An 83386-nucleotide genomic window follows, 5' to 3' on the forward strand; every position below is an offset into this window, starting at 1 on the left:
CCACTTTTACGGGGGAAGATCAATATCGGTATCCGGAAGTGAGCGCCGGCTTCTGCTTCATTTGCAAGCCGCATGATGGCTGGAAACCAAGCTAAGAAGAACGCTGCCTGGCCCCATTTGCCCAAACTTCCATACCATTTCATGTGTGGAAACACGGCTACAAGACCAGACGCTTCTAGGGCTGCTCGTTCTAGCTGGACACGGCGCATATTGCCGTCGCCTGAAACTACTAAACGACCGCCACGAGCGGCGAACTCTTCAATCCAGTTGACGTCCGGCTGGCCTCGCTGTGCAAGCTCCTGAGGCGTCTCAAGTTGGAAATTCTGCGGAACCCTAATGGCTCTTAAAGCATCGACGATGCGGGGATTGATGCACTCGTCGAAGCGGATAAGGGTCAAGCAGCAATACGCTGTTCAAATGCAACGGCTTGGTTGACCGCTGCTTCGCTGACTCCGAACCAGTCGGCAGCCTCTGTTAATCCGTCCACTTCTGCGGATGTGGCCAAAGTCTCGGTAGGAATGGCCGCTGACTCTTCGACGATTACGGGTCGTCCAAAGGCCTTCGCCGGGTCAATTCGAACGAGCGGCATTTCCTCTGGGTAAGGCTCAAGCCATGCTGCACGCCCACTTTTGAAGACCACTCGTCCAGCTAAAGCTGGTCTGATCACTTCGGGGTGCAAGTATGCTTCGGTTAGAAGATCGACGATCTTTTCGCCCTTGAGTTCCAAGACTGAGGCACCGTCAGTTATCAGCTGGCGTTCACGAGCTAGAGGATGCGGGTCGCTCCAACGCTGTCGCATGGCCTTCATGGCCTGAGCGAGTTTTCGGCGGGAAATCCCTTCGACAAGGAGATAATTGATCGCCCTTGCTTCGATTAATCCATCGAAAGAAAGCGCCAGACGGCCAGCGACTGAAGGCAAATCGGTCTTAATCAGGGGTGGATTGCCCGATAGCCAGGAGGCCACCTTAGGGGCATCGACGTCGAGCAACACGGCAACTTGTGTTGTCGTGAAGGCGCCGCGTCGCCCAAGCTCAATCCAGTCAGATGGTGTGTGCACTGCTACCTCTGAGCGCATATGCGTTGCAATGTGGGTTGTTGGCAATTGGACTTTTGTGCTCACCTCCTCCCGAACAGCTTCTCCAGATCGTGCAGCTTCAGCTCCACATAGGTGGGGCGGCCGTGGTTGCATTGGCCGGAGTGGGGGGTGGCTTCCATCTGGCGGAGAAGGGCGTTCATCTCCGGCGCCGAGAGGACGCGGCCTGAGCGGACGCTGCCGTGGCAGGCCATGGTGCCGCAGATGGCGGCGAGCCGTTCCTTGAGCGACAGGGCCTGGCCGTGTTCGGACAGGTCGTCGGCGATGTCGCGGATCAGGCCCTGAACGTCCGTGTCGCCCAGCATGGCCGGGGTTTCGCGCACCAGGACGGCGCCGGCGCCGAAGGCCTCGACGATCAGGCCCATCTCGGCCAGTTCCTCGGCGCGCCCGGCGACGCGCTCGGCCTCGGCGGGGTCCAGATCGACCACCTCGGGCGTCAGCAGGGCCTGGCGGGTCACGGCCCCCTCGGCCATCTGGGCCTTCGTCCGCTCATAGACCAGCCGCTCGTGCGCGGCGTGCTGATCGACGATGACCAAACCATCGCGGGTCTGGGCGACGATATAGTTGGCGTGGAGCTGACCCCGCGCGGCGCCCAGGGGGTAGTCGAGGGGGTCCTGAGGCGGAGTGGCGAGTGGCGAGTGGCCAGTGGCGAGATCGCGGTTTTGGGCGGGCTGCGACGGCCATGAGGGACCGTCCCATGACGGCTCGACGCGGGCGCTGCGCTCGTTGAGGCCGGGCAGGACCTGGGCGGTCTGTGAAGCCGGCGCGTTCCAACCGGCCCATCCGGACCAGCCCTCGGCACTCGTCCCTCGCCACTCGCCACTGTGCGTCACGCCGGTGTGGGGCTGAAAACCCGACAGGGCGTCGGCGGCGACGGTTGTTGAGGCGCGGTGGCCGGCGGCGTGCAGCGCGTGGCGCAGGGCGCCGACGATCAGGCCGCGCACCAGGGCCGGATCGCGAAACCGGACCTCGGCCTTGGCGGGGTGGACGTTGACGTCGACATAGAGCGGATCGATGTCGAGGAAGAGGACGGCGGCCGGATGCCGGTCGCGCGCCAGGAAGTCGGCATAGGCGCCGCGCAGGGCCCCTTGCAGCAGCCGGTCCTTCACCGGGCGGCCGTTGACGAACAGATACTGATGCGCCGCATTGCCGCGCGAATAGGTCGGCAGGCCGGCATAACCCGACAGGCGCACGCCGTCCCGCTCTTGATCGATCAAGAGCGCGTTGGCCTCGAAGTCGCGACCCAAGAGGGCGGACAACCGCTTCAGACGGCCTTCGTCGCCCGGATGTTCGGCGGGCAGGCGCAGCGTGACCTTGCCGTCCAGCGACAGGGTGAAGGCGACGGCCTCGTGCGCCATGGCCTGGCGCTTGATCTCTTCGGAGATGGCCATGGCCTCGGACCGCTCGGACTTCATGAACTTGAGCCGGGCGGGGGTGGCGTAGAAGAGGTCGCGCACCTCGACCCGCGCGCCATGCGGGCCGGGGAAGGGGGCGGGGGCCAGGGGCCGGGTCTCGCCGCCCTCGACCGTGATGGCCCAGGCGTCGGTCTCGTCACGCGACCGGGTGGTGATCGACAGGCGGGCGACCGAGCCGATGGAGGGCAGGGCCTCGCCCCGGAAGCCCAGGGTGTGGATGCGCAGCAGGTCCACGTCGCCGGCGTCGTCCGGCTCCAGCTTTGACGTGGCGTGGCGTTCGATGGCCAGCGGCAGTTCGTCCTTCGGAATGCCCTTGCCGTCGTCGGCGATCAGGATGCGCGACAGGCCGCCGCCGTCGGCCTGGATCTCGATATTGCGGCCGCCGGCGTCCAGGGCGTTCTCGACCAGTTCCTTGATGGCGCTGGCCGGCCGCTCGACCACCTCGCCGGCGGCGATGCGGTTGACGGTTTCGGGGGAAAGACGGCGGATGGGCATGAGCAGGCGAAGATAGGGCGCGGGGGGGATTCGCGCCATGCGTCAGGCGTCCTTCTCCCCTCGGGGGAGAAGGTGGGGCCAGAGGCCTCGGATGAGGGGGGGCTTTCGGCCTCTGGATGGTGAGGGGGAGACGGCATCTGGCAGCCCCCTCATCCGTCTCGCTCCGCGAGCCACCTTCTCCCCCGAGGGGAAGGGATTACTCGGCGGTCTTGGCCTTCTTCGCCGGAGCCTTCTTGGCGGCTGGTTTCTTGGCGGCGGCCTTTTTCGGAGCCGCGGCCTTCTTGGCGGGCGCCTTCTTCTTGGGCGCGGCGCCGGCCTTGGCGGCGAGCAGGGGCAGGGCGTCTTCCAGGGTCAGGTCTTCCGGCGCCGTGCCCTTCGGCAGGGTGGCGTTGATCTTGCCGGACTTGACGTAGGGGCCGAAACGGCCGGCCATGACGTGGATCGGCTCGCCCGTTTCCGGGTGGGCGCCCAGGTCCTTGAGCGGCGCCGTCGCCGCGCCGCGACCGGGACGACCGGCGCGCTTTTCCGCCAACAGGGCCACGGCGCGGTTCAGGCCGACCTCGAACACCTCGTCGATGTCCGAGACATTGGCGTAGGTCCCGGCGTGCAGGACGAAGGGACCGTAACGGCCCAGGCCCGCCGTGATCATCTTGCCGTCCTCGGGGTGGACCCCTACCTCGCGCGGCAGGGCCAGAAGACGCAGGGCCTGTTCCAGCGTCAGGGACGCCGGCGACCAGCCCTTGGGCAGGGACGAGCGTTTGGGCTTGTCGCCCTCGGGCGGCGTGATTTCGACGTAGGGGCCGAAGCGGCCGATCTTCAGCTGGACCGGTTGGCCCGTTTCCGGGTCGATGCCCAGTTCGCGGTCGCCGCTTTCGGCCGAGCCGTCCTCAGCCGACGGGCTGGCGACGGGACGGGTGTATTTGCACTCGGGATAGCGATCGCAGCCGATGAAGGCGCCGAAGCGACTGGTCTTCAGGCTGAGTTGGCCCTGGTGGCACAGGGGGCATTCGCGCGGGTCGGTCCCGTCGCCCTTGTCCGGGAAGATGTGGGCGCCGAGGCTTTCGTTTAGGGCGTCGAGAATGGCCGTGGTGCGCAGTTCGCCGGCGGCTTGGGTCGCGGCGTGGAAGTCCTGCCAGAAGTTGCGCAGCAGCACCTTCCAGTCCAGCTGACCGGCCGAGACCTCGTCGAGCTGGGTCTCCAGCGCGGCGGTGAAGTCGTATTCGACCCACTTCCTGAAGAATTGCTCCAGGAAGGCCGTGACCAGCCGTCCCTTGTCCTCGGGATAGAAGCGGTTCTTGTCGACGCGGACATATTCGCGGTCGCGCAGGGTCGACAGGGTCGAGGCGTAGGTCGACGGGCGGCCGATGCCCAGCTCTTCCAGCTTCTTGACCAGGGTGGCTTCCGAATAGCGCGGAGGCGGTTCGGTGAAATGCTGGTCGGTGCGGATGGCGTCGACCTTGGCCTTGGCGCCTTCTTTCAGCGCGGGCAGGCGTGTGGCATCATCGCCCTCGTCTTCGCTCTCCGCGCCCTTCTGCTTTTCGTCGCGGCCTTCCTCATAGACGGCGAGGAAGCCGTCGAAGGTCACGACCTGGCCGGTGGCGCGCAGACCCGTCTGGCCGTCGGCGGTCTCGATGTCGACGGTGGTGCGGTCCATCCGGGCCGCCTCCATCTGCGAGGCGACCATCCGTTTCCAGATCAGTTCATACAGGCGCTGAAGATCGGATTCGAGGCGCAGGCTGTCGGGATGGCGCGCGATGTTGGTCGGCCGGATCGCTTCGTGCGCTTCCTGAGCATTCTTGGCCTTCGTCTTGTAATAGCGCGGTTCTTGCGGGACGAAGGCCGGACCGAACGCCTGATTGATGACCTCGCGCGCCTGGGCGATGCCCTCGGGCGTGGTCTGGACGCCGTCGGTCCGCATATAGGTGATCAGGCCGCCGGTCTCGTCGACGCCTTCATACAGTTTCTGCGCCGCCTGCATGGTGCGCTGGGCCGAGAAGCCGAGCTTGCGCGCCGCCTCCTGCTGCAGGGTAGAGGTGGTGAAGGGCGGGGCCGGATTGCGTCGGACGGGCTTCTTCTCCACCGCATTGATGGTGAAGTCGCCGGCCGCGATGGCCGCGCGGGCGGCGGAAGCCGTCGCCTCGTCCTTGATGTCCAGACGCTGGATGCGCTTGCCGGCGTGCTTGACCAGGCGGGCGGTGAAGGGCGGGCTGTCGGCGTTCAGGTCGGCCTCGATGGACCAGTATTCCTGAGCCTGGAACTTCTCGATCTCCATCTCGCGATCGACGACGATGCGCAGCGCCACGGATTGGACGCGGCCGGCCGAGCGGGCGCCCGGCAGCTTGCGCCACAGGACTGGCGAGAGGGTGAAGCCGACGAGGTAGTCCAGCGCGCGGCGGGCCAGATAGGCCTCGACCAGTTCCATGTCGATTTGACGTGGATTGGCCATGGCGTCGAGCACGGCGGACTTGGTGATGGCGTTGAAGGTGACGCGCTGGACCTCTGTGTCCTTCAGCGCCTTTTTCTTGTTCAGCACCTCCAGCACGTGCCAGCTTATGGCTTCCCCTTCGCGGTCGGGGTCGGTCGCCAGGATGACGCGGTCGGCGCGCTTGGCGGCCTCGGCGATTTCGGACAGGCGTTTGGCGCCCTTGGCGTCGGCCTCCCAATGCATGGAGAAGTCGTCGTCGGGCAGGACCGAGCCATCCTTGGACGGCAGATCGCGGACGTGGCCGTACGAGGCCAGGACCTCATAGTCCGAGCCCAGATACTTATTGATGGTCTTGGCCTTTGCGGGGCTCTCGACGATGACGAGGTTCATAACGGTCCGGTCTCGGGAAGGGGCGCGAACGTGGTTGGAACGGAGCCGTGAGTCAATCGCACCTGTTGTCTTACATCTCTAGATAGTGCCTTTGATGCTAACTAGTTGTGCTACTCTCTCGCTGAGATTGATCCGTCTTTCAGAGGAGGTGCGACATTGGGTAAGACGCAACCTAACCAAGCCGTTCACGGCGAGGCCGACACGAAGCCTTTTGCTGTAAGAAAATACATCGGCGCCATGGCGCTGGAAATGGCGCGGCTGGCGCGGGACGAGGGCGACGTGCGGCTGGCCGGCTTGCTGGAACAGGCGGCGGCCGTGGCGGGTCATCCGCAGGCCTAAAGAGAAGCCAGGCCGCCGGGCAGCAGGTCGGCGCGGCCGGTCAGGCTGAGCTCCAGCAGGGCGGCGGCGACCTGGGACACCGGAGCGTTGAGGGCGCGGGCGATCTCGTCGCGCGGCGTGGGGGTCGGCGACAGCAGAGTGGCGACGCGGTCGAGGAAGGCGTCGTCGATGTCGCCGTCGAATCGCATCGGATCGGCAGGCGGCTCGCGCAGGATGCGCAGGGTGTTGAAGGCGCGGTCGATGTCCTCGATCCCCTCGCACAGGATGGCGCCCTGACGCAGCAGTTCGTTCGGACCGCGCGCGCGGGGATCCAGCGGCGATCCGGGCACGGCGAAGACATCGCGACCCTGTTCGGCGGCGAGACGGGCGGTGATCAGGGAGCCGGACCGGACCTCCGCCTCGACCACCACGACCCCGCGCGACAGGCCCGAGATGATGCGGTTGCGGCGCGGGAAGTCGCGTGCCTGGGCGCGAGCGCCGACCGGGCTTTCGGAGACGACGCAGCCTTGTTCCGTCAGGCGGGCGTAGAGGTCGGCGTGTTCAGACGGATAGATGTCGTTCACCCCGCCCCCCAGGACCGCGACGGTCCCGGTCGCCAAGGCGCCTTCGTGGGCGGCGGCGTCGATGCCGCGCGCCATGCCCGAGACGACGACATGACCGGCCTGACCGAGTTGCTGCGCCAGACCGCGTGCGATCCGCTGGCCGCCCGCCGAGGCGATGCGGGCGCCGACGATGGCGACCGAGGGCTGATTCAGCAGATCGACGCGACCGCGCGTCCACAGGATCGGGGGCGGCGGGTCGACTGCGGCCAGCATTTCGGGATAATCGGGATCGCCCAGCACCAGCAGGCGCGCGCCGATGGCGTCGCCGGCGGCGATCTCGCGTTCGACCGTCTCGACGGGGGGCGGAATGGAGGCGGCGCCGAACTTGCGCACCAGAGCGGGCAGGGCGTCCAGCGCACCGAGGGCCGAGCCGTAGCGGCCGATCAGTTGGGTGAAGGCGACGGGGCCGATGCGGTCGGTGCGGGCGAGCCGCAGCCGGGCGAAGCGTTCGGCCGGGTCCAGGCTCACGCCTTCTTGGCCCCGATGCGCGGTTCCTCGCCCTTCAACAGTCGGGCGATGTTCTGGTGATGTCGAACCCAGATCAGGACGGCGGCGAAGACGGTCAGGGCGAGGATGGGCAGGCTGACCGGCAGGCCGACGACGGCGAGCGGCAGAAGCGCCAGCAGCGGCGCGGTCGCCGATGAGATGAGCGCCGCCAGCGACGAATAGCGGAACAGGAAGGCGCAGAGCAGCCAGACCGCCCCCGCCATCAGGCCCAGCGGCCAGGCGGCGGCCAGCAACAGGCCGTAGAAGGTGGCGACGCCCTTGCCGCCCTTGAAGCCCAGCCAAACAGGAAAGAGGTGGCCCAGGAAGGCCGCGCCGCCGGCGATGGCGCCGGCCAGTTCGCTGCCGAACAGATGACGGGCGATCAGCAGGGTGACCGCGCCCTTGCCGGCGTCCAGCAGCAGGGTGGCCAGGGCCAGATCCTTGCGGCCGGTGCGCAGGACGTTTGTCGCGCCGATGTTGCCCGAGCCGATGTTGCGCACGTCGCCGGCGCCGGCTGCACGCGTGATCACCACGCCGAACGGAATCGAGCCGAGCAGATAGCCGCCCAGCGCCACCAGCGCCAAGGTCCCGATCGCGGGGCCCACCAGATCCTGCACGTTGATTCGCTCCCCGCGTGTCGTTGCGGCAAAATGCGTCGCGGGGCGGTCGGGAGCAAGGGCGATCCGACCTCTTGACCCGATGATCGGCGCAGCGTTTGGTCCGCGCGTCTTTCCGGAGCCGATCCATGACCCGTATTTCCGCCGCCGCCGCGACCCTGCTGCTGCTTTCGACGACAGGTTGCGTGGGTGCGCCGCCGATGGCGTCTGCGCCGTCGTCGGGGCCGGCGATGGCGGCCTATTTCGACTGCGTGCGGGACGGCGGCGTGGCGATCTCGGCGCACCGGGCGGTTTCGGCTCTGGACCAGCCCGAGAACTCCATCGCCGCCATCGAGGCGACGGGCCGGGCGATCCCCAATGCGATCCTGGAGCTGGACGCGGTCCTGACCAAGGACCGGCAGCTGGTTCTGATGCACGACGACACCATGGACCGGACGACCACGGGACGCGGGCGGGTCGCGGACCTGACGCTGGCCCAGGTGAAACAGGCGCGGCTGAAGGCGTCGAACGGCGCCCTGACGCGCGCTGCGCCGCCGACGCTGGGCGAGGCGCTGGACGCCGCCGGACGCGTGGGCGCGATCGCCAGCATCGACCTGAAACCCGCGGACGGCGAAACCACGGTCGATCTGGCGCGAGCGGTGATCGATCAAGTGCGCCGGTCGCGGGCCGGCAACCGGGTGATCCTGATCACCTACAATGACGCCGACGCGCGGGCGGTGGCGGCCATGGCGCCGGAGATGATGATCTCGGCCGGGCTGAGCGGTGTGGATAAGCTGAGCGGGCTGAACCCGGCGCAGATCCTGGCCTGGACCGGCACGCGCGAGGAGCGTCCGGCGCTGTGGCGCGCCCTGCGCGAGGCCGGCGTCGAGGTTCAGTTCGGCACCTTGGGCGCCGAGGGCGTGCGCCGCGACGATCGCTACGCCGCCGACGGGGACGTTTCGGAATATCGCGATCTGGTGCGCCAGGGCGTCACGGTGATCGCCACCGACACGCCGCTGGCCGTCAAGTCGGTGCTGGGCGCCGAGGTGGCCAAGGCCGCGACGTGCGCGCGGCCGCGCTGATCTGAGCCTTAGAAGACCTTTCGACCGCCCACCCAGGTTCCGATCAGCTTGCCCTGAAGCCGGCGGCCATCGAAGGGCGAGTTCTTGGACTTGGAGTGAAGGGCGTCGGCGTCGATGATGACGGGGGCGCCGGCGTCGAACAGGATGAAGTCAGCAGGGGCGCCCTCGGCCAGGACGCCCGCGTCGAGGCCGAGCAGGGCGGCGGGGCCCTGGGTCAGCGGACGCAGGACGTCGAGCAGGTCCAAACCGTCTTCGTGATGCAGGGTCAGGGCGGCGGGCAGCAGGGTCTCCAGGCCGATCGCGCCCGGCGCTGCCTCGGCGAAGGGGCGGCGCTTGTCCTCGGCCGGAGCCGGGGCGTGGGCGGAGGTGATGACGTCGATCAGGCCCTCCCGCACAGCCTCGATCAGGGCCTGGCGGTCGGCTTCGGAGCGCAGCGGCGGGTCCAGCCGGTAGAAGGTGCGATAGTCGCCGATGTCCACCTCATTGAAGCACAGGTGGTTGATCGAGACGCTGACGGCGACCTCCAGCCCCTTGGCGCGGGCGCGGGCCAGGGTGTCCAAGGCGCCCTCGGTGGAAATCTGATCCACCAGGAACCGCGCGCCGGTCTGTTCGACCAGGGCCAGGTCGCGCTCCAGCCCGATCCGCTCGGCGATGGCGGGGCTGCCAGACAGACCGAGGCGCGTGGCCAGTTCGCCGGAGGCGGCGACCGCGCCTTCCGTCAGCCAGGGGTCGGCCGGGCGGCAGGCGATCAGGGCGTTGAAGGCGGCCGCGTAGCTCATCACCCGTTGCAGGGTGCGGCTGTTGACGATGACCTTGTCGCCGTCGGTGAAATACAGGGCGCCCGCCTCGTCCATCAGGCCGATCTCGGCCATGCGCTGACCGTCCAGGGCCTTGGTCGCGGCGCCGGCGGCGCGGACGTTGACCAGGTTCAGCGCTGCGCCGCGTCGCTGGATAAAGTCGATCATGGCGGGGTCGTCGACGGCGGGATCGGTGTCGGGCTGGACCACGATGGTCGTCACGCCCCCGGCGGCGGCGGCCAGGCTGGCGGACTTCAACGTTTCCTTGGGCTCGGCGCCGGGTTCGCCGGTCTTGACCCGGATGTCGATCAGGCCGGGCGCGAGGCACAGACCGTCGGCGTCGATGATTTGATCCGCCGCCACGTCCGGCGTCGGGCCGTGGATCACGCGGCTGATACGACCGTCCTGGATCAGCAAGCCGCCGGGGCCGTCATAGTCGGAAGCGGGGTTCAGCAGGCGGGCGTTGAGAATGGCGACGGTGGTCATCGGGCGTCTCCCCAACGGGCGGAGAGGGAGGCCAGCACCGCCATGCGGGCGGCGACGCCCATCTCGACCTGATCCTGGATCAGGGAGACGTCCAGGTCGTCGGCCACGTCGGAATCGATCTCGACGCCGCGGTTCATGGGCCCGGGGTGCATGACCCGGGCGCCGGGATTGGCCCAGGCCAGCTTCTCGCGACCCAGGCCCCAGAAGCGGAAATATTCGCGGGTCGAGGGGACCAGGGCGCCGGCCATCCGCTCCAGCTGAAGCCGCAGCATCATGACGACGTCGCAGCCCTTCAGACCTTCGCGCATGTCATGGAAGACCTCGCAGCCCCAGCGGTCCGCGTCGCCGGGCACCAGGGTCGGCGGGCCGATCAGGCGGACGCGCGCCCCCATCATCTGCAACAAGGCGACATTGGAGCGGGCCACGCGGCTGTGGGTGATGTCGCCGCAGATGGCGACGGTCAGGCTGGTCACATCGCCGAAGGCGCGGCGCATGGACAGCAAATCCAGCAGGGCCTGGGTCGGATGTTCGTGGCGGCCGTCGCCGGCGTTGACTACGGCGCAACCGACCTTCTGGCTCAGCAGTTCGGCCGCGCCCGAGGCCGAGTGGCGGATGACCAGGATGTCGGGCTTCATGGCGTTCAGGGTGACCGCCGTGTCGATCAGGGTCTCGCCCTTCTTCACCGAGGAGGCGGCGACCGGCATGGTCACGACGTCGGCGCCCAACCGCTTGGCGGCGATCTCGAAGGAGGAGCTGGTGCGGGTCGAGTTCTCGAAGAACAGGTTCACGACCGTGCGGCCGTGCAGCAGATCCAGGGCCTTGGACGACTGGCGATTGAAATCGACGAAGGCGTCGCCGAGATCCAGCAACTGCGGCGTCACATACGGATCGAGGTCCGATGCGGCCAGGAAGTGCGGTTTGGGGAACGGAACCAGCCGGTCGCGGATGGTCTGATCGGTGACTTGTGCGGACTGGGTCATCGAGACGCGGCTATAGGCGGGAGTCGCTCCCATTGCCAGCGTGCGGCGCCAGTCAGGTGAAGTGAAACAGGGCCAGCAGGATGGGGATGACCACGGCGCTGCCTACGGTGGTCAGGGCGATGACGCCGGCGATCAGGGGCGCGTCGCCGCCCATCTGACGCGCCAGGATGTTGGAGGCGGCCGAGCCGGGCGCGGCGCCGCAGATCAGGGCGATGCCCTGCGCGAGGCTGTCGCCGCCCAAAGCCCAGGCGATGAACCACATCAGCGGCGGCATGACCCCGAGTTTGACCAGGCTGACAGCGGCGATGGTGGTGCGGCGGCGTTTGACTTCGGCGAAGGACAGACCCGCCCCGGCGACGATCAGGCCCAAGGGCAGGGCGGCGGCGCCCAGCAGGTCCATCGCATCCGACAGGCCAGGGATCAACGGCACGCGCAACAGATTAAGCGCCAGGCCGATCAGGCAGGCCAGGAGGATCGGATTGGCCAGCATCGACTTGATCAGGCCGATCACCGACGGCTCGCGGCGCAGCGACCCCCATTTCGCCAGCACGGCGACGCAGGCGATGTTGGTGACGGGAATGATGAAGGCGATGGCGACGGCGGCCACCGCCGTGCCTTCCGAGCCATAGACCGACTGGATCACCGGCACGAAGACGAAGCTGTTCCAGCGGATCACGCCCTGAAAGACGCTGGTGTAGGCCGGACCGTCCAGGGTGATCAGGGGCTTGGACGCCAGGGTCGCGGCCGCCACGATCAGCGTCGCGCCCACCGCCGCCGCGCCCGCCACGGTCGCGCCGCCGCCGGCGAGGTCGGCGTGCCAGATCGCGGGGATCAGGAAGCTGGGATAGAAGATGTTGATCGACAGCTTCTCGATCGGCCGCCAAGCCTCGTCTGGCAGGAAGCCGGACTTTCTGAGGCCGTAGCCCAGGGCGATCATCAGAAAGACCGGCAGGACGCCGGCGATCAGGGCCGTCAAACCCAGGTCGCCTGGTCCCGAACCCGATCCAGCGCGCCTTGCAGAATCCAGGCGGCGGCGGTGCGGTCCACGACCTGGGCGCGGCGTTTGCGGTTCAGGTCCAGATCCTCGATCAGGAAACGCTCAACGGCGCTGGTGGACAGGCGCTCGTCCCAAAAGGCGATGTTGACGGGCCGCAGCCGCTCCAGATTGCGGGCGAAGGCGCGGCACGACTGGGCGCGCGGACCTTCCGTGCCGTCCATGTTGGCGGGCAGGCCGATGACCAGGGCCGAAACCTTGCGATGCGCCATCAGTTTGAACAGGTGTTCGGCTTCGAGCGTGAACTTGGACTTGCGGATCAACTCCAGCGGCGAGGCGATCAGGCGGGTGGAATCCGACACGGCGACGCCGATGGTCTTCTCGCCCAGATCCAGCCCCATCCACGGCGTGTCGGGCGGGCAGGCGGCGGGCAGGTCGAGGAGGTCGAGGACGGGCACGGCCTGCGGTTAGGACTGGCGCGCACCGAAGTCAAAGGCGATGGTGACGATGATGGACAGGAAGGATGATGACATGCGCATAGCGACAGCAGCGATGACGGCTCTCGGGCTTGTGCTGAGCGGTTGCGGACAGTCCGACGCGCCGGCCAAGACCAAGACCGCACAGGATACTCAGATCGCGGCAGCCGCGCCGACGCCGAGCCCGATCACGCGCGCGGCCCCGTCACCGACCACCAAGCCGGTCGGGCCTGCCGAACGGCGCGCGGCTGCTGCACGCGAAGAGATCGGCACGGCGGCCGACGTGTCGCAGTTGCAGGCCCTGCCGGATCAGAGCGCCAAGGTCTTCAGCCTGTCGGGCGGCGATCCGGCGGTGAACGGTCTGGTGACCTATTTCGCCCTGTTCGGCGGTTCAGCCGAGGGCTGGCGCGCCTATCCTTTGGGCGACTACGCCGAATGGAAGGTCGTCGAGGCGAAGGCCGGGCGCGTGGTCCTGGCGGTGCGTCAGGACACGGCGGGGCCAAACGGCGACATCCTGAAGGTGGAGCGCACGGTTCAGATCGACTTCCCCTCAAACGGCGAGACGCCGCCGGACGCGGTGTCCGTCAGCACGTCGCAGTGAGATCACGCCTGACGACGGGCGGCTGATCCTTGTGAATCCCAAAGCGTGCGGCTAATCCGACCGCTTCGTTTTCATTTTGTGTGTTGGAGGGCCGCATGGCCATCGACGCTGCGACGGTGCGCAAGGTTGCGCATCTCGCCCGCATCAAGACCCCCGAGGACCGGCTGGAGCCGCTGGCGCAGGAGCTGAACGGCATCCTGGCCTGGATCGAGCAGTTGGATCAGGTGGATGTCGAAGGCGTGGAGCCGATGACCTCGAACGTCGCCCAGCCGCTGCGCCTGCGCGACGACGTCGTCACCGACGGCGCCAAGGTCGATGCGGTCCTGTCGAATGCGCCCAAGTCGGCGGACGGCTTCTTCGTCGTGCCCAAGGTGGTCGAATAGTCATGAGCGACCTGACCAAATTGACCCTGAAGGGCGCCGTCGACGGGCTGAAGGCCAAGGACTTCACATCGGCGGAAATCACCCAGGCCTTCCTGACTACGATCGAAGCCGCCAATCCGACCCTGAACGCCTATGTCGAGGTGACGGCGGACAAGGCCATGGACATGGCGCGCGCGTCCGACGCCCGCATCGCCTCCGGCCAGGGCGGGGCGCTGGAAGGCGCGCCGCTGGGGATCAAGGACCTGTTCTGCACCGAGGGCGTGCAGACGACGGCCGGCTCCAACATGCTGCGCGGCTTCACGCCCCCCTATGAATCGACCGTCACCGCCAATCTGTGGCGCGACGGGGCGGTCATGCTGGGCAAGCTGAACATGGACGAGTTCGCCATGGGCTCGTCCAACGAGACCTCGGCCTTCGGTCCGGTCAAGAACCCGTGGAAATCGACCGGCTCGAACGCCGAGCTGACACCGGGCGGTTCGTCGGGCGGTTCGGCCTCGGCCGTGGCGGCCGACCTGTGCCTGGCCGCCACCGCATCGGACACCGGCGGTTCGATCCGCCAGCCCGCCGCCTTCACCGGCACGGTCGGGATCAAGCCCACCTATGGCCGCGCCAGCCGCTTCGGCATGGTGGCCTTCGCCTCGTCGCTGGACCAGGCCGGGCCGATCACCAAGACGGTCGAGGACGCGGCCCTGCTGCTCCAATCCATGTGCTCGTTCGACGCCAAGGATTCGACCAGCCTGGACATCGCCACGCCCGACTGGACCCAGTCGGTCGGCCAATCGGTCAAGGGCCTGCGCATCGGCGTGCCGCGCGAATATGTCGTGGACGGGATGCCGGCCGAGATCCAGGCCCTGTGGGATCAGGGCGTGGCCTGGCTGAAGGACGCCGGCTGCGAGATCGTCGAGATCAGCCTGCCGCACACCAAATACGCCCTGCCGACCTACTATATCGTGGCCCCTGCCGAAGCGTCTTCGAACCTGGCCCGCTACGACGGCATGCGGTTCGGGCATCGGGCGGAGGACTTCAAGTCGCTGGACGATCTGTATGCGACCTCGCGCGCCGAAGGCTTCGGCAAGGAGGTCCAGCGTCGCCTGACCATCGGCGCCTATGTGCTGTCGGCCGGCTTCTATGACGCCTACTACGTCAAGGCGCTGAAGGTGCGGCGTCGCATCGCCGAGGACTTCGACAACGTCTGGGGCCAGGTGGACGCCATCCTGACGCCGTCGACGCCGTCGGCCGCCTTCGCGCTGGGCGACAAGCAGATCGACCCGCTGACCATGTATCTGAACGACGTCTTCACGGTGACGACCAATCTGGCCGGCCTGCCGGGCATTTCGGTGCCGGCGGGCGTGGACGCCGGCGGCCTGCCGCTGGGGCTTCAGGTCATCGGCAAGGCGCTGGACGAGGCGACGGTCTTCCAGGTCGGCGCGGCGCTGGAACGGGCGGCGGGCTTCACGGCCAAGCCGGGCAAGTGGTGGTGAGCATGAGCGACAATACCAAGACCATCAAAGGCCGCACCGGCGATTGGGAAATCGTCATGGGCCTGGAAATCCACGCCCAAGTGGCGTCGAAGGCCAAGCTGTTCTCCGGCGCCGCCGTCGGCTTCGGCGCGGGGCCGAACGAGCAGGTGTCGCTGGTCGATGCGGGCTTTCCCGGCATGCTGCCGACGCTGAACAAACACTGCGTCGAGCAGGCGGTGAAGACGGGCCTGGGCCTGCGCGCGCAGATCAACCGCCGCAGCCAGTTCGACCGCAAGAACTACTTCTATCCCGACCTGCCGACCGGCTATCAGATCAGTCAGCTCTATTACCCCATCGTGGGGGAAGGCGTGGTCGAGGTGGAGGCCGAGGACGGCAGCTTCTTCAACGTCGGCATCGAGCGGCTGCACCTGGAGCAGGATGCGGGCAAGCTGATCCACGACCTGTCGCCGACCGAAAGCTACGTCGATCTGAACCGGGCCGGCACGGCGCTGATGGAGATCGTGTCGCGGCCCGACCTGCGCACGCCGGATGAGGCGGTGGCCTATGTGAAAAAGATTCGGACCATCCTGATCTATCTGGGCACCTGCGACGGCGACATGGAGAAGGGCAACCTGCGGGCCGACGTGAACGTGTCGGTCTGCCGGGCCGGCAACTACGACAAGTTCAAGGAGACGGGCGACTTCAGCTATCTGGGGACGCGCTGCGAGATCAAGAACGTCAACAGCTTCCGCTTCATTTCTCAGGCGATCCAGTATGAGGCGCGCCGCCAGATTGAAATTCTGGAGGACGGCGGTTCGATCACCCAGGAGACGCGCCTGTACGACCCGACGGCCGGCGAAACGCGCTCGATGCGGTCCAAGGAGGAGGCGCAAGACTATCGCTACTTCCCCGATCCCGATCTGCTGCCGCTGGATCTGGAAGAGGCGTGGATCGCCGAGATCAAGGCGTCGCTGCCCGAGCTGCCGGACGACAAGCGCAAGCGTCTGATGGCGGACTATGGCCTGTCGCAATACGACGCCATCGTGCTGATCTCTGAACAGGCCAAGGCCGACTATTTCGAAGCCGCCGCCAAGGGTCGGGACGCCAAGCTGGTGTCGAACTGGGTCACCAACGAGGTTTCGGCGCGCCTGGCGGCCGAGGGCAAGGACTTCAGCGAGAATCCGCTGCCGGCGGCGCACGTCGCGCAGCTGGTCGAGTTGATCGAGACGAACGTCATCTCTTCCAAAATCGCCAAGGAGGTCTTCGATCACGTCTGGAACGGCGAAGGCTCGCCGGCCGAGGTGGTCGAGAAACACGGGCTGAAACAGGTCACGGACACCGGCGCCATCGAAAAGGCCGTGGACGAGATCATCGCCGCCAATCCGGACAAGGCGGCGGCGGTGGCTGAAAAGCCCCAGGCCATCGGCTGGTTCGTCGGTCAGGTCATGAAGGCCACGGGCGGCAAGGCCAACCCGGCGGCGGTCAACGACATCCTGAAGACCAAGCTGGGGCTCTGATGCTTGGGGGCTGCGGCCCACAAACCCCGGCTTGTCGCTAACGCTCGCGACGCGGTCGCTCGCTGGTTGAGCGACAAACTGCACGATAAAGGCCCGGAGATTGCTCTCCGGGCCTTTGTTCTCACCAGCGCCAGGCGTCGCGGATGACGTCGATAATATAGCCGTCGTATTCGTCGATCAGATACAGGGTGTTGTCGACGGAGACCCAGCGCGTGCCCTCGGGCGGATAGCCCAGGCCGTAGGTGCGCCAGTCGTTTATTTGGTAGCGCCAGAAGACGTCCGGCAGATACTGGCCGACCGACCACGACCGACCCCAGTAGGACCGCGGCACGCTGTAATAGCCCCAGCCGGGCGCGAAGTAGAAGCCGACGCGCACGCCGTTGTAACCCCTGAAGCGCCGATCGTTGCGCCACCAGTCCGAGCGGTGGCCGCGATAGAAGTCGCGCCGCCATTGATCGCCGTTGAAACGCTGGCGGAACTCGCGGTGCTGACGGTCGCGGTCACGACCGTTGTTCCAGCCCGAGCCCGGACGGTCGGGACGGTTCCAGCTGTTTCCGGGACGGTCGGGGCGTTGACCGCCTGCATTTGGGCGGTCGGGCCGATCGGGTCGGTTCCAGCCGCCTTCGGGTCGGTCTGGACGTTGGCCGCCGGTGTTCGGGCGATCGGGTCGGTTCCAGCCGCCTTCGGGCCGGTCTGGGCGTTGGCCGCCGGTGTTCGGACGATCGGGACGGTTCCAGCCGCCTTCTGGCCGGTCGGGACGCTGGCCGGCGGCGTTGGGGCGATCGGGCCGGTTCCAGCCGCCTTCGGGCCGGTCCGGACGTTGGCCGCCAATGTTCGGACGATCGGGCCGGTTCCAACCGCCTTCGGGACGATCCGGACGCTGGCCGCCCGCATTCGGACGTTCGCCACCCGACGGGCGCTCGGGACGGGGCGTATCGTTTGCGGGGCGGCTGGGACGTTCGGGGCGAGGCTCAGGCGGTCCGTCCTCACGACCCATCTGCGGACGCTCGGGCCGGTTCATGCCGCGGGCGCGACCTTCGCGCTGCGGGCGTTCCTGCTGAGCCTGGTCCTGTTCCTGGGCGAGGGCCTGCATCGGGACTGCAAGCGGGCCTGCGACGGCGGCGATGGCGGTGAAAGCCATCAGGAGGCGTTTCATGGTCTTTGGTTCCTGCACGCCGGGTCTCCGGCGGCTTGAGACGATCATCGATCCGTGGCGATGAACCCAGGCTGAACACTGTTCGCAATCAAGGGGCTGTCCGAAAAAGCAGAACCCCGCAGGCAAGACCTGCGGGGTTCGATCGTCCGGTTATGACGAGGCTTAATAGACGCCCGACAGGACGCTGGCGATCAGGCCGCTGGCCACGGCGATCAACAGGATGTCGTTGCCGGCGTGGACGTAGCGATAACCGCGCGGCGCTTCGCGAAGACCGTAAACATAGGGGTCTCGGACATAGTAGTTGCGATACTGGTAGGGCAGATAACCGCCGGTGCGCCAGCGATAGTTGCTGTAGCGCGGCTCGACCCGATAGTAGCCATAGCTTGGCGCGTACCAGTAGCCTGCGCGCGGACCGTTGTAGCCACGGAAGTCCGAGCGGCCGCGCCACCAGTTGCTGTTGTTGCGGTCCCAGCGGTCGTTGCGCCAATCGCGACGGTCGTCCCGGCGTTCGTCGCGATAGTCACGACGGTCGTCGCGGCGGTCCCGGCGATAGTCCTGACGGCTGTCGTAGCGACCGTCGCGCCAGTCGCGGCGATCTTCCCGACGTTCCTGGCGGAAGTCGCGGCGGTCGTCACGGCGATCCTGACGATACTCGCGGCGGTCGCGGTCCTGGGCCTGGACGAGCATCGGCACGGCCGTGGTCGACAGGGCGAGGGCGACGACGGCGGCCTTGGTGAGGCGGTTCATCTTCGTGCTCCATTCTGGGCCGCCGACGGATGTGCCGATCCGACCCGTTAATGATGAGCAAGGTCGTGTTTCGCGTCTGAATGCCGGCTGAACGATCCCGGCAGGTTTGCGGAGCGCGCGTGGACCGCGCCGACGAGGCGTCAACGAGAGATTTATCAGAGATTTCCGAGATCTGAATCGCGTCGGAAGTATTCATTTCCGCTTTACTCAAAAGTCCGTTCGAGGCCTTTCGTCGTTAACTTTAACTTCAAACCACCGGTATTTGATGGCGTCTCAGAGGCGGGTCCAGAAGGGCGCCCGTTGAGGAGATACGGTGATGAACGCGCAAGAAATGGCGCACGACCTGCAGGCCCACGACGACGGACTGCCCCTGCCGACCCCGGACATGTCCGGCGACGACCTTTTCAAACTGGGCATGATGTATTCGGCTGGATCGGGCGGTTGTCCGATGGACCGGGTGTCGGCCCACATGATCTTCAACCTGGCGGCCATGAAGGGTTCGATCGAGGCGCGCGTCTATCGCCGCGAGATGAGCCTGGAGATGGAACGCGAGGAGATCGCGGAAGCCCAGAAGGCCGCGCGGCGCTACATCGATCAGGGCGTGGTTCAGCTGGTCGCCTAAGCGGCTGGCTCAGAACTGGGCGTAGCCGTTGCCGTTCGATCCGTTGATCGAATAGCTGAAGCCGATCGGCAGGGCGGCGCGCACCTGGGTGAAGAAGGCCGCCAGTTCGCCCAGCGTCGAACGCGGCACGAAGACGATGTCGCCACGCCGCAAGGGCACGACCTCGCCGCGACGCGGACGCAGGTCCACCACCCGCATCATGCGTGATCCGCCGGGACCGCGACGGATCAGGGCCACGCTGTCCTGACGCGAAGTCGGGGCAAACCCGCCGGCTTGGATCACCGCCTGATAGGCGTCCAGATCGCCGATCATTTCGAAGACGCCCGGGTTGCGCACTTCGCCGTCGACCCAGACGCGGATCGGCCCGGCCTGGCGCAAGGTGACCTCGACAACAGGGCGCACCAACTGGGTCGCATAGGCCGCAGAGACGACCTGCTGAAGCTGCGGCAGGGTGCGATCCGCCGCCATGACCGATCCGATCAGGGGCAGGACGATGCGACCGTCGGGACCGACCTTGAGCGTGCGTGTCAATTCCGAGGCGGTAGGCGTCGCCACCTCGATCTCGTCGCCGGGATACAGCAGATATTCCGGCTCCTGGTCCGTCCACGGAGCGAAGGACACCCCGGAGAGCGCGTCGTAGGGCGACCGATCGACGCGCCGGGGATCGCCAGCGCCGCCGGCGCCGCCGCAGGCCGCCAGCGACGCGGCGATGGAGGCTGAACCTAGGGTCAGCAGAAACAGGCGGCGATCGGTCAGCATGGGAATCGGTCGGCCTCGACGAGGGATATCGGGCAACCTCGCCGGTTATGGGTAATCATCGGTTAACGCCGGTGGGCGAAGGGTGAGGACCACACGCCTTTCAAGGGATTCGGCCCGCCCGATGCGCTCCACCGCCCACGTCACCACAAGGCCGCGCTACGGCGCTCTGGACGTGATCGGCCTGTTGTTCCGCGAACTGCTGCTGATGATCGTCGTCTTCGTGGTGATCCTGGGGCTGGGGTTCGCCGCCGCCATGACGCTGAAGAAGAGCTACACCGCCACCGGCTCGGTGTTCGCAGGCGTGGGTCAGGAATACGTCTATCAACCGCGCGTCGGCACGGCCGAGCGGGGCCAGGCGCCGCAGGGCGACGAGGTCGCCAATTCCGAAGCCGCCATCCTGGGCTCCAGCGCCGTGCGCCAGAAGGTGGTCGATGTTCTCGGGCCGGCCGCCATCCTGGGAGAGCCGCCCAAGGGCAGTCAGCAAGCCGCGCGGTCCGCTGCGCTGAAGGCCGTCGGCGGCGGCCTGGGCGTCGCCACGGCGCCGGGCAGCGCGGTCATCCATCTGACCTACAAGGCCGACGATCCCGAACGCGCGGCCCGGGTCCTGAACACCATCATCGAGCAATATCTGATCTATCGCCGCGAAGTTTTCCAGGACAAGACGCCGGCCATCGCCAGCCAGCGCATCGCCTTCGAGGATGAACTCGGCAATGCGGACCGCGCTTACGAGGCCTTCCTTGCGTCCAACGACATCGGCGACTTTACTGCGGCCAAGGCGACGTTGGCGGCGACCTATCAGACGGTCTTCACCGACCGGATGTCGACACAGAGCCAGCTGAACCAGACCGCGCAGCGTCTGAACACCCTGATCGCGCAGCAGGCGGCAACCCCGGCGGAGGTGGCGCTGCAGCAGGATCTGAACATTTCGGCCCAGGATCAGGTGCTGCAACTGCGCACCGAGCGCGAGCAACTGTTGTCGCGCTATCAGCCCGACGCCCAGCCGGTGAAGGACATCGAGGCGCGGATCAACCAACTGCAAGCCTATGTTGCGACCGGCACAGCCGTCGGAGCTAAGGAGGTCCGCACCGGACCGAACCCCGTCTGGACCGAGCTGGAAACCACGCGGATCAACACCCGGGCCGAGCGCGACTCGCTGGCGGCGCGTCTGGCGGTGCTGGACCGGCAGCTGGCCGACATCCGTTCGCGGCAGGCGCGGTTGACGGCGCTGGAATCCGAGAACACGACCCTGGCCGGCAATCGCGAAGTGCTGAGCGCCTCTATCCGGGAGTTTCAGCAACGCGAAACCCAAAGCCGCGCCGACAACGCCCTGGTCGCCGCCGGCGCCGACAACGTCACCGTCATCGAGCGCGCCCAGCCGCCGGCGACGGGCAAGAGCCTGAAGATCCCGCTACTGGCGGCGGTCTTCCTGTTCGCGGGTTTCACCGCCCTGTGCGTCGGCCTGTTGCGGGTGTTCACGCGCCGCGGCTTCACGACCCCGGCCTCGGTCAGCCGCACGCTGGACATGCCGGTTCTCGCCGTCGCGCCGGCCAAGGCGGCCTAGCGAAACTCGTGCTAGGCTGAGGGCTTAGGGAGCGCCTTGGCGATTCGATGGTCGATCTGACTTCAGAAATGGCGGGCCTTTGGGCGACGCTGGGACCGGCGCCGGCGCACCGCGCGCGCGTGATCCAGTTCGCCTCCGCCGTCACCGGCGAGGGTGTCTCGACCGTGGCTCGCGAGTTCGCGCGGCTGGCGGCGGTGCGGGCACGCAAGCCCGTCTGGCTGATCGACGGCGATCTGGCGCAACAGGGGCAGCTGGAGACGGTGTCGGCTGAACCGGATCGTTTCGGCCAGGTCGGCAAGGCCGCGCAAGGCTCGCCCGACGGCTCCAGCTTCTACGCCGTGACGCCGCGCGTGACCGGTCGCGACGGCAAGCCGGTGCCGGATTCGCGGCTGCTGACGGCGCGGTCCTGCCTGGGCGGACGGCTCTGGGTCACGCATTTCCACATGGAAGCGCTGCGGTCCGGGCACCGGGTCGAGGCCGTCGGCGAGCCCCGCTACTGGGAGGCTCTGCGGCCCCACGCCGACACCATCGTCATCGACGCGCCCGCCGCCGACCGCAACGACATGGCGATCATCCTGGCGCCTTTTGTGGACATGACGGTTCTGGTGATCGCCGCCGAAAGCACCGCGGCCCATGCGCCGGTCATCCTGCGCGACGAGATCGAAGCCGTCGGCGGCAAGATCGCCGGCGTGGTCATGAACCGCTCGACCTACAAGGCGCCGGGGTTCCTGCAGCGATTGATGGGCTGAAGCCGCTTCTGAGGCGACGTTTTCGGCGTCCGATTTCGCACATTCGGCAAGAAAATGAAGCGGTTGCGTCGAAATCGAGCGCGGATGCGGCGCCTTTGCGTGCGTCGCGCATTGTGTGGCCATGACAAAGTCCGTCGCATTCGTCGGCGCGGGGCCGACGACGCTTTACGCCCTTCATGCCCTTCTGTCCCAAGGCGTCGTCTCGGCGCGGGTCACGGTGTTCGAGGCGCGCGAGACGGCTGGCTGCGGCAGCCCCTACAGCCCGGACTGGAACGACCCGGCGATGCTGTCCAACATCGCCAGCATAGAGATCCCGCCGTTGCAGGAGACGCTGGCCGACTGGCTGTCGGCACGAACGCCCGCCGAACTGGCAGAGCTGGACGTGGATGGGGCGTCGCTCGATGAGCGCACGTTCGTTCCACGTGTTGCCCTGGGGCGGTATTTCGAAAGTCAGTTCGCCACCTTGGTTCAGCAGGCTCGCGCCAAGGGCGTCGATATCAATGTGCGGACGGGATGCCGGGTCATCGATGCGGCGAACCGCAGGGATGGGATCGAACTGACCTTCACATCGCCGCCGTCGCGGAAGATCGCCAGGGCTGTGTTCGACCATGTGGTTCTGGCGACGGGTCACCAGTGGCCGTCGCGGCCGGACGCGCAGCCCGGATATTTCCTCAGCCCATGGCCTGCATCCGACCTCGCGGATGTTCCGGCGACACGCATCGGCATTCGGGGGTCGTCGTTGACGGCCATCGATGCGGCCGTCGCCTTGGCCACGTCGCACGGGGACTTCGTTCGGCAGGATGATCGGCTGATCTATCAGCCGGCGCCGGATACCGAAGATTTTCACATCGACATGATGTCGCGAAAGGGGCTGTTGCCCGAGGCGGACTTCTATTTTCCGCTGCCGCATGGGCCGCTGACCTATTGCACGCCCGAGGCCGTCGCTGCGGCTGTGGCGCGCGGTCCTGACGGGCTGCTGGACGCCGTGTTCGACCTGTTTCGAACCGAGCTGATTCATCTGGATCCCGGCTATGCCGCCGAGACCGGATTGCATGAGGCGACGCTGGAAACCTTCGCCGAGGCCTATTTCGCGCGGCGCGCGGCGGTCGAGCCGTTCGTCTGGGCCGCCGCAAACCTGAAGGAGGCGCAGGCGAACCATGCCGCACAGGTGACGGTGGCCTGGCGCGACGGCATCCTGCGCATGCACGAGATCGTCGCCGTCATCGTGCCGCATCTGGACAGCGCCGAGTTCGAGCGGTTCAGCCGCGCCTTCAAGCCGATCTTCGTCGATATCTACGCCGGCGTGCCGCACGAATCGATCGAGCGGATGCTGGCGCTGCACGCCGCCGGGCGGCTGGACGTCATCGCCTTGGGCGACGACTATGACGTCGATACGCGCTGTCCCGAAGGCGGCGGGCGCGTGACCATCGGCGATACGACCCGCCACTATCCGATCTTCATCGAGGCGACGGGTCAGGCGGCCCTGAGCGGCATCCAGTTTCCGTTCTTGTCGCTGCTGGAGCAGGGGATCGTTCGAGATCAGGTCGCCAACGATGCGCCCGACGTGGTCCGGGGGATTGCTGTCGATGACCTGTTCCGGCCGGTCGATGCGCCCCTGCCGACGGATCGGCTGTTCTGTCTCAGCCTGCCGTTCATCATGGGGCGGCATCCCTTCGCGCAAGGGATCACCAGTTCGCACGAAATGGGCGGGATCGTCGGTCGGCGACTGGCGTTGATCCTGAATACCGCAAAGCCTGCGGTCGATCACGCCGATACGGCGGCCTGACGCGAGGACGAATGAAGCTGTTTGCGATTTACATCGGCGGGGAGCACCCCGGCGCCAATATCGAGATGCACGATATGCGCTTCCTCGTCGCCCCCACGATCGAAGCGACGAAAGACGCCTTGCTGGCGCAGTGGTGGGGACGCGAAGGGACGTTGCACATCGATTGCTGGTCGGAGATTTCGCAGGCGGACGGCTATGAGGTCAGCCTGTCGCCTACGCCTTATGAGGGCAAGGAAAAGCTCTACTACGTCAATCTGGGCGGCTATGATGGGGTGGCGTTCGCCGAGCAGCACCGCAATGTTTTCGTCGTCGCCGACAGTCTGCCGGCGGCCAAGGCGCGGGCTATCAGACGGGCCAAGGGTTGGACGGACGCGCATCGCGACGAGATGTATGAGGCCGAACAGGCCTTTGCGCTGGACGACGTTGCAGGCGCCGAACGCCTGTATATCCACCTCGAGCCCAGCCTGATGAGCGGCGATCCGGACTTCACCTGCCGCTACATGCCGATCCGCTGATTAGGCCGTGGGGCGCTTCAGCATTGCCGCGCCGTAAAGTTTCGGCTCGAAGCCTTTGGTCCAGAAGACCTTGCCGAGGCCTCGGGCGCAGCGGTCGTACCTTTGAGCGCGGTTTGGGCGACGCAGGATGGCGGCGATCAGGGAAGTGACGCCCCAGACGCCGGTCTGGACCAGGCCGACCAGCATCCATTTGACGACGCCGGGCCAGTCGCGGCGGTCGGCGGCCATTTGGGTCGGGCTCTGGCCATAGGCGAAGGCGCGGGTCAGGGCGTAGGTCAGAGTGGCGCGGTGGGGCGGTGCGAACTCGTCCACCCATGCCTCGGCGGCCCAGCCGAACCGACCGCCGCGCGCCGACAGGGCGGTGAACAGCCGGTCGTCCTCGCCGCCCGTCTCGTTCATGGCGACGTCAAACGGGGCCTCGCCGGGCAGGGCGGTCGCCCGCACCATAAGACTGTTGCCGCAGCCGTGGATCTCGTCGGTCAGGCCGGTTTCGCGCGGGCCGTCGCGACCAAAGAACCGCTCGAGATAGTCGGTGGTCCAGCCGGTGTTTTCCGGCACCCGCCCGCGAATGGGGCCAAAGACGACATCGGCGCCGGTCTGGGTTTGGGCGCTCAGCAGGGCGGCGAGCCAGCTGGGAGAGGCGGCTTCGTCGTCGTCCAGAAAGGCGATCAGGGTCGCGTCGGTAGCGGACAGGCCCACGTTGCGCGCCGTCGCCACACCGGGGACGGGGACGTGGGCATAGGTGAGGGGGACGGCCGCCTCGGCGCTTAGGCGCTCAATCAGGGGCGCGGCCGATCCGTCTGGGTCGTTGTCGGCGACGACGATGGCGGCGACGCGGTGCAGAGATCCGGTCTGGGCGAAGACGGAGCGCAGAGCGCGCTCCAGGCTGTCGGGGCGGCGCAGGGTCGGGATGATGACGGCGACATCGCGCATGGTCATACGGCGTCCGCATAGACGGCGGCGCGGTAGAGCCTGAGCGCGAAGGCGCGGGCCTTGACCGGCAGGGCCGTCGTCAAGGCGGCCTGTTTCATCAGGCGGCGCGCCAGCGGCAGGGCGGGCAGGCGTTTCAGGGCGCGCGCGGCCTTGTAGCTGGGATAGGTCTGGACGATGGCGGGATGCAGAGCGACGACGCGGGCGAAGTTGTCGGCGCCCTGATCGAACTTGCGCGCCAGATCCTCGACCGTGTCCAGGCCCATATGGGTGGCGGGATTTTCGATGTGGACGACGGGAAAGCGGCGCGAGACGCGCATGGCCCACTCCACGTCCTCCCAGCCCCAACCGCTGAAACCGGGATCGAAGGATTCGGCGGCGAACACGTCGCGGCGCACCAGCAGATTGGAGGTGTAGACGTATTTTTCGGGCGTCAGGGCGCGCTGGGACGCCGGCAGGCATTCCGAGGCGCCGGACAGGGCGCGGTGGACGGTGAACCGGGCATCGGTCGGCGCATGGTCCAGCGAGAAACCGCCGAACGCGACGGCGGGCGCGCTGTCGGTGACCAGTCGCAGCCAGTCTTGCAGGAAGGCCGGCGTGTCGGGCCGCATGTCGCTGTCGAGGAACAGATAGGCCTCGCCGCGCGCGGCGGTGGTCAGCCGGTTGCGGCCCTTCGCGCGACCCTCGTTGGCGGCCAGGGTGATCAGCCGGACGGGCACTCGCAGGGCGTCGATGGTCGCCTGAAGCCGAGTCGTCAGATCAGCGTCGGCGGTGCCGTCGTCCAGCAGGATCAGCTCGACCGCGCCGGACAGGGCCGTGGCCTCGCTGTCCAGCTGACGCAGCAGTTCTTGCGGATCGTCGCGCAGGAAGGGGATCAGGACCGAGATCGTCGGCGTCGCCTGAGACCAGGCGGCGTTGTCGTGAATATGGGCGCTCATGCCGGCACGCTCCGGCGCGCGCGGATCAGGCGCAGCAGCACATCACGCACCCCGGCGGCGTTCAGCGTCAGGGCCACGATGGCATAGACGAAGCCGCCCACGCTCGCGTCCATCATCAGCTCCAAGAAGCCGCCAAGCGGCGGCAGCAACCCGACGACTCCGGCCATGACGGCGGAGGCGATCCCGCAACGGATCAGCGCGTCCCACGGCATCGGCAGGGCGATGGCGCGGCGGCTGAGCAGGATGCAGGCGATCAGGCCGATGGCGAAGCTGGCGGCGGTCGAAACGGCCGCGCCGGTTACGCCCATGCGGGGGATCAGCACCAAGTTCAGCATGACGTTGCAAAGCGCAGGAATCGCCATCGTCACCAGCAGCAGGCCGGTCTTCTTGCCCAAGGTGAAGCCGAAGCCGAAGTAATAGGCGATCATGCCTGACAGGAAGGACGAGGCCGCGATCCACGGCGTCACCAGCGCAGCGGCGGCGCGCAGATCCTGGCCGATCATCAACTCCGCCAGCGGTCGCGCGACCAGCGACAGGCCCACGGCGGCAGGCAGGCCGATCAGGATCAGGGTCGAACCCTGTTCGATGGCGGTCTGACGCAGCGCCTCGCGTCCACCGCGCTCCAGCGCCATGACCATGGCCGGCGCCCCGGCCGCCCCCAGCCAGATGAAGATGACGTCCAGCGTCCGGTTCGCCAGGCTGTAGCTGGCGTGATAGGCGCCGACCGCCGCCGCATCCATGAAGGCTGCCAGCAGAAACCGGTCCGTCGAGGCCAGCACCAAGGCCAAGGTCAGCGACGCCGCAATGGGATAGCCATAGAGGGCATAGGCCTTCAGCCGCGTGCGATCCACGGTTCCGCCACCGGCCTGACGCAACTCGCCCGGCAGGATGAAGGGCAGGGCGAACAGGGGCGCGATGGCCAGACCCAGCAGGGGTGAGGCCGCGCCGGCGCCGGCCAGGGCGAACCCGGCCCCGACCAGGAACCCCAATACGGCGACCCCGATGTCCACGGCGGCGGATTTCGACACCTCGCCCGCCGCGCGATACCGTTCCTGCGCCAGCTTGGCGAGATTGCGCACCGGCGCGCCGGCCAGGCCGAAGGCGACGGCGATCTTGAACGCCGGCGTCAGCGGCGCCAGCCACACCACCAGGGCCGCGATCGGGGTGAAGACGGCGATGATGGTGAAGGACGTGCGGTACAGACTGGCGAGATGGGTCGCCATGCCCTCGGGCGTGCGCTCGGCCGCCCAGAAGCGCGCCATTGACGCCTCCAGCCAGGTGAAGGTGACGGTGTGGGCCAGGGTCGTCACCGAAAAGGCCAGGGCGTAATGGCCGAAATCGTCGGCGCTGAGCAGGCGCGTGAAGACGAAGATGGTCAGGAAACCGACGACCCCCTGGACGATCTGGGCCGGCAGATAGCCCCAGACGCCGCGCCAGAACATGCGCTTCTCGCTCAACGCACGGCCGCCCGGTCGCCCAGCAGGACGGGAATGGTGATGGCGATGACCCAGAGGTCCAGCCAGAAGGACTGGCGCTCGATATATTCGATGTCCAGCTGAACGCGCTCGCGCACCTGGGCCTCGGTATCGACCGGTCCACGCGAGCCCTTGATGGCGGCCCAGCCGGTCATGCCCGGCTTGATGCGGTGGCGGTGGGCGTATTCGGCGACCAGCAGGGCGGATTCGGTCTCGCCGGTCTTCATGCCGATGGCGTGGGGGCGGGGACCGACCAGGGACATCTCGCCCGAAAGGACGTTGAAGATTTGGGGCAGCTCATCCAGGCTGGTGGCGCGGATGAAGCGGCCGACACGGGTCACGCGGTCGTCGTCGGCGCAGACCTGGCGGCTGGCGGTGGCGTCGGCGGCGGCGTGGCGCATGGAGCGGAACTTCCACACCACGATGGTCTCGTGATTGAAGCCATGGCGGCGCTGGCGGAAGAAGACGGGGCCTGGGCTGTCCAGCTTCACCGCCAGTGCGACCAGGGCCATGATGGGCGCAGCAACCACCAGAGCGACGGCGCCGATCAGCAAATCCTGCATCCGCTTGTTGAAAGCTCGCCTGTCGGGATCGACGGGACCGTCCAGGGACGCAAGCGGCGCATTGGCCAACCTGTTCAGCACCCCGTCGCGACCCAGTTCCGAATCGACCAAGACCGTCAGCGGATTGGGCAGGGCGTTCAAGGTTTGCGTCAGGTCGCGCACGCGCTGGCCCGCCTCCGGATCGATGGCCAGGACGATGCGATCGACATAGGGCGTCAGCCGGTGGGTCAACAGGGCTTTGGCGGTCCCAAGCACAGGCACGCCGGCGACGCTGTCGGGCGACCGGGCCAAGCGGTCGTCGAACACGCCCAGCACATTCATGTCGCGTCGCTCCAACGCCTGTTCGATCAAACGTCGTGCGTGTCGTGTCGCGCCGACGATGACGATGTTGGGCGACAGCACGCCCAGCCGACGCCACCGCGCAATGACGACCAGCCACAGGCCGTGCAACAGCGCCAAGGCGGCTGTCGTCGTCACCGCCCAGGGCGCAATGACGTCCAGCGCCGGTCGGTCCAGCAGCCAACCCAGCACGAGCGCCATGCCGGCCGAGACGACTCCCACGCCCACAACGCCCGTCATGTGCAGAGGCCAGGGCGTGTCGCGTCCGAATCGATAAAGCTGAAGCGCGCGCATCAGAGCCAGGACAAGCATAGCGCCGACGACCACGGGCGCGGCGTCGCCGACCGTGATCGAGGCCAGACCTGTCGGCTGGATCGCCAGAACCGCGCTAAACGCCAATCCGCAGACCATCAGCACGTCGATCAGCCGGAAGTAATGCGCCGACAGGCGCACGGATGACCGCTCGCGCGCATTCAGCCAGATCTCCGGGCGGAACGGCCCGCGCGACGGCCGGCTCTTCAGCGGCGTGTCGGCGGCGAGACTGGCGGGACGGTCGAGCAACAGGCGATCCAGGAGCGAATGACGGCCGCGATTCTGCCGCTTCGGCCTCTATGTCGCGTTAACGTGGACGCTTTCTCTCGAACCGGATTGCGCGACGCATCAGCCTCCGCTATCGACGCCCTCGCAGGAGACGTGGCCGAGTGGCTGAAGGCAACGGTTTGCTAAATCGTCGTACCCCGTAAGGGGTACCGAGGGTTCGAATCCCTCCGTCTCCGCCATATATTCCTAAGAAAATCAGTGACTTATCCCCGAAAGGGGAAATCGTGCCGTGCCAGACCGTGCTTTTGGCCCGGTTTTGGCACGGTTGGCACGGTTTCAGCGGGGTAATTCGACCGTTTGGCACGATTGCCCCGCATCCCATTTTCGTAAACGAAATCAATGTCGTGCGACGAATCTTGGCACGGTTGGCACGATTTTCGGCACCGTCTCGGACCGTTTGGCACGATCCGGCACGGTTTCGCTGATAGGATTCGGCAAATCAGGGAGGGTTTGGCGATGGGGCGGAAGAACCCGAGGGTGATTTCAAAGCCGCGATGGTCGAGGCGTAGGCCCAAGGCTCGCCTCCTGCGATCAGACGCGCGCTTCTTCGGCGCGGTCGCCGCAGTGGCTGTGGCCGCGTTCAGCGGGACCATGTTGTGGACGCGGGGTGCGGAGGTTCAGGTCGCTCAAGCGGCAGAGGCGCCAGCCTATGACTTCACCTGTGAGGTCGCTTACGTGAACGATGGCGACACGCTGCGTTGCGCCGATGGGACGCGGGTTCGTATCCATGCCATCGCGGCGCGGGAGACGGACAACTCCTGTTCGCCGGGCCATCCATGCCCGACCGCTTCTCACGCAGAGAGCAAGGCGGCTTTGGAACGGCTGGCAGGGCGTCGGATCAACTGCGTCAGGACCGGCACCAGCTACAACCGCGTCACCGCCATCTGCGACAATGAGCGAGGCGTCGAGATCAACTGCGCCATGGTCCAAACCGGCGCCGCTGCGATCTGGGACAAGTTCAACCGTCAGCGGGCGATCTGTCGGGCATAAGAAAAGCCGCCTCGTCTTCGAGGCGGCTTACTTAATCAGAACAACGGACAATGACGAACCGATGATCAGTTCATCGGTTCAAACTCGAACGATTCAAGATGGCCATCGATCTCCCCGCTCTCGAACAGAGCTTCGTGGATCGCTTCATCCAGATCGTCTTCGATCTCGTCATCATCCAGTTCGATGATGACTTCGGCGGGTGCGGGCTCACCCGTGTTCACAATATCAAAGCAACGAAACTTCACTGGTATTCTCCAAAAACAGTTGGTTTGTAGTTGGAGGCCCGACGCCCCGTGGACGAAGCTGGCTCAGCTTTCGTCCCGTTGTTTGCCCGACCAACTATAAAAGCCTCTCATGGATCGGCTTGGCGTCAACCATTTTTGCCCGGCAGTCCGATCAGGTCGGCGGACCCTTGGCGAGAAAATAGGCTTCCATAAAGAGCGCGGCATCAAAGCTGTCCTGTTCCATCTTGGTCAGATGGTTCTCCAGTTCGTGGAGCCGGTTCTTTGTCAGGCTGATTTCGTTGCGGGTCTTCATGGCCTCGGCGTCGGCGCGCCTGAACACGTCCATCATGATCGCGAGGCGTTTCGGCGTCAGTTCCTCGGGGGTGAAGGTGGGTTTCACGAATTCGATCTTCATCGGCCCGCACCTCGGATCATCGACCAGAGTTGGCGCAGGATCGTGCCGTCGCGTTCGTCTCGCTCTCGTTGGCGCCTGAACTTGAGGCGGGTCCAACCTCGGCGGACTGCAAGTAGGTCGGCCGCTTCCTGCGGAGTGACCGGGTTGCCGTGATAATGGAACATTACTTGTCACCTTTAATATCGCCTTCGCGTGCAGCGTCGGTTAGATTCTGTGGTGACAGAGCTTCTTCGAAGATGTCCGCGAGCATCGCGTCCATGTCGAACGTAGTTGGGTCCATGATGGGCCTCCGAGATAAGTTGTTGTGACAAACTTATTTATCGCGGAGGCCCGTTTTGGGTGTCACTACATCCCAAACCTGCGCTTCAGCATCGCCAGTTTTGCCCGCTCAACGGGTGTCTTCAGGTTCCATTTAAGATTTTCAAGACGCTCTTGGTGCGCCTCTGTCGGACGCCCGGCGCGCACAAGTTCGGCCCATTCCGCGTCCCTGATCGGATACCAGACGTTGTTCTTCCAGTGGACGTAGCCGTCGCCGTGATCGACGTAGATCGCCTGACCTGTCTGCATGAGGCCGGAAACGTAGTCGTAGGCGGCGGGCTTAAGCAGCCCGACCAAGCCGTTTTTCGAACAGCGGTGATGGCGTTTGGCTACGAACGCCTTGGCCGAGAAAACCCACGCCACCGTCTCACTCAAGTCTTCGCTGAACAGGTGCGCGGCCTTGTTCAGGTAGCCGTCTGACAGCGACGACACGAACTCGACGATCATATGTTTCGGAGGCACGGTGTCGGCGCCCCAAGCAACATCGAACCGGAAGTTCTTTCCCTTGATGTCCTGACTGACTTCGGGCGTGAAGCCTTGGGTCGTGAAGTGCTGCTTCATGTTCAAGTGCCATGCCGTCTCGCCGCCCATCCGACACGACGGGTCGGCAATCCTTCACCGCGTTCGTCCGCTACGTCTGGAAACACGTTCTCGGCCTTCCGAAGCCGACGCGCATCCAAGAGGACATCGCCCGCTTCCTCGAAAGCGGACCAAGCCGCCGGGCCATCCAAGCCCTGCGCGGCATCGGCAAATCCTTCCTGACGTGTGCCTACGTCGTCTGGCGTCTCTGGAAAGACCCGAAGAAAACCGTCCTGATCGTCTCCGCTGGCGAGACCGGCGCGGCCGACAACGCCTCGCTCATCAAGGGCATCATCTACCACGAGGCGGGCGACAAGCTCTGGGGTTCTCTGCGTCCCGGCCGCGACCAGAAGTCCTCGACGCTGGCGTTCGACGTGGGCGGCAAGGGCGCCGACAAACAGCCGTCCGTGAAGTGCATCGGTATCACCGGCCAGCTTCCCGGCAACCGAGCCGACATCATCATCGGCGACGACGTTGAGAACCCCCGCAACTCGTGGACAGAGGATCAGCGCGACAAGCTGCGCCACCTGTTCGGCGAGTTCTCGAACATCATCAAACCGCTCGACACTTCCGAGATCATCGTCCTCGGAACGCCGCAGACGGCAGAGTCCATCTACAACGGCCTCCCGGTTCGCGGATACACCGTCCGCATCTGGACCGCCCGCTACCCCCTCGCCGACAAGCTGGCGAACTATGGGTCCGCGCTGGCGCCCATGCTGCTCGCCGACATCGAGCGTGACCCCAAGCTTTGCGAGCCTTGTGGCCTGTCGAAGCTCGGAGGGGTGCCCACCGATCCCGACCGCTTCACCGACGCCAAGCTGATCGAAAACGAACTGGACGGCACCGCCGCCGAGTTCATGCTTCAAATGATGCTCGACGTGACGTTGAGCGACGCGGAACGCTACCCGCTCAAAACGAGCGATTTGATCGTCATGGACGTGGACCCGCGACGCGGGCCGGTATCCATGGCTTGGACCTCCGCGCCAGACTACCAAATCAAGGATGTCGAGAACGTCGGATGGTCGGGCGACCGTCTCTATCGTCCCTTCAACATCTCCGAACTTTGGGCCGACTTCACCGGCGCGGTCATGCATATCGACCCCTCCGGCTCCGGCAAGGACGAGACGGCCTATGTCGTCACCAAGTTTCTCGGGACGCGCATCTACATTCGAAAGTGGGGCGGGTTCGTGGACGGCACGTCTACCGAAACCCTGACCAAGCTGGCCGAGATCGCTCGGGACGAGAAGGTCAATCTGGTCATGGTCGAAGACAACTTCGGCGACGGCATGTTCCGCCAACTCCTGTCCCCCATCCTCGCGCGCAAACACCCCTGCAAACTGGAAGGCCACAAGGTTTCCAGCATGAAGGAAAAGCGGATCGTCGGCGCCCTTGAGCCGGTGATGAAGCAGCACCGTCTGGTCATGGACCTCGCCGTTGTTCGCGAAGACCTCAAGGCCGACAGCCTACGCCGGGGCCTGTTCCAGATGACGAACATGACCGTCGTGCGCGGCGCGCTGCGCCATGACGACCGCATCGACGTGCTGGCCCAAGCCGCCGAATACTGGCGCCCATACCTCAACGCGGACGAAGAGAAACACGAGCGTCAGCACCTCGACAGGCTGGACCGGGAGTTCGAGAAGAAGTTCTTCGCGGGCACGAATGTCGGACACCTTTTGAATAAGGGCCGGGTCCGCGCCCGTGGTCGGAAGATGCGCTAAGCCGCGATCACGCGCTCGGAGAAAAACATCTTGAACAGCGTGGCGGCCTCCTTTTTGCGGATGCGAACCACGACATAAAGCAAGTCGGCAGTAGGATAGACGAGATTGAAGGTCCGCATCGTCGATGGCGGGTCGTTCTCGTCCAACCAATCCAACGCCTCTTGAACCAGTGTGTGGTCGTCAGTCACGAACTCGATCAAGGTCGAGGGAGAGGCATCCTTCAAAAACTCGACATACCATTGGCGAGTGGTCTCGATGTTGTCGATCATCAGCGACTGATAGTTCGGACTTGCCGGATCGCTGGAAGTCGTCGCATCCGCAAAGGCCAGACTGATGCGGGCCTCCAGCCAGTTTTTGGTGTTGTAGAAACCGTCCCTCATCACTTTCCTCCCCGCTCAATGAGAGGGTGGTTGCCGTGCAGGACTTTGCTGACCGTCGTGTCGGCCAAACCGAGTTCGGCGGCGACATGCTTATTCTTCCGGCCCTCGTCAGAGAGCATAAAGATTTTCAGGATGATGTCGTCCGTCATCCTTGCGCGATGCGGCCAGTTCTGACGGACCTGACGGGGCGTCAGCGACAGAAGTTCGGCCACCTCACTGATCGTCATTCCCTTGTCACGGGCGTTCTTGATTTCCAGAGTGACGGACGACCGAACCGAACCTTCCTCCGCGCCTTGTCGCGTGGTCGCTTCGATCACGAGTTTCAGGAGTTCGGCTTGGATGGTGTGCGGGCAGTCATGCCGCGTCGCGATCACCGCGATCTTGGCCGCAAGGGCTTGGGCTTCCATCATCGTTCTCCAAAAAGTTTGAGAATGGTTCCGGTGCGCTTGGCCCAATCAAGATAGCGGCGGGTGTCCTTGCCCCTAACGATCTCGATATCAAAGGACCAGTCTTCATCGCCGTAGGGTCCGGTGAATGCGCGAAAGCGTTCGTAGTCCCGCTGGATCACGCGAACTTCGAACCATGGACCTTTGAAGAAGAAATCCGTGAAGTAGCCGTGGTGGACGGTGACGACGCCATTGTTGAACTTCGCACGGGTGACGCCTCGAAACGGTTCTTCGATGTCGAAGCGGTCGTCGCTGACGATGACCGTCTTCCAAACGCCGTCTCCAATCTCGGGGTAGACGGCTTTCGCCAGCTTCGAGATCGCGGGATCAGGATTGAAAGGGTCGAGCGACCGCAGCGTCTTGATTAGATCAAGCGTCGTGGCGAGAGTCGGGTGAAACGGACTGGTGATCTGGTAGGCTTCCATGTTTCAGCCCTCCGCTTTCGAAGGGTTCACGGTCGTCCACCACCGGGCCATCTTGCCGAAGGCGTCAGCGTCGTCGGCGTTCATGCCGCAGAAGATCGCCACCGCTTGAAGATGGTCAGACAGACGAACTTCATCCTCGTCGTCGTCATAGCTCTCGCCGAATTCGACGGCCGAGACGACGACAAGACGGGTCCACCAGCCGTCGCCCTCAACCTTCACGGTGAAGCGCGTGTTGAACTCACAGGCAGGGTTCGGGTCTTTGTAGGCTTCCCATTTGGACACGCTGTATCCGCGCTTACCCTTGAAAGCATTGCGGTAGGCCGTGAGGACATCACCCATCCCGAAGCCGGGGCTGACGGAGGAGATCATGGCCTCTTCGGACCAGTCGAACGCGACCGCCGCGATGGCCGCCATACGCTCGAAAATGATCTGGTTGATGATGCCTTGGTGGTAGCTGTTCGGCTTAAAGCCTGAAGCGAACTGATTTTCGGGCACGGGTTCGTAGTAGGTCGTCAAAGTCGGGTCTCCGTTCGAGTGGACGTATGACCAGATTAAAACTCACCCTCCCGAAATTGGCCGGGTTAACGTCGCATTAAGCAAGCAAACTCATGTTATGATTGGTATTTCAGGCGAGCGGTCATGGATTTAGAACAACATTGGAGAGAGGCTCGGCGCCTCCGCGCCAAACGAAAACCTGTTCCGAACTCGCCGGAACTCAACGCTCTATTTCGCGAAGCCATTCTCGAAAAGCTCGGAAATCCTCGTCGCGACCTGTCCAACGCGGCCTTCGCCAAGCACCTGAACGAACTCGGTCTGATGACCTTCCAAGGACGGTCGTGGGACGCTGACAGCGCGCGCCATTACCGTCAGGCCCTTGAGACCGACATCGCCCGTGCTGGCGCCGAAATGGATGAGGAAGACCAGAAAGAGCCGCGCCGCATCAAGGCGATCCGCGACTATGCGCTGGCCGCACTCGCCCGATCAAACACTCCCGGCCAGACGCTTCAGGAATTGGACAACGACATCATACGACTGCGCCTCGATCTTGTTGAGGATCGAAACGCCGGAATGCACGAGATCGAGAGAGCGGTCTCGCTTCTTGAACGGAAGCGCGCCAGCCGGTCAGCCTGATTTCTTCGGAACCTTGCGAGCCTTCACCTCCGACAGCTTCGCAGCCGTCAGGGCTTCGACCTGTTTCTTCAATGCTTCGATCTCGCCAGCTTGGCGATAAAAACCAATTGAGAGGTCCGACACGACACCGGACAGGCCGCGCGGCGTGAAGCCATCCTCACGCTCCCGCGCGTCGCCGAACGTGCAGTTCCCAATCTCACTGTCCAGACGATCCAGCTTCATGCGAAGCGTCTCGACATTGTCCGATACGACGCCCTCGATGGTCGTCATGCGAGCATTGGCCTTCACGATGTGGTCAGCCAAGGCCGCATTGGTTTCCTCGACAGCGAGACGCAGCGAGGCGACTTCGGTCGAGAGTTTCGGCAGGTCGATGCCGCCGGTCAGAATGGAAAGGATCATGCTGATATTTAGTCAGCGGCGATCCGACTAATGCCCGACCAGAACGTCAGTCAGAGAGGCAGGATCACAGCCCGCTCGTAGCCGGTATGCCCGTCACTCGTCGGCAGAATGACGAACTCGTCCGTAGGCCGATTGATGAGGGCGCGAACAAGGTTCGTGAACTCTTCCGCATGTTCGATGTCGCGAACGAGTATGAAGCCGCCGTCGCCGGTCGGCTCCACATTGTAGGCGGTTGACCCCGCCTTAAGGCGTTCAAGCAAGCACCCCATAACGGCGGCTATTAAAACTTCAGGTTGGCCAAAAAGTCCAGTCCCATATCAATCGTCAATTCGCCACTACGCTTGTGACGAAAGCTTTCGAAGTTGCTGTGACCAATATGCCAAGGTATCGAATGCAGCGACTTTAGTGCTGGAATCGGCATACATACGGATCATGTCTCGCATCACCCTGTCACCTATCGATATTCAAATTGGCAAAACAATACGCGACCGCCGCGTAGCTCTGGGCCTTACTCAGTCAGAACTTGGGGGGGCTATTGGCGTCTCGTTCCAGCAGGTTCAGAAATATGAGCGCGGGGCAAATCGAGTTGCTGCTTCAACGCTGTTGCAAGTCGCCGGTGCTTTGAGATGTAGCGTAGCCGACCTCTACGGCGATCCCGTCTTAACAGGGCAATCACCCTCGGAACGAGCCATTTTGAAACTGTGGTCGCAGTTGAATCAGAAGCAGAGCGATGCTGTCGCAGCTATGCTTCAACAGTTCCTGACGCGCTAAACATGTTGTTCTCGGCTCGTAGGAGCGGGTCGTAAGAATGAAGATGTGAGACCATTTGTTAGCTGCCACTCGATATGCTAACAGTATCGCCGCACTTTGGTTCAGTCTCCATAGTCGTAGTCTTTCTGAGAGGAAACTACCTATGATCGGCTTATTATCGCGCCTTCGCAATCCGTCAGAGATACACTCCGTCGAGCCGGGCGGGGACGGTTTTGGTATTATAGCCAAGCCTGACCGCTTGTCCGATTTCTCGATGCTCGTTCGAGACGCCATCAACGATCCAGACCCATCTTACGCGGTTTTTGCTACCCGGATGACGGAAGGCACAGAACGATTATATGAGCGCGCATATATTCTCCCCTTCGACGAATAGGCTTGGCCTGATCGTCGCGGGCCTCGATTGCAAGGCGTTGTTTTAACGTAGGTTAATGACGCGCTCGGTATTCCGAGACACATCGCGAAACTGCCGAGGCACTTTTGCGTTATGGCAGGTTCCGAATGGTGTTGTCATGACCGAAGTTGTCTGTGTTTTCGTCGTTGACGACGATCCACTTGTGATGATGACACTCGAACATGCGCTCGAAGACGGGGGTTTTGTTTTTAAGACGGCTTGCTCGGCAATCGAAGCGAAAGCCCTTTTCGACACCTGCGGCGCCGAATGCCGCGCTCTGATTACAGATGTAAACCTTGGGAGCGCGGCAACAGGTTGGGATGTCGCCAGATCAGCGCGGGAAATGAACGGCACTTTGCCCGTCGTGTATGTGACTGGCGACAGTGCTCATGAGTGGCGGGCACAGGGCGTCCCCGATAGCATTCTCATCGAGAAGCCATTCGTTTCTGCACAAATCACAAACGCGGTAGCGTTCCTACTAAATGCTCAAAGCCAGCTTAGCCAAACTTTCCCTCAACGGCCTTGAACCGACCCGCTTCTGTCGCGGCTATATCGCATATGCTCGCACCTCTTGGTGGAGCGAAACGCGGTGAATAGCGACGACGACAAGATCAAACGCGAGTATATACGCAAAGTGTGGGCTTTATCCGCGAAGCCCTTCTTGAAAAGAATTTATTTTGCCGAGCTAAGCTACTGGGGAAGGCAGTCTACTGGAATTTGATGGCTTTGAAAGCTGACCCTAACGTCATGGTCGTCAGGGGCAAGCCTATCCCACCCGATGACTACATCAAACCAGAGTAGATTAACTGATTATCCATTTAGCTCGGTTCGCTCACGATGACGCTTCAGTTTCGAATGGAACGACCACAGCACGGACATACCTCCCGAGCGCATCAGTGACGGGCTGCGCGACCACTTTATCACAGTGACCGACAGTAAGCTCGTCTACAAATTTTACAAAGGCACTCTCCTGACCATCCTTCGGAGAGATTACCCAGCACTTTCCAAGTGGCTGAGCTTCAAATATTACCGAACCTTTTCCAATGGATTTAAGTAAGTTAATCATCGGCACCCAACAACGCGACACTCTCGACACTCGTAGATAACCGGCCGATCCTTAAAGATTCAGCTAATGCGAAAGGCCCTCGCGCAATGCGAGCCGCTCGATCCGGCACAGTCAGAGTGGCATTACCGTAGCGCGTTCGTAGCCTAACTTGCCGTCAGTGATGGGGAAGATGGCGTATTCATCGCTTTGATGAAACGTTAGTTCATCAATCATCTTGGCGAACTCCGCTTCCTGCCCCCGTTTTGGGACAATAACGAATCCCTCGCCGAAGACCTCGACATCGAAGATCGGCGATCCGCTTTTAATGTTTGCCAAAAGGTTCTTCATTGGCGTGATTATAAGTTTCGGGGGTCATGCCTGTCGAGAGCTTAACAGGACAATGAGAGTTATGACCCGGATTGAAATTTGGGTCACACATCCGAAGTGGGGAATATACGCATCCCGCAACTGTCAGCCCCCCCCCGTGGGGGCATCGTCCGGGGACCGTCAGGGCCGACGCTGGCCAGCATAGGACCGTATAGGAAATGCGCGGGGAGACTCGTTTCCGATTCCGACGCGATGCCTTGGCACGGTTTCGGGCACGGTCTGCACTACTCTCTCGCTAACCGCTTGAGATCGCTTGCCCTCGTTCCCGTAAGTCAGGGCACAGAGCGTCAGGCGTGATCGTCAAGCGACGGTCGAGATAGACCGTGCACGGACGATGTTGCTCGCGTGATTAAACGCGCGCGCGAGGTCAGATCGAATTTTCGTATCAACCTGCCGTTTTTGCGGTTGAGGTCATTTTTTGCGTTGACAACACCTTTTCGCCGATTCAGGTTTGAGGCATCGAATGACTCAACGCAAAGGTTGTTATCAATGCTTACCGAACTGCCCGCCGGGTTTACTCGCCTCATCGACATAACCGGCGGTCACTATGACCTGACTGTCTGGGTTCAACCGGGCGCCGACCTCGACTCTACGTTCGAGGCAATCTGTGACGACACGGGCGAACGCCTCTCGATCAACGGCTGGCTCTTTGAGGTCATCTCGTGATCGCCGCCCTTCTCGTCACCGTGATCCTGCCCGCCGCTGGCGTGGCGGTCCTGATCTTGTCCGACCCTCGAAACTAATACCCGCGTCAACGCAATCAACGGATCAGAACAATGAAAGCTGACATCTACCAAACCGTCACGGATTCCATCATCGCCATGCTTGAGGCTGGCGTCCGCCCTTGGGCGCCCGGTCACAACGCGAAGGCTTGCGGTCTGCCTGTCATCCCGACACGGGCGAACGGCGAGGCATATCGCGGCCTGAACGTCGCGCTCTTGTGGGGCGCGGCCGAAATGAAAGGCTATCGTCACCACACTTGGATGACGTTCAATCAGGCGAAGGCGTTAGGCGGATGCGTCCGCAAAGGCGAGCGGTCATCGCCCGTCGTCTATTGGGGAACCTTCAAAGCTCAAGCCGATGACGCGGACGAAGGCGACGACGGCAAAGCGCGCCTGTTCGCGAAGGGCTATGCGGTTTTCAACGTCGAACAAATCGACGGCTTGCCCGCCTCGTTTTATGAACCGGCGACGGTCGAACCTTCCGAGACCCGGATCGCCAAGGCCGATGCTTGGGCGGTCGCGACGGGCGCCGACATCAGGCACGGCGGTTCCCAAGCCTTCTATTCGCCCAAGGGTGACTTTGTGCAGGTTCCGCCCTTCGCGGCGTATGGCGAGCCGGAACGCTATTACTCGACCTTGTGCCATGAACTGACGCATTGGAGCGGCGCGAAGGCCCGGCTTGATCGCCAGTTCGGAAAGCGGTTCGGCGATAAGGCTTATGCGTTCGAAGAATTGGTCGCCGAAATGGGCGCGGCCTTTTCTTGCGCCCGCCTTGGGATCGAGAACGAAACGCGCGAGGATCACGCCTCTTATCTGGCTTCATGGCTCAAGGTTCTACGTCAGGACAAGCGCGCCATCTTCACGGCGGCGAGCAAGGCTCAAGCCGCGTGTGACTACCTTTTCGACCTCGCTGACAAGGCCGAAATTAAGCCCGTGGAGCGACCTTCCGTGGCCGATGGCGTCATCTATCTCCCTGACCTGTCGGGAGGCGTCAGCGGGCCGGAAATCGAGTCCCATGGCGACGATGACGACACGGACCCGACGCCGCCTGTCGCACCTGCACCGGCGCCCGTCTCGACTGGCGTTGCGGCCGGGTTCCTGTCGCGCCTTACCGCTTTCAAGGGAGGGCGCGTCCGGGCGCCTTCCCGCGTCGCGGCTCGCAAGCCTCGCACGGTTGACGACATCGTTGCGGACCTGACGCCGGAGCCTGTCGCCCGCCCGTTCCATCCGCGCCGTGATCCGTCGCTTTGCGAGTTCCTGTCTATCCGGGGTATCTGCGACGATGGCGGCGAACTTCGCGGACGTGACCTCGACCGCTGGCATCGCGAGGCGCCGTTCCGTCGCAAGCTTGTTCGGGCAGATGGCGTGTCCCTTGAGACGGCTGCACGTCAGGCATGGGAGGCGGGCTATTTCGATGATGTCGCGGTCCCGACGATGGATAGCAGCGACAACATGCACCCGGTCACGCCAGAGATGTTGATCGCGGCAATGGATCGGGAGCTTCGCGACGACTACGCGCACGTCTGGGGCGCCCATGACGAAGAGTTCTTCGCATGAGGGGCCGGGGCAAACGGGCGGCTGCATGGTCGCCCCTCTCGCCAGAGGCGCGAGCCTTGATCGCCGAGGGTGAACGCTTCACTTGGCGGGCTTGGCGCGATGGCGTCCTGATCTGCGAGCGAGTCGGCGTCGCCCTTGCGGATGAAGTCGAGGCGGCGCGTAATCTGGCGGCTCGCGAGGGCTGGACCTTTGAGGCCGACGACGGACTGGCGTGGGGCTATGTCAGTCTATCCGATGGCGCGGCTGCACAGCGTTGCGCGTTCGGCGTCGCGCAGAGTCCGCCCGATCTCTTCACGGTCCCTCAAGGCGTTGAGCCTTCCGAACCGTCGCGGGATCGTATGCAGGGAGACTTGTTCCGATGATCGCCCTGACCCTCTTGGACCGTCGCACCCGCGAGGCTTTCACCGTCGTCGTCCCTGACGGTTGGGAGCCTGACGCGACGGTCTATGACATCACCCGGCGGGTCGCCCTGCCGCCGGGCTTCGTCGATCCGCGCCACTGATCCGCGCCTCCGGCCTAAATACGTCTGGCCCCCGCTTTCGCAGCTTGTTCGCGGGAGCCGATCTCCGAGTAGAAGTGACAGGAACCCGCCGAGCTAACCGCTCCGGCGGGTTCTTTCCGTCATCCGGCTTTAGCCTTCTGACTATTTCCGATCTGTCCTTGCCTTGCTTGGGGGAGCGGGTTCTTCGACTTGGCTCTCCAAACTTCCCCCAAACTGTTGCTGTTCCTTATAGTCTAATTACGAATGACAACAGTTTGGGGAAAGTTTTATCGTTTTTCGATATGAACGCTGAACTTCCCCCAAACTAATGCTTTTCGCTACGAACGACATCAGTTTGGGGGAAGTTTCCAACCCGAACAGACGCAAGCAACGTCCTCTGAACCTGCCTGACGAAAGATATGGCAGCGAAATGACCCATCGTGATAAATAATCTTACGGTGAAGATCAGCAGAGGGGTCATGTCCTCTGTCAGCTTTTTCACTTGGTCGGCGCGGTCTTCACCGCACAACCTCTATGACCAAGTGCTATATGACCAGTGAACTACTTTGACTTCTCGGCTTTTGCCGCCCAACACCTGACCCCACACGAGCTTCGACAGTTCGAGCGCGCCTTCAATGACCGTGCGAGCCGAACCCTTTTCCTCGACCGTTTCGTCACCCCTCAACTCTACCGTCCCGACCTCGATACCTATCTGGCGGTCGATCAGAACGAGTTCGCGGACGGCCGGAGCCATTACGTCGCACAGGTTCTGACCGAGAACCCGTCGCTGGATTGGTCGGAGCAAACCTACTTCACCAACGCCATGAGGATCGACCACGATCCCCAAGCCTACATCGACGCCGATGGCCGCTCACGCGAGCGTTTCGTCAGGCCCATGGATCGGGTCGTCAAAGGCTTGCACCAAGCGTTCACCTTCGAGTTCGACGACGAGACGCTGACGTTTTTCCAGCGACAGCTTTCGTGGATGCGTTCGGCCAAACACCCAACCGACTGCAAGATCGGCGAGCTTTACAAAGACCTGACCCGGTTCTGTGATTTTCGGGGGATCACGGTGGCATGGTCGGGGAACAAGTCGTTCCACATCCACATCGTGTTCTCGACGGACCTCCTGACCGTCTCGGAGGGCTACCGGAACGGCTTCATGAGCCATTGGGCCAAGCTCTACCCGATTGTCACGGCGATCCTGAATCCGGGCATCAACCCGGACATGAGCATGAACCAGCCCGAGAAGTTCCGGCGACTGCCGGGCGGGACGCGCAAGCTCAAGAAGCCCAACGCCATCGGCATCCCGGCGGGAACGCCCGTGCCACAACTCGTGATGTGGGAGAAGTGGATCGACCGCGCGCCGAACGGATCGAGCGCGACCTTCTGGGATGACAGTCTGTTCGTCGAGTATGCGCCGAAGGTCATCAAGCGTTCGGCCAAGTCGGTCACGACGATCAACGCCCTGTCGGCGCCTGTGCTGGACTACTGCGGCGGGCGCCTGCGGGACGTGTTCAACGGCGAGACGGTCTGGCCTCGCTTCGATCACTGGACGACGAACGATCAGACCGGCGAGGTTCGCGCCAAGTTCACGAACGACCATACGGACCTGACGCCTGACAGCTACATGGACGTGGACTGGAAGTCGGTCGCCATGGTCGGGACGGGCCGCGGCCTGTCGAACCGGTCGGAAGTCAGCCTCGCCAAGCCTCTGGGTGAAATGCTGGCGGACTGGATCGCCGAGTATGAGGCGATCAACGGACGGCTGCGGACGGAAGCTGAACAGGCGTTTGCGGAGAACGTGACGGACGGCGCCAGCGGGGCGCGCGAGATCGGCAAGGTTCTGTTGACCGCCGTGCGCGACGAGGAACGCGCATTCGTGTGTGCGCCGGAGGGTGTGTCGAAGACCACGAGCCTGTTCAAGAAGCATCAGCGCATCGCGGGCTGGCTTGAGGTGTCGGAGCATCCGGCGGGCGTGATGTATGCCTTCGGCGACTACAAGAACGCGCAGGACAAGGCCGACGAGTTCAACAAGTTCGCGAACGGCGCGCTCTATCATGCCGTGGTGATCCGGTCGTTTGATCGGGCCTACAAGGACGCTTGCGATCAGCTTGGGATCAGGCCCCTGACGCTTGCGGATGCGGCCGGGTATGGCGTCGGCAATCTGTGGCTGGCCATCGAGAAGTATCAGCCCGCCGTCATCACCGAGTTCGCGGCGATGCACGAGGCGATGTGGCGCGAGGTCGGCGACCGTCGCCCGGTGTTCTTTACGGTTCATGCGGTCGCCCACAAGTGGGCCATGACCTCGCAGACCCGTCTGATGTGGGCGCCGTCCTACTGGCTGGGCCAGCGCGACGCAGACCACACGAGACTGTGCCGGGGGGAGATGAACCTTGGCCTTCTCGTTCATGACGAGGTGAAGGCCGACAATCTGGTGGCCGCCTACCCCAAGGCCCTCGTGGATTGGGTCAAGGACATGACCGACAGCAACGTCGATGTCTGGCACAAGGACGCGACCATGGTCAGCCGCTACAGCGACTTCATGGCGTTCCAGACGGCCAACGGCGGGCCGATCCTGCACGAGGTTCAGACCAAGATTTCGTTCGAGGAAGCCTTCGACGTTTTCCAGACGGCGAACTACTCGGAATGGAGCGTCGTCGTGACGGCGGACTCTGGGGAGTATGCGGCCGACGACGAGCGGTCGATCTACGGCAAGCGGATCGGCAAGGAATGGTGTTTCAGGGAGCGTGATTGGCCGCTTGAGGCGGCCAAGCGCACGGTGATCCTGACGACCGAGACCGTGCCTCTCAAGGTGGCGAAGCGTCTCAACGATGCGAGCAATGTGTCGTGGACGATCTATGACCTCGACACGCCCCGGATCGTGCGGGATGCGGTTGAGACCTACCCCAAGAAGAACATCACGGCGAAGAGTCTGGTGAAGGTCTGCGCCGGGTGGCGAGCCGCCAACCCGACGCACTTCATCGTGTCGAACAAGGTCGCGGCGATCCCCGACACGATGACCCATGCCCGAGCGCGCGGGTCTAACCGGCTGATGGGAGAGACCATCATGCAGACCATGACCTACTGCTCGCCGGAAGAGTTCGAATATCTGGAAGCGTTGAACGCATGGTGCGGGACGGACGATCTCGTGCGCCATCGCCACATCGACGAGTTCAATCAGACGGCGGGCCGGAACCTTGGGTTCAGGAAGCGCGACGGCGCCCGTCACATTCTGCTCGTGAACCGCAACCTGTTCGAGCGTCTGACCGGAGAGCCGAAGGCTCGCATCCGCTACGCAATGGAAGTCACCCTGACCCGCACCGGCAAGGCGGCGGCGAAAGCAAAGGGCAAGACGACGTTCGGCGCCGCGCCAGCGGACCTCGTGTCCGATAGCCAGTTGAAGCTGATGGCGTTGTCCGCCGCCCTGACGGAGGGCGCCCGCCGTGCTGCTTAATCACGAGAGAAAGACCGTCTGGCAGTGGGTCCATGGCGACCGTTCGCTGTTGCCCGCCCCATGCTTCTGTCCAGACTGCAAGTCGCCCCTGTCGGCGGTGCGGGGAAACAATGCGGTCTGGCACTGGCGCCACAAGGCGAGCCAGCGCGATGCTGGCGTAGTTCGGATTGTTCGCAGCGAACCGTTCGCCGTAGCGCAGCACCAAATCATCGTCGGCTTCGCCTTCAAGGGTGGTGTCACGGAGCGAGCGGAAGGCGTTGCTCATAGTCATGCCTTCACCCGGCTCCAGCACACCCGAGCGGACGTTCTGTTCGATGGCGTCCGACACGTCTTCGCCACGGCTGGCGCGGGACCACAGGTCCATCGTCAGTTCGTCCTTGGTTGCCTGACGCGCCTGTTCGGTCTTGCGTTCGGTGTCACCCTCGATGCTGTCGATGGCATTGAGGACGCGGACCTGTTGAGCCGGGTTCAGAAGTGAGCGGCCGGGCAGTCGCGGACGGCGAGCCGGTTCGATTTCCGCCGATGCTGTCTCGACAGTTTCAGCCGGAGCCGCAGCCATCGCTTGGGTCTCGGAGCCGACCATTGAGCGCGGGTCTTTCCGCTCGCCTTTGGCGTCGCGGTAGGTCCAGTGCAGGTGCGGCCCGGTGCTGTTGCCGGTGTTGCCAGATGCGGCGACCTGCTGGCCTTGGGACACGGTATCTCCGACCTTCACGCCGATGTTGTCGAGGTGGGCGAAGCCTGTCGTTGAACCGTCTGCATGTCGGATGATGAGGGTCTTGCCGCCACGGCCACGGACGCCCGCGACTTCCACCACGCCATCGGCCGGAGCCGAGACGGCGGTGCCAACCGGGACCGGAATGTCGATGCCGCCATGATTGGTCGAGGCTCCCGGCAGAGGGGCGCGACGGGCGCCGATCCCAGAAGACACATTCGAGATGTTGGCGAGAGGCGCAGCATAGGTCTGGCGCGTAGGCGCCGCAGCCGGAGCAGCGGGCGTCGGCGTTTCCACCGGAGGGAGCGGCTGACCTTCAATCGTGTTGTTGAAAGCGATGACATCGGGGTCTGTCGGGTCGCGAGCGTCCAGCAGGTTTTGAAGGACGGTCGTGTCACCCGTCTCTTGAGCGTAGGCCACGACGCCGTTGACGAGTGCTTCTTGCACCGCGTCACCGTTCAGACCCGCTTGGGTCAAACGGCTGCGTTCGGCCGCGAGGTCGAAACCATCGCCACGCTGTAGGCCAGACACGGCGTTGCTGACGGTGAGGTCCAGCAGTTCCTTGTCGGTTTTCTCCTTCATCATCGCGTTGGCGCGCGTATCGAGATCGCCAGACCAACGGATCAGGCGTCCCGCGACCTGACGCTGAACATCGGGTTGAGTGAAGAGGTCGCCGGATTCGGCGATGAACTCTCGGTTCCGCTCCATCATAAATTCGTCGATGTCGTCGGGCGTCGCCCCGCTGTTGATGCGGCGTTCGACTTCCTGCGCGGTCTCGGTCTCGAACTTGGTTTGGCGAGCCGCCGCTGTGGTCGAGTAATAGGCGCGTTCGTAGGCGACCGACTGTGCCATGGCCGGGTCCATGACGCCGCCGGATGCGGCGTCGGTCTGGCCCTGTGCGAAGTCATCATCCGCCTGAACGCGGCGTTCGGCGATGTCGTTTTCGTAGAAGGCTGCTGCGTTCTGGCGAGCGAGGCCGAAGAAGTCGCGGAGGGCGTCGGACTGACCGCCGTCGCCCCGGAAGGCGGAACGGAGGTCGGCGGTGACGCGCACGTCCTGCGCGCGGGTCTCGCGGTTGATGGGGAGGATGGCGTCACGGTTGTTCGTGATGCGGTCCTGTGCGGTGCGGCGGATGCTGTTGCGGGAAAGATCAGCCATTCAGAGACGGACCTTTCGAAGCCGCGTCTTGAGACAGCTTGATACCCTTGCCTTGGTAGTAGCCGCCGACGCCAGCTTGGGCGATGCGGAGGCCAGCCCCGAGGATCGTGGGTCGAGAAATGCGGGAATACATGGAGTTCGCTTCGGCGACGGCCGCTTTCTGCTGGTTGTCAGCATTGATGTTGGTGCGCTCGGCGGCGAGCGAGTTCTGCATGACGGAATCGTTCAGAAGGTCGGTCACGCTACCGCTGATATTTAGCCCGGCTTGACCGGCCGCGACCTTGATGCGGGCCTGTTCGCGTCGAGCCTGACGCTGGCGGTCGTTCAGTTCGGCGACCTGCTGAGTGGCGATCTGCTCTTGCTGTTGTGCAAGCTGCTGGTCGATGGCGCGGGTCTGGTTTTTGGCGGACTGGATTTCGCCGATGACTTGGGTGGCGGTTCCGACGACGGCGAGGGTCGTCATGACCGTGATCGGATCACAGATGGGTTGGTCCCTCCCTTGTATGAGACATGAGGTAGAAGGGGCGCCGTTCGCGCCCGTGGGTGAGATCGACTTGTTCAATCTCGAACCCGGCCCAGAGCAGCCAGTGAATGGACTGGTGATTGCGGGCGTCGATGTAGTTGGAAAGGTGGGGCCAGAAGAGGTGCCAGCGATCCACGAAGTTTGGGGTGGCCCGGCCAATGGCCAGCTTTGCTCGCGGCCTTTCCATGCCATTCGCGCCGATCATCCAGACGATCCCGCCGTCAGCCGCGCCGAAGACGCAGATGGCCTTGCCGCTGTCGGTGATGATCCAGCCGTCAACGGACTGCATGACGCTGACCGTGAGCAGATGCAGCGGGTCAGGGTCTTCCATCTTGAGCATGGGATTGGTGGCTTTCATCTCGTCCCAATCGCCGGGGCGAAGGTCGGCGCAGATGTCTTCCAGCCATGCGATGGTCTGCTCGGCCGACACGTCGGCGAGGTCGTGAAATTCGATCATATGAAAGGTGGGTCTGACCGCCCGAAGGCGGTCAGACTCGTGCGCGATTGTTGTAGGTCGCTTCCCACTCTGCGCTGATGAAGGTGGAGGCGAACGGCGTGTCGTTCTCGATGCGGATGCGCGCCAACTGGTTCTGACCGAACACCATGAAGCGGTATCGGCCGGTCCCATAGGTCGGCGTGTTCAGCTTGAAATGCCCGGCGCCGATGGTGCGGCCGGTCATATCCGCCAGCTTGGTCGGCACAACTTCATCGACGGTATCGTCTGACCCATAGGGCGCGACGAGGGTCTTGAAATAGGCCGTGTCGGCATAGTTCACCGTGAAGGATCGCATGACCTGACGGCCGGTCGTGACGGCCACGCCATCGGATCGGCGGACGAACTGTTTCGAGAACTGGAAGGCGAAGGTGTAGCCCTCGCCGACGATCACCGGCGCCATGATCTCCGACCCCGGCACAGACACGATGTTGTCCGTCAGCCATTGGTAGGTCGTAGGGTCGATGAGCGTTTCCTGACGCCCTCCAAACCCTGCTGTGCGGACCATCTGAAAACGGTCTTTGGCTGGGCGGAACGGGAGGGTGAAGTAGGTTCGGTTCTCGGTCGTGTTGAACTCGCCGGTGACGACGGTGCGACGGTCGAGGTGGATTTGAGCGGTAGTCTCGGCCGGGATCGCGCCCGACTGAAGGTTGATCTTCTCAAGCCACAGGCCATCGGCCCGCTGCATGACGAGGAACAGCACGCCCTTGAGATAGGCGCCCGAGACGATCTTCGTGCCGGTCCCGAAATCCCACTGGTGCCAAGCCGACTGCGCCTTTTCGTCCGAAGAGGACCAATAGAACTGATAGACATAAACGCTCTGAGGCGATCCATGCGTTAGCGCAAAGAGCGTATTCAAATCGTCCGCAGCGATCAGGCCATGGACACCGGCCGGAATGTAGGTCGGGCAATGGGCGGTCACGTCGGCGGCCGAGGTCGCGTCCGTGCCAGACAGGCGGGTGTATTCTCGGATGCTGGCGAAGCCGGAGCGTTCGACCGCGAAGTAGATTTCGGAGCCGAGAGCCGCGAGGCCAGCAGACGTGTTGACGGTGTAGTTCGTGGTCGGCCGCATGGCGATGGAGGCGGTCGTCAGGCCCATCTCGCCGTTGGTCAAAGAGAACTGCGTCTGGTCCGAGGTCAGGAAGATTCCGTCGTTGTGAGCAACGGCGTCGAAGAGCTTGGCCACCTTTGTCGAGGTCGCTCCGACTTCGATCCGGTCGGTGTCCAGATAGTCGAGTTGATCCATGCGCCAGAAGTTTCCGAACATGCCGGATTCCGACATGACCACGGCTTCGTCGAACAGGAACGAGAGGCGGTTCTGATAGAAGAACACCTTCTGGATCGTGCGGCCGATGAAGCCCGGCGTGGGGTTCGTGGACTCATCGCCCAGACGACGCGGCGCCCATGAGAAGGGGGCGAAGGTGAAAGTGCCGTCCGCTTCCGAGATCAGCGCGTGAGGCATGGTCCGGTAGTCGATGGCGTTGACGAGGCCCGGCATGACGCACTGTTTCCAGACGCCGCCACTGCGACGCAGATAGTAGCTGACGAAGCCGGAGCTTTCGTCGCCTTGAACGCGGTAGACCGCGCCTTCCGCCGCCGTTTCAGGGAGCTTGTCGGATCGCTGAACCGTGCCGGTCAGATAGCCGCCAGCCGGGTTCGGCTCATACTGGTAAGGGGCGCCGGGACCGAATGCGACGCCGTTGGCATCGGTGCCGTAGTGGCGGTTGACCCAGATTTGGTAGGCTTCGTCAGGCTGCTCGTCATCGCCGAGTTCGCCCATGGCGCAGACCTTCCGGCGGTTCACGAGGAAGCTGTAGTCGGCGACCGTGAACATCGACAGGTCGCCCGCATAGTCGGCGATCCCTTCCAGATAGCCCCAACCGCCGGGAGCGTTCACTTCGCGCTCTTGACCGGTCTGACTATCGAAGACGCGGATGCGTTCGTCCGTGATCGTGACGACGTATTGCTCTTGGGTGTTGCGGTTGATGGTGTGGACGAAGACGTTGTTCGGCGCCGTCTCCATCAGCCGGGCGACACGCTCGGTCGGGGGCCGTTTGCCGAGACCGTCCGCGATGGACGACCAGCCGTTCAGTTGGCTTTCGAGTTGGTCAGTGGACCGGACGAGATCGGATTGCTGGGAGACGCCGCCGATGAGAGCCGGGATAGCCCCGGTCATCAGGCTCATTCAGACCCCCAGACCCGGCGGCCACGGATCAGCTTTCGGCCGATGTGGGCCGTGTTGAAGATGTTGATGTCGGAGATCGCGGTCTGGTCGCGGCGCAGGTTGATCCAAGCGCGCTGCTCGTCCTCTTGGGCGAAGCGTTCGCGTTGGGCGTCGCCGACGAAATCCGCGAGGAAGAGGCGGCCAGCTTTGACGGTGGCGTAGACACGGGCCAGTTCAGGCAGGGCGTCGTAGCTATAGGACCAACGGATGCGGACCTTGACCGGCTCGCTGATCGTCCACGTCAGTTTGGCCTTGTCCCAGAGGCACATCTGTTCGCGGGTCGGGTGGAACCGCTGAACAAGGTTCTGGCGCGGGTCCATCGGATTGATGGACATGGCGCCCGCCGGGATGGCGATGACGCCTTCGACATCGGGCGTGAGAACGTAGTTCTCGTCGGTATTGAACGAGAACCCACAACCACGTCGAGGTCGATGACCGAGTTCGGCTGGACGAAGAACTTAATGTCCGACGTGATCGCGGTGTAGGCGATCATCGACTCGTTCAGTTCCTCAAGTGCCAGAAGATCGCCGATGTATTCGGTGACGTGCGAGCGGCCGTAATCGTTGGCGGGGATCGCCAGCCAGCGGAGAGCCAGCCAGCCCGACTTCTCAATCGGGGTCTCGCTCTCCGAACCGGGGACGCGCTTGCCGTTGATCTCTTGATATTGGGCGTGGTTCTCGCCGCGCTTTTCGATGGCCGTGTAGACATCGACGGTCTGATCCTTCTCGGGATCGAGCGTCAGGCCGACAGCGGTGCGGGTCTCGGCCGAGAGCGTCGAGACATGGACGCTTTCGCGGGCGATGATGAGGATCGGGACGCCCCGGCTATCGCGCTTCACGACATACTGGTCGAGGCGATAGATGCGGGGCGTATCCTTTAGCGGGATGTGCAACAGGACGTTGCCCGCGATCACGAGGTGACGAAGCACTTCGGCCAGAACGGCACGGGCGCGACGGTCATCCAGAAGGTTGTTCGCCGACTGTGCGAACTGCGCCAGTTGGACATCGACCGCGTTCTTTTCCTCGCCGGTGAACTGCGCCACGGCGGCGTCCACGTTCAGGCGGAAGAACCCGACATTCGTCGGGAACAGGGTCATCAGAAGACGAGCCGACAGGCTGCGGACGCCATCGGCGCCAACGCTCTGATAGGGTTGGGTCGGAGTGTAGTGTTCGTTCTGACCCTCAAGCGGGATCAAACCGGGGATGGTCACACGCGCGGCGGTGCGCGCGTTCTCCAAGACGGTAGAACGTGCAGCCGCGAGTGCACTGAACCGTGCGGCTGCGGTTTTCATGCGGGATTAGGTCGCTTTCAGAGGGTCATTCGGCCAACCAGCGAGAGCGTGTCGGTGGGGCGGGTGACGGTATTGGTTTGGGTGCCGGTCAGACCGCCGCCCGAAAGGGTCGGGGTCAGCGGAACTGTCGCGGTTCGAGGCGCGGTCGAGGCCGTGCCTGACGCTCCGCGCGGGATGGTCAGGGAGCGGACGCCGCCTGTGCGGGCGCGTTCAATCGCGGGCAGACCGTCGAGGTAAGGATTGGTGATGATCGCCGGTTCTTTGTCGGCCGGTGCGGCGACGACCTTCGGCTTTTTGACGAGGCACATGGTCAGTCCTCCTTGCGTTTGAGGGAGGCTTCGAACTCCCGGCGCATCTGGAGGGCGACGGCGCGTTGGCCCGCCTTGAACATGATGGTGTCGAGGGTGTCGCCAGCCTTCGGCTCCGGCTCGGGGAACTTGAAGTCGAGGTATTCAAGGAACTCAGCGACCGTCACAGGGAACGGCCGAGAGTGGGCGTAGGCGGTGGGCTGGCGGTGTCTCACGCGGCGGGCTTGTCTTTCCAGACGATGCCGAGAACGCCGCCAACTGCGGCGCCGATGGCCAGCGCGACATCGACATAGGTCGGGTCGATGCTCATGCCGAAGGCGGTGGCGAGGGCCACGAGGCCGACGTAGGTGCTGCGCTCTTTGAGGCGCGGAAGGATGTAGTCGCGGACGAAATTCATGGCGTCAGCCCTTTCGAGAAAATGGATTGTGGGGAGGCATCCGGGGTAAAATCGGGGATGCTGAAATCAGAGGGCCGCTGGGCGGCGAGGATCGACGAACTGCTGGCGCCACACGTCGCGGCGCCACCGCCAGTCAAGGTTCGTCAGAAGAGGGTCGGTGTCGAAGAGACGGCGAAGTGCGACACCTGCGATGCGGAGTTCACCTATCAGCGGATGGGGAAGCCACGCAGCTTTTGCAGCAACGGCTTGCACGCTGAAGAAGTCAGTGCAGCAAAAACGAGAGGCCCGCGCACGTCTTCGGAACCCCACATCCTGAATGCGACGGCGCCGAGGTCGTCGGCTATGGAGATCACCGTCCCGCCGGTTGGTTCACGCCCCATGACGTAGAGGTCATTCCATTCATGCTCGATCCCTTGGGCCAAGAGCCATGCGGAGGCTTCATCGGCGAGGTCAGTCGGCATGAGGAAGTGAGAGACCGGCGACTGCATCAGCCGCACAAATCCGACGATCACATCGACATCAGGGATCAACGTAGCGGCGCAGTTCATTTTCCGCATAGTCGCGGATCGCCTGAACGTGGACGGTATGGTCGGCCTCCGCATCCGACATCAAGCGGAGCGAGCGGCTGACTTCTTCGTGGGGGTCGATCCCTACGCCCAACGCCATAGCGACTGCGGCGAGGAACGTGGCGCGAATCTGGTCCGCCGGATCAATGCCAGACACACGGTCCAGAACGAGAAAGGCGGGTTCGCGAAGAACGGCGACGGTCGATGCGCTTCGAACTCTGTCGCCGAGATTAGGGTCGGAGAAGATCATAGGTTTCGGTCTCTTTATAGGTGTCCATCCTTTGCGTTAAAGCACTCAATGGAAGAGGTAATCGGATCGGCGGACCTCGTTGATGTCGAAGTCCCCCATGGCCGGAAGGGGCGGGAGCTTCGCGGCGAACGCTTCGGGAAGCTGGGCGATCAGTTCGTCGCGAAAGATGGCCAGACGATCCACGCTGTATTGATCCGCGAAGGTGTCGCGCAGGATCGAGCGCAGTTCGAACACGCGGGCGGCGTGGACGCCGAAGCTGTCATGGACCACGGACAGGTCGAAGATACCGGCCTCGCGACAGGCATTGGCCACGGCCATCAGGTGTGCCGCATCCATGGAGTGGATGAAGTTGGGGCTGATCCCGTTGGCCTGACGCTGGCCGTCAATGCCGGGGGCGTCATGGCGCAGCTTGAGCCGCATCATCTTGTTCTTGTGATAGACCTTCACGAGCGACGAGCGGCCCTTCGGATAGGTCTGGAGAACCGGAAGGCCCGCCGGTGTCGTCCACCAAATCGGCAGACCGGCGGCGGTCATCACCTTGGCCGCTTCGCGCAGCCAAGCCATGGCGGTCGAGGCCGCGATGACGGTGCCGGAGATCGCCTCCCACAGGGCGTAGGACATGTAGAGGGACGAGGCGTAGTTGTCGGCCGAGCCGAGATGGGGCTGGCCGCTGGCGTCCAGTTCTCGCAGCGTCTGATAGATCATGTCCGTCATCCCGAAGCGCGTCGCGCTGTAGGTGAAGGTCATGCAGGGACGCTTGGCGATCTTGCGCGTGACCAGTCCGCCCCGCCACGGGAGAGCGCGTTCGTCCTCATCCTGATCGGCGAGGGCTTGGGCCTTCGCCGCAACGTCCGAGTAGATGTCCTGCGGCCTGTCGTCGGGCATGAGGTTGACGGCCTTGGCCCCGACCGGATCGCGGAGCATGGCCGAGAAGTGTTGTAGCCCGCTGTTCGAACCGTCGAGGCTGATCGGGAGGTGGCTGATGAAGTCGGCGCCTTCGCGGATGTAGCCCGACCATTCGATACAGGCGGCCAGAGCCATGAAGGGGCTGTCCGCTTCCGCCCAGAAGCGGGCGCCGTCGAGAGGGTTGGTCGCGCTGTCGAGGATCAGATGCTCGTTCGCCCAGAACCAGTTCATGCGCTCGTCGTGAGAGACCTTATCCACGCCGAAGAGACCGGCGATGTGGATGGCGAGCGCACCGGCTCCGGCGTCGGTGATCGGGTGGCCTTCGGCGAAGGTCAGGAGAGCCTTGCAGATGTCGTCGCCCTGCGGGTTCGGACCGGAGGACGGGATCGGATAGACGCGGCCCCGGAAGTCCACGCTGTGTGGGAAATAGATGGCGGCTTCGTCCACGAACTTGTCGGCGACCCATAGACGCTGACTGATCGCCAGACGCTTCGCCAGATTGGCGGCGTTGAGGTCGTGGATGTCGGCGGCCTCGCGCTTCCAGCGGGCCTTGACCTGTTCGTCGTGGGCGAACTCCGGCGGGCGGGGCGGGAGGTCGAGCGGCTGACGGTTGGGGAGACCGCCCAGCACACCGCCACCGTCCCAGATTTCGCGCACGACATCGAGGACCGCGCGATTGATTCGCCAAGCCGTGGACTGCACCGTGTTCACGGCCGAGTAGACGGCGGACATTTCCACCGTGCGGAGGTGTTCGTGATAGGCGGCGTTCGTCTGCTTCACGAGGCGGGCGCCCGGCGTCTTGGTGACGTAGCCGCCACGGAAAGGCGTCGTCCACCGGCGAGGGGGGACGATCATCGGCAGGTGCATCGGCTCCAACAGTTCGCACCGGGCGTGTTGCTGTTCGAGCCAGCGGTAGACAGCTTCGGTCGGGCGAATGATCTTCGTTCCACGGGCGATGGTCTCGACGGTGAACAAGCCGGTCGCATCGCAGAACAGTTCGAGGGCCTTGGCTCCCGCGCGGACGCGCTGCTGCACGGTGAACGTCCGGTCCACCCCGTGAGCGATCATGATGTTGTTGATGCCCTTGCGCTTCTTGCGCGTGACCAGAGACGACGACTTCCGCTGCGATTTGAGCAACGCCTTGAAGACATCCTTCCGGCTTTGACGAAGACCATCCATCTGGATGTGGTCGATGAAGGCGTCGGCTACAGCGATGCAGGTGACGGTGAACTTCTTGCCGGTGGCCGCTGCGTCGAGGGCGACACGGCCCGTCAGATAGGCGGCTTCTTCCGCGCCGATCTGGGAGAGGATCAGGTGAGCATCCACGCCGCGCGCGGCGCCGCCATGATCGACGCGCTCGACAAACTCGCGGATGGCTCGGGCCGTGGGTTCCGTCGCCAGCTTGAGAAGCTGACGGCCGGGCGGGAGGTCGGCTTCATCGTCCGGTGCGCGAGCCTCATTACGCCACGGCATGGGGCGGTTCGAGCGATAGCGGCTGGCACCGAGCGCGCGTGACTCGTTCTCAAGGTCGATCTGGCGAGCGACTTTCTGTCGATAGGTTTCCTGTTGCACGACGATATTTAGCCGTGCGGGGCCGGGGCTTAAGGCGGGTCAGAACGCCATGAGACGCAAAGGCGCCAACATTGCGTTGACAACATCTAATGCGCTATGGCACACAGCATCTCGTCAACCCCGAACACAGGAGACACGCATCCTAACGCTCTTTTCCGTTGAGGAGATGGGTGACTCAAGGCAATCGTTTGGCAAACCCGTTGAAGGAAGCCCGCCGATGGCCCGTCGCCGTAAATCCCCCGAAGAACTTCAAGGCTCTGTCGTCGAGGGCGTAGACCTGACCACGCCAAGCCGCCTCAAGGAGGGGGCCGGGCAGTTCATGGCTTTCGCCAAGGCTCTCCAGACCATCGCTTTTGAAATCCCGGCGCGGACTTCGCTGCGTCAGGTTTATGCCTTCGCGCTGATCGTCGAAGCCAATAGCCTCGGCAAGTCGATCATCGTCAGCGACCTCAAGGAGATCGCGGGCGCAGACAAAACCGGCGAGCCGATCTTCGGCCAATCCATCGGCCGGTCCTATCAACTGCTCATGGAGCCGACAAAGCGCGACCCGGATGGGCTGGGCTGGATCAAACTCGAAACCGACGAAGACGACCAACGGCGCAAGATCGTGCGCCTCACTCAAAAGGGAGAAGCCATCGCAAACCAACTCCGGCGCACCATAGCAACTGCCACCAAGGACGGAGACCATGGCGTTTCAGGCTAACATCGACACTGCATGGGACGTGAAGCAACGTCCTAACGGCATCTACATCGTGGAGTTCAGGGGCGAGGACGGGCAGCGTCACCGCGTCTCGACCAAGAGCCGCGACAAGCGCGTGGCGATCATGATGGCGCCGCAAATCGCGCTCGGCATCACGGCCGAGCAGATGGCCAAGCCCGCCGTGAAGAAGGACGAAGAGGGTAAGCCCAAGGGCATGACCATCAACGACCTCTTCGACCACTGCGAGAAGACCGTCTGGAAAACCCATCGCTCGCAAGCGACCCTCAAATCGACCGTCAAAATCCTGCGTGAGATTTGCGGCGAAGACCTGCTGTCGGACCTTCATGCCTTCCGGCTGGAAGAGATCGCCGAGACGTTGGCCCTTCGGGGCGGACGCAAAGGCGGACGAGCGGCACCGGCCACGGTGAAACGCAAGCTGGAAGTCCTGTCGGGCGCCCTCGACAAGGCGACGAAGATGCAGGGACCGGACAAGAAACCGATCCTGTTCGCCAAACCCCCGTTCCCGACGATCAAGGTCAACAACATCCAAGAACGGACGCTGACCAAGGCCGAAGTCGCCGCCATCTTCAAGGTGATCGGAGACTATGAGATCGAGAACCCGGCCCACGATTGGAAACGGTTCGGCTGCTTCGTGCGATTCCTATTGGACACCGCTTGCCGCAAGGGCGAAGCCCTCATGCTTCGCGACGAATGGATCACGGTCGATGCAGACGGCGACACGATCATTTCGTGGCCTCGTTTCCGTGACGCCACCCCGGCGGAACTGGCGCGCACCGGCCTCGACAAGATCGAGCGGCTCAAGAACGGCAAGGCCAAGACGCTCCCGGCGTCACAGTCCATCGTGGATATGCTTCCGTTCCTGCGGATGCTGTCGCCGGATGGTCGGCTGTTCCCGTGGCACACCTCGACCATGGATTGGAAGTGGCGTCGGGTCCGCGAGGGCGTGAGGAAGGCCGGGCAGAACATCGACGATGTGAAGTTCCACACCTTGCGTCATACGACGATCACGGACATGCTTCGCAACAAGGAAAGCCTGACTCTGGTCAGCCGCTTCGCCGGGCATAGCAGCGTGAAAATCACCGCTGATCGCTACGGCCACATCATCGCCGACGACCTCAAGGGATTGGTGAAGGGCAAGCAAGAACGCGATGCCGCATAGTGCGTCAACGCAACGTCCGATAAAGTCACGGGTAATCGTGCCAGCTTGGCACGGTCCCGTGGATCAAAAGCCCGGATTTGCTGGATTGTGTGGCACCGTCTCCGCCATTCCTCTTAGAATATGGGCCGACAGCAGCCACCCGCCGCGCAAAGGGTCAGTTGGCTTCGCGCGTCATGTCGCCGTTGAAAACGACCACCGTGTACGACTAGCTGAAAAGACGCCACCAGGGCTTCCAGGGGGTCAGGTGGTGTTCGTGGTGGCGGCCGAAGTGGAAGCAGGTCAGCAGCGACAGGACCGGGCCGAAGGGGCTGGTGCGGGCGTTGTGATGGTCGGGGAAGGCTTCGTTGGTATGCCGGTGGGGCAGCCAGGTGCCGAAGGTGAACAACTGAAGCGCCGAGAGCAAGGCGGGCGCGGCCCAGAAGACCAGAAGATTGGGTGTGCGGGCGCCGAGGATCAGCACGGCGACAGCCACGAGAACCGTCAGAACGGCCAGTTCTCGCCAGCCGAAATAGGTGCGGAAGAAGCCGTAGAACCAGGGCAGAAAGGCGCGGGGGGCGTCGGCGTGAAAGTCGGGATCGTCCGCCGTGCCAGGCGCCGCGTGATGGGCGTGATGGGCCGTCCTCAACGGCGCGAACCGGAAACCGGCGTAGAGGGCCAGCGCCAGGCTGCCGATCGCCGTGTTCAGCCGTGGGCGTCCCGGGGCCAGCGAGCCGTGCATGGCGTCGTGGGCGACGATGAACAGGCCGACGGACAGCCAAGTCTGGACGGCGACGATCAGTGGAACGGTCAGGACGCTCCAGATCGTCCAGCGATGAAAATAGACGCCGTAGATGTGCAGGCTCAGCCAGGCCGCCGCGATCAGGCCAGCCAGCGTCAGGCCGATCAGGGCTTGGTTTGGGACGACCCGTGACATTGGCGTGACGGCGGACATGGCGCGACACTTAGCGCATCGCGGCCCGGTAAGCATCCTGTTCGCTTGCCGCATGCGTCCGCGCGTGCCACCTGTCTGGAATGCAGGTCGACGCCTTTGACACTTCCGCGCCGGACCTTCTGCTGGTCGGCGGCGGCCTGGCCAATGGCCTGCTGGCGCTACGGCTGTCACAGGTCCGTCCTGATCTGGATATGCGAATCGTCGAGGCGGCGCAGACCCTGGGCGGGGTCCACACCTGGTCCTTCTTCGACAGCGACCTGACGCAGGATCAGCGTGACTGGATCGCGCCCTTGGTGGTGCATCGCTGGCCGGGATACAGCGTCCGTTTTCCCCAGTTCGAACGCGCGCTGTCGACGCCCTATTGCAGTGTCACGGCCGAACGGTTCGCGGCGGTGGTCGAGGCGGCCATGCCCGGAAAAATCATGCTGGCCGCGCCAGTAACTTCGGTGTCGCCGACCGAAGCGGTGCTGGCTGATGGACGGCGCCTGAGCGCCAAGGCGGTGATCGATGGGCGCGGGCCGACCGCTACGCCGGATCTGGCGCTGGGTTTCCAGAAGTTCGTCGGGCTGGAGGTGCGGCTGGCGGCGCCGCACGGTCTGACCACGCCCATCGTCATGGACGCCTGCGTCGATCAGGCCGGGGGCTACCGGTTTCTCTACACCCTGCCGTTCGATGATCGCACGCTGCTGATCGAGGATACGCGCTATACCGATGGCGATGCGCTGGATCGCGAGGCGTTTCGTCAAGGCGTCCTCGACTATGCCCGCGCGCAGGGCTGGGAGATCGAGACGATATTGCGCGAGGAGGACGGCGTCCTGCCCGTGGCGCTCGACGGCGACATCGGCGCGCATTTGTCGCGGATGGGGCCGACGGCGCTCAGCGGTCTGCGCGCCGGGCTGTTTCACCCGACCACCGGCTATTCCCTGCCGGACGCCGTGCGCCTGGCCGACCGGTTGGCGCGGGATTTCGAGCCGGCGACGGTCGCCGAAGCCATCCGCCGCCATGCGCATGACGTATGGGCCGGACGAAGTTTCTATCGGTTGCTGAACCGGATGCTATTCCGTGCGGCGCGGCCCGATGAACGATACAAGGTTCTGGAGCGGTTCTATCGCCTGCCCCAGCCTTTGGTCGAACGCTTCTACGCCGCTGGATCCACCCTCGCCGACAAGGCGCGGATCCTGAGCGGAAAACCCCCGGTGCCGATCGGCGCCGCACTGACCTGTCTGGTCGAAAAAGGACGTGCGTGATGCGGGCTGCAGTAATCGGATCGGGCTTCGGAGGCTTGTCGCTGGCCATACGGCTGCAGTCGGCGGGCATTCAGACCACGGTGTTCGAGGCCCGCGATCTGGAGGGCGGCCGGGCCTATGTGTTCAAGGACAAGGGCTACACCTTCGACGCCGGTCCCACCGTCATCACCGACCCGTCGGCGCTGGAGGAACTGTTCGAGGCCAGCGGGCGCAAGCTGTCGGACTATGTCGAACTGCTGCCGGTCGCACCTTTCTATCGGCTGTGCTGGGAAGACGGCGACGTCTTTGACTACGTCAACGATCAGGATGAGCTGGACCGCCAGATCGTGGCGCGCAATCCGGCCGACAAGGACGGTTATCGCAAGTTCCTGGCCTATTCGCAGGACCTACTGAAGGAAGGCTATCTGAAGCTGGGAGCCGTGCCGTTCCTGGACTTCGCCAGCATGGTCAAGGCCGCGCCGGAGCTGATGCGGCTGCAGGCCTGGCGGTCGGTCTATGACAAGGTCGCCAGCTATATTCAGGACGAGCATCTGCGTCAGGCGTTCAGCTTCCACTCCCTGCTGGTCGGCGGCAATCCGTTCGCGACCTCGTCGATCTATGCCTTGATCCATGCGCTGGAGCGGCGCTGGGGCGTGTGGTTCCCGCGTGGCGGCACCGGAGCCCTGATCCAGGCCAAGGTGCGTCTGCTCAAGGATTTGGGCGGCGAAGTCCGGCTGAACAGTCCGGTCGAGCGCATCACCATGGCGAACGGTCGCGCGACCGGCGTGGTCGTAAATGGCGAGACGCTGGCCTTCGACATGGTCGCGTCCAACGCCGACGTGGTTCACACCTATCAGCGCCTGCTGGGTCAGGAACCGCGCGGTCAGAAGGAGGGCGCCAAGCTGGCGTCGCGGCGTCACTCCATGTCGCTGTTCGTCATCTATTTCGGGCTGAAGCGCGTCCATCCGGAGGTGCGCCACCACACCGTGCTTTTCGGGCCGCGCTATCGCGAACTGATCGCCGAGATCTTCAAGGGGCCGGATCTGCCCGAGGACTTCTCGCTGTATTTGCACGCGCCGACGCGGACCGATCCGTCATTGGCCCCGGAAGGCTGCGACGCCTTTTATGTGCTGGCGCCCGTGCCGCACTTGGCCTCGGCGGACATCGACTGGGAGGTCGAGGGGCCGCGCTATCGCGACCGGATACTGGCCTATCTGGAAGAACGCTACATCCCCGGTTTGACGGCGGACCTGGACACCTGCCGCATCTTCACGCCGGTCGATTTCCGCGACCAGTTGAATGCCCACCAGGGTTCGGCCTTCTCGTTGGAGCCGATCCTGACCCAGAGCGCCTGGTTCCGGGTGCACAACCGCGACGACCAGATTCCCAATCTGTATTTCGTGGGCGCCGGCACCCATCCCGGCGCGGGCGTGCCGGGCGTGGTCGGATCGGCCAAGGCCACCGCCGCCCTGATGATCGAGGATGCGAGGCAGCCGGCATGACTGACGCCGTCCTGGATCACAGCCGCCAGTCGATGGAGCAGGGGTCCAAGAGCTTCGCCGCCGCCGCGCGCCTGTTCCCGGCGGCGATCCGGGACGACGCCTGGATGCTGTATTCCTGGTGCCGGCATTGCGACGACGAGATCGACGGCCAGGTGCTGGGCCACGGCGCGGTCGGCATCGATCCGGTGCTGGCCGGCGAGAAGCTGGACGAACTGCGTCTTCGCACCGCCGCCGCCCTGGCCGGAGAGCCGCAGACGGACCCGGTCTTCACCGCCTTCCAACGCGTGGCCATGCGTCACGGCATTCCAGCCGATGAGGCGATGGACCTGTTGCAAGGGTTCGAGATGGACGTGGTCGGCCGGCGTTACGACACGCTGGAGGACACGCTGGACTATGCCTATCACGTCGCCGGCGTCGTGGGGGTGATGATGGCGCGGATCATGGGGGTGGACGATGCGCCGACCCTGCGACGCGCACAGGATTTGGGTCTGGCGTTCCAGCTGACGAACATCGCCCGCGACGTGGTCGAAGACGCGAAGGGCGGGCGGGTCTATCTGCCCGGCGCCTGGCTGGATGAGGCGGGCGTGCCGCGCGATCAGGTCGATCAGCCCCAGCACCGCGCCGCCGTGGCCAAGACGGCGCAGCGTCTGGTGGCGGCGGCCGAGCCCTTCTACGCCTCGGCGCGGTGGGGGTTGCGCGATCTGAACCCGCGCTCGGCCTGGGCCATCGCGACGGCGCGCGGCGTCTATCGGTCGATCGGCCGCCATGTGTCTCGCGCCGGCGTGACCGCCTGGGACGGACGGACGTCGGTCGACAAGGCGGGCAAGCTGATGCTGTTGGGGCGGGGCGGTCTGATCGCCCTGTGGTGCAAGACGCTGGATGCCTGGCGCGAGCCGCCGCCGCGCCCGGCGTTGTGGACGCACGTCTGACGATCAGCGAGCCGCGCGCCGCCTCTCCGATATCAGGGCGACCGCAAGCCCCCCTGCGCCCAGACCGGCCATGACCGCCCAGGCCCCAATGACGGTCGGGGTGAATTCTCCGCGCCAGATCACGGCCTGATAGGCCTCGATGGCCCAGGCGTGGGGCGTGATCCAGCCGAGGTCGCGGAAGGCCTCGGGCATCAAAAAGCGCGGCGCCATCGATCCGCCCAGAGCGGCCAGCAACAGGACCACGAAGGTCGTGAGCGGCTGGGCCTGTTCGCGCGACCGACATGCTGCTGTCAGAGCCAAGGCCAAGCCGGCGGCGCAGGAACCGACCGCCAGGGCAGTGACCGCCGCCGCCGCCATCTGCCAGGGGGCCAAGTCAGGCAGCTTGACCCAGGCGGCGACGAAGACTGCCGCCGACTGCATCACGCCCACCGCCGTCAGCCAGACGGCGCGTCCGGTCAGGATGGGCGCGAGGCCGCCGCGCGCCAGGGCCAGGCGTGACTGAAGGCCGGATCGCCGCTCGTCCAGCCCGCCCATGGCTCCATGCATGGCGGCGAAGAAGACAAACATGACGCTGACCGCGCCTGCATAATAGGTCGCCTGCACATCACCCTGGGGACCGATCTGCAGCGTCTGAACGCGCGGGGCGGGTCGTGCGACCTGACCCGACAGGGTGGCGGCCATCGGCTCCAGTCGCGCCTGAAGCGCCGACGCCGCCACGTCCCGGCCGGCGGCGGAAACGATCACCAGTTTTGGCGGTCCCTGCGTCGATGGCTGGATCAGTATGCCCGCGTCGGCGCGACCGTCGATGACGGCGCGGTCGAAGGCCTCGCGATCTTCGACGATGCGAAGACGCGCGCCCACGTCCTTCGACACCGCCTCGCGGATCGCCGCCGTCGCGGGCGTGCGCGACGCGTCATGCAGGACGACGGTGGTGTCGATATCGCCCCGTGCGCCCGCGCCGAAGATCGCCGCGAACAACAGATAGACCAGGGGCGGCAACAGCAGGGTCAGCATCACGCCTGCGCGGTCGCGCCAAAACCCTCTCGCCCAGGCGCCCGCCACCGCCATCATGACGGAGCCTGCGACAGCTGTGCGACCAGATCGTCCAGGCCGGGGCGACGCACGGCGACCTCGCCATCCTCGCCATCGACCACGGCGGCAAGCATCTGGGCGATGGCCAACGCGTCCTCGCAGAGCCGACGCCACTCCAGCCCGTCTTCGGACGCGGTCAGCCCCGCCTGGGCGAACCATTGGGTGGCGGGGTCCGACGCCGGTCGGGTCAGGCGAATGCTGAGCAGCTGGGCCGAACCGAAGGCGCGATGGAGCAGGGCGTTCGGCGCGCCTTCCGCCAGCAGTCGTCCCTGCGCCAAGACACCGATCCGGTCGGCCGTATCGGCGACGAAGATGGCGTCATGGCTGATCAGATGGCAGCCGGCGCCGGCCTTTGCGGTTTCGCGCAGGGCGACGGACAGGACGCCGCGGGTCGCCGCATCCACCCCTTCCGTCGGTTCGTCGGCGATCAGCAGCCGCGGGCGCCCGACCAGGGCGGCGCTGAGGTTGGCGCGCCGTTTCCAGCCGCCGGACAGGGTGCGCACCGGCTGGTCCGCGCGCGGGCCGCACCCGGTCAGGTCGAGCGCGCGGTTCACCGCCGCGCCGCGATCCCGCTTGGGTACGCCGCACAGGCGCGCCGTGACATCGACGTTCTCGCGCGGCGACAGGGCCGGGAACAGGGCGCTGTCCTGCGGCGCCAGCCCGATGCGCCCGCGTGGTCCGCCGCCTTCGCCCAGGACGACGCGCCCGCGCCGCGCGGGCAGCAGACCCGAAGCGACACGCGCCACCGTGGACTTGCCCGCACCATTCGCCCCCAGCAGGGCATAGACTTCGCCCGGAGCGATGCTCAGGCTGAAGTCGCTCAGCACGGATCGGCCGTCATAGCCCGCATGGATCCCGCTCAGCGACAGGGCCGGCGCGACGTCAGACCCCAAGTTCGGCCTGCTGGAAAAGGTCCAGGACATACAGGGCCAGGGGGCTGTCATGGCCGACCGCCTCGACCGCCTTGGTCGAGGATTGCCGCACCGCCGCGCGGGTCCGGCATTCACCCCACAGATCGACGAAGGTGGTGGTGTCGTCGTCCTGGCCCACGTCCTTGCCGACCGCATCGACGGTCGAACAGACATCCAGCAGATCGTCGCAAAGCTGGAAGGCGAAGCCGATCGCCTCGCCGAAAATCGACAGCCGCGCCAGATCCTGTGCATCGCCCCCGCCGAGCAGGCCGCCGCCGCGCACGGTGGCCACGAACAGGGCGCCGGTTTTCAGATCGTTGATCTGGCGCAGGGCGGTTTCGTCGCGATCCCTTGCGTCGTCGCGCAGGTCGCGCATCTGACCCTCGGACAGACCATCAAAGCCGATCGCCTGCGTCAAAAGGTCCAAGGCCGCCAGACGCGTTTCCGCCGGCGCAGGCGTCTGCAGCACCAGACGCGTCGCCTGGTTCAGCAGGGCCACGGCCGCCAGCACGGCAGTATCCTCCCCATGGCGACGGTGCAGGGTCGGTTGGCCCCGACGCAGCGAGGCGTCGTCCATGCATGGCAGATCGTCCAAAACCAGCGACGCGGCATGGACCATTTCCAGGGCGCAGGCGTAGTCCAAGGCGTCTTCCGGCTCGCCGCCGACATGCGCCGCCGCCAGCATGGCCAGCACCGGCCGGACGCGTTTTCCCTGTCCCAGCAAGGCTTCGCGGGCGGCCGTGGACAACAGGCCGTCATGCGCCGGGGCGACCTCGGCCAGACGCGCCTGAACCTGCAGACGCAGATCGTCGGGGTCGCAGGATGCGCCCGCCAGAGGCGGTTGGCGCCGGATGCCGACGATGGCCATACAGATCTCCCATAGTCGCCGACGTCGCGTTGCGACCACGCGCCGAACCCTTATGATGCCATACGGCATCACGACCGCGTCGGATGCAACCCGCCAGGAGCCGTTTGCGATGTCCACCGACGCCGATGCCTTGATCCGGCGCAAGGACGAACACATCGACCATGTGCGGGCCGGTCGGGGCGTCAGCCAGACGACATCGGGTCTGGACGCCGTCCGTTTTGTTCACGACGCCCTGCCGGATATCGATCACGACGCCATCGATCTGGCGACGCGCTTTCTGGGGCGACCGGTCGCCTTGCCGTTCCTGATCAGTTCGATGACCGGCGGGCCGTCGCGGGCCGAGGCGATCAATGCGCGTCTGGCCGAGGCCGCCCAGGCTCTAGGCGTCGTTCTGGCGGTCGGCTCGCAGCGCGTCGCGCTGGAGACGAAGGGCGGTTTGGGCCTGGGGCTGGATCTGCGACGCCGGGCCCCCGATGCGATGATCCTGGCCAATCTGGGCGCCGTGCAGTTCGCCTTGGGTTATGGCGTCGACGAGGCGCGTCGGGCCATGGAGATGATCGGCGCCGACGCCCTGATCCTGCATCTCAACCCATTGCAGGAGGGCGTTCAGCCCGAGGGCGATCGCGATTGGCGCGGCGTGGCGAGAGGCATCGAGCAGGTTGCGGCGGTCTTCCCGGGCCGTCTGATCGTCAAGGAGACGGGCGCCGGCCTGTCGGGCGCGGTGGCGCGTCGCCTGGCGGACATGGGCGTCGCCGCACTGGACGTCGCCGGGGCGGGCGGCACCAACTGGGGCCTGATCGAGGGTGCGCGAGCCACGGGCGGTCGCGCGGAAGCACTGGCCGCGCCCTTCGCCGGCTGGGGCGTACCGACGGCGCGCAGCCTGGCAGACTGCGCCCAAGGCGCGCCGGAACTGGATCTGATCGGGTCGGGCGGCATCCGTGACGGTTTGGATGCGGCGCGCGCGATCCGGCTGGGCGCCTGTCTGGTCGGCCAGGCGGCGGGCGTGCTCGAGGCGGCGCTGACGTCGACCGAGGCCGTGGTGGATCATCTGGATCTGATGGCGGCCCAACTGCGGCTGACCTGCTTCTGCACCGGATCGGCGGACCTTGCCGCCCTGGCTCAGGCGCCGTTGCTGGAAGCGCCGCGTTTCTGAGACAGTTCGGCCTTCAGCGCGCGCGCCGAACGCACCCACAGGAAGCCGAACGACACGCAACCCTCGCGCGTCCGCACTGCGTGGTGGAGCCGGTGGGCTTGAATGCGTCGCGTCCAGAACCCCGAGCGCCCAACGATCCCCGTTGGAAACCGGCGATGCACCAGTCCGTCGTGAAAGAAGAAATAGATCAGTCCATAGGCTGTGACACCCAGGCCGATCGGCAGCGCCCAGGGCCAGACGTGCAGCCCGAGCGCCACAAAGACGATGGCCGGGGCGGCGAACACCACGGCGAACAGGTCGTTCTTTTCCAGCACGTCGTCGTGCGGCTCATGATGGCTGCGGTGCCAGGTCCACAGCAGGCCATGCATGACATAGCGATGCATCGCCCAGGCGACGACCTCCATCCCCAGGAAGGTGGCGAGGAACAGCAGGATCATCGTCGGCCAGGACATGACCCATCATAGGCGCTTTGCGGCCTGCGCGTCACGACTTGACCCGGCGCGACGTTTCGCCGTCTGTGCGCCCATGTTGAAGGATCTGGTCGTCACCACCCTTGCGCTCAGCCTGATCATCGGCGTGCGCTATCTGCTGGTCGGTGTCGTGACCCATGGCTTGCTGTGGGGCGGACCGGGACGGGGGCGTCAGCTGAACCACAGGCCGCCGGCGGCGAAACGAATCCGCGCTGAAGTCATCGCGTCCCTGATCGCCTGCCCGATCTACGCCTTGCCGGCCGCATTCGTCATCGAACTCTGGAAGCGCGGCGGCACGGCGATCTACGACGATATCCATGCCTGGCCGCTGTGGTGGCTGCCCGCCAGCTTCATCGTCTATATGCTGGCCCACGACGCCTTCTACTATTGGGTCCACCGCGGACTGCACCATCCGCGCATCTTCCCCTGGGCCCATGCCGAGCATCATCGGTCGCGCGACCCCAGCGCCTTCGCCTCCTTCGCCTTCGATCCGGCCGAGGCCATCGCAACCGCCTGGTTCCTGCCGGCCCTGACCCTCTTCATCCCGATTCACTGGGGCGTGGCGCTGGCGCTGCTGACCCTGATGACCGCAACCGCCGTGTTGAACCACGCCGGACGCGAAGTCTGGTCCGCGTCCTGGCTGAAACGCGCCCCGCTACGCTGGATGATCACCGCCACCCACCACGACGCGCACCACAAACGCTTCAACGGCAACTACGGCCTGTATTTCCAGATGTGGGATCGATGGGCAGGCAGCGAGATTTCGTCCGCTCGGCGGAGAAACGAGGGGACGCCACCGCTTTGATCCAGGATGGTGGGGCGTTCTCAGCGGAAATCGGCGGGCTTTAGGCCATGCCGCTGCAGCTTGTCGTACAGCGTCTTCCTCGGAACCTGCATTTCGGCGAGCACTGCGGATATGTCCCCACGATGGGACTGTAGCGCGTCGCGCAGCAGTTCGCCTTCGAACCTGTTGACGCGGTCGGGAAGACTTAGGCCGTGATCGGGCGCGCGGGTGTTGTCATCGAGTGACAAGGCGACGCGTTCCGCAAAATGCGCCAGTTCGCGGATATTGCCGGGCCAGTCGGCCTCGACCAGCAGGCGTCTTACGCTGTCGCTTATAGAGGGAATATCGATGCCGTGGCGGTCCGCCGCGCGACGCAGGAAGTGGGCGAACAGCAGCGGAATGTCTTCTCGCCGTTCGCGCAGGGGCGGTACGCGGAGTCTCACCACGTTCAGACGGTAATAGAGGTCTTCGCGAAAGGCGCCCCCACGTGCGGCCTCGCCGAGATCGATCTTTGACGAGGCCAGTACACGCAAATCTAAGGCGCGGGGCTCGTTGGCCCCGATGGGATGGACCTCGCGTTCTTCCAGGACACGCAAAATCTTGACCTGAACGGCCAGAGGCATGCTCTCGACCTCGTCCAAAAACAATGAGCCGTTGTGTGCGCGTTCGACGTGCCCGACCCGGCGGCGCAAGGCTCCGGCGAAGGCGCCGAGTTCGTGTCCGAACAGTTCGCTCTCGATCAGCCCGTCAGGCAGGGCGCCGCAGTTGACGGCGACGAACGGGGCCAATCGTCGCCGGCCGCCGTTGTGCAGGGCGCGCGCAACGGCCTCCTTTCCTGTTCCGGTTTCGCCTTCGATCAGCACGTCCATTCGGGCATCGGCGATCTGAGCGATGGTGGCGCGGAGGGCAATGATGGCGCGAGACGATCCCGCCAGGGGCAGCTCCTGTCCGCTGTCCGAGGCCATCGCCAGCAAGCGACGGTTTTCCAGGACCAGACCGCGTTTTTCCAGAGCGCGGTTCAAGCTGTCTTGAAGGCGCTCAAACGGAAAGGGCTTGGCGACGAAGTCGTAGGCGCCGTCCTTCATCGCTGCGACGGCGTCGGTGATGTCGCCATGGCCAGTGATCATGATGATCGGCAGGGTGGCGTCCAACGCTTGCAGGCGGCTGAGCAACTGGCGGCCATCAAGGCCAGGCATCCGCAGGTCGGTGATCACGACGCCCGGAAAATCGGCATCGATCGCTCTCAGCGCGGGTTCCGCCCCTGGAAAAGCGCGAATGTCATAACCTTCCAGGGTCAGGCGCTCGACCAAGGCATGGCGGAAATCGGCGTCGTCCTCGATCAGGGCGACGGCAGTGGGGCGGGCAAATTCCATCACGCGATCCTCAGGGTGGCGACAAAGGTCGCTCCGATGTCCTCGTCGACCAAGTCGAGCTCGCCACCGAACCCGGCGATCAGATCTCGACAGATGACCAGACCCAGGCCGAGCCCATTTGCGCGTGTGGTGACAAAGGGGGTGAACAGTTGGGCGCGCACAGCGGGCGGCACGCCTGGACCATTGTCGGAAATACTCAATCGAACACGGTCTTTTTCGCGCAAGACCTTCAGCGTTAGGCGTGGCCGATCGCAGCCTTCCAGCGCTTCTGAAGCGTTCTTGACCAAGTTGACGATCACCTGTTCCAGACGAAAGCGGTCGGCGCGTACTGTGACGTCTGCGTCGCCCTCACGGATCAACTCGACGCCGCCCTCGTCCAATCGGCCGCGCGTCAGCAGCAGGGCGCCGTGGATGGCGTCCTCCAGACGGACGATGCCGATTTTGGGATCTGACTTTCTGGAAAAGACCCTGAGGCCTTCGGTGATGGCCCCGATGCGCTGGGTCAGGTCGCTGATCCGCGCCAATGCCCCACGCGCCTTAGCGGCCTCGTCGCGATCAAGCAGAACGCCGGCGGTCTCTGCCTGGGTCTGGATGGCGGCGACGGGTTGATTGATCTCGTGCGCCACGCTGGCGACGATCTGCCCCAGCGCGGCGAGTTTGCTGGCTTGAACCAGCTCGTCACGCAGCAGTTCGCGTGCGGTCTCGGCTCGGCGGCGTTCCTCGATCTGGCGATTGAGGGCGGCGTTAGCGTTACGAAGCTCGTGGGTGCGTTCGTCGATCAGCCTTTCCAGTTCCAGCCGCGCCTCTTCCTCGGCACGGGCGCGGACAAGGGCCTGATGGCGACGACGCAGAAGCACGACGATGACTCCTGCCAGCAGGGTGACGATCAGGGCCGCAAGCGCCCGCGCGGTTGCGACGGCCATCCCAATGGATCCACGATCCGGCGACAGCAGGTGCAGAGTCCAGCCGGGCGTTTCCGTTGGGATCGCCGCATGCATCCAGCGCTGCTCGCGGCCATCGACTGGAGCTTGGATCAGACGCGGTCGATCATTGGGAGGCGTTACGAAGGGGAGGGGGCGCAACGCCTCGGGTTGGAGCGTCTGATCGGTCAATGTCAGCCGCCGTCGAAGTTCGTCCTGCGCTTCTGTGGTGCGGAAACGCCATGCCGGCACGCTGGTTATCAGCACGACGCCGCCGGGGTCGACAACATAGGCCGGCTCACCAGACGCGCGCCATTCGGCCTCGAGAGCGGCGAACTCGACCTTGACCACGACGACGCCCACGGCGGAGCCGCTCGACCCGTCAACACGCCGCGCCAGATAGAGTCCGGGCCGGCCGGACACAGTGCCCAAGGCGAAGAACTCCGCCTGGCCTTGGCGCATGGCGTTGATGAAATAAGGCCGAAACCCGTAGTCGGCGCCGACGAAACTGGTCGGCAGGCGCCAGTTGCTGGCAGCGCGGGTTCGTCCGCTGGCGTCGATGATATAGATGGCGGCGGCGCGTGTCTGACGCGCCAAGGTTTCCAGTTTAAGGCTGACTGTATCGCCTTTGGCAGTCTGCGGGGCGCTCAGCAGGTCGGCGATGTCGGGATCGCTCGCCAACGCCAGGGGCAGGGAGCGGTGCTTTTCCAGTTCGCTGCGTAGCACGGCCGCGTGCAGGGCGGCGGCGGCCTCTGTCTGCCGAGCCAGTTCGATCTTGGCATCACGCCGAGCGACCTCGCCTGCGCCGAAAGCCGCCAAGGCTGCGATCATGAACCAGCACACTGTCGTTACCAGCCAAAGGGAGCGCCAAGGTTTTCGAGCCGAGTCTGTGACCTGTGCATCCTGCATGTTCGCAGTGTGCGGATAATCGCACGATAGGGCCAGCCTTGTGGGTGAAAAACCGCACAAATATCTTAACCGATCCTCACGCTTTTCCAGAAAGTGCCTGATTTTCATAGAGAACGAGGCGTTGGATCAATCGCTTTCGCGATGATGGTTCTCGTTGGAAGCTCTATCCAACGGAGCGTGGCGAAGATCGCGCCCATCGAGGAGACTGCGGGATCACCCCCCGCACATCAGGAGCCCTTCGTGATCTCAGTCCCGTCAGAGGCCGCGCCGGTCGTTCGCCGGCCGTTCTATCGCCACCTGTATTTCCAGGTGCTGATCGCCATCGCGCTCGGCGCCTTGATCGGTCACTTCTGGCCGACGTTCGGCGAGAGCCTGAAGCCGCTGGGCGACGGATTCATCAAACTGGTGAAGATGGTCATCGCGCCGGTGATCTTCCTGACCATCGTGACCGGCATCGCCGGCATGCGCGATCTTGGTAGCGTCGGTCGCGTCGCCGCCAAGGCTTTCGCCTACTTCCTAGTCTTCTCGACTCTGGCTCTGATCGTGGGCCTGATCATCGCCAATCTGGTGCGTCCGGGCCATGGCTTGAACATCGACCCGGCGACGTTGAACGCCGGCGCTGTCGAGCAGTATGCGGCGGCCGCGCACGAGAGCACGATCGTCGGCTTCCTGATGGGCGTCATTCCCGACACGCTGGTCAGCGCCTTCTCGACCGGCAACATCCTGCAGGTTCTGTTCGTGTCGATCCTGTTTGGCCTCGCCCTTGCGTTGGTGGGCGAACGGGCCCAGCCGGTGGTCGATCTGTTCGAGACCCTCAGTCTTGCTGTGTTTAAGTTGGTCGCTATCGTGATGAAGGCTGCGCCCATCGGCGCCTTCGGGGCCTTCGCCTTTACGATCGGCGCCTATGGCATCGCATCGATCGCCAATCTGGCCGCCTTGATCGTGACCTTCTACGTCACTGCGATCATCTTCGTCGTCGGCGTGCTGGGTCTGGTGGGCGTCGCCAACGGCTTCAACATTCTCAAGCTGATCCGTTACCTCAAGGAAGAGCTTCTGCTGGTGCTGGGCACTTCCAGTTCAGAGGCGGCCCTGCCCAGCCTGATCTCCAAGATGGAACGCGCGGGCGCCGCCAAGTCGGTCGTCGGCCTGGTCGTGCCGACCGGCTATTCGTTCAATCTGGACGGCACCAACATCTATATGACGATGGCGGCTCTGTTCATTGCTCAGGCGCTGAACATCGAACTCACCATCTGGCAGCAGATCACGCTTCTGCTGGTCGCCATGCTCAGCTCAAAAGGCGCAGCGGGCATCACGGGCGCGGGCTTCATCACCTTGGCGGCGACCCTGTCGGTCGTGCCGGATGTGCCAGTCGCCGGCATGGCCCTGATCCTGGGCATCGACCGCTTCATGAGCGAATGCCGGGCCCTGACCAACTTCATTGGCAACGCCGTGGCCACCATCGTCGTGGCCCGCTGGGAGAACGCGCTGGATCGCGACGCTCTAGCGGCCGCGCTGGACGGACATCCCTTGCCGGTGGCGGCGCTGCCTGACCCTGCGGCGGGGCCTGGAGACGATCTGGTTCTCGCCAAGGACTGACGGCGAGAACGACTTTTGAATGACGGGACCGACGACATAACGACGGCCCGGGAGGAGGAAACATGAAGATGCAATCCAAGTTCGCACTGATGGCGGGCGCGGCCTCGGCTGTCCTGCTGATCTCGGCGGGAGCGGCTCTGGCTCAGGACGCCGCGCCTCAGTCCACGCCAGCGCCGGAGGGCGAGGCGGCGCAGGTCGAGGACATCGTCGTCGTCGGCTCTCAGATCCGCGGCGCCTCCACCACGGCGGCTCTGCCGGTGACCGTCGTCACGCAGGAAGAAATCATCGCGACCGGCGCCGTCAGCGGCGATGATCTGCTGCGGTCCATTCCCCAGATGGGCGATGTGCTGTTCTCCAGCGCCAACAATCCTCAAACCTCGAACGCAGCGCGAGGCGACGTCAACTCGGTCAATCTGCGCTCGCTCGGGGTGGGCAACACCCTGGTGCTCTTGAACGGACGTCGGATCGTTCAGCACCCCACCAGCCAAGGGACGTCAGACACCGGCACGGTGCCTGTGCTCAGCTACAACTCCAACGCCATTCCGGTCTCTGGGTTGGAGCGGTTGGAGGTTCTGCTGGACGGCGCCGCCGCCATCTATGGCGCGGACGCTGTCGCAGGCGTCGTGAACACTGTGCTTCAGCAGGATTTCGATGGCTTGGAGATGAAGGCCCAGTACGGCGGCGCGGAGGGCACGCATCGTCGAGAGTTCACCTTCGGGATGTTCGCAGGCAAGGATTTCGAGCGGGGCAATCTGTCGGGCTTCCTCGACTACACCAACCGCACCGCCCAGCAGGCCAGCGACGAGCCCTATACCGCCTCGGACGACCGCCGCAGCCTGTTCGCCAACGTGCCGGGCTATGAGAATTCGACCGACACCGACGGGCGCTCTTCCTATACAGCCTGGGCCAACTTCCAGACGCCGTTCCAAGTCCGTCGGGGCACAACGGCCCTGACGACCGGCGCCGGCGCCTTCCACAATCAGCCTTCCAGCTTCGGCTGCACCGCGCCGGTTGGGGGTGATGTTTGCCTGGCCAGCGGCAACATCAGCTACAGCGGCGCTGGCCGCGAGTTGCGCTACGACGGGGCGCGGGGCACCACCCAATCGCCGGACATCGAACGGTTGAACCTGTTCGTGTCGGGTCACTTCGATCTCGACAACGGCGTCACGGCCTTTGGCGAACTCGGCTATTACACGGCATCGACCCAAAACCTTCAGCCGCCGACCATCCTGCTGAACCCGCTCTGGATTCCAGCCAGCAACTACTGGAATCCGTTCGGTCCCGTCACCTTTGCCGACGGCACGCGCAATCCCAATCGTCTCGCTGGCCTGACAAACGTCCCCACAGCCGGGACGGCCGTTAAGCTGGTTCGGTATCGCTTCAACGATCTGGGCGCCCAGGTGGTGGATGTCGACAACTGGCAGTCCCGATTCCTGGGCGGCCTGCGGGGCGAATGGCGCGGCTTCGATTGGGAAAGCGCGCTGCTGTATTCGGAAGCCGAGGCCACCGACAGCTCGAACGCCGTCAATCTGACCGCGCTTCAGGCCAATCTCGCCCTGTCGACGCCCGACGCCTAAAATCCGTTCAGCGGCGGCTGTGTGAACGATACCAGCTTCGGCGATTGCACGCCCAGTTCTCAGGCCGCGATCGACGCCATCACGACCGACCTGACACGGGTCTCCAAGACGACGCTGGCGCTGTGGGACTTCAAGCTCAGTCGTGCGGATGTCTTCGCGTTACCGGCCGGACCCGTCAGTATGGCCCTGGGCGTCGAGGCGCGTCGGGAAACTCAGCGTGACGACCGCGACGCCGATCTGGACGGCACCAACGTCTTCCGCGACAGCGTGTCGGGCGAGATCAGCCAGTCCAACATCGCCGCGGTTAGCTCCAACCCCGACACCTACGGCAAGCGCGAGGTTTATTCGGCCTATGTCGAGTTTGCCGTGCCCGTCGTGTCGCCGGAGATGAACATTCCGCTGGTTCGCAGTCTCGATTTCCAACTGGCCGGTCGATACGAGCACTATTCCGACTTCGGCGATGTGGCCAAGCCCAAGATCGCCATGGCCTGGGACCTGGTCGAAGGCGTGCGCGTCCGGGGCTCGTATTCCGAGGGTTTCCGCGCCCCAAACTTGGAACAGACCAACGCGGCGCAATACGGGCGTCTATCGACCAATAACGATTACATCCGCTGTGAGGCCGATCTACGCCTGGGTCGGATCACCAACTTCAACCAATGTTCGCAACCCGCCAGCGCCTCGCTGCTGGTGTCGGGCAATCCCGAGCTTCAGCCCGAGGAAAGCACCAATCAGTCCATCGGCCTGGTTTTGCAGCCCTGGTTCATTCCCGAGCAGTTTGGCCGGTTCACCTTCACGCTGGACCGCTGGAAAATCGAGCAGGAGAAGATCGTCGGTCTGCTGGGCGCGCAGTCGAACGTCGTGCTGGACTATCTGAACATCCTGCACGGCACGCGGAACGACAACGTCAACCGCGCGGCGGTGACGGCCGACGACATCGCCTTCTTCCAGGGCAGCGGAATCACTCCTGTCGGACAGATCGTCTCGGTCGAAGACCAGTTCATAAACTTGCTGCCGCAGACGGTGGAGGGGCTCGACATCGGTCTACATTGGCGGCTGCGCGGCACACCTTGGGGCAACTTCCGCGCCAGCGTTAATGCGGCGCATCTGACGAAGTTCGACCGTTCTCCCGGCCCCTTGGTCGAGTCGCTGTTCGCAGCGCGTGAAGCCGGCCAGATCAATGCGAACACGCCGCTGCCGATCTCTCAGACCCTGTTGGCTCGCAACGGCCGGCCGGAATGGCGGGTGACGGGCTCGTTCACGTGGTCGCAAGGGCCATGGCAGGTAGGCGCATTCACCCAATACAACAGCGCCGTCACCGAAGCCGGCTTCCTCAGCGCCCAAGGTGACCCCTGGCAGGTCGATAGCCAGATCACTGGCAATCTGTATGGTCAGTATGAGTTCGGCGACAACACCGGCTTTGCGTCCGGCACAACGGTGCGCCTGGGGGCGCGCAACATCACTGACGAGCAGCCGCCGTTGACTTCGTCGGGCTATCTGGGCGCGCTCTACAATCCCTACGGCCGCTACTGGTACGCCAACATCTCCAAGACGTTCTGAGAGGGAGAGGCGCGATGACCGACCGTATTGTTCGATCTCTGGGGGCGCTGGTCGCCGCCTGGGCCGGCATCGCGCCGATGACGCAGGCGCAGGAAACGCAGACGGCCGTCGCGGCGCCTGTCGATCCTGCGCCCGCGCCAGCCGATTGCCCGGACTTCGTGCCGCGGCAGACGCGGTGCTGGTCGGGCAGGGCGGTCAAAGGCGGCTATTATTGGATCGCCGTGCCTCAGGACTGGAATGGCGCCCTGATCGTTCACGCACATGGCGGACCTCGCACCAGCGCGCCAGAACCGAACGATCCGCTGGAGGACATGGAGCGGTTCTCCATGACGGTGAAGGAAGGTTTCGCATGGGCGGGCTCGACCTATCGCCGTGGCGGCTATGGCGTACGGATGGCGGCGGAAGACACGGACGATCTGCGCCAGATTTTCTGGAACGCCTTCGGCAAACCACGTCGAACTCTGGTGCATGGCCAGTCCTGGGGCGGAAATGTCGCGGCCAAGACGGCTGAGCTCTACGCCCGCGATGCCGAGGGACAGGTCATGTGGGACGGCGTCGTCCTGACCAACGGCGTAATCGGCGGCGGGACCCGCACCTACCGCTTTCGCGCCGATTTGAGAGCGGTGTATCAGTTCTACTGCAACAACCATCCGCTTCCGAACGAGCCCCGGTATCCGCTTTGGCAGGGGCTGCCGCTAGACAGCGATCTGAACCGGGCGCAGTTGGCCGAGCGGGTCAAAACCTGCACGGGCGTGGGCCTGCCGCTTGCCGAGAGGTCGGCTGAGCAGAAGCGCAATCTGGCGGATATCCTGGCCGTGACGGGCGTGAACGAGGAACAGTTGGTTCCGCATCTGGCCTGGGCGACCTTCCTGTTCCGCGACATGGTTTTGCGCCGTCTTGACGGGCTGAACCCCTTCGACAACAGCCATACGGTCTATCAGGGTTCGCACGACGACGAGGCGTTGAACGCTGGCGTTCAGCGGTTCGCGGCTGATCCGATGGGTGTGGCGCGCTTGGCCTACGACGCGGATCTCAGCGGTCTGATCGTGGCGCCGACGCTGACGATCCACGCCAAAAACGATGCGACAGCCTTCGTCTCCAACGACGCGCTTTACAGGGAGACGGTCGCCGCAGCGGGACGATCGGACCTATTGGTCCAGACGTTCACAGACGAGTCCGAACATAGCCGCCTATCGCCGCCAGAGTACGTCGGTCTTTTCCAGGCGATGATGCGCTGGCTGGACGAGGGCGTGAAGCCGACGCCCGCTGACGTTGCCACGCTGTGTCAGGTGGCGGCTTCACGCTACGAGGACGGCTGTCATTTCGACACCACCTTCAAGCCGTCGACGGACAGCCGCGCCAACTGAAGCTGCCGCTGCGGCTCACAACGATCTGCTCCAAACGCAACACGGCCCGCAGGCGACTGCGGACCGTGTCTGTTTGTGCGTGACCTGAAAGATCAGGCCGTCTTGGCGCGGTCCTTGTCGGAGGAGCTGCGGGCCAGTTCGCGGTTCAGCCACAGGGCCAGCAGCGTGCAGATCGCGCCCGACAGCAGATAGGCGCCGGCGGCGATCAGGCCGAACTGGCTGGAGATCCACAGGGCCGCGAGGGGCGCAAAGCCCGCGCCGAACAGCCAGGCCAGGTCCGAGGTGAGGGCGGACGAGGTATAGCGGTTGGTCAGGCTGAAGCTGGAGGCCACCGGGCCCGAGGCCTGGCCGAACGACAGGCCCAGCAGGATGAAGCCGGAGATCATGAAGGTCAGCTCGCCGACCGGGCCGCCGTTCAGCAGTTGCGGCGCAAAGCCGGAGAAGGCGGCGATGCCGGCGGCCGTGATCGCCAGCAAGGTGCGGCGGCCGTAGCGGTCGGCCAGAATGCCCGATGCGAGGATGGCCAGCAGGCCGAAGACGGCGCCCACCATCTCGATCAGCAGGAAGCGGACCGGCGTTTCCTTGGTGAACAGAAACACCCACGACAGGGGGAAGACGGTGACCATGTGGAACATGGCGAAGCTGGCGAGCGGCGCGAAGGCGCCGATAGCGATCTTGGGGCCTTCGTCGCGCAGGGCCTGACTGATCGGCGTGGGTTGAAGCTCGCGCGTCTCGAACAGCTTCTGGAAGGCCGGCGTCACCACGATGCGCAGGCGGGCGAAAAGAGCCACGACGTTGATGGCGAAGGCCACGAAGAAGGGATAGCGCCAGCCCCAATCCAGGAAGTCAGGGGCCGACAGTGTGTTCAGGAAGAAGGCGAACAGAGCCGAGGCCACCAGCAGGCCGATGGGCGCGCCGAGTTGAGGGATCATGGCGTACCAGCCGCGCTTCTTCTCTGGCGCGTTCAGCGCCAGCAGCGAGGCCAGACCGTCCCAGGTGCCGCCCAGGGCGACGCCCTGGCCGATACGGGTCAGGGCCAGCAGCACCGGCGCCCACATGCCGATGCTCTCATATCCGGGGATGAAGGCCACCGACACGGTGGAGGTGCCCAGCAGCAGCAGTGCGGTCGTCAGCTTGGCGCCGCGTCCGAACTTGCGGTCGATGGCGATGAAAAGGACGGTGCCCAGCGGCCGGGCCAGGAAAGCCAGGGCGAACACGGCGAAGGAGAGCAGGGTGCCGCCCACCGCGCCCGCGTAGGGGAAGATCAGCTGCGGGAAAACGACCACCGAAGCGATGGCGTAAACAAAGAAGTCGAAAAACTCGGAAGTTCGGCCGATAATGACGCCGATGGCGATCTCGCCGGCGTCAACCTTGCCATGACCCGTGTGAAGGGCGGCGGCGTCGCGTTCCAGCGACTCTGACGAAGGGGTCGTCGAGGCGGACATGGGCTTGGTCGCTCCGTGTGAGACTGAATTATCGGCCGTACGGCAGGTCGCCGCATTATGACCGGGCGCCCTTTGCGATGAAAGCGGCCTCGTGAGGATAGGACATATTGCCCAATGTCGTTCCTGATTGAGCTTGAGTATCCCGCCGCCTACGAACGCCAACCGTCGCGGCGCCTCCCCTTCGCCCGACGCTTTTCGATTGGATCCGCCTTGCGCCGTCTGCGCCTACTTTTGCTCGCGCCCGTCGTGGCCCTGCTGTCGGCCTGCAACCTGGTCGTCCTGAACCCTGCCGGCGACGTCGCGTCCCAGCAGGGCGATCTGCTGATGATCTCGACCCTGCTGATGCTGATCATCATCGTGCCGGTGATGGGTCTGATCGTCTTCTTCGCCTGGAAGTATCGGGCGTCGAACAAGGATTCGGAGGCCGACTACCGTCCCGACTGGGATCACTCCACCTCGCTGGAGCTGGTCATCTGGGCCGCGCCGCTGATGATCATCATCTGCCTGGGCGCCCTGACCTGGGCCGGCACCCACCTACTGGACCCCTATCGTCCGATCGATCGGATCAAGCCGGGGCAGGCCGTCGAGGAAAGCGCCGAGCCGTTGCAGGTCAACGTTGTCGCGCTCGACTGGAAGTGGATGTTCATCTACCCGCAGTACGGCGTCGCCACGGTCAATGAACTGGCCGCGCCGGTCGATCGTCCGATCCGTTTCCACATCACCTCGTCCTCGGTGATGAACAGCTTCTACATTCCCGCACTGGCCGGCCAGATCTACGCCATGCCGGGCATGGAGACGAAGCTGCATGCCGTCATCAACCGTCCGGGCGAATACGAAGGCTTCTCGGCCAACTATTCCGGCGACGGCTTCTCGCACATGCGCTTCGCCTTCCACGGCCTGGATCAGTCCGGGTTCGACCAATGGATCGCCGGCGTGCGCCAGGGCGGCCAGACGCTGGACCGCGACCGCTATCTGGAGCTGGAAAAGCCCAGCGAGAAGGTGCCCGTCATGCGCTTCTCCAATGTCGACGGCATGCTGTGGGACGCGATCCTCAACATGTGCGTCGAGCCGGGCAAGATGTGCATGGGCGAGATGATGGCCATCGACAAACAGGGCGGCCTGTCCATGGCGTCGGTGCGCAACACCATGCCGCTGGTCTATGACAAATACGCCGGCCGCGGAAAATCGCCCGCCTACTTCGGCTCCAACGAGAGCTACGTCATGACGATCTGCACCCCGTTGCAGGCCGAGGCGGCCGCCGCCGATCGCATGCGCCGCGCCGAACTGGATACGGTCGCCGGACCGACCAGCCTGGAGCGCCTGACCGGGCAGGGCTTGTCGCCAGGCCAGACTCCAATGGCCTCGCTTACGACGCTGGCCCGCAATCCTTTCGCCACGGGGCCGGTTCCGACCGACGTCCGTTCCGCCCCCAACGCCTGAGCGAACACAGTCGATGAACGCTGATCAACTCATTCCGCTAATCTTCGGGCGCCTCACACCTGAGGCTCTGCCGTTGCACGAGCCGATCCTGGTCGTGACCATGTCGGTTGTGCTGCTGGGCGGTCTCGCCCTGTTCGGCGCCCTGACCTATTTCAAGCTGTGGGGCTATCTCTGGAAGGAGTGGTTCACCACGGTGGACCACAAGAAGATCGGGATCATGTACATGATCCTGGGTCTGATCATGTTCGTGCGCGGCTTTGCCGACGCTATCATGATGCGCCTGCAACAGGCGATGGCCTTCGGCGGGTCCGAGGGTTATCTCAACGCCCACCACTATGATCAGATCTTCACCGCTCACGGCGTGATCATGATCTTCTTCGTGGCCATGCCGCTGGTGACGGGCATCATGAACTATGTCGTGCCGCTGCAGATCGGCGCGCGCGACGTATCCTTCCCCTTCCTGAACAACTTCAGCTTCTGGATGACCACGGCCGGCGCCGTCATCGTCATGGCCTCGCTGTTCGTGGGCGAGTTCGCGCGCACAGGCTGGCTGGCCTATCCGCCGCTGTCGGGCATCGGCTACAGCCCCGGCGTCGGCGTGGACTACTACATATGGGCGTTGCAGATCGCGGGGGTCGGGACAACGCTGTCCGGCATCAACCTGATCGCGACGATCGTGAAGATGCGCGCGCCCGGCATGGGCATGATGAAGATGCCGGTCTTCACCTGGACCTCGCTGTGCACCAACGTGCTGATCGTGGCGTCCTTCCCGGTCCTGACCGCCGTCCTGGCCCTGCTGACGCTGGACCGTTACGTCGGCACCAACTTCTTCACGAACGACTTCGGCGGCAACCCGATGATGTACGTGAACCTGATCTGGATCTGGGGTCACCCCGAGGTCTACATCTTGATCCTGCCGCTGTTCGGCGTCTTCTCGGAGATCGCCTCGACCTTCTCGGGCAAGAAGCTGTTCGGCTATACCTCCATGGTCTGCGCCACGGTCGTCATCACGATCCTGTCCTACCTGGTCTGGCTGCACCACTTCTTCACCATGGGCTCCGGCGCGTCGGTGAACAGCTTCTTCGGCATCACGACGATGATCATCTCGATCCCGACGGGCGCGAAGATCTTCAACTGGCTGTTCACGATGTACCGCGGGCGCATCCGGTTCGAGCTGCCGATGATGTGGCTGGTCGCCTTCATGCTGACCTTTGTGATCGGCGGGATGACGGGCGTGCTGCTGGCGGTGCCGCCGGCCGACTTCGTGCTGCACAACTCGCTGTTCCTGGTGGCCCACTTCCACAACGTCATCATCGGCGGCGTGCTGTTCGGCCTGTTCGCGGCGATCAACTTCTGGTGGCCCAAGGCGTTCGGCTTCAAGCTGGATAAGAAGTGGGGCCTGATCAGCTTCTGGTGCTGGGTGCCCGGTTTCTGGCTGGCCTTCCTGCCGCTGTATGTGCTGGGCCTGATGGGCGTGACGCGCCGGATGCGGGTGTTCGACGATCCTTCGCTGCAGATCTGGTTCGTCATCGCCGCCATCGGTGCCGGCGTCATCGCCCTGGGCATCGCGGCCATGTTCATCCAGTTCGCCGTGTCGATCATCAACCGCGACAAGCTGCGCGACACGACGGGCGACCCGTGGGGCGGCCGCACGCTGGAGTGGGCGACCTCGTCGCCGCCGCCGGCTTACAACTTCGCCGCCACGCCCTACGTCCATGACGCCGACGCCTGGTGGGATATGAAAAAGCAGGGCTATCAGCGTCCGCTGAGCGGCTACAAGGCGATCCACATGCCCTCGAACACGGGGGCGGGGATTATCATCTCGGGCCTGTGCCTGGTGATGGGTTTGGCCTTGATCTGGTACATCTGGTGGCTGGCCGCCATCAGCTTCATCGGGGTGTTGGCCGTCTCGATCGGCCATACCTTCAACTACAAGCGCGACTACTACATCCCCGAGGATGAGGTCCGTGCGACAGAAGAGGCGCGCACCCGCGCCCTGGCCGGAACGGAGGCCTGATCATGAGCGCGACTGCGACCGAGATCGACCGGACCGTCTTCCACCTGGAAGAGGAGCCGCACCACGAGGAAGGCTCCAGCACCATGCTGGGCTTCTGGCTGTATCTGATGAGCGACTGCCTCATCTTTGCGATGCTATTCGCCGTGTTCGGCGTGCTGGGCGGCAACTACGCCGCCGGGCCGGGCCCCAAGGAGCTGTTCGACCTGGAGCTGGTGGCGATCAACACCGCCATGCTGCTGTTCTCGTCGATCACCTATGGCTTCGCCATGCTGGCGATGGATCGGAACAACCAGCGTCAGACGCTGGTCTGGCTGGCGATCACCGGCCTGTTCGGCCTGGCCTTCCTCGGGATCGAACTCTACGAGTTCGCGCACCTGATCCATGAGGGCGCGACGCCGCAGCGCAGCGCCTTCCTGTCGGCCTTCTTCACCCTGGTGGGCACCCACGGCCTGCACGTCACCTTCGGCATCATCTGGCTGGTGACGCTGATGGTTCAGGTCAGCATGAAGGGCCTGATTCCCGCCAACAAACGCCGCCTGATGTGCCTGTCGATGTTCTGGCACTTCCTGGACGTCATCTGGATCGGCGTCTTCACCTTCGTCTATCTGCTGGGCATGCTGCGATGAGCGCCGACAAGAACGACCACAGCCCTGAGTCTCACGAGACCGACCACTTGGGTCACGAGGGGCACAATCACGGCTCCTTCAAGAGCTATATGATCGGCTTCGTGCTGTCGGTGATCTTGACGGCCATCCCGTTCGCCCTGGTCATGACCGGCGTCCTGCCGACCCAGGCGACGGCCCTGATCGTCATGGGCTTCGCCGTGGTGCAGATCGTGGTCCACATGATCTTCTTCCTGCACATGAACTCCAAGTCCGAGGGCGGCTGGATCATGCTGGCGCTGATCTTCACCATCATCGTGGTGGTCATCGCCCTGTCGGGTTCGCTGTGGGTCATGTACCACCTGAACACCAACATGATGCCCATGACGCACGACATGGCGCAGATGGGCGGCTGAGGTCGAAATCACGGACCCGTCTTCAGCCCCGGCCGGCGGCACGGCCAGACGTTCGCGATCCTTCCGCATGGCGGTCGTGGTCGCGGGCCTGGCGTTGTTCGTCGGCTTTCTGGCGCTGGGCGGGTGGCAGGTTCAGCGCCTGGCCTGGAAGACCCATCTGATCGCCCAGGTCGACGCGCGCGTTCACGCGGCCGCCGTTCCCGCGCCCGGTCCGACTCAATGGGCCGGCGTGACGCGCGACAAGGATCAGTACCGCCGCGTCACGGTTCGCGGTCGATTCCTGCACGACAAGGAAACCCTGGTTCAGGCGGTGACCGACGCCGGTGGCGGCTTCTGGGTCATGACGCCCCTGGTTGACGACCGGGGCTTCACCGTCCTGATCAATCGCGGTTTCGTGCCGTCAGGCCGACGCGATCCGGCCGTCCGAGCCGATGGTCAGGTCGAGGGGCCGCAGACGGTGACCGGACTGCTCCGCATCACCGAGCCCAAGGGCGGCTTCCTGCGCGCCAATGATCCGGCCGGTGATCGTTGGCGGTCCCGCGACGTCGCGGCGATCGCGGCGCGGCGCGACCTGACGAGCGTCGCGCCCTATTTCATTGACGCGGACGCCAGCCCAAAGCCAGGGGGATGGCCGCGCGGAGGGCTGACGGTGATCCGGTTCGCCAACAGCCATCTGGTCTATGCCCTGACCTGGTTCGGCATGGCGCTGCTGACCCTGGTCGGTCTTTGGCTGTTCCTGCGCGACGGCAGGCGCAACAGGTCGTGACGACGACAACTTTGCAAAGACTGCTGGGCCTGGGGCTCAGAGGCGGGGTCGCGACCCACGGC

At 64.4% G+C, this 83386-nt stretch carries 82 protein-coding genes, 1 tRNA gene and 1 pseudogene; 37 read left to right on the plus strand and 47 right to left on the minus strand.

Going from position 1 to position 83386, the window contains the following annotated elements:
* The 4 genes from VH88_RS16070 to topA all read right to left on the minus strand — a co-directional run.
* Positions 1–398, minus strand: a 398-nt coding sequence (locus VH88_RS16070) for a hypothetical protein (protein ID WP_197071084.1), incomplete at its 3' end; no start/stop codon positions are given.
* Positions 395–1120, minus strand: a complete 726-nt coding sequence (locus tag VH88_RS16075; protein ID WP_156146830.1) for a hypothetical protein — start codon at positions 1118–1120, stop codon at positions 395–397. The genes VH88_RS16070 and VH88_RS16075, both read right to left, overlap by 4 nt.
* Positions 1117–3003, minus strand: a complete 1887-nt coding sequence (gene mutL / locus VH88_RS12760; protein WP_045811655.1) for a DNA mismatch repair endonuclease MutL — start codon at positions 3001–3003, stop codon at positions 1117–1119. The genes VH88_RS16075 and mutL overlap by 4 nt, the downstream gene beginning before the upstream one ends.
* 196 nt (positions 3004–3199) lie before the next feature.
* Entirely contained in the window at positions 3200–5818 is a 2619-nt protein-coding gene (gene topA / locus VH88_RS12765) for a type I DNA topoisomerase (RefSeq protein ID WP_045811600.1), read from the minus strand.
* 156 nt (positions 5819–5974) lie between these two features.
* Here topA and VH88_RS16080 point away from each other — a divergent pair, with 156 nt between their 5' ends.
* Positions 5975–6157, plus strand: a complete 183-nt coding sequence (locus tag VH88_RS16080) for a hypothetical protein (protein WP_156146831.1) — start codon at positions 5975–5977, stop codon at positions 6155–6157.
* Here the strand turns inward: VH88_RS16080 and dprA are convergent.
* Both dprA and plsY read right to left on the minus strand, forming a co-directional pair.
* Positions 6154–7227 carry a DNA-processing protein DprA gene (dprA, locus tag VH88_RS12770; RefSeq protein WP_045811601.1) on the minus strand — a complete coding sequence of 358 codons (1074 nt, stop codon included), beginning with the start codon at positions 7225–7227 and terminating at the stop codon, positions 6154–6156. The genes VH88_RS16080 and dprA overlap by 4 nt on opposite strands.
* Complete coding sequence (gene plsY, locus VH88_RS12775) at positions 7224–7862, minus strand: glycerol-3-phosphate 1-O-acyltransferase PlsY (protein ID WP_045811602.1); 639 nt, start codon at positions 7860–7862, stop codon at positions 7224–7226. Before plsY ends, dprA begins: the two co-directional genes overlap by 4 nt.
* 128 nt (positions 7863–7990) lie before the next feature.
* On the opposite strand from plsY, the gene VH88_RS12780 reads away from it, so the two are divergent.
* A complete protein-coding gene (locus VH88_RS12780) occupies positions 7991–8923 on the plus strand; it encodes a glycerophosphodiester phosphodiesterase family protein (protein ID WP_045811603.1) in 933 nt (310 codons plus the stop codon).
* A gap of 8 nt (positions 8924–8931) precedes the next feature.
* Here VH88_RS12780 and pyrC read toward each other — a convergent pair whose 3' ends face one another.
* From pyrC to ruvX, 4 genes are read right to left on the minus strand one after another with little or no spacing between them, the layout of a single operon-like run.
* On the minus strand, positions 8932–10206 hold the full coding sequence (gene pyrC, locus VH88_RS12785; RefSeq protein ID WP_045811604.1) for a dihydroorotase: 1275 nt from the start codon (positions 10204–10206) through the stop codon (positions 8932–8934).
* Positions 10203–11186, minus strand: a complete 984-nt coding sequence (locus tag VH88_RS12790; RefSeq protein ID WP_045811605.1) for an aspartate carbamoyltransferase catalytic subunit — start codon at positions 11184–11186, stop codon at positions 10203–10205. Before VH88_RS12790 ends, pyrC begins: the two co-directional genes overlap by 4 nt.
* 52 nt (positions 11187–11238) lie before the next feature.
* A complete protein-coding gene (locus VH88_RS12795) occupies positions 11239–12162 on the minus strand; it encodes an AEC family transporter (protein ID WP_045811606.1) in 924 nt (307 codons plus the stop codon).
* Positions 12159–12638, minus strand: a complete 480-nt coding sequence (gene ruvX / locus VH88_RS12800; RefSeq protein WP_045811607.1) for a Holliday junction resolvase RuvX — start codon at positions 12636–12638, stop codon at positions 12159–12161. The genes VH88_RS12795 and ruvX overlap by 4 nt, the downstream gene beginning before the upstream one ends.
* Positions 12639–12711: 73 nt before the next feature.
* On the opposite strand from ruvX, the gene VH88_RS12805 reads away from it, so the two are divergent.
* The 4 genes from VH88_RS12805 to gatB all read left to right on the plus strand — a co-directional run bounded on the left by VH88_RS12805 (position 12712) and on the right by gatB (position 16617).
* Positions 12712–13257: a hypothetical protein gene (locus tag VH88_RS12805; protein WP_156146832.1), complete on the plus strand. Its 546-nt coding sequence runs from the start codon at positions 12712–12714 to the stop codon at positions 13255–13257.
* Between the two features lie 95 nt (positions 13258–13352).
* Complete coding sequence (gatC, locus tag VH88_RS12810) at positions 13353–13640, plus strand: Asp-tRNA(Asn)/Glu-tRNA(Gln) amidotransferase subunit GatC (protein ID WP_039247681.1); 288 nt, start codon at positions 13353–13355, stop codon at positions 13638–13640.
* A 2-nt stretch (positions 13641–13642) separates the two neighbouring features.
* Positions 13643–15121 carry an Asp-tRNA(Asn)/Glu-tRNA(Gln) amidotransferase subunit GatA gene (gatA, locus tag VH88_RS12815; protein ID WP_045811609.1) on the plus strand — a complete coding sequence of 493 codons (1479 nt, stop codon included), beginning with the start codon at positions 13643–13645 and terminating at the stop codon, positions 15119–15121.
* Positions 15122–15123: 2 nt separating this feature from the next.
* Positions 15124–16617, plus strand: a complete 1494-nt coding sequence (gatB, locus tag VH88_RS12820) for an Asp-tRNA(Asn)/Glu-tRNA(Gln) amidotransferase subunit GatB (protein ID WP_045811610.1) — start codon at positions 15124–15126, stop codon at positions 16615–16617.
* A gap of 121 nt (positions 16618–16738) precedes the next feature.
* Here the strand turns inward: gatB and VH88_RS16520 are convergent, their stop codons facing one another.
* A complete protein-coding gene (locus VH88_RS16520) occupies positions 16739–17773 on the minus strand; it encodes an RcnB family protein (protein WP_231576684.1) in 1035 nt (344 codons plus the stop codon).
* Between the two features lie 162 nt (positions 17774–17935).
* A complete protein-coding gene (locus tag VH88_RS12830) occupies positions 17936–18520 on the minus strand; it encodes an RcnB family protein (protein WP_045811611.1) in 585 nt (194 codons plus the stop codon).
* Between the two features lie 316 nt (positions 18521–18836).
* Between VH88_RS12830 and VH88_RS12835 the strand changes: the two genes are divergently transcribed.
* Positions 18837–19142: a hypothetical protein gene (locus VH88_RS12835; RefSeq protein WP_039247692.1), complete on the plus strand. Its 306-nt coding sequence runs from the start codon at positions 18837–18839 to the stop codon at positions 19140–19142.
* A gap of 9 nt (positions 19143–19151) precedes the next feature.
* Here VH88_RS12835 and VH88_RS12840 read toward each other — a convergent pair whose 3' ends face one another.
* Positions 19152–19901 (minus strand): polysaccharide biosynthesis/export family protein, encoded by a 750-nt coding sequence (locus tag VH88_RS12840; protein WP_039247693.1) that lies wholly within the window; start codon positions 19899–19901, stop codon positions 19152–19154.
* A 121-nt stretch (positions 19902–20022) separates the two neighbouring features.
* On the opposite strand from VH88_RS12840, the gene VH88_RS12845 reads away from it, so the two are divergent.
* The 4 genes from VH88_RS12845 to VH88_RS12860 all read left to right on the plus strand — a co-directional run bounded on the left by VH88_RS12845 (position 20023) and on the right by VH88_RS12860 (position 24512).
* The gene (locus tag VH88_RS12845) at positions 20023–21462 is read left to right on the plus strand and encodes a chain-length determining protein (RefSeq protein WP_045811612.1); all 1440 of its coding nucleotides are present in this window, start codon (positions 20023–20025) and stop codon (positions 21460–21462) included.
* Positions 21463–21509: 47 nt separating this feature from the next.
* Positions 21510–22211 (plus strand): hypothetical protein, encoded by a 702-nt coding sequence (locus tag VH88_RS12850; RefSeq protein ID WP_045811613.1) that lies wholly within the window; start codon positions 21510–21512, stop codon positions 22209–22211.
* A gap of 121 nt (positions 22212–22332) precedes the next feature.
* Complete coding sequence (locus VH88_RS12855) at positions 22333–23997, plus strand: FAD/NAD(P)-binding protein (RefSeq protein WP_045811614.1); 1665 nt, start codon at positions 22333–22335, stop codon at positions 23995–23997.
* A gap of 11 nt (positions 23998–24008) precedes the next feature.
* Positions 24009–24512, plus strand: a complete 504-nt coding sequence (locus VH88_RS12860; RefSeq protein ID WP_045811615.1) for a DUF1543 domain-containing protein — start codon at positions 24009–24011, stop codon at positions 24510–24512.
* On the opposite strand, the gene VH88_RS12865 is transcribed toward VH88_RS12860, so the two are convergent.
* From VH88_RS12865 to VH88_RS12880, 4 genes are read right to left on the minus strand one after another with little or no spacing between them, the layout of a single operon-like run.
* Positions 24513–25451 carry a glycosyltransferase family 2 protein gene (locus tag VH88_RS12865; RefSeq protein ID WP_231576685.1) on the minus strand — a complete coding sequence of 313 codons (939 nt, stop codon included), beginning with the start codon at positions 25449–25451 and terminating at the stop codon, positions 24513–24515.
* Positions 25448–26380: a glycosyltransferase family 2 protein gene (locus tag VH88_RS12870; RefSeq protein ID WP_045811617.1), complete on the minus strand. Its 933-nt coding sequence runs from the start codon at positions 26378–26380 to the stop codon at positions 25448–25450. Before VH88_RS12870 ends, VH88_RS12865 begins: the two co-directional genes overlap by 4 nt.
* Positions 26377–27837, minus strand: coding sequence for a lipopolysaccharide biosynthesis protein (locus VH88_RS12875; protein WP_354038509.1), 1461 nt, complete (start codon positions 27835–27837; stop codon positions 26377–26379). Before VH88_RS12875 ends, VH88_RS12870 begins: the two co-directional genes overlap by 4 nt.
* Complete coding sequence (locus VH88_RS12880; protein WP_045811619.1) at positions 27834–29318, minus strand: exopolysaccharide biosynthesis polyprenyl glycosylphosphotransferase; 1485 nt, start codon at positions 29316–29318, stop codon at positions 27834–27836. Before VH88_RS12880 ends, VH88_RS12875 begins: the two co-directional genes overlap by 4 nt.
* A gap of 126 nt (positions 29319–29444) precedes the next feature.
* Here VH88_RS12880 and VH88_RS12885 point away from each other — a divergent pair.
* Together VH88_RS12885 and VH88_RS12890 are read left to right on the plus strand one after the other, a co-directional pair.
* A tRNA-Ser gene (locus VH88_RS12885) sits at positions 29445–29536 on the plus strand.
* A 412-nt stretch (positions 29537–29948) separates the two neighbouring features.
* Positions 29949–30347 carry a thermonuclease family protein gene (locus tag VH88_RS12890; RefSeq protein WP_231576686.1) on the plus strand — a complete coding sequence of 133 codons (399 nt, stop codon included), beginning with the start codon at positions 29949–29951 and terminating at the stop codon, positions 30345–30347.
* 65 nt (positions 30348–30412) lie between these two features.
* Here the strand turns inward: VH88_RS12890 and VH88_RS16085 are convergent, their stop codons facing one another.
* The 3 genes from VH88_RS16085 to VH88_RS12900 form a co-directional block, all read right to left on the minus strand.
* Complete coding sequence (locus tag VH88_RS16085) at positions 30413–30592, minus strand: hypothetical protein (protein WP_039244826.1); 180 nt, start codon at positions 30590–30592, stop codon at positions 30413–30415.
* 151 nt (positions 30593–30743) lie between these two features.
* Positions 30744–30986, minus strand: a complete 243-nt coding sequence (locus VH88_RS12895) for a hypothetical protein (protein WP_039244825.1) — start codon at positions 30984–30986, stop codon at positions 30744–30746.
* Between the two features lie 345 nt (positions 30987–31331).
* Positions 31332–31865 (minus strand): hypothetical protein, encoded by a 534-nt coding sequence (locus tag VH88_RS12900; protein WP_045811620.1) that lies wholly within the window; start codon positions 31863–31865, stop codon positions 31332–31334.
* 11 nt (positions 31866–31876) lie between these two features.
* On the opposite strand from VH88_RS12900, the gene terL reads away from it, so the two are divergent.
* Complete coding sequence (gene terL, locus VH88_RS12905; RefSeq protein ID WP_045811621.1) at positions 31877–33601, plus strand: phage terminase large subunit; 1725 nt, start codon at positions 31877–31879, stop codon at positions 33599–33601.
* Here the strand turns inward: terL and VH88_RS12910 are convergent.
* The 4 genes from VH88_RS12910 to VH88_RS12925 are packed head-to-tail and all read right to left on the minus strand — an operon-like array spanning position 33598 to position 35368.
* Positions 33598–33981: a hypothetical protein gene (locus VH88_RS12910; protein WP_045811622.1), complete on the minus strand. Its 384-nt coding sequence runs from the start codon at positions 33979–33981 to the stop codon at positions 33598–33600. The two genes, terL and VH88_RS12910, sit on opposite strands and share 4 nt — an antisense overlap.
* Positions 33981–34391: a hypothetical protein gene (locus VH88_RS12915; RefSeq protein WP_156146833.1), complete on the minus strand. Its 411-nt coding sequence runs from the start codon at positions 34389–34391 to the stop codon at positions 33981–33983. The genes VH88_RS12910 and VH88_RS12915 overlap by 1 nt, the downstream gene beginning before the upstream one ends.
* Positions 34388–34852: a hypothetical protein gene (locus tag VH88_RS12920; protein WP_045811624.1), complete on the minus strand. Its 465-nt coding sequence runs from the start codon at positions 34850–34852 to the stop codon at positions 34388–34390. Before VH88_RS12920 ends, VH88_RS12915 begins: the two co-directional genes overlap by 4 nt.
* Positions 34853–34855: 3 nt before the next feature.
* On the minus strand, positions 34856–35368 hold the full coding sequence (locus tag VH88_RS12925) for a hypothetical protein (protein WP_045811625.1): 513 nt from the start codon (positions 35366–35368) through the stop codon (positions 34856–34858).
* 123 nt (positions 35369–35491) lie between these two features.
* Here VH88_RS12925 and VH88_RS12930 point away from each other — a divergent pair, with 123 nt between their 5' ends.
* The gene (locus VH88_RS12930) at positions 35492–35983 is read left to right on the plus strand and encodes a hypothetical protein (RefSeq protein ID WP_045811626.1); all 492 of its coding nucleotides are present in this window, start codon (positions 35492–35494) and stop codon (positions 35981–35983) included.
* Here the strand turns inward: VH88_RS12930 and VH88_RS12935 are convergent.
* Together VH88_RS12935 and VH88_RS12940 are read right to left on the minus strand one after the other, a co-directional pair.
* Complete coding sequence (locus tag VH88_RS12935) at positions 35975–36382, minus strand: hypothetical protein (RefSeq protein WP_045811627.1); 408 nt, start codon at positions 36380–36382, stop codon at positions 35975–35977. The genes VH88_RS12930 and VH88_RS12935 overlap by 9 nt on opposite strands.
* A 50-nt stretch (positions 36383–36432) precedes the next feature.
* The gene (locus tag VH88_RS12940; RefSeq protein WP_137721805.1) at positions 36433–36642 is read right to left on the minus strand and encodes a hypothetical protein; all 210 of its coding nucleotides are present in this window, start codon (positions 36640–36642) and stop codon (positions 36433–36435) included.
* A 172-nt stretch (positions 36643–36814) separates the two neighbouring features.
* On the opposite strand from VH88_RS12940, the gene VH88_RS15755 reads away from it, so the two are divergent.
* Positions 36815–37153 carry a helix-turn-helix domain-containing protein gene (locus VH88_RS15755; RefSeq protein ID WP_082064498.1) on the plus strand — a complete coding sequence of 113 codons (339 nt, stop codon included), beginning with the start codon at positions 36815–36817 and terminating at the stop codon, positions 37151–37153.
* Between the two features lie 509 nt (positions 37154–37662).
* Complete coding sequence (locus VH88_RS15760; RefSeq protein ID WP_082064492.1) at positions 37663–38070, plus strand: response regulator; 408 nt, start codon at positions 37663–37665, stop codon at positions 38068–38070.
* Positions 38071–38721: 651 nt separating this feature from the next.
* On the opposite strand, the gene VH88_RS12945 is transcribed toward VH88_RS15760, so the two are convergent.
* The gene (locus VH88_RS12945; RefSeq protein ID WP_045811629.1) at positions 38722–38937 is read right to left on the minus strand and encodes a hypothetical protein; all 216 of its coding nucleotides are present in this window, start codon (positions 38935–38937) and stop codon (positions 38722–38724) included.
* A 528-nt stretch (positions 38938–39465) separates the two neighbouring features.
* Between VH88_RS12945 and VH88_RS16090 the strand changes: the two genes are divergently transcribed.
* The 4 genes from VH88_RS16090 (at position 39466) to VH88_RS16095 (ending at position 41757) form a co-directional block, all read left to right on the plus strand.
* Complete coding sequence (locus tag VH88_RS16090; RefSeq protein WP_156146834.1) at positions 39466–39642, plus strand: hypothetical protein; 177 nt, start codon at positions 39466–39468, stop codon at positions 39640–39642.
* 110 nt (positions 39643–39752) lie between these two features.
* Positions 39753–41255 (plus strand): ArdC family protein, encoded by a 1503-nt coding sequence (locus tag VH88_RS15765; protein WP_082064493.1) that lies wholly within the window; start codon positions 39753–39755, stop codon positions 41253–41255.
* Positions 41256–41311: 56 nt separating this feature from the next.
* On the plus strand, positions 41312–41617 hold the full coding sequence (locus VH88_RS12955; protein ID WP_156146835.1) for a hypothetical protein: 306 nt from the start codon (positions 41312–41314) through the stop codon (positions 41615–41617).
* Entirely contained in the window at positions 41614–41757 is a 144-nt protein-coding gene (locus VH88_RS16095; RefSeq protein WP_156146836.1) for a hypothetical protein, read from the plus strand. The genes VH88_RS12955 and VH88_RS16095 overlap by 4 nt, the downstream gene beginning before the upstream one ends.
* A 3287-nt stretch (positions 41758–45044) precedes the next feature.
* Here VH88_RS16095 and VH88_RS15425 read toward each other — a convergent pair.
* The 12 genes from VH88_RS15425 to VH88_RS13020 form a co-directional block, all read right to left on the minus strand.
* Positions 45045–46757 (minus strand): M23 family metallopeptidase, encoded by a 1713-nt coding sequence (locus VH88_RS15425; RefSeq protein ID WP_197071085.1) that lies wholly within the window; start codon positions 46755–46757, stop codon positions 45045–45047.
* Positions 46758–47055: 298 nt separating this feature from the next.
* Positions 47056–47526 carry a hypothetical protein gene (locus VH88_RS12970; RefSeq protein WP_045811631.1) on the minus strand — a complete coding sequence of 157 codons (471 nt, stop codon included), beginning with the start codon at positions 47524–47526 and terminating at the stop codon, positions 47056–47058.
* Positions 47527–47539: 13 nt separating this feature from the next.
* Positions 47540–48016, minus strand: coding sequence for a hypothetical protein (locus VH88_RS12975; protein ID WP_156146837.1), 477 nt, complete (start codon positions 48014–48016; stop codon positions 47540–47542).
* A 58-nt stretch (positions 48017–48074) separates the two neighbouring features.
* A complete protein-coding gene (locus tag VH88_RS12980; protein WP_045811633.1) occupies positions 48075–50264 on the minus strand; it encodes a hypothetical protein in 2190 nt (729 codons plus the stop codon).
* Positions 50261–50659 carry a hypothetical protein gene (locus VH88_RS12985; protein ID WP_231576689.1) on the minus strand — a complete coding sequence of 133 codons (399 nt, stop codon included), beginning with the start codon at positions 50657–50659 and terminating at the stop codon, positions 50261–50263. The genes VH88_RS12980 and VH88_RS12985 overlap by 4 nt, the downstream gene beginning before the upstream one ends.
* Positions 50545–51594 carry a portal protein gene (locus VH88_RS12990; RefSeq protein ID WP_082064495.1) on the minus strand — a complete coding sequence of 350 codons (1050 nt, stop codon included), beginning with the start codon at positions 51592–51594 and terminating at the stop codon, positions 50545–50547. The genes VH88_RS12985 and VH88_RS12990 overlap by 115 nt, the downstream gene beginning before the upstream one ends.
* Before the next feature lie 17 nt (positions 51595–51611).
* The gene (locus VH88_RS12995) at positions 51612–51902 is read right to left on the minus strand and encodes a hypothetical protein (RefSeq protein ID WP_045811636.1); all 291 of its coding nucleotides are present in this window, start codon (positions 51900–51902) and stop codon (positions 51612–51614) included.
* A 2-nt stretch (positions 51903–51904) separates the two neighbouring features.
* Positions 51905–52069, minus strand: coding sequence for a hypothetical protein (locus tag VH88_RS13000; protein ID WP_156146838.1), 165 nt, complete (start codon positions 52067–52069; stop codon positions 51905–51907).
* A gap of 44 nt (positions 52070–52113) precedes the next feature.
* Complete coding sequence (locus VH88_RS13005; RefSeq protein ID WP_045811638.1) at positions 52114–52299, minus strand: hypothetical protein; 186 nt, start codon at positions 52297–52299, stop codon at positions 52114–52116.
* 206 nt (positions 52300–52505) lie between these two features.
* The gene (locus VH88_RS13010; RefSeq protein ID WP_045811639.1) at positions 52506–52829 is read right to left on the minus strand and encodes a hypothetical protein; all 324 of its coding nucleotides are present in this window, start codon (positions 52827–52829) and stop codon (positions 52506–52508) included.
* Complete coding sequence (locus VH88_RS13015) at positions 52819–53115, minus strand: hypothetical protein (RefSeq protein WP_045811640.1); 297 nt, start codon at positions 53113–53115, stop codon at positions 52819–52821. The genes VH88_RS13010 and VH88_RS13015 overlap by 11 nt, the downstream gene beginning before the upstream one ends.
* Positions 53116–53160: 45 nt before the next feature.
* Positions 53161–55494: a DNA-directed RNA polymerase gene (locus VH88_RS13020; RefSeq protein ID WP_156146839.1), complete on the minus strand. Its 2334-nt coding sequence runs from the start codon at positions 55492–55494 to the stop codon at positions 53161–53163.
* 316 nt (positions 55495–55810) lie between these two features.
* Here VH88_RS13020 and VH88_RS15430 point away from each other — a divergent pair, with 316 nt between their 5' ends.
* The gene (locus tag VH88_RS15430) at positions 55811–56296 is read left to right on the plus strand and encodes a hypothetical protein (protein WP_052689605.1); all 486 of its coding nucleotides are present in this window, start codon (positions 55811–55813) and stop codon (positions 56294–56296) included.
* A complete protein-coding gene (locus tag VH88_RS13030) occupies positions 56280–57473 on the plus strand; it encodes a site-specific integrase (protein WP_052689606.1) in 1194 nt (397 codons plus the stop codon). The genes VH88_RS15430 and VH88_RS13030 overlap by 17 nt, the downstream gene beginning before the upstream one ends.
* A gap of 205 nt (positions 57474–57678) precedes the next feature.
* On the opposite strand, the gene VH88_RS13035 is transcribed toward VH88_RS13030, so the two are convergent.
* On the minus strand, positions 57679–58404 hold the full coding sequence (locus VH88_RS13035; RefSeq protein WP_045811644.1) for a fatty acid desaturase: 726 nt from the start codon (positions 58402–58404) through the stop codon (positions 57679–57681).
* Between the two features lie 80 nt (positions 58405–58484).
* On the opposite strand from VH88_RS13035, the gene crtY reads away from it, so the two are divergent.
* The 3 genes from crtY to VH88_RS13050 are packed head-to-tail and all read left to right on the plus strand — an operon-like array spanning position 58485 to position 62061.
* Positions 58485–59651 (plus strand): lycopene beta-cyclase CrtY, encoded by a 1167-nt coding sequence (gene crtY / locus VH88_RS13040; protein ID WP_045811645.1) that lies wholly within the window; start codon positions 58485–58487, stop codon positions 59649–59651.
* Positions 59651–61132, plus strand: a complete 1482-nt coding sequence (locus VH88_RS13045) for a phytoene desaturase (RefSeq protein WP_045811646.1) — start codon at positions 59651–59653, stop codon at positions 61130–61132. Before crtY ends, VH88_RS13045 begins: the two co-directional genes overlap by 1 nt.
* A complete protein-coding gene (locus VH88_RS13050; RefSeq protein WP_045811647.1) occupies positions 61129–62061 on the plus strand; it encodes a phytoene/squalene synthase family protein in 933 nt (310 codons plus the stop codon). Before VH88_RS13045 ends, VH88_RS13050 begins: the two co-directional genes overlap by 4 nt.
* A 3-nt stretch (positions 62062–62064) precedes the next feature.
* Here the strand turns inward: VH88_RS13050 and VH88_RS13055 are convergent, their stop codons facing one another.
* From VH88_RS13055 to VH88_RS13065, 3 genes are read right to left on the minus strand one after another with little or no spacing between them, the layout of a single operon-like run.
* Positions 62065–63132, minus strand: coding sequence for an ABC transporter permease (locus VH88_RS13055; protein ID WP_045811648.1), 1068 nt, complete (start codon positions 63130–63132; stop codon positions 62065–62067).
* The gene (locus tag VH88_RS13060; RefSeq protein WP_052689608.1) at positions 63129–64046 is read right to left on the minus strand and encodes an ABC transporter ATP-binding protein; all 918 of its coding nucleotides are present in this window, start codon (positions 64044–64046) and stop codon (positions 63129–63131) included. Before VH88_RS13060 ends, VH88_RS13055 begins: the two co-directional genes overlap by 4 nt.
* Positions 64036–64932 (minus strand): polyprenyl synthetase family protein, encoded by an 897-nt coding sequence (locus VH88_RS13065; protein WP_052689609.1) that lies wholly within the window; start codon positions 64930–64932, stop codon positions 64036–64038. Before VH88_RS13065 ends, VH88_RS13060 begins: the two co-directional genes overlap by 11 nt.
* 109 nt (positions 64933–65041) lie before the next feature.
* Here VH88_RS13065 and fni point away from each other — a divergent pair.
* Positions 65042–66007: pseudogene (gene fni, locus VH88_RS13070) on the plus strand (type 2 isopentenyl-diphosphate Delta-isomerase); the annotation flags it as partial.
* Between the two features lie 44 nt (positions 66008–66051).
* Here fni and VH88_RS13075 read toward each other — a convergent pair.
* Entirely contained in the window at positions 66052–66537 is a 486-nt protein-coding gene (locus tag VH88_RS13075; RefSeq protein ID WP_045811649.1) for a sterol desaturase family protein, read from the minus strand.
* Positions 66538–66610: 73 nt separating this feature from the next.
* On the opposite strand from VH88_RS13075, the gene VH88_RS13080 reads away from it, so the two are divergent.
* On the plus strand, positions 66611–67360 hold the full coding sequence (locus VH88_RS13080; RefSeq protein ID WP_045811650.1) for a sterol desaturase family protein: 750 nt from the start codon (positions 66611–66613) through the stop codon (positions 67358–67360).
* A gap of 20 nt (positions 67361–67380) precedes the next feature.
* Here the strand turns inward: VH88_RS13080 and VH88_RS13085 are convergent, their stop codons facing one another.
* Positions 67381–68712 carry a sigma-54 dependent transcriptional regulator gene (locus tag VH88_RS13085; protein ID WP_045811651.1) on the minus strand — a complete coding sequence of 444 codons (1332 nt, stop codon included), beginning with the start codon at positions 68710–68712 and terminating at the stop codon, positions 67381–67383.
* Positions 68712–70463, minus strand: a complete 1752-nt coding sequence (locus VH88_RS13090; RefSeq protein WP_156146840.1) for an ATP-binding protein — start codon at positions 70461–70463, stop codon at positions 68712–68714. The genes VH88_RS13085 and VH88_RS13090 overlap by 1 nt, the downstream gene beginning before the upstream one ends.
* A 321-nt stretch (positions 70464–70784) precedes the next feature.
* On the opposite strand from VH88_RS13090, the gene VH88_RS13095 reads away from it, so the two are divergent.
* From VH88_RS13095 to VH88_RS13105, 4 genes are all read left to right on the plus strand, one after another.
* Positions 70785–72137, plus strand: a complete 1353-nt coding sequence (locus tag VH88_RS13095; protein WP_369796290.1) for a dicarboxylate/amino acid:cation symporter — start codon at positions 70785–70787, stop codon at positions 72135–72137.
* 62 nt (positions 72138–72199) lie between these two features.
* On the plus strand, positions 72200–73714 hold the full coding sequence (locus VH88_RS16525; protein WP_231576687.1) for a TonB-dependent siderophore receptor: 1515 nt from the start codon (positions 72200–72202) through the stop codon (positions 73712–73714).
* Positions 73715–73735: 21 nt separating this feature from the next.
* Positions 73736–75271 (plus strand): TonB-dependent receptor domain-containing protein, encoded by a 1536-nt coding sequence (locus VH88_RS16530; protein ID WP_231576688.1) that lies wholly within the window; start codon positions 73736–73738, stop codon positions 75269–75271.
* A 14-nt stretch (positions 75272–75285) separates the two neighbouring features.
* Entirely contained in the window at positions 75286–76638 is a 1353-nt protein-coding gene (locus VH88_RS13105; protein ID WP_052689611.1) for a hypothetical protein, read from the plus strand.
* Between the two features lie 92 nt (positions 76639–76730).
* Here the strand turns inward: VH88_RS13105 and VH88_RS13110 are convergent, their stop codons facing one another.
* Positions 76731–78083, minus strand: a complete 1353-nt coding sequence (locus VH88_RS13110) for an MFS transporter (protein WP_017504041.1) — start codon at positions 78081–78083, stop codon at positions 76731–76733.
* A gap of 210 nt (positions 78084–78293) precedes the next feature.
* Here VH88_RS13110 and cyoA point away from each other — a divergent pair, with 210 nt between their 5' ends.
* The 5 genes from cyoA to VH88_RS13135 all read left to right on the plus strand — a co-directional run bounded on the left by cyoA (position 78294) and on the right by VH88_RS13135 (position 83324).
* Positions 78294–79523, plus strand: a complete 1230-nt coding sequence (cyoA, locus tag VH88_RS13115) for a ubiquinol oxidase subunit II (protein WP_045811667.1) — start codon at positions 78294–78296, stop codon at positions 79521–79523.
* Positions 79524–79536: 13 nt separating this feature from the next.
* Positions 79537–81540: a cytochrome o ubiquinol oxidase subunit I gene (cyoB, locus tag VH88_RS13120; protein ID WP_045811652.1), complete on the plus strand. Its 2004-nt coding sequence runs from the start codon at positions 79537–79539 to the stop codon at positions 81538–81540.
* 2 nt (positions 81541–81542) lie between these two features.
* Positions 81543–82166 carry a cytochrome o ubiquinol oxidase subunit III gene (gene cyoC, locus VH88_RS13125; RefSeq protein WP_039248366.1) on the plus strand — a complete coding sequence of 208 codons (624 nt, stop codon included), beginning with the start codon at positions 81543–81545 and terminating at the stop codon, positions 82164–82166.
* A complete protein-coding gene (gene cyoD, locus VH88_RS13130; protein ID WP_045811653.1) occupies positions 82163–82558 on the plus strand; it encodes a cytochrome o ubiquinol oxidase subunit IV in 396 nt (131 codons plus the stop codon). The genes cyoC and cyoD overlap by 4 nt, the downstream gene beginning before the upstream one ends.
* Positions 82559–82625: 67 nt before the next feature.
* The gene (locus tag VH88_RS13135; protein ID WP_045811654.1) at positions 82626–83324 is read left to right on the plus strand and encodes an SURF1 family protein; all 699 of its coding nucleotides are present in this window, start codon (positions 82626–82628) and stop codon (positions 83322–83324) included.
* Positions 83325–83386 lie beyond the last annotated feature (62 nt).

Source organism: Brevundimonas sp. KM4 (assembly GCF_000964075.1).
Classification (GTDB): Bacteria; Pseudomonadota; Alphaproteobacteria; order Caulobacterales; family Caulobacteraceae; genus Brevundimonas; species Brevundimonas huaxiensis.

Bases quoted from the DNA above. Each gene is read 5' to 3' on its own strand.
- mutL (WP_045811655.1), bottom strand. From the start codon at position 3,003: ATGCCCATCCGCCGTCTTTCCCCCGAAACCGTCAACCGCATCGCCGCC.
- topA (WP_045811600.1), bottom strand. From the start codon at position 5,818: ATGAACCTCGTCATCGTCGAGAGCCCCGCAAAGGCCAAGACCATCAAT.
- VH88_RS12780 (WP_045811603.1), top strand. From the start codon at position 7,991: ATGACCCGTATTTCCGCCGCCGCCGCGACCCTGCTGCTGCTTTCGACG.
- pyrC (WP_045811604.1), bottom strand. From the start codon at position 10,206: ATGACCACCGTCGCCATTCTCAACGCCCGCCTGCTGAACCCCGCTTCC.
- VH88_RS12790 (WP_045811605.1), bottom strand. From the start codon at position 11,186: ATGACCCAGTCCGCACAAGTCACCGATCAGACCATCCGCGACCGGCTG.
- VH88_RS12805 (WP_156146832.1), top strand. From the start codon at position 12,712: ATGCGCATAGCGACAGCAGCGATGACGGCTCTCGGGCTTGTGCTGAGC.
- gatC (WP_039247681.1), top strand. From the start codon at position 13,353: ATGGCCATCGACGCTGCGACGGTGCGCAAGGTTGCGCATCTCGCCCGC.
- gatA (WP_045811609.1), top strand. From the start codon at position 13,643: ATGAGCGACCTGACCAAATTGACCCTGAAGGGCGCCGTCGACGGGCTG.
- gatB (WP_045811610.1), top strand. From the start codon at position 15,124: ATGAGCGACAATACCAAGACCATCAAAGGCCGCACCGGCGATTGGGAA.
- VH88_RS16520 (WP_231576684.1), bottom strand. From the start codon at position 17,773: ATGAAACGCCTCCTGATGGCTTTCACCGCCATCGCCGCCGTCGCAGGC.
- VH88_RS12830 (WP_045811611.1), bottom strand. From the start codon at position 18,520: ATGAACCGCCTCACCAAGGCCGCCGTCGTCGCCCTCGCCCTGTCGACC.
- VH88_RS12835 (WP_039247692.1), top strand. From the start codon at position 18,837: ATGAACGCGCAAGAAATGGCGCACGACCTGCAGGCCCACGACGACGGA.
- VH88_RS12840 (WP_039247693.1), bottom strand. From the start codon at position 19,901: ATGCTGACCGATCGCCGCCTGTTTCTGCTGACCCTAGGTTCAGCCTCC.
- VH88_RS12845 (WP_045811612.1), top strand. From the start codon at position 20,023: ATGCGCTCCACCGCCCACGTCACCACAAGGCCGCGCTACGGCGCTCTG.
- VH88_RS12850 (WP_045811613.1), top strand. From the start codon at position 21,510: ATGGTCGATCTGACTTCAGAAATGGCGGGCCTTTGGGCGACGCTGGGA.
- VH88_RS12855 (WP_045811614.1), top strand. From the start codon at position 22,333: ATGACAAAGTCCGTCGCATTCGTCGGCGCGGGGCCGACGACGCTTTAC.
- VH88_RS12860 (WP_045811615.1), top strand. From the start codon at position 24,009: ATGAAGCTGTTTGCGATTTACATCGGCGGGGAGCACCCCGGCGCCAAT.
- VH88_RS12865 (WP_231576685.1), bottom strand. From the start codon at position 25,451: ATGACCATGCGCGATGTCGCCGTCATCATCCCGACCCTGCGCCGCCCC.
- VH88_RS12870 (WP_045811617.1), bottom strand. From the start codon at position 26,380: ATGAGCGCCCATATTCACGACAACGCCGCCTGGTCTCAGGCGACGCCG.
- VH88_RS12890 (WP_231576686.1), top strand. From the start codon at position 29,949: ATGTTGTGGACGCGGGGTGCGGAGGTTCAGGTCGCTCAAGCGGCAGAG.
- VH88_RS12895 (WP_039244825.1), bottom strand. From the start codon at position 30,986: ATGAAGATCGAATTCGTGAAACCCACCTTCACCCCCGAGGAACTGACG.
- VH88_RS12900 (WP_045811620.1), bottom strand. From the start codon at position 31,865: ATGAAGCAGCACTTCACGACCCAAGGCTTCACGCCCGAAGTCAGTCAG.
- terL (WP_045811621.1), top strand. From the start codon at position 31,877: ATGCCGTCTCGCCGCCCATCCGACACGACGGGTCGGCAATCCTTCACC.
- VH88_RS12910 (WP_045811622.1), bottom strand. From the start codon at position 33,981: ATGAGGGACGGTTTCTACAACACCAAAAACTGGCTGGAGGCCCGCATC.
- VH88_RS12915 (WP_156146833.1), bottom strand. From the start codon at position 34,391: ATGATGGAAGCCCAAGCCCTTGCGGCCAAGATCGCGGTGATCGCGACG.
- VH88_RS12920 (WP_045811624.1), bottom strand. From the start codon at position 34,852: ATGGAAGCCTACCAGATCACCAGTCCGTTTCACCCGACTCTCGCCACG.
- VH88_RS12930 (WP_045811626.1), top strand. From the start codon at position 35,492: ATGGATTTAGAACAACATTGGAGAGAGGCTCGGCGCCTCCGCGCCAAA.
- VH88_RS12935 (WP_045811627.1), bottom strand. From the start codon at position 36,382: ATGATCCTTTCCATTCTGACCGGCGGCATCGACCTGCCGAAACTCTCG.
- VH88_RS15755 (WP_082064498.1), top strand. From the start codon at position 36,815: ATGTCTCGCATCACCCTGTCACCTATCGATATTCAAATTGGCAAAACA.
- VH88_RS15760 (WP_082064492.1), top strand. From the start codon at position 37,663: ATGACCGAAGTTGTCTGTGTTTTCGTCGTTGACGACGATCCACTTGTG.
- VH88_RS12945 (WP_045811629.1), bottom strand. From the start codon at position 38,937: ATGAAGAACCTTTTGGCAAACATTAAAAGCGGATCGCCGATCTTCGAT.
- VH88_RS16090 (WP_156146834.1), top strand. From the start codon at position 39,466: ATGCTTACCGAACTGCCCGCCGGGTTTACTCGCCTCATCGACATAACC.
- VH88_RS15765 (WP_082064493.1), top strand. From the start codon at position 39,753: ATGAAAGCTGACATCTACCAAACCGTCACGGATTCCATCATCGCCATG.
- VH88_RS16095 (WP_156146836.1), top strand. From the start codon at position 41,614: ATGATCGCCCTGACCCTCTTGGACCGTCGCACCCGCGAGGCTTTCACC.
- VH88_RS15425 (WP_197071085.1), bottom strand. From the start codon at position 46,757: ATGGCACAGTCGGTCGCCTACGAACGCGCCTATTACTCGACCACAGCG.
- VH88_RS12970 (WP_045811631.1), bottom strand. From the start codon at position 47,526: ATGACGACCCTCGCCGTCGTCGGAACCGCCACCCAAGTCATCGGCGAA.
- VH88_RS12980 (WP_045811633.1), bottom strand. From the start codon at position 50,264: ATGAGCCTGATGACCGGGGCTATCCCGGCTCTCATCGGCGGCGTCTCC.
- VH88_RS12990 (WP_082064495.1), bottom strand. From the start codon at position 51,594: ATGAAAACCGCAGCCGCACGGTTCAGTGCACTCGCGGCTGCACGTTCT.
- VH88_RS12995 (WP_045811636.1), bottom strand. From the start codon at position 51,902: ATGTGCCTCGTCAAAAAGCCGAAGGTCGTCGCCGCACCGGCCGACAAA.
- VH88_RS13005 (WP_045811638.1), bottom strand. From the start codon at position 52,299: ATGAATTTCGTCCGCGACTACATCCTTCCGCGCCTCAAAGAGCGCAGC.
- VH88_RS13015 (WP_045811640.1), bottom strand. From the start codon at position 53,115: ATGATCTTCTCCGACCCTAATCTCGGCGACAGAGTTCGAAGCGCATCG.
- VH88_RS13020 (WP_156146839.1), bottom strand. From the start codon at position 55,494: ATGCCGTGGCGTAATGAGGCTCGCGCACCGGACGATGAAGCCGACCTC.
- VH88_RS15430 (WP_052689605.1), top strand. From the start codon at position 55,811: ATGGCCCGTCGCCGTAAATCCCCCGAAGAACTTCAAGGCTCTGTCGTC.
- VH88_RS13030 (WP_052689606.1), top strand. From the start codon at position 56,280: ATGGCGTTTCAGGCTAACATCGACACTGCATGGGACGTGAAGCAACGT.
- VH88_RS13035 (WP_045811644.1), bottom strand. From the start codon at position 58,404: ATGTCCGCCGTCACGCCAATGTCACGGGTCGTCCCAAACCAAGCCCTG.
- crtY (WP_045811645.1), top strand. From the start codon at position 58,485: ATGCAGGTCGACGCCTTTGACACTTCCGCGCCGGACCTTCTGCTGGTC.
- VH88_RS13045 (WP_045811646.1), top strand. From the start codon at position 59,651: ATGCGGGCTGCAGTAATCGGATCGGGCTTCGGAGGCTTGTCGCTGGCC.
- VH88_RS13050 (WP_045811647.1), top strand. From the start codon at position 61,129: ATGACTGACGCCGTCCTGGATCACAGCCGCCAGTCGATGGAGCAGGGG.
- VH88_RS13055 (WP_045811648.1), bottom strand. From the start codon at position 63,132: ATGATGGCGGTGGCGGGCGCCTGGGCGAGAGGGTTTTGGCGCGACCGC.
- VH88_RS13065 (WP_052689609.1), bottom strand. From the start codon at position 64,932: ATGGCCATCGTCGGCATCCGGCGCCAACCGCCTCTGGCGGGCGCATCC.
- VH88_RS13075 (WP_045811649.1), bottom strand. From the start codon at position 66,537: ATGTCCTGGCCGACGATGATCCTGCTGTTCCTCGCCACCTTCCTGGGG.
- VH88_RS13080 (WP_045811650.1), top strand. From the start codon at position 66,611: ATGTTGAAGGATCTGGTCGTCACCACCCTTGCGCTCAGCCTGATCATC.
- VH88_RS13085 (WP_045811651.1), bottom strand. From the start codon at position 68,712: ATGGAATTTGCCCGCCCCACTGCCGTCGCCCTGATCGAGGACGACGCC.
- VH88_RS13090 (WP_156146840.1), bottom strand. From the start codon at position 70,463: ATGATCGCAGCCTTGGCGGCTTTCGGCGCAGGCGAGGTCGCTCGGCGT.
- VH88_RS16525 (WP_231576687.1), top strand. From the start codon at position 72,200: ATGAAGATGCAATCCAAGTTCGCACTGATGGCGGGCGCGGCCTCGGCT.
- VH88_RS13105 (WP_052689611.1), top strand. From the start codon at position 75,286: ATGACCGACCGTATTGTTCGATCTCTGGGGGCGCTGGTCGCCGCCTGG.
- VH88_RS13110 (WP_017504041.1), bottom strand. From the start codon at position 78,083: ATGTCCGCCTCGACGACCCCTTCGTCAGAGTCGCTGGAACGCGACGCC.
- cyoB (WP_045811652.1), top strand. From the start codon at position 79,537: ATGAACGCTGATCAACTCATTCCGCTAATCTTCGGGCGCCTCACACCT.
- cyoC (WP_039248366.1), top strand. From the start codon at position 81,543: ATGAGCGCGACTGCGACCGAGATCGACCGGACCGTCTTCCACCTGGAA.
- cyoD (WP_045811653.1), top strand. From the start codon at position 82,163: ATGAGCGCCGACAAGAACGACCACAGCCCTGAGTCTCACGAGACCGAC.
- VH88_RS13135 (WP_045811654.1), top strand. From the start codon at position 82,626: ATGGCGGTCGTGGTCGCGGGCCTGGCGTTGTTCGTCGGCTTTCTGGCG.